Annotated in this window: 113 protein-coding genes, 1 tRNA gene and 3 pseudogenes (1 of these 117 only partly in view); 46 read left to right on the forward strand and 71 right to left on the reverse strand. The window is 64.7% G+C overall.

The features are described from left to right. Positions 1–157: 157 nt before the first annotated feature. Genes ACFX4F_RS01370 through ACFX4F_RS01395 form a run of 6 tightly spaced genes read right to left on the reverse strand, consistent with a single transcriptional unit; the run spans position 158 to position 3,977 of the window. Positions 158–610: a hypothetical protein gene (locus tag ACFX4F_RS01370; RefSeq protein WP_099821481.1), complete on the reverse strand. Its 453-nt coding sequence runs from the start codon at positions 608–610 to the stop codon at positions 158–160. After that, a complete protein-coding gene (locus ACFX4F_RS01375; protein WP_025879254.1) occupies positions 607–810 on the reverse strand; it encodes a PspC domain-containing protein in 204 nt (67 codons plus the stop codon). The genes ACFX4F_RS01370 and ACFX4F_RS01375 overlap by 4 nt, the downstream gene beginning before the upstream one ends. Positions 811–860: 50 nt before the next feature. Beyond that, positions 861–1,229: a YfeK family protein gene (locus ACFX4F_RS01380; protein WP_099821480.1), complete on the reverse strand. Its 369-nt coding sequence runs from the start codon at positions 1,227–1,229 to the stop codon at positions 861–863. Continuing rightward, positions 1,226–2,293: a class III poly(R)-hydroxyalkanoic acid synthase subunit PhaC gene (locus ACFX4F_RS01385; protein ID WP_099821479.1), complete on the reverse strand. Its 1,068-nt coding sequence runs from the start codon at positions 2,291–2,293 to the stop codon at positions 1,226–1,228. The genes ACFX4F_RS01380 and ACFX4F_RS01385 overlap by 4 nt, the downstream gene beginning before the upstream one ends. A gap of 3 nt (positions 2,294–2,296) precedes the next feature. Then, positions 2,297–3,340, reverse strand: a complete 1,044-nt coding sequence (phaE, locus tag ACFX4F_RS01390) for a class III poly(R)-hydroxyalkanoic acid synthase subunit PhaE (RefSeq protein ID WP_380651462.1) — start codon at positions 3,338–3,340, stop codon at positions 2,297–2,299. 22 nt (positions 3,341–3,362) lie between these two features. Further along, positions 3,363–3,977 carry a phosphatidylcholine/phosphatidylserine synthase gene (locus tag ACFX4F_RS01395; RefSeq protein ID WP_025879258.1) on the reverse strand — a complete coding sequence of 205 codons (615 nt, stop codon included), beginning with the start codon at positions 3,975–3,977 and terminating at the stop codon, positions 3,363–3,365. Positions 3,978–4,322: 345 nt separating this feature from the next. On the opposite strand from ACFX4F_RS01395, the gene ACFX4F_RS01400 reads away from it, so the two are divergent. Further along, positions 4,323–4,973 (forward strand): class I SAM-dependent methyltransferase, encoded by a 651-nt coding sequence (locus ACFX4F_RS01400; RefSeq protein WP_380651465.1) that lies wholly within the window; start codon positions 4,323–4,325, stop codon positions 4,971–4,973. Between the two features lie 51 nt (positions 4,974–5,024). Here ACFX4F_RS01400 and ACFX4F_RS01405 read toward each other — a convergent pair whose 3' ends face one another. The 3 genes from ACFX4F_RS01405 to ACFX4F_RS01415 form a co-directional block, all read right to left on the reverse strand. Further along, positions 5,025–5,513 (reverse strand): 8-oxo-dGTP diphosphatase, encoded by a 489-nt coding sequence (locus ACFX4F_RS01405; RefSeq protein WP_093819148.1) that lies wholly within the window; start codon positions 5,511–5,513, stop codon positions 5,025–5,027. 40 nt (positions 5,514–5,553) lie between these two features. Beyond that, entirely contained in the window at positions 5,554–6,066 is a 513-nt protein-coding gene (locus tag ACFX4F_RS01410; RefSeq protein WP_099821475.1) for a DUF1249 domain-containing protein, read from the reverse strand. Positions 6,067–6,289: 223 nt separating this feature from the next. Next, positions 6,290–7,111, reverse strand: a complete 822-nt coding sequence (locus tag ACFX4F_RS01415; RefSeq protein WP_380651470.1) for a pyruvate, water dikinase regulatory protein — start codon at positions 7,109–7,111, stop codon at positions 6,290–6,292. 144 nt (positions 7,112–7,255) lie between these two features. Here ACFX4F_RS01415 and ppsA point away from each other — a divergent pair, with 144 nt between their 5' ends. Next, a complete protein-coding gene (gene ppsA, locus ACFX4F_RS01420) occupies positions 7,256–9,634 on the forward strand; it encodes a phosphoenolpyruvate synthase (protein WP_380651473.1) in 2,379 nt (792 codons plus the stop codon). Positions 9,635–9,784: 150 nt separating this feature from the next. After that, complete coding sequence (locus ACFX4F_RS01425; protein ID WP_380651475.1) at positions 9,785–10,678, forward strand: mechanosensitive ion channel family protein; 894 nt, start codon at positions 9,785–9,787, stop codon at positions 10,676–10,678. Positions 10,679–10,759: 81 nt separating this feature from the next. Here the strand turns inward: ACFX4F_RS01425 and ACFX4F_RS01430 are convergent, their stop codons facing one another. The 4 genes from ACFX4F_RS01430 to tadA all read right to left on the reverse strand — a co-directional run bounded on the left by ACFX4F_RS01430 (position 10,760) and on the right by tadA (position 14,223). Further along, positions 10,760–11,875, reverse strand: a complete 1,116-nt coding sequence (locus ACFX4F_RS01430; RefSeq protein WP_380651477.1) for an alkene reductase — start codon at positions 11,873–11,875, stop codon at positions 10,760–10,762. A gap of 207 nt (positions 11,876–12,082) precedes the next feature. Then, a complete protein-coding gene (locus tag ACFX4F_RS01435) occupies positions 12,083–12,955 on the reverse strand; it encodes an EcsC family protein (RefSeq protein WP_089236008.1) in 873 nt (290 codons plus the stop codon). A 95-nt stretch (positions 12,956–13,050) separates the two neighbouring features. Beyond that, positions 13,051–13,623 (reverse strand): oligoribonuclease, encoded by a 573-nt coding sequence (gene orn, locus ACFX4F_RS01440; protein WP_099820642.1) that lies wholly within the window; start codon positions 13,621–13,623, stop codon positions 13,051–13,053. 75 nt (positions 13,624–13,698) lie between these two features. Beyond that, positions 13,699–14,223, reverse strand: a complete 525-nt coding sequence (gene tadA, locus ACFX4F_RS01445) for a tRNA adenosine(34) deaminase TadA (protein ID WP_099820643.1) — start codon at positions 14,221–14,223, stop codon at positions 13,699–13,701. A gap of 224 nt (positions 14,224–14,447) precedes the next feature. Here tadA and ACFX4F_RS01450 point away from each other — a divergent pair, with 224 nt between their 5' ends. Beyond that, the gene (locus ACFX4F_RS01450) at positions 14,448–15,170 is read left to right on the forward strand and encodes a hypothetical protein (protein ID WP_380651482.1); all 723 of its coding nucleotides are present in this window, start codon (positions 14,448–14,450) and stop codon (positions 15,168–15,170) included. 107 nt (positions 15,171–15,277) lie between these two features. Next, positions 15,278–15,715 carry an acetyltransferase gene (locus ACFX4F_RS01455; RefSeq protein WP_380651485.1) on the forward strand — a complete coding sequence of 146 codons (438 nt, stop codon included), beginning with the start codon at positions 15,278–15,280 and terminating at the stop codon, positions 15,713–15,715. Positions 15,716–15,745: 30 nt separating this feature from the next. Here the strand turns inward: ACFX4F_RS01455 and ACFX4F_RS01460 are convergent, their stop codons facing one another. Next, complete coding sequence (locus ACFX4F_RS01460) at positions 15,746–16,252, reverse strand: GNAT family N-acetyltransferase (protein WP_380651688.1); 507 nt, start codon at positions 16,250–16,252, stop codon at positions 15,746–15,748. Between the two features lie 483 nt (positions 16,253–16,735). On the opposite strand from ACFX4F_RS01460, the gene ACFX4F_RS01465 reads away from it, so the two are divergent. Further along, positions 16,736–17,389 carry a hypothetical protein gene (locus ACFX4F_RS01465; protein ID WP_380651488.1) on the forward strand — a complete coding sequence of 218 codons (654 nt, stop codon included), beginning with the start codon at positions 16,736–16,738 and terminating at the stop codon, positions 17,387–17,389. Continuing rightward, positions 17,386–18,708, forward strand: a complete 1,323-nt coding sequence (locus ACFX4F_RS01470; RefSeq protein ID WP_380651491.1) for an XVIPCD domain-containing protein — start codon at positions 17,386–17,388, stop codon at positions 18,706–18,708. Before ACFX4F_RS01465 ends, ACFX4F_RS01470 begins: the two co-directional genes overlap by 4 nt. A gap of 62 nt (positions 18,709–18,770) precedes the next feature. On the opposite strand, the gene ACFX4F_RS01475 is transcribed toward ACFX4F_RS01470, so the two are convergent. From ACFX4F_RS01475 to ACFX4F_RS01580, 22 genes and pseudogenes are all read right to left on the reverse strand, one after another. Beyond that, positions 18,771–20,213, reverse strand: a complete 1,443-nt coding sequence (locus tag ACFX4F_RS01475; protein ID WP_380651494.1) for a hypothetical protein — start codon at positions 20,211–20,213, stop codon at positions 18,771–18,773. Between the two features lie 95 nt (positions 20,214–20,308). Beyond that, complete coding sequence (locus tag ACFX4F_RS01480) at positions 20,309–21,325, reverse strand: XVIPCD domain-containing protein (protein ID WP_380651497.1); 1,017 nt, start codon at positions 21,323–21,325, stop codon at positions 20,309–20,311. A 57-nt stretch (positions 21,326–21,382) separates the two neighbouring features. Continuing rightward, positions 21,383–21,919, reverse strand: a complete 537-nt coding sequence (locus tag ACFX4F_RS01485; protein ID WP_223495479.1) for a hypothetical protein — start codon at positions 21,917–21,919, stop codon at positions 21,383–21,385. Between the two features lie 321 nt (positions 21,920–22,240). Continuing rightward, entirely contained in the window at positions 22,241–22,768 is a 528-nt protein-coding gene (locus ACFX4F_RS01490) for a DUF4189 domain-containing protein (RefSeq protein WP_380651501.1), read from the reverse strand. 39 nt (positions 22,769–22,807) lie between these two features. Continuing rightward, a complete protein-coding gene (locus ACFX4F_RS01495; RefSeq protein WP_380651504.1) occupies positions 22,808–23,821 on the reverse strand; it encodes a hypothetical protein in 1,014 nt (337 codons plus the stop codon). Between the two features lie 98 nt (positions 23,822–23,919). Then, positions 23,920–24,171: a hypothetical protein gene (locus ACFX4F_RS01500; RefSeq protein WP_380651507.1), complete on the reverse strand. Its 252-nt coding sequence runs from the start codon at positions 24,169–24,171 to the stop codon at positions 23,920–23,922. A gap of 165 nt (positions 24,172–24,336) precedes the next feature. Then, entirely contained in the window at positions 24,337–24,906 is a 570-nt protein-coding gene (locus ACFX4F_RS01505; protein ID WP_380651510.1) for a DUF4189 domain-containing protein, read from the reverse strand. A gap of 22 nt (positions 24,907–24,928) precedes the next feature. Beyond that, positions 24,929–26,053: pseudogene (locus tag ACFX4F_RS01510) on the reverse strand (type IV secretion system protein). A 48-nt stretch (positions 26,054–26,101) separates the two neighbouring features. Continuing rightward, positions 26,102–26,644, reverse strand: a complete 543-nt coding sequence (locus ACFX4F_RS01515) for a DUF4189 domain-containing protein (protein WP_363734368.1) — start codon at positions 26,642–26,644, stop codon at positions 26,102–26,104. Between the two features lie 45 nt (positions 26,645–26,689). Then, on the reverse strand, positions 26,690–27,832 hold the full coding sequence (locus tag ACFX4F_RS01520) for a type IV secretion system protein (RefSeq protein WP_380651513.1): 1,143 nt from the start codon (positions 27,830–27,832) through the stop codon (positions 26,690–26,692). Positions 27,833–27,907: 75 nt separating this feature from the next. Further along, positions 27,908–28,699, reverse strand: coding sequence for a hypothetical protein (locus ACFX4F_RS01525; protein ID WP_380651516.1), 792 nt, complete (start codon positions 28,697–28,699; stop codon positions 27,908–27,910). A 59-nt stretch (positions 28,700–28,758) separates the two neighbouring features. Next, a complete protein-coding gene (locus ACFX4F_RS01530) occupies positions 28,759–31,197 on the reverse strand; it encodes a VirB4 family type IV secretion/conjugal transfer ATPase (protein WP_223495491.1) in 2,439 nt (812 codons plus the stop codon). 84 nt (positions 31,198–31,281) lie between these two features. Then, positions 31,282–31,590, reverse strand: coding sequence for a type IV secretion system protein VirB3 (locus ACFX4F_RS01535; RefSeq protein ID WP_033831423.1), 309 nt, complete (start codon positions 31,588–31,590; stop codon positions 31,282–31,284). After that, entirely contained in the window at positions 31,583–31,999 is a 417-nt protein-coding gene (locus ACFX4F_RS01540; RefSeq protein WP_222389030.1) for a TrbC/VirB2 family protein, read from the reverse strand. The genes ACFX4F_RS01535 and ACFX4F_RS01540 overlap by 8 nt, the downstream gene beginning before the upstream one ends. A gap of 73 nt (positions 32,000–32,072) precedes the next feature. Next, positions 32,073–33,044, reverse strand: a complete 972-nt coding sequence (locus ACFX4F_RS01545) for a lytic transglycosylase domain-containing protein (protein WP_380651521.1) — start codon at positions 33,042–33,044, stop codon at positions 32,073–32,075. A 3-nt stretch (positions 33,045–33,047) separates the two neighbouring features. Continuing rightward, positions 33,048–34,091, reverse strand: a complete 1,044-nt coding sequence (virB11, locus tag ACFX4F_RS01550) for a P-type DNA transfer ATPase VirB11 (RefSeq protein WP_132824812.1) — start codon at positions 34,089–34,091, stop codon at positions 33,048–33,050. A gap of 12 nt (positions 34,092–34,103) precedes the next feature. Next, complete coding sequence (locus tag ACFX4F_RS01555) at positions 34,104–35,372, reverse strand: TrbI/VirB10 family protein (protein WP_380651524.1); 1,269 nt, start codon at positions 35,370–35,372, stop codon at positions 34,104–34,106. Next, positions 35,369–36,148, reverse strand: a complete 780-nt coding sequence (locus ACFX4F_RS01560) for a TrbG/VirB9 family P-type conjugative transfer protein (RefSeq protein ID WP_176020365.1) — start codon at positions 36,146–36,148, stop codon at positions 35,369–35,371. Before ACFX4F_RS01560 ends, ACFX4F_RS01555 begins: the two co-directional genes overlap by 4 nt. Further along, the gene (locus ACFX4F_RS01565; protein WP_380651527.1) at positions 36,145–37,155 is read right to left on the reverse strand and encodes a virB8 family protein; all 1,011 of its coding nucleotides are present in this window, start codon (positions 37,153–37,155) and stop codon (positions 36,145–36,147) included. Before ACFX4F_RS01565 ends, ACFX4F_RS01560 begins: the two co-directional genes overlap by 4 nt. 89 nt (positions 37,156–37,244) lie before the next feature. Continuing rightward, positions 37,245–37,691, reverse strand: a complete 447-nt coding sequence (locus ACFX4F_RS01570; protein WP_025878721.1) for a hypothetical protein — start codon at positions 37,689–37,691, stop codon at positions 37,245–37,247. Positions 37,692–38,107: 416 nt separating this feature from the next. After that, positions 38,108–39,787 (reverse strand): type IV secretory system conjugative DNA transfer family protein, encoded by a 1,680-nt coding sequence (locus tag ACFX4F_RS01575; protein WP_099820665.1) that lies wholly within the window; start codon positions 39,785–39,787, stop codon positions 38,108–38,110. 37 nt (positions 39,788–39,824) lie between these two features. Continuing rightward, positions 39,825–40,082 (reverse strand): hypothetical protein, encoded by a 258-nt coding sequence (locus tag ACFX4F_RS01580; protein WP_099820666.1) that lies wholly within the window; start codon positions 40,080–40,082, stop codon positions 39,825–39,827. A gap of 122 nt (positions 40,083–40,204) precedes the next feature. On the opposite strand from ACFX4F_RS01580, the gene ACFX4F_RS01585 reads away from it, so the two are divergent. The 5 genes from ACFX4F_RS01585 to ACFX4F_RS01605 all read left to right on the forward strand — a co-directional run bounded on the left by ACFX4F_RS01585 (position 40,205) and on the right by ACFX4F_RS01605 (position 43,269). After that, complete coding sequence (locus ACFX4F_RS01585; protein WP_099820667.1) at positions 40,205–40,657, forward strand: phosphohydrolase; 453 nt, start codon at positions 40,205–40,207, stop codon at positions 40,655–40,657. A 77-nt stretch (positions 40,658–40,734) separates the two neighbouring features. Continuing rightward, entirely contained in the window at positions 40,735–41,946 is a 1,212-nt protein-coding gene (locus ACFX4F_RS01590; RefSeq protein WP_380651532.1) for an MFS transporter, read from the forward strand. A gap of 90 nt (positions 41,947–42,036) precedes the next feature. After that, positions 42,037–42,510, forward strand: a complete 474-nt coding sequence (locus tag ACFX4F_RS01595; RefSeq protein WP_380651535.1) for a hypothetical protein — start codon at positions 42,037–42,039, stop codon at positions 42,508–42,510. A 112-nt stretch (positions 42,511–42,622) separates the two neighbouring features. Further along, positions 42,623–42,892: a hypothetical protein gene (locus ACFX4F_RS01600; RefSeq protein ID WP_180167420.1), complete on the forward strand. Its 270-nt coding sequence runs from the start codon at positions 42,623–42,625 to the stop codon at positions 42,890–42,892. A 128-nt stretch (positions 42,893–43,020) separates the two neighbouring features. Next, complete coding sequence (locus ACFX4F_RS01605) at positions 43,021–43,269, forward strand: hypothetical protein (protein ID WP_089236036.1); 249 nt, start codon at positions 43,021–43,023, stop codon at positions 43,267–43,269. A gap of 38 nt (positions 43,270–43,307) precedes the next feature. On the opposite strand, the gene ACFX4F_RS01610 is transcribed toward ACFX4F_RS01605, so the two are convergent. Beyond that, the gene (locus ACFX4F_RS01610) at positions 43,308–44,843 is read right to left on the reverse strand and encodes an FAD-dependent monooxygenase (RefSeq protein ID WP_380651539.1); all 1,536 of its coding nucleotides are present in this window, start codon (positions 44,841–44,843) and stop codon (positions 43,308–43,310) included. A gap of 82 nt (positions 44,844–44,925) precedes the next feature. Here ACFX4F_RS01610 and ACFX4F_RS01615 point away from each other — a divergent pair, with 82 nt between their 5' ends. Together ACFX4F_RS01615 and ACFX4F_RS01620 are read left to right on the forward strand one after the other, a co-directional pair. Further along, the gene (locus tag ACFX4F_RS01615; RefSeq protein ID WP_380651542.1) at positions 44,926–45,570 is read left to right on the forward strand and encodes a TetR/AcrR family transcriptional regulator; all 645 of its coding nucleotides are present in this window, start codon (positions 44,926–44,928) and stop codon (positions 45,568–45,570) included. 73 nt (positions 45,571–45,643) lie between these two features. Further along, the gene (locus tag ACFX4F_RS01620; protein WP_380651545.1) at positions 45,644–47,785 is read left to right on the forward strand and encodes a TonB-dependent siderophore receptor; all 2,142 of its coding nucleotides are present in this window, start codon (positions 45,644–45,646) and stop codon (positions 47,783–47,785) included. Positions 47,786–47,848: 63 nt separating this feature from the next. Here ACFX4F_RS01620 and ACFX4F_RS01625 read toward each other — a convergent pair whose 3' ends face one another. Further along, positions 47,849–48,130, reverse strand: a complete 282-nt coding sequence (locus ACFX4F_RS01625) for a hypothetical protein (RefSeq protein WP_380651548.1) — start codon at positions 48,128–48,130, stop codon at positions 47,849–47,851. Positions 48,131–48,338: 208 nt separating this feature from the next. Here ACFX4F_RS01625 and ACFX4F_RS01630 point away from each other — a divergent pair, with 208 nt between their 5' ends. The 7 genes from ACFX4F_RS01630 (at position 48,339) to ACFX4F_RS01660 (ending at position 55,288) form a co-directional block, all read left to right on the forward strand. Beyond that, complete coding sequence (locus ACFX4F_RS01630; protein WP_380651551.1) at positions 48,339–49,013, forward strand: response regulator transcription factor; 675 nt, start codon at positions 48,339–48,341, stop codon at positions 49,011–49,013. After that, positions 49,013–50,353, forward strand: coding sequence for a sensor histidine kinase (locus ACFX4F_RS01635; protein WP_380651554.1), 1,341 nt, complete (start codon positions 49,013–49,015; stop codon positions 50,351–50,353). Before ACFX4F_RS01630 ends, ACFX4F_RS01635 begins: the two co-directional genes overlap by 1 nt. Before the next feature lie 329 nt (positions 50,354–50,682). Beyond that, complete coding sequence (locus ACFX4F_RS01640) at positions 50,683–51,105, forward strand: hypothetical protein (RefSeq protein ID WP_380651557.1); 423 nt, start codon at positions 50,683–50,685, stop codon at positions 51,103–51,105. Between the two features lie 135 nt (positions 51,106–51,240). Then, the gene (locus ACFX4F_RS01645; RefSeq protein ID WP_380651560.1) at positions 51,241–52,431 is read left to right on the forward strand and encodes an efflux RND transporter periplasmic adaptor subunit; all 1,191 of its coding nucleotides are present in this window, start codon (positions 51,241–51,243) and stop codon (positions 52,429–52,431) included. Beyond that, positions 52,428–54,392 carry a MacB family efflux pump subunit gene (locus tag ACFX4F_RS01650; RefSeq protein ID WP_380651563.1) on the forward strand — a complete coding sequence of 655 codons (1,965 nt, stop codon included), beginning with the start codon at positions 52,428–52,430 and terminating at the stop codon, positions 54,390–54,392. The genes ACFX4F_RS01645 and ACFX4F_RS01650 overlap by 4 nt, the downstream gene beginning before the upstream one ends. Before the next feature lie 90 nt (positions 54,393–54,482). Beyond that, positions 54,483–54,881, forward strand: coding sequence for a hypothetical protein (locus tag ACFX4F_RS01655; protein ID WP_380651566.1), 399 nt, complete (start codon positions 54,483–54,485; stop codon positions 54,879–54,881). A gap of 29 nt (positions 54,882–54,910) precedes the next feature. Then, positions 54,911–55,288, forward strand: a complete 378-nt coding sequence (locus ACFX4F_RS01660; RefSeq protein WP_380651569.1) for an EF-hand domain-containing protein — start codon at positions 54,911–54,913, stop codon at positions 55,286–55,288. Between the two features lie 48 nt (positions 55,289–55,336). Here ACFX4F_RS01660 and ACFX4F_RS01665 read toward each other — a convergent pair whose 3' ends face one another. Together ACFX4F_RS01665 and ACFX4F_RS01670 are read right to left on the reverse strand one after the other, a co-directional pair. Further along, positions 55,337–56,662, reverse strand: a complete 1,326-nt coding sequence (locus ACFX4F_RS01665) for an XVIPCD domain-containing protein (protein ID WP_099820681.1) — start codon at positions 56,660–56,662, stop codon at positions 55,337–55,339. Between the two features lie 26 nt (positions 56,663–56,688). Then, a complete protein-coding gene (locus ACFX4F_RS01670; protein ID WP_380651573.1) occupies positions 56,689–57,552 on the reverse strand; it encodes a hypothetical protein in 864 nt (287 codons plus the stop codon). 520 nt (positions 57,553–58,072) lie between these two features. On the opposite strand from ACFX4F_RS01670, the gene ACFX4F_RS01675 reads away from it, so the two are divergent. Next, a complete protein-coding gene (locus tag ACFX4F_RS01675) occupies positions 58,073–58,432 on the forward strand; it encodes a helix-turn-helix transcriptional regulator (protein ID WP_346559120.1) in 360 nt (119 codons plus the stop codon). Positions 58,433–58,505: 73 nt separating this feature from the next. On the opposite strand, the gene ACFX4F_RS01680 is transcribed toward ACFX4F_RS01675, so the two are convergent. After that, positions 58,506–58,913: a hypothetical protein gene (locus ACFX4F_RS01680; RefSeq protein ID WP_346559119.1), complete on the reverse strand. Its 408-nt coding sequence runs from the start codon at positions 58,911–58,913 to the stop codon at positions 58,506–58,508. A 1,040-nt stretch (positions 58,914–59,953) separates the two neighbouring features. Here ACFX4F_RS01680 and ACFX4F_RS01685 point away from each other — a divergent pair. From ACFX4F_RS01685 to ACFX4F_RS01695, 3 genes are all read left to right on the forward strand, one after another. Further along, positions 59,954–60,592, forward strand: coding sequence for a hypothetical protein (locus tag ACFX4F_RS01685; RefSeq protein WP_380651578.1), 639 nt, complete (start codon positions 59,954–59,956; stop codon positions 60,590–60,592). Then, the gene (locus ACFX4F_RS01690) at positions 60,589–62,064 is read left to right on the forward strand and encodes an XVIPCD domain-containing protein (protein ID WP_380651581.1); all 1,476 of its coding nucleotides are present in this window, start codon (positions 60,589–60,591) and stop codon (positions 62,062–62,064) included. The genes ACFX4F_RS01685 and ACFX4F_RS01690 overlap by 4 nt, the downstream gene beginning before the upstream one ends. Positions 62,065–62,284: 220 nt before the next feature. Beyond that, positions 62,285–62,755 carry a hypothetical protein gene (locus ACFX4F_RS01695; RefSeq protein WP_380651584.1) on the forward strand — a complete coding sequence of 157 codons (471 nt, stop codon included), beginning with the start codon at positions 62,285–62,287 and terminating at the stop codon, positions 62,753–62,755. Between the two features lie 59 nt (positions 62,756–62,814). Here the strand turns inward: ACFX4F_RS01695 and ACFX4F_RS01700 are convergent. Together ACFX4F_RS01700 and ACFX4F_RS01705 are read right to left on the reverse strand one after the other, a co-directional pair. Beyond that, positions 62,815–62,904: transfer RNA gene (locus ACFX4F_RS01700), tRNA-Ser, on the reverse strand. 88 nt (positions 62,905–62,992) lie between these two features. Beyond that, positions 62,993–63,985, reverse strand: coding sequence for a LysR family transcriptional regulator (locus ACFX4F_RS01705; RefSeq protein ID WP_025878750.1), 993 nt, complete (start codon positions 63,983–63,985; stop codon positions 62,993–62,995). 122 nt (positions 63,986–64,107) lie between these two features. On the opposite strand from ACFX4F_RS01705, the gene ACFX4F_RS01710 reads away from it, so the two are divergent. Together ACFX4F_RS01710 and ACFX4F_RS01715 are read left to right on the forward strand one after the other, a co-directional pair. Then, the gene (locus tag ACFX4F_RS01710) at positions 64,108–64,695 is read left to right on the forward strand and encodes an FMN-dependent NADH-azoreductase (protein ID WP_033831454.1); all 588 of its coding nucleotides are present in this window, start codon (positions 64,108–64,110) and stop codon (positions 64,693–64,695) included. Between the two features lie 135 nt (positions 64,696–64,830). Continuing rightward, positions 64,831–65,181, forward strand: a complete 351-nt coding sequence (locus tag ACFX4F_RS01715) for a ligand-binding protein SH3 (RefSeq protein WP_380651589.1) — start codon at positions 64,831–64,833, stop codon at positions 65,179–65,181. A 388-nt stretch (positions 65,182–65,569) separates the two neighbouring features. On the opposite strand, the pseudogene ACFX4F_RS01720 reads toward ACFX4F_RS01715, so the two are convergent. The 3 genes and pseudogenes from ACFX4F_RS01720 to serS all read right to left on the reverse strand — a co-directional run. After that, a pseudogene (locus ACFX4F_RS01720) lies at positions 65,570–65,824 on the reverse strand (serine--tRNA ligase); the annotation flags it as partial. A gap of 19 nt (positions 65,825–65,843) precedes the next feature. After that, positions 65,844–66,863 carry a formylglycine-generating enzyme family protein gene (locus ACFX4F_RS01725; RefSeq protein ID WP_380651592.1) on the reverse strand — a complete coding sequence of 340 codons (1,020 nt, stop codon included), beginning with the start codon at positions 66,861–66,863 and terminating at the stop codon, positions 65,844–65,846. 332 nt (positions 66,864–67,195) lie between these two features. Further along, complete coding sequence (gene serS / locus ACFX4F_RS01730; protein WP_380651594.1) at positions 67,196–68,476, reverse strand: serine--tRNA ligase; 1,281 nt, start codon at positions 68,474–68,476, stop codon at positions 67,196–67,198. Positions 68,477–68,589: 113 nt separating this feature from the next. Here serS and ACFX4F_RS01735 point away from each other — a divergent pair, with 113 nt between their 5' ends. Together ACFX4F_RS01735 and ACFX4F_RS01740 are read left to right on the forward strand one after the other, a co-directional pair. Beyond that, a complete protein-coding gene (locus ACFX4F_RS01735; protein ID WP_025878754.1) occupies positions 68,590–69,234 on the forward strand; it encodes an energy transducer TonB in 645 nt (214 codons plus the stop codon). A gap of 118 nt (positions 69,235–69,352) precedes the next feature. Further along, positions 69,353–69,919, forward strand: coding sequence for an energy transducer TonB (locus ACFX4F_RS01740; RefSeq protein WP_380651596.1), 567 nt, complete (start codon positions 69,353–69,355; stop codon positions 69,917–69,919). Between the two features lie 132 nt (positions 69,920–70,051). Here ACFX4F_RS01740 and aroA read toward each other — a convergent pair whose 3' ends face one another. The 4 genes from aroA to ACFX4F_RS01760 form a co-directional block, all read right to left on the reverse strand. After that, the gene (aroA, locus tag ACFX4F_RS01745; RefSeq protein ID WP_380651599.1) at positions 70,052–71,359 is read right to left on the reverse strand and encodes a 3-phosphoshikimate 1-carboxyvinyltransferase; all 1,308 of its coding nucleotides are present in this window, start codon (positions 71,357–71,359) and stop codon (positions 70,052–70,054) included. A 74-nt stretch (positions 71,360–71,433) separates the two neighbouring features. Beyond that, complete coding sequence (gene pheA, locus ACFX4F_RS01750) at positions 71,434–72,624, reverse strand: prephenate dehydratase (RefSeq protein WP_025878757.1); 1,191 nt, start codon at positions 72,622–72,624, stop codon at positions 71,434–71,436. A gap of 51 nt (positions 72,625–72,675) precedes the next feature. Continuing rightward, complete coding sequence (gene serC, locus ACFX4F_RS01755; protein ID WP_380651603.1) at positions 72,676–73,761, reverse strand: 3-phosphoserine/phosphohydroxythreonine transaminase; 1,086 nt, start codon at positions 73,759–73,761, stop codon at positions 72,676–72,678. A gap of 253 nt (positions 73,762–74,014) precedes the next feature. Next, positions 74,015–74,824 carry an FHA domain-containing protein gene (locus ACFX4F_RS01760; RefSeq protein ID WP_099820721.1) on the reverse strand — a complete coding sequence of 270 codons (810 nt, stop codon included), beginning with the start codon at positions 74,822–74,824 and terminating at the stop codon, positions 74,015–74,017. A gap of 124 nt (positions 74,825–74,948) precedes the next feature. Here ACFX4F_RS01760 and ACFX4F_RS01765 point away from each other — a divergent pair, with 124 nt between their 5' ends. The 3 genes from ACFX4F_RS01765 to ACFX4F_RS01775 all read left to right on the forward strand — a co-directional run bounded on the left by ACFX4F_RS01765 (position 74,949) and on the right by ACFX4F_RS01775 (position 77,057). Continuing rightward, positions 74,949–75,224 (forward strand): polyhydroxyalkanoic acid system family protein, encoded by a 276-nt coding sequence (locus ACFX4F_RS01765; protein WP_025876985.1) that lies wholly within the window; start codon positions 74,949–74,951, stop codon positions 75,222–75,224. A gap of 81 nt (positions 75,225–75,305) precedes the next feature. After that, positions 75,306–75,797, forward strand: coding sequence for a phasin family protein (locus ACFX4F_RS01770; protein WP_099820722.1), 492 nt, complete (start codon positions 75,306–75,308; stop codon positions 75,795–75,797). A gap of 237 nt (positions 75,798–76,034) precedes the next feature. Then, positions 76,035–77,057 (forward strand): restriction endonuclease, encoded by a 1,023-nt coding sequence (locus ACFX4F_RS01775; protein WP_380651608.1) that lies wholly within the window; start codon positions 76,035–76,037, stop codon positions 77,055–77,057. A gap of 44 nt (positions 77,058–77,101) precedes the next feature. On the opposite strand, the gene ACFX4F_RS01780 is transcribed toward ACFX4F_RS01775, so the two are convergent. From ACFX4F_RS01780 to ACFX4F_RS01795, 4 genes are all read right to left on the reverse strand, one after another. After that, complete coding sequence (locus tag ACFX4F_RS01780; protein WP_099820724.1) at positions 77,102–77,494, reverse strand: type II toxin-antitoxin system HicB family antitoxin; 393 nt, start codon at positions 77,492–77,494, stop codon at positions 77,102–77,104. 9 nt (positions 77,495–77,503) lie between these two features. Next, on the reverse strand, positions 77,504–77,686 hold the full coding sequence (locus ACFX4F_RS01785; protein ID WP_089236063.1) for a type II toxin-antitoxin system HicA family toxin: 183 nt from the start codon (positions 77,684–77,686) through the stop codon (positions 77,504–77,506). Between the two features lie 86 nt (positions 77,687–77,772). After that, positions 77,773–78,501, reverse strand: a complete 729-nt coding sequence (gene hutC, locus ACFX4F_RS01790; RefSeq protein ID WP_380651613.1) for a histidine utilization repressor — start codon at positions 78,499–78,501, stop codon at positions 77,773–77,775. A 28-nt stretch (positions 78,502–78,529) separates the two neighbouring features. Further along, entirely contained in the window at positions 78,530–79,900 is a 1,371-nt protein-coding gene (locus ACFX4F_RS01795; RefSeq protein ID WP_380651616.1) for a formimidoylglutamate deiminase, read from the reverse strand. 67 nt (positions 79,901–79,967) lie between these two features. Between ACFX4F_RS01795 and hutI the strand changes: the two genes are divergently transcribed. The 6 genes from hutI (at position 79,968) to ACFX4F_RS01825 (ending at position 89,180) form a co-directional block, all read left to right on the forward strand. Next, a complete protein-coding gene (gene hutI, locus ACFX4F_RS01800; protein WP_380651619.1) occupies positions 79,968–81,191 on the forward strand; it encodes an imidazolonepropionase in 1,224 nt (407 codons plus the stop codon). Beyond that, positions 81,188–82,729 (forward strand): histidine ammonia-lyase, encoded by a 1,542-nt coding sequence (gene hutH / locus ACFX4F_RS01805; RefSeq protein WP_380651622.1) that lies wholly within the window; start codon positions 81,188–81,190, stop codon positions 82,727–82,729. Before hutI ends, hutH begins: the two co-directional genes overlap by 4 nt. Then, entirely contained in the window at positions 82,726–83,580 is an 855-nt protein-coding gene (gene hutG, locus ACFX4F_RS01810; protein WP_380651625.1) for an N-formylglutamate deformylase, read from the forward strand. The genes hutH and hutG overlap by 4 nt, the downstream gene beginning before the upstream one ends. Continuing rightward, on the forward strand, positions 83,577–85,244 hold the full coding sequence (gene hutU / locus ACFX4F_RS01815) for a urocanate hydratase (RefSeq protein ID WP_099820730.1): 1,668 nt from the start codon (positions 83,577–83,579) through the stop codon (positions 85,242–85,244). Before hutG ends, hutU begins: the two co-directional genes overlap by 4 nt. A 200-nt stretch (positions 85,245–85,444) precedes the next feature. Continuing rightward, positions 85,445–86,881 (forward strand): serine hydrolase domain-containing protein, encoded by a 1,437-nt coding sequence (locus ACFX4F_RS01820; RefSeq protein ID WP_380651628.1) that lies wholly within the window; start codon positions 85,445–85,447, stop codon positions 86,879–86,881. Between the two features lie 190 nt (positions 86,882–87,071). After that, a complete protein-coding gene (locus ACFX4F_RS01825; RefSeq protein ID WP_380651631.1) occupies positions 87,072–89,180 on the forward strand; it encodes a TonB-dependent receptor family protein in 2,109 nt (702 codons plus the stop codon). 40 nt (positions 89,181–89,220) lie between these two features. On the opposite strand, the gene ACFX4F_RS01830 is transcribed toward ACFX4F_RS01825, so the two are convergent. The 4 genes from ACFX4F_RS01830 to ACFX4F_RS01845 all read right to left on the reverse strand — a co-directional run bounded on the left by ACFX4F_RS01830 (position 89,221) and on the right by ACFX4F_RS01845 (position 91,674). Beyond that, entirely contained in the window at positions 89,221–89,736 is a 516-nt protein-coding gene (locus ACFX4F_RS01830) for a hypothetical protein (RefSeq protein WP_380651633.1), read from the reverse strand. 48 nt (positions 89,737–89,784) lie between these two features. After that, entirely contained in the window at positions 89,785–90,534 is a 750-nt protein-coding gene (locus ACFX4F_RS01835; protein ID WP_380651636.1) for a hypothetical protein, read from the reverse strand. After that, positions 90,531–90,908: a VOC family protein gene (locus ACFX4F_RS01840; RefSeq protein WP_100460482.1), complete on the reverse strand. Its 378-nt coding sequence runs from the start codon at positions 90,906–90,908 to the stop codon at positions 90,531–90,533. The genes ACFX4F_RS01835 and ACFX4F_RS01840 overlap by 4 nt, the downstream gene beginning before the upstream one ends. A 187-nt stretch (positions 90,909–91,095) precedes the next feature. Then, on the reverse strand, positions 91,096–91,674 hold the full coding sequence (locus ACFX4F_RS01845; protein WP_380651639.1) for a TetR/AcrR family transcriptional regulator: 579 nt from the start codon (positions 91,672–91,674) through the stop codon (positions 91,096–91,098). 69 nt (positions 91,675–91,743) lie between these two features. Here ACFX4F_RS01845 and ACFX4F_RS01850 point away from each other — a divergent pair, with 69 nt between their 5' ends. Next, a complete protein-coding gene (locus ACFX4F_RS01850; protein WP_380651641.1) occupies positions 91,744–92,289 on the forward strand; it encodes a thioesterase family protein in 546 nt (181 codons plus the stop codon). Between the two features lie 15 nt (positions 92,290–92,304). Here ACFX4F_RS01850 and ACFX4F_RS01855 read toward each other — a convergent pair whose 3' ends face one another. Next, entirely contained in the window at positions 92,305–92,985 is a 681-nt protein-coding gene (locus ACFX4F_RS01855; protein ID WP_380651691.1) for a hypothetical protein, read from the reverse strand. A 120-nt stretch (positions 92,986–93,105) separates the two neighbouring features. Next, positions 93,106–94,230: an agmatine/peptidylarginine deiminase gene (locus tag ACFX4F_RS01860; RefSeq protein WP_380651644.1), complete on the reverse strand. Its 1,125-nt coding sequence runs from the start codon at positions 94,228–94,230 to the stop codon at positions 93,106–93,108. A gap of 144 nt (positions 94,231–94,374) precedes the next feature. Here ACFX4F_RS01860 and ACFX4F_RS01865 point away from each other — a divergent pair, with 144 nt between their 5' ends. Further along, positions 94,375–95,238 (forward strand): LysR family transcriptional regulator, encoded by an 864-nt coding sequence (locus ACFX4F_RS01865; protein ID WP_380651647.1) that lies wholly within the window; start codon positions 94,375–94,377, stop codon positions 95,236–95,238. Between the two features lie 34 nt (positions 95,239–95,272). Here ACFX4F_RS01865 and ACFX4F_RS01870 read toward each other — a convergent pair whose 3' ends face one another. From ACFX4F_RS01870 to ACFX4F_RS01880, 3 genes are all read right to left on the reverse strand, one after another. After that, positions 95,273–95,794, reverse strand: a complete 522-nt coding sequence (locus ACFX4F_RS01870; RefSeq protein ID WP_346577820.1) for a hypothetical protein — start codon at positions 95,792–95,794, stop codon at positions 95,273–95,275. A gap of 42 nt (positions 95,795–95,836) precedes the next feature. Continuing rightward, the gene (locus ACFX4F_RS01875) at positions 95,837–96,592 is read right to left on the reverse strand and encodes an SGNH/GDSL hydrolase family protein (protein ID WP_380651650.1); all 756 of its coding nucleotides are present in this window, start codon (positions 96,590–96,592) and stop codon (positions 95,837–95,839) included. Between the two features lie 94 nt (positions 96,593–96,686). Next, positions 96,687–97,655 (reverse strand): DUF2268 domain-containing putative Zn-dependent protease, encoded by a 969-nt coding sequence (locus tag ACFX4F_RS01880; RefSeq protein WP_380651653.1) that lies wholly within the window; start codon positions 97,653–97,655, stop codon positions 96,687–96,689. A gap of 140 nt (positions 97,656–97,795) precedes the next feature. Between ACFX4F_RS01880 and ACFX4F_RS01885 the strand changes: the two genes are divergently transcribed. Further along, complete coding sequence (locus ACFX4F_RS01885) at positions 97,796–98,779, forward strand: hypothetical protein (RefSeq protein ID WP_099820743.1); 984 nt, start codon at positions 97,796–97,798, stop codon at positions 98,777–98,779. 13 nt (positions 98,780–98,792) lie between these two features. Here ACFX4F_RS01885 and ACFX4F_RS01890 read toward each other — a convergent pair whose 3' ends face one another. The 3 genes from ACFX4F_RS01890 to ACFX4F_RS01900 all read right to left on the reverse strand — a co-directional run bounded on the left by ACFX4F_RS01890 (position 98,793) and on the right by ACFX4F_RS01900 (position 102,225). Next, complete coding sequence (locus ACFX4F_RS01890) at positions 98,793–99,116, reverse strand: hypothetical protein (protein WP_099820744.1); 324 nt, start codon at positions 99,114–99,116, stop codon at positions 98,793–98,795. 155 nt (positions 99,117–99,271) lie between these two features. Continuing rightward, positions 99,272–101,734 (reverse strand): prolyl oligopeptidase family serine peptidase, encoded by a 2,463-nt coding sequence (locus ACFX4F_RS01895; protein ID WP_380651656.1) that lies wholly within the window; start codon positions 101,732–101,734, stop codon positions 99,272–99,274. Between the two features lie 155 nt (positions 101,735–101,889). Further along, complete coding sequence (locus ACFX4F_RS01900; protein ID WP_025876944.1) at positions 101,890–102,225, reverse strand: hypothetical protein; 336 nt, start codon at positions 102,223–102,225, stop codon at positions 101,890–101,892. Between the two features lie 728 nt (positions 102,226–102,953). Between ACFX4F_RS01900 and ACFX4F_RS01905 the strand changes: the two genes are divergently transcribed. The 4 genes from ACFX4F_RS01905 to ACFX4F_RS01920 all read left to right on the forward strand — a co-directional run bounded on the left by ACFX4F_RS01905 (position 102,954) and on the right by ACFX4F_RS01920 (position 106,118). Continuing rightward, complete coding sequence (locus tag ACFX4F_RS01905) at positions 102,954–103,460, forward strand: hypothetical protein (RefSeq protein WP_380651659.1); 507 nt, start codon at positions 102,954–102,956, stop codon at positions 103,458–103,460. A 13-nt stretch (positions 103,461–103,473) separates the two neighbouring features. Next, positions 103,474–104,907 (forward strand): XVIPCD domain-containing protein, encoded by a 1,434-nt coding sequence (locus ACFX4F_RS01910; protein WP_380651662.1) that lies wholly within the window; start codon positions 103,474–103,476, stop codon positions 104,905–104,907. A 64-nt stretch (positions 104,908–104,971) separates the two neighbouring features. Next, positions 104,972–105,748 carry a HipA family kinase gene (locus tag ACFX4F_RS01915; RefSeq protein WP_251475461.1) on the forward strand — a complete coding sequence of 259 codons (777 nt, stop codon included), beginning with the start codon at positions 104,972–104,974 and terminating at the stop codon, positions 105,746–105,748. Next, positions 105,726–106,118, forward strand: coding sequence for a DUF3037 domain-containing protein (locus tag ACFX4F_RS01920; RefSeq protein WP_380651666.1), 393 nt, complete (start codon positions 105,726–105,728; stop codon positions 106,116–106,118). Before ACFX4F_RS01915 ends, ACFX4F_RS01920 begins: the two co-directional genes overlap by 23 nt. 4 nt (positions 106,119–106,122) lie before the next feature. Here the strand turns inward: ACFX4F_RS01920 and ACFX4F_RS01925 are convergent, their stop codons facing one another. From ACFX4F_RS01925 to ACFX4F_RS01935, 3 genes are all read right to left on the reverse strand, one after another. Then, positions 106,123–106,506, reverse strand: a complete 384-nt coding sequence (locus ACFX4F_RS01925; RefSeq protein ID WP_380651669.1) for an energy transducer TonB — start codon at positions 106,504–106,506, stop codon at positions 106,123–106,125. Positions 106,507–106,553: 47 nt separating this feature from the next. Then, on the reverse strand, positions 106,554–107,018 hold the full coding sequence (locus ACFX4F_RS01930) for a DUF4952 domain-containing protein (RefSeq protein ID WP_380651672.1): 465 nt from the start codon (positions 107,016–107,018) through the stop codon (positions 106,554–106,556). Positions 107,019–107,100: 82 nt separating this feature from the next. Next, positions 107,101–108,009: a LysR family transcriptional regulator gene (locus ACFX4F_RS01935; RefSeq protein ID WP_380651675.1), complete on the reverse strand. Its 909-nt coding sequence runs from the start codon at positions 108,007–108,009 to the stop codon at positions 107,101–107,103. Positions 108,010–108,131: 122 nt separating this feature from the next. On the opposite strand from ACFX4F_RS01935, the gene ACFX4F_RS01940 reads away from it, so the two are divergent. Continuing rightward, complete coding sequence (locus ACFX4F_RS01940) at positions 108,132–109,121, forward strand: zinc-dependent alcohol dehydrogenase family protein (protein ID WP_380651678.1); 990 nt, start codon at positions 108,132–108,134, stop codon at positions 109,119–109,121. A 74-nt stretch (positions 109,122–109,195) separates the two neighbouring features. Here the strand turns inward: ACFX4F_RS01940 and ACFX4F_RS01945 are convergent. Together ACFX4F_RS01945 and ACFX4F_RS01950 are read right to left on the reverse strand one after the other, a co-directional pair. Next, a pseudogene (locus ACFX4F_RS01945) lies at positions 109,196–110,701 on the reverse strand (serine hydrolase domain-containing protein). 12 nt (positions 110,702–110,713) lie between these two features. Continuing rightward, on the reverse strand, positions 110,714–111,024 hold the end of the coding sequence (locus tag ACFX4F_RS01950; protein WP_380651681.1) for a membrane-bound PQQ-dependent dehydrogenase, glucose/quinate/shikimate family. It continues 2,221 nt past the right edge of the window; the window shows 311 of its 2,532 coding nt (coding positions 2,222–2,532); its start codon lies off the right edge, out of view — the gene reads right to left on this strand; its stop codon occupies positions 110,714–110,716.

Below are 111,024 nucleotides of genomic sequence, written 5' to 3' on the forward strand. Positions count from 1 at the left end.
GGCAGGTGGGTTGCGCAGGGGCGTGAGCCGCATGGATGCGGCGACCGAGCTTACAGGGACGTACTTGCAGCGGCCCCTGCGCAACCCACCTGCCCGGCCCAATCACATGATTCGCTCTACGCGACCACCCACGAGGGGCTCCGCCGTTGGCTGGAAACTACGGCCACCAGCCATGCCCGAACCGTGCGTAATGATCAGCCGCACGCTCGAACGGATTGCGCGCACTGACGCCACCACACAACAGATACACCGGCAGGTACAGCGGCCCCAGCACCAGGTACTGGTATACGTGCGCACGCTCGTGGTCATCCAGCCGAATCAACGGTTCCACGCCCCACCCCGCCTGATGCGCGTAGGTACGGCAGCACATGCCCAGATCGTAGCCGGTGTGCAGGATCACGTTACCCAGGGTGATCGCTCCGCCCGGCCCCCACGGCCAATGGTCGAACACCACCGCGCAGTCGCGACCGCTCCAGCGCATCTTCGCGCCCCCCAGCAACCCGGCCAGACCGCCAACCAGGCCGATCACGGTATTGGGCACGGTCCACAGCGCGCCCAGCACCTGCAGCGCGCGCAGCCAGATCGGCCAGGGCCGGGACGCGGTGTTCAATCGGCCTCGTTGGGGATCAGCAGCCACAGCAGCAGGTAGACCAGGATGCCCGGGAACGCGGCCGACGCCAGCGAGACCACCACGTACAGCACCCGGACCAGGGTCGGGTTCCAGCCGAAACGATGGGCAATGCCGCCCATCACTCCGGCGATCATGCGGTCGTTCAGCGAGCGCGACAGGGTGCGCGGCACAGCATTCATGGCGAGGTCTCCCGGCTGTCTGGCTGCGGCCACTGTAGCGCCTGCCGTGTCTACGGCGTGCGTTGGCGCAGCGCCTGCAGGCGCGCGCCGAACCACGTCGCAGAGGTCTGTTCGGGCTGGCCGGGGCAGCGGATCCGGTACGCCTTGCCACTCATGCTGCTCTGGCTGGCCGCACGCTCGATGAACTGCTCGGCGCTGTCGACCATGTCCTTCTTCAGCAGGTAGTCGTACTTGCGCTGCAGGTGGGCACGCGCATCGGCGGGTCCGTACCAGCTGCCATTGCGCTGGAACTGGCACTGGGAGCCGTCCAGGCTGCCGATCAGCTGTGCGATCTCGCGGCGCGCATCGGCGCTCGGCGCTGCGCCGGCAAGGCCCGGCGCCAGGGCCAGCGCAAGCGCGACCAGGGGGGAATACTTCATGGCGTGCGTTCCTTCAGCCAGTTGTCGATGGTCGCCGGCACTTCGCGCTGCGCGCGCCCGGACACGTAAATACCAATATGCCCACCGCGGAAACTGGACTCGGTGTAGTCCTGCGTACCCAGCCGGCCACGCATCGCACGTGATGCATCCGGCGGCACCAGGTGGTCCTGTTCGGCGTAGATGTTGAGCACGGGCAGAGTCACTTGCGACAGATCCACCGCCTCTTCACCTATCTTCACCGTGCCGTTCATCAGCCCGTTGCCCTGATAGAACTGCTTGATGAACTCGCGGAAGGCCTCGCCCGCCAGATCGGGCGAGTCGAAGATCCACTTTTCCATGCGCAGGAAATCTTCCAGCGCGGCCTTGTCATCGAGGATGTCGAGCAGGCCCACGTACTTCTGCACGTTCAGGCGGAACGGCTTGAGCATCAGGTAGCTGGCATTCATCAGATCGGCCGGGATGTTGCCCAGCGTGTCCACCAGCAGATCCACGTCCACCTGCTGCGCCCAGTGCGACAGCATGTTGTCGGTGGTCTGGAAATCGACCGGCGTGACCATCGTGATGAGGTTGCCCAGCTTCTGCCGGCGCAGCGCGGCGTAGCACAGCGCGAACACGCCGCCCTGGCAGATGCCCAGCATGTCGACAGGACCTCCACTGCGCGCGCGCAGCGCATCCACCGCGCCATCGATGTAGCGCAGCAGGTAATCCTCAAGCGTCTGGTAGCGCTCGGAACGATCCGGATAGCCCCAGTCCAAGACGTACACGTCCTGGCCCAGCGCCAGCAGCTTCTGCACCAGTGAGCGATCGGCCTGCAGGTCCACCATGTACGGGCGGTTGACCAGCGCGTACACGATCAGCAGCGGCGTGCGCCGGACCGGTGCGTTCTCGCCGACGAAGCGATACAGCACCACCTTGCCATCGCGCCAGACTTCCTCGCGGGCGGTGGCGCCGTAGTCGACATCCTCCACCTGCGGCAACAGCTTCAACCCCTCCATCAGCTTGCGCTGCATGGCCAAGGTCTCCTGCATCAGGTCATCGGCATTGAAGCCCAGCGGTCCTTTCATGGCTTACGACTTCCGCGTGGTGGTGCGGGAGGTGGCCTTCTTCGCTGGCGCCTTCTTTGCTGGCACTTTCTTCGCGGCAGGCTTGCGCGCGACGGGCTTCACCCTCGCAGGCGCCGGCTGGGCCACCGGGTCGACCGCATCGGTACCGGCAAGCACCGCCACCTGTGCCTGCAGCCGGCGCAGATTGCGCTCGAGCTCGGCGATGCGACGGTGGGCGGCATCCATCTCGGTGCGGGTCGGCAGGCCGATGCGTTCACTCATCTGTTCCACCTCGCGTTGCAGGCCCGCGCGCAGGCGCATCTGCGCATTGCCCAGCGCCGCGTAGATCTGCTGGAACGGTGCAGACATGGCGACCTTGGCGTAGGCCTCCTCGGCCACTTCGATCCACAGATCGAACATCGCCCGTGCGCTGGTCAGCTGGCTGCCGGGCTGCTCATGGTCGGCCAGGCGCTTCTCGAACAGGTCGAACGCCTCTTCAAGCGCCTGCTTGATCTGCTCGACATAAGCCTGGGAGTGATGCTGGTACTCCTCCTGCGCGCGCAGCAGGGCCTGCCACCGCGCCTGATGCTCGCGGCCGGGCCCGAACGCCGGGCTCTGCAGCCAGGGGCCGGCCAGCGTCTGCAACTGCTGGAACCACGCCGTGAACTCCGGCGCAGCAGCGCCGGCGTGGGTGCTGCCACGGGCGCCCTGCAGCATCCACTGCAGCATGCCGTCGCCCTGCCCCTTCACCGCTTCACGCCAGGCCTGGGCAACCTCGGCGCTGCTGGCATCGCGGCCGGCAAAGCGTGCCGCCACTTCCTGCATGGTGCCGTACCAGCTGCCAGCCTGTTCGCGGAACCGCCGCACCGCCTCTTCCGGCGCGGCCGCGCCTGTCTCGGGCAGCAGTTGGCCCCACCAGTCGAACAGGTGCTTCCAGCTGCCCGGGTCGTCGCCAGCGGGGGCCCCTGGCACAGTCGCGTGGCGCAGGGCATCGCCCCAGGCGCCGAAGTACTGCCGGGCCAGGTTCTCGAAATCGCTGCTGCCAAGGTCGTTGGCCGAGCTGGTCATCGCGCTCCTCCGCAGGGCTGGATCATGGCTTGGGAATGCGCAGGGTCTTGCTGATCATCAGCGACCCGGACAGCGCGAACAGCAGCACCAACGGATGCAGCTGCCAGGGGCCGATCTGCCACTGGCCCAGCCACAGGTCGTGGCCGATGGCATCGGTGCCGGCGGCAATCGCCAGCACGATCACCAGCGCCAGGCTGGTGGGAATCGGCGTTCCCTCGAAGTACTTCACCTTGCCTTCGTCACCGCTCATCGCCTCGGCGGTCACGTTGTACCGGGCCAGGCGGCTGACGCCGCAGCAGACGAAGTAGCTCAGCACCAGCCAGTCCCAGCCGCCCTGCATGCCACAGGCATAGGCCAGCGCTGCCGGTGCGACACCGAAGGAAATGACGTCTGACAGCGAGTCCAGCTCGCGGCCCAGGGTCGAACTGGACTTGCGCCAGCGCGCGATGCGGCCGTCCAGTGCATCGAAAATGAAAGCCAGCGGGATCAGCGCCATGCCGAACAGCAGATAGCCGCGCTCGCCATCCTGCAGGAAACGCATCGCGGCAAACACCGCGCCGGTGCCGCAGAAAGCGTTGGCGAGGGTGAACCAGTCCGCCAGATGGAACTCGCGCAGCATCGAGAAGTGACGTTTCATGAAGTCTCACGGGGCATCAAGGCCCACAGGGTACCGCGAGCGCCGCCACCGGCAACAGCGTGGGCTGACCCCACCCTTCACCCGTCACTCACCGATCCTCACCGGCGGTGAATTTTTCGCCACCCATCTTGACAGCCTAGGGGGGTGGCGCCTGCCAGTGCTTATCCACAAAGTTGCCCACGCGTAATCCACACCCCCTGTGGACAACTGGCTCTCACCGACTGCGACGCTGGACATTTCCTCATCACCTCAAGCCGGGGTTTCCCTACTTCCCAAGCCGATCGGCTGGCGCTATGGTCTGCGGCGGACCCGCCGCCGCCACGTCCGACTCCCCACCCACGGACGATGTTGATGCTGGATGCACGCACCCTGGCCGCGCAGTTGCGGCAGCCCCATGGCGAGGCCGCGCTGGCCGTGGGCGAATCGATGAACCGCAGCAACGGCGCCCTCAACCAGGCCGCAATCGCGTTGCTGGCGGTCGCTCCCGGAGAGCAGGTGCTGGAGATCGGCCCCGGCAACGCCGCCTTCGCGCCGCTGCTGCTGCAGGCCAGCGGCAGTCGCTACGTGGGCGTGGAGCTGTCCAGTGCCATGGTCAACGCCGGCAACCAGCATCTTGCCGCCAGCGGCCTGGCCGGGCGTGCCACGCTGCGCGAGGGCGATGCGCATGCCCTGCCCTTGGCGGATGCCTGCGTCGATGCTGCGCTGGCGGTCAACACCCTGTACTTCTGGCCGAACCTGGCCCCGGTGCTGGATGAACTGGCGCGGGTGCTGCATCGCGGCGGCCGGCTGTGCCTGGCCTTCGGCGATGCTGGATTCATGCGCAGCCTGCCCTTCGCCGCCGACTTCGAACTGCATGAGCTGGATGCCGTGGAGCTGGCGCTGCGGGTGTCCGGTTTCAGCGTCACGGCATGGCGTTCGCATCGCGAATGCACAGCCGGCAATGACGGCCAGCAGCGGGAAAAGCACTTCCACCTGCTGCTGGCGCGCCGCCGGTAGTGCCGCCGGGCGTGGCCCAGCGCGCTACCGGGGGAGGTAGTGCCGGCCAGGTCAAAGACGGCTGAAGGACCAGCTCTGCATGCGGCCATCCCGGTAAGGCATCACCCCGTGGAACGGGCGCGGATCGGCATCGAACACCAGCGGCAGGAAATTGCGGTCGCCCTCCCACATGGGCAGCTGGTCGAGCTTGTCTACGTCCACCCACTCCAGGGTGCCTTCGTGGTTGCCGCCGTGCGGGGCACCCTCGAAGCTGTCGATGACGAACACGAAACCGAACCAGTCCTCACCGTGCTTGCCGAAACCCGGCCAGCTGATGGTGCCGCGCAGGCGCATGGCGGTGCAGTCGATGCCGGCTTCCTCGGCGATCTCGCGGCGCATGCCGGCGGCCACGTCCTCGGTCGGTTCGACCTTGCCGCCCAGGCCGTTGTACTTGCCCAGGTGGTGGTCGCCCGGCCGGGTATTGCGATGGATCATCAGCACCTGGCGACGATCGGGCGAGAGCACATAGCCCAGGGTGGCGACGATCGGGGTATACGGCATGTGCGGGTCCGGCGGCGGGTCAGCCGTGGATTATGGCCGATCAACGCACCAGCGACAGGCGACGGTCGCCCTCACCCACGGTGTTGCCGTCAGGGTCACGGCGCAGGGTGGCCACGCCATGGCCGCGTTCTGCTAGGTATTCCAGCCATTTGCCGAGGAAGGTGTTCATCCGCATGCGATGGCTGATCAGCTCGGCCGGCGGCGGGTACAGGCCCATGGTGTCCTGCCAGCGGCGGCCGACGTAGCAGTGGGTGGTCTCGGCCTGGCGCGCGTCCCGGTACAGACGGACGAAGGCCGATGGGTCCGGTTCACCGGTCACCGGGTCGGCCAGGTCGTAGGTCAGGCGCAGCTCCACCGTGTAGCGGTGGCACTCGATCACATCCAGACGCACATCCAGGCCATCGCCCACAGAGGAGACGTAGCTTCCCGCCACCAGCTCGGCCGGCGCGAACAGGCGCACCAGGTGGCGGTAGTTCTCCGCGTACAGCCCCATCAGCCAGCTCAGCCGGCTCAGGCGGGGAATGCGCTCGCTACGGGGCAATGCTCGGGCCATGGGTTGATCCTACACGTTGGCCCTTCAACGTGGGGACAGTTCAACCCGCAGCCAAGCCGCCAACGGCGATCACCCCTGTAGAGTCGAGCCCATGCTCGGCTGCTCTTCGGCCAGAACCCGGTGGCCCAGCCGAGCGTGGGCTCGGCTCTACAGGGCGCAGTTGAAGCGCCCATTGGTAGTGCCGGCCGCTGGCCGGCAGCGCGACACGGCGCGAGGGAAAGGATCAATACAGCTCGCGCTGCAGCCCCAGCGTGCCCAGCACCTTGCTGGAGATCTCTTCGATCGAGGTATGGGTGGTGCTGAGGGTCGGGATGCGTTCCATCTGGAACATGACCTCCGCCGCGGCCACCTCGCGCTTGCAGGTGTCCAGGTTGGCGTAGCGCGAATTGGGCCGGCGCTCCTGGCGGATCTGCTGCAGACGGTCGGGGTCGATGGTCAGGCCGAACAGCTTGCGTCGGTAGTTGCGCAGCCGGGGCGGCAGGCGGTCGCTCTCCAGGTCCTCGTCGGTCAACGGGTAGTTGGCAGCGCGCACCCCGTAGTGCAGCGCCAGGTAGATGCAGGTGGGCGTTTTGCCGGCCCGCGACACCGCCACCAGGATCACGTCGGCATCGTCGTAGTTCACCGCGATGCCGTCGTCATGGGTCAGCGCGAAGTTCATCGCGTTGATGCGCCGGTGGTAGGTGTCGAAGTCGACCATGCCGTGGGCCTGGCCGACCCGGTTCAGGCGCGAGCTGGACAGTTCGCGCTCCAGCGGCTCGATGAACGGGGCGAACACATCCAGCATCAGCGCCCCGCTCTCGGACAGGATCACGCTCAGGCTCTGGTCCACGCAGGAGTTCACCACGATCGGCCGGACCTGGTACCGCTCCCCCGCCGCCTTGATCCGGGCACACGCTTCCCGGGCTTTTTCGGGGTCATCGACAAATGACATCCGGTCGGTAATGAAGCTGAACCCGGAGAACTGGGTCAACAGGCTATGCCCAATGGTTTCAGCGGTGATACCGGTTCCATCGGAAACGTAGAACACCGGACGGATGGTCGACATGCGCGCATTTACCCCCTACGAAGCCTAAAAGGGCCGCCAACACAAGCTTGTGCCGACGGTGGTCTGCCCGGCATCATATCGACTTCTTCCTACGGACGCGGCCATTCAGCCCGCCTCGGGCGATGGCCAAACGGAGCATCGCGCTTGAACGAGAACATCCTGTGGTTGCACGAACTGCGTCTGGCCGACCTGGCCCGCGTAGGCGGCAAGAATTCCTCGCTGGGCGAGATGATCGGCAACCTGGCCGGTCTGGGCGTCTCCGTTCCTGGAGGTTATGCGACCACGTCTGAAGCCTTCAAGGACTTCATCGCGCACAACGACCTGTCCAAGCGCATCTTCGACAAGCTGGCCACACTGGACGTCGAGGACGTCAACGCGCTGACCGCGGCCGGCAAGGAAATCCGCAGCTGGGTCATCGACGCGCCGCTGCAGCCGCAGCTGGACCAGGACATCCGCAGCGCCTACGCCAAGCTGAGCGCCGACAACGGTGGCGGCGACGTGGCTGTAGCCGTGCGTTCGTCGGCCACCGCCGAAGATCTGCCCGATGCCTCCTTCGCCGGTCAGCAGGAAACCTTCCTCAACGTCACCGGTGCCGACGATGTCGTGCACAAGGTCAAGGAAGTGTTCGCCTCGCTGTACAACGACCGCGCCATCGCCTACCGCGTGCACCACGGCTTCAAGCACGAAGACGTGTTCCTGTCGGCGGGCGTGCAGCTGATGGTGCGTTCCGGCGTCGGTTCCTCCGGCGTGCTGTTCACCCTGGACACCGAGTCCGGCTTCCGCGACGTGGTGTTCGTCACCTCCTCGTTCGGTCTGGGCGAAATGGTCGTGCAGGGCGCGGTCAACCCGGACGAGTTCTACGTCTACAAGCCCACCCTGCAGGCCGGCAAGCCGGCGATCCTGCGCCGTTCGCTCGGCAGCAAGGCGATCCGCATGGTGTATTCGGATGTCCCCGGCGAGCGCGTCAGGATCGAGGACACCCCGGCCGAACTGCGCACCACCTTCTCGATCAACGATGAAGACGTGGCCGAACTGTCGCGCCAAGCGCTGACCATCGAAAAGCACTACGGCCGCCCGATGGACATCGAGTGGGCCAAGGACGGTGTCAGCGGCAAGCTGTTCATCGTGCAGGCGCGCCCGGAAACCGTGAAGTCGCGCAGCCATGCCACCCAGATCGAGCGTTTCGCGCTCACCGAAAAGGGTGGCAACGTTCTCGCCGAAGGCCGCGCCGTCGGCGCCAAGATCGGTGCCGGCGTGGCCCGCGTGGTGAAGACGCTGGAAGACATGAACCGCGTGCAGCCGGGCGACGTGCTGATCGCCGACATGACCGATCCCGATTGGGAGCCGGTGATGAAGCGCGCGTCGGCGATCGTCACCAACCGCGGTGGCCGTACCTGCCACGCGGCGATCATCGCCCGCGAGCTGGGCGTGCCGGCCGTGGTTGGTTCGGGCAACGCGACCAAGGTCATTGAAGATGGCCAGCTGGTCACCGTCAGCTGCGCTGAAGGTGATACCGGCTTCATCTACGAAGGCAAGCTCGGTTTCGAGCGCACCACCACCGATCTGGGCAACATGCCGCCGGCACCGTTGAAGATCATGATGAACGTGGCCAACCCGGAACGTGCCTTCGACTTCGGCCAGCTGCCGAACGCCGGCATCGGCCTGGCACGCCTGGAAATGATCATCGCCAGCCACATCGGCATCCACCCCAACGCGCTGCTGGAGTACGACCGCCAGGACGCCGCGACGAAGAAGAAGATCGACGAGAAGATCGCCGGTTATTCCGATCCGGTCGGCTTCTACGTGGACCGTCTGGCCGAAGGCATCGCCACCCTGACCGCCTCGGTCGCACCGAATCCGGTGATCGTGCGCCTGTCGGACTTCAAGTCCAACGAGTACGCGAACCTGATCGGCGGCAGCGGCTACGAGCCGCACGAAGAGAACCCGATGATCGGCTTCCGCGGCGCCAGCCGTTACGTCGACCCGAGCTTCTCGGCCGCCTTCGCACTCGAGTGCAAGGCCGTGCTGCGCGTGCGCAACGAGATGGGCCTGGACAACCTGTGGGTCATGATCCCGTTCGTGCGTACCCTGGAAGAAGGCCGCAAGGTCGTCGAGGTGCTTGAACAGAATGGCCTCAAGCAGGGCGAGAACGGCCTGAAGATCATCATGATGTGCGAAGTGCCGTCCAACGCACTGCTCGCCGATGAGTTCCTGGAGATCTTCGACGGCTTCTCGATCGGCTCCAACGACCTGACCCAGCTGACCCTGGGCCTGGATCGCGACTCGTCGATCGTCGCGCACCTGTTCGACGAACGTAACCCGGCGGTGAAGAAGCTGCTGTCGATGGCGATCAAGTCGGCACGTGCCAAGGGCAAGTACGTCGGCATCTGCGGCCAGGGCCCGTCCGATCATCCGGATCTGGCCGAATGGCTCATGCAGGAAGGCATCGAGTCGGTGTCGCTGAATCCGGACACCGTGGTCGATACCTGGCTGCGCCTGGCCAAACTGAAGGCCAAGGGTTGAGCTGTTGACGCTTGATGGCTGACATCGTTTTCATCGACGTCGGCCCATACTGAAGTTGCACGCAAGCCCCGCCCTCGCGGGGCTTGCTGTTTCTGGCGTCTGCACACGCCATGTTCCTGTCGCACCTGTTCCCGTCGCAAAGGAGTCCGCATGATCGCTGCTGCCCCACCCGCCCCCGCCACGACGTCCTGGTTCCACTCGCTCGACTGGGAGCGGCTGCTGGAAACCTATGGCGTGCCGTTGCTCGCTGCCATCGTCGTGTTGCTGGTCGGCATGTGGGTGGCGCGTCGCCTGTCCAATGCGATGCCACGCGCGACCGCGCGCATGGGTGTGGACCCGATGCTGGGCAGCTTCCTGCGCAACGTGGTCTATGCGGCCTCGCTGGTGATCGTGGTGATCCTGGCCATCGGCACGCTGGGTGTGCAGATCACGCCGCTGCTGGCCGTGCTCGGCACCGCCGGCCTGGCCGTTGGCCTGGCACTGAAGGATTCGCTGTCGAACATCGCCTCCGGCGTGATGCTGGTGACCCTGCGTCCGTTCCGCGTGGGCGACGTAGTAACCATCGCCGGGCAGACCGGCACGGTGCGCGAAGTACGCATTTTCCAGACCGTGATCACCGGTGCCGACAACCAGCACACGACGATTCCCAACACGCTGATCACCGCCGCACCGATCATCAACCTGACGGCAGAGCCCACCCGTCGCGTCGAACTGGTGGTGGGTATCGGCTATGAAGACAACATCCAGCTGGCCCGCGATACCGCATTGGCGCTGATGAAGGCCGACCCGCGCGTGCTGCAGACACCCGCACCGGACGTGGTGGTGTACGAGCTGGGTGCGCACGCGATCAACCTGGGCATCCGCTGCTACGTGAAATCGGCCGATCACTTCGGCACCAAGGTCACCCTGCTGGAGCAGATCAAGCTGGGCTACGACAAGGCCGGCATCAACATCCCGTATCCGCAGCAGGACATGCACCTGTACCTGCATGGCAAGGATGGCGGCGTGGTTGAAGCCGACGCGCTGGTGCGCGACAAGCCCTGATCCATCCTGGTAGTGCCGACCAACGGTCGGCACCCACCCACCAGCATCGGTAGCGCCGGGCCATGCCCGGCGGACGCGGAATCAGGCCTCCACGGCCTCCTCCAGCACCGGATAGTCGGTGAACCCGACCGCGCCACCGCCGAAGTACGTCGCGCGATCAGGAAGATTCAGCTCCGCGCCCACGCGCAGGCGCTCAGGCAGATCCGGGTTGGCGATGAACGGCCGGCCGAAGCCGATCAGATCAGCCCAGCCTTCCGCCAGCGCCTGCCCGGCACGCTCGGCGGTGTACTTGCCGGCGTAGATCAGCGTGCCCGGATAGATCATCCGCAGTGCCTGCTTGAACGCCACCGGCATCAACGGCGCATCCTCCCAGTCGGCCTCGGCGATGTGCAGGTAGCCCACACCCAGCTCGCCCAGCAGGTGCGCGGCAGCCAGATAGGTCGCCTGCGGTGTGTCGTCCACCGCCCCCTGCAGCGTGGTCAACGGCGCCAGACGCACACCGACACGCTCGCCGCCAGCGACATCGACCACCGCCTGCACCACCTCGCGCAGGAAACGCAGGCGATTCTGCAGCTCGCCACCGTAGCCATCGGTGCGCTGATTGGCCTGCGAGTCGATGAACTGGTTGATCAGATAACCGTTGGCGCCGTGCAGCTCGACGCCATCAAAGCCGGCGGCCAGTGCATTGCGGGTGGCCTGCGCATAGTCGGCGACGATGTCCGGAATCTCCCCCTCGGCCAGCGCGCGCGGCATCGAGTGCTGGATCATCTCGCCCACGCCGGATTCCGGACCGGCGCCGGTGGGGTCGACGAAGACCTTCACCCCTTCGGCCAGCAGTGCCGAGGAAGAGACCGGGGCCGCGCCGTCCGGCTGCAGGGCGACATGGGACACCCGCCCTACATGCCAGAGCTGGGCATAGATGCGACCACCGGCCGCGTGTACGGCATCGGTGACCCTGCGCCAGCCTTGCACCTGCGCTTCGCTGTGGATGCCCGGGGTCCAGGCGTAGCCCTGGCCTTGCGGGCTGATCTGGGTGCCCTCGCTGACAATCAGGCCGGCACCGGCACGCTGGGCGTAGTACTCGGCCATCTGTGCGGTGGCCACATTGCCGGCAGCCGCGCGCGAGCGGGTCATCGGCGGCATCACGATGCGGTTGGGCAGCGTCAGCGCGCCCAGGCGGTGGGAAGTGAACAACATGACGGCATTCTCTTGCGGGGGATTGCCAGCAAGGATGGGGATCGCGCTGCGCGCGCAACAGGCGCGTTTGTGCAAAACAGTTGTGCCTGCCAGGCAAGGGTCAGAGCCCTTTCCTGCGGAAAGGGATCCGACCCTGTGCGAGGTCGGGGTCTGCGAGGTCGGGGTCGGACCCCTTTGCAACGCAAAGGGCTCCGACCCCAAAGCCGGTTACAGCGTCGGCTCGATCAACGCCCCGCCGTGCGCGATGCGGTCATAGCAGCTGCGAACCACTTCCTCGCCGTATTTCAGCTCCAGCCGGCGCACGATGAAATGGCCGCGGGCCATGTCCTGGTAGTAGTCGGTGAACATGGTATTGAGCGTTGCGCCGGCTGCCGCACCAACGATCGGCACCGCCTGCGCGGCAAACTTCTCGGTGATCACCACACCGAAGCGCGCGGCGACCTTTTCCACCAGCTTGGCCAACAGCTTGCCGGCTTCCTTCGGCGCCACGCCCAGGGTCAGGTCGCGTCCCGTCACCACGCGCCCGGCCAGTTCGGCCGACAGGTGACGCATCACATCAGTGGTGAAGCCACGGGCCAGGTAGTAGCCGGTCTCGCTGGCATCGTCGCGCGGCGAATTGCCGCCCAGTGCGAACACCTCCAGGCAGGCCTGGCGGGTACTGAACTGCGATAGATCGAAGCCTTCGCTGCGAGCGACATCGGCCACCGCGCGCATCATGATCGTGGTCGACACCGGCAGCTCGATGAACAGCGCGGCGAAGCCGAACGCACCACCGACCGCACCGGATGTCGCTGCCGCCAGCTTGTGCCAGCGTGTCGAGGCGCCCTTGCCCGGGGTGTTGTCCATGCTCCACAGCGCGGCCTGCACCGATTTTGACAACGCCGCCTGCACCGCACCGTGGATGCGGTTGGATACCGAGGTGGGAAGCGCCTTCACCGCGAACTCCAGCGGCGTCCCGACCAGGTTGGCCATGCGCGCGGTGATCGTGGGCGCTTCCAGCAGGGCTACCGCCCGCTGCAGGTCGGACCAGTCGCCAGCGTCGTGGGCGATATCACGGGGCAGCAGGATGGGCTCGTTCATACGGCCGATCTTAGCGCCAGGAAGTTGAACGGATCGTCGCGGGGGTCAGAGCCCGTTCCGCTGGAAAGGGAGCCGACCCCCACCGGGTGACCGTCTCAGGCAGTGGGCAGCCCCGACAGCGCGCCCATGAACTGGCGGTAGTGGCGCAGTTCGTTGATCGAATCGTGCACATCGCTCAACGCGGTGTGGTTGCTGTTCTTGCCCACGCCGGCGGCCACGGTCGGCGCCCAGCGCTTGGCCAGCTCCTTCACCGTGGACACGTCCAGGTTTCGGTAGTGGAAGTACTTCTCCAGCCGCGGCATCTGCCGGTGCAGGAAGCGACGGTCCTGGCAGATGGAGTTGCCCGACATCGGCGACACGCCAGCCGGAATCCACTGCGCCAGGAAGGCCACGGTCTGCGCCTCGGCCTGGCCAAGCGTGGTGGTGCTGTCGATGACACGCTGCCACAGGCCCGAACGACGATGCTGGTTGCGGTTCCACTCGTCCATCGCTTCCAGTGTTTCCAGCGGATGGTGGATGGCAAACTCCGGGCCCTCGGCCAGCACGTTGAGCTGGGCATCGGTGACCACGGTGGCGATCTCGATGATCGAATCGTTGTCGGTATCCAACCCGGTCATTTCCAGGTCGATCCAGATCAGTCGCTCGTTGGCCGCGCCGTTCTCTGCCATCGTGTCGCCTCGTTGCTGGGCAGGCACGAGGCCGGCCGGTAAAGGAAAGTGACGGCCATCATACCCTTTCGCCACTCAGCCCTCGCCAGCGTGGTCCTCCAGCAGCAGCGGCGGCTTGCCGCGCTTGGCCCGGAAATAGTTGGTCAGGCGGTTGCCCGCCTCCTTGGCCAGCACGCCGGCATGGACCTCGACCCGGTGATTGTGGCGGGCATCACCGACCAGATCGAACACGCTGCCACAGGCACCCGTTTTGGGATCGCTGGCACCGTAGACCAGGCGCGCCACACGGGCATGCACGATCGCCATCGCGCACATCGCGCACGGCTCCAGGGTGACATACAGGGTGCTGCCGATCAGGCGGTGATTGGCCAGCATCCGCCCGCCCTCGCGCATGGCCACGATCTCGGCATGCGCGCTGGGGTCGTGCGAGGCAATGTTGAGGTTCCAGCCCTCGCCCAGCAGCTGACCGTCGGCACCCACCAGCACCGCACCGACCGGGATCTCGTCAAACTCGCGTTGCGCACGTTCGGCCAATGCCAATGCGTGACGCATCCAGCTCTCGTCGACGTCGTGCACCGGCACGCCCAAGGTATCAGTCATGGCGTTTCTCGGATTCAAGGAGTGAGCGCGTGGCTAGTGTAACGCAGGGCTTTTGGAGCTTCCGCCGACTGGATGCGATGAGCCTTGGCCCAGCCAACGGTGCAGCGCCGCTTGATCTGCCGTGAAGACTCCTTCACGCTACGACCGCGCTTTCGTCATCTGACGATCGAGCACTGCCGCTTGCCGGCAACGATTTCACCTTTCGATCTCTACAGGGGGTAGTTTTGAACGCAGTTGCAGATACCACCGTGCAGGCAAGCCCTGCCGGAAAAGCCGCATGGATCACGCTGGCGATCGCTTGGTTGTGCTTCCTCGTACCGTTCCCCGGCCTGGGCCTGTTCCTGGGCTGGCCGCTGAACCTGGTGGCCTTCATCCTTGCCATCGTCGCGATGGCCAAGGGCGGTGCCATGAAGGGCCTGTTCCAGCTGCTGGGCTCGATCATCGTTTCGCCGATCGTGTACTTCGTCGGCCTGGCGATCTTTGCCGGCACCGTGAGCGGCATCAGCGCGCAGAGCAAGGGCCAGTACGATGCGGCCGTCGCTGAAGCCAGCGTCTCGTCCGCCGCCGCGGAAGCAGATGCTGCCGCCAAGGCCACGGAAACCGCAGCCCCCGCGGTCGCCAGCGATGCCGCGATGGCACCCGCCTCGGCGCTGGAAGTGACCGCCACCACGATGTTCAGCGATTACCAGGACAACGAGATCGCTGCTGACGGCAAGTACAAGGGCAAGGCGCTGCTGGTTTCCGGCACGGTCGATTCGATCAGCTCGGACTTCATGGACAAGCCGGTCGTACAGCTGAGCGCCAAGCCGTTCGGCTTCGTACAGGCCAGCGACCTGCCGAAGGACGTGGCTGCCAGCCTGAAGAAGGGCCAGAAGGTCACGCTGGCCTGCACCGGCAACGGAGAAGTCATCGGCTTCCCGGCCGTGTCCGGCTGCACCATGCAGTAAGGCACACAGCGAACGCTGATGCTCAGAGCCCCGCTTCGGCGGGGCTTTCTGTTTGTGGATATCACATCGGTACAATCCGGGCATTCCGAAGCACTTTGGCCGATTCCATGACCTCCCTGCGCCCTTCCCGCGCCACTGATGGTGACGCGCTCGTCGATCTCTGGCGTCGCGCCGTCGACGCCACCCATGACTTCCTCAGTGCCGCTGACCGCCAGGCGATCGATGCTGAAGTTGCCGGCTTCCTGCCACAGGCGCCGCTGGTGGTGGCAGCCGACGACCAGGACCAGCCGCAGGGCTTCATGCTGATCGACGGCTCACACATGGAAGCGTTGTTCATCGATCCTGACGTGCGCGGAACCGGCATCGGCCGCCAGTTGCTGCTGCATGCGCTGGCCCTGCATCCGCAACTGACTACCGACGTCAATGCGCAGAATGCGCAGGCTGTGGGCTTCTATCAGCGCATGGGTTTCACTGAAACCGGCCGCTCGCCGGTGGATTCGCAGGGTCGTCCGTATCCCCTCATCCACCTGCGCCATCAAGGCTGACCGGCACCCGGAGCGCCGGCCATTCCCCGATCAGGCAACCGCGTCGAACGCCGGCGAGTAGCGCACCTCGCCCTGCGCCATCGGCGGCTGCAGGCACAGGGCCTGGAAATACGCCGCCGGCACGCCGGGTAGGACCAGACCCGGCACGGCACGGAAGCCGAAGCGCCCGTAGTAGGCCGGCTCGCCCAACAGCACGCAGCCCCGCGCGCCCTTCCTGCGCAGAGCCTCGATCGCGGCCCGCATCAACGCCGTGCCCACGCCGCGCCCGTGCTGCTGCGGCAGCACCGAAATCGGCCCGAGCCCGAACCAGCCCTGGCTGCCGTCCTGCACGCTGACCGGGGACAGCGCGACATGACCCACCAGAAGGCCCGCATCCTCTGCCACCAGCGACATGCTCAGCTCGCCACGCTCACGCAATGCGTCGACGATGTGGTGTTCGGTATGGCTGCTGTGGACAGCATCGCGGAACGCCATTTCGGTGAGCGTGTGAATGGCGACATGGTCGTCGATGGATTCTGGGCGGATTGCAAGGTTCATGGCAGGCACTTTGTCAGGGTAAGGAAGGTGTGAATTCATGATTCAAGTCACAAATTGATAGTGAGAGCCGATCGCGACATTGAAACGCCTTGGCGCTATCGAATCGCCTGTGCCGCAGTCGATTCACTGGCATCACCCTTCGCCGAATGCGTCAATAAATCGCCACCCTTGTCCAGAGACGGCTGGCGCCAGCTTTCCCGGGCACTCCATAATCGCCGGACCTGTCACCGGGGAAGGATGCATGGACATGGATGTACCACGCCGTATCACGCCAAAGGGAGCGCATGAACGTCGAATCGCTCCTGATGCATGTCCCCCGCGCATCGAAGAGATTGCCGGATATGGCGCAAGCGGCGAGGAAAACCCGACGCGCTACCGGGTCAATCTGCGTGACGCGTTACTCTCAACCATGATCACTGCGCAGAATCTCGCGCGGAGAGTGGCCTGCTCCATATATCCCTCTATGCCCCAGGGAGGCCGACATTGCGCCCCAAGATGCTTCCGTGCCTTGCTCTGCTTCTATTGACCGCCTGCAACCCGGAGTCCGCCATGAACCAGGAACGTGCCGCTGCCGAAGCCGATGTCGCCCAGGGCGGGCGTGGCCTCGCCCAGCTCAACCCCAGCCCGCGCAAGGCCTATGAACTGGTGCTGCGCCTGAAGGATGCCCCCGGAGATTTCGCGGTGGTCGAGGGCGTTGCGCAGTACGACGTCATCAACGAAGACCAGTGCGGTCACATCGAGCCCGCCACAGGCACCGCAGCGCGCATCACCAGCCAGGAGCCGGTGCAGCTGCGCAAGGTTGCCGATGGCGAGTATCGCGGCACGTTGTATGTGGACCGTATGCTGGATGAGGACTACTACGGCCGCGGCGTCTGCAAATGGGAATTCAGCGGAGCCGGCGCGATGCTGAAAGCCACTGGCGCCGAGGGTGAAACGCGCTTCCTGACGTTCGTCGACGCCAAACCATTGACCGATGGCAGCGCGCATACGCTCTACTATCCGGATCTGGTCTATCCGCGGGCAGATCGCGTTCCCAATTTCCCGGCCAGTGGTGAGCCTGATCGCAGCGGCTATGCCGCCGACCTGCAGGACAAGCTGTTCACGATCAGCCTTTCTGCGAGTGAGGTGGCACCGTGACCATCACCTCCCAGGACTACGCTGCGTTATCCGATGACGCCTACAAGGACCGCGCCGTCGGCCGACGTGCACCCGGCCAGGAAGAAAAGGTCACGCTCAACGGCCATGAGTACAAAATACTCGAGCATGTCGACAACCGGCTCAACGGCTATCAGGGCACCGTCTATCAGCGCGTAGACAGCAAAGAGATCGTCATTGCCCATCGTGGCACGGAGGATATTGCCCGCGATGCGATCCTGACCGATGGCGGCATGGTGGTAGCGCGCACCAATGTGCAGGCACCTGACGCGATCGCATTGACCCAGAGAACGCTTGAATCTGCCGCACTCCAGTCCCGCTTGAATGGTGGACATACTCCCCAGGTCACCGTCACCGGCCACTCCCTCGGCGGCGCCCTTGCCCAGATCACCTCGCACCACTTCAACGTCAAGGGTGAGACCTTCAACGCCTATGGTGCGGTCAGCCTCAGCTACCGCATCCCCGAAGGCGGCAACACCATGATCAACCACGTCATGGCGTCCGATCCGGTCAGTGCTGCTTCGCCCCACTTCGGCCAGGTACGCATCTACGCCAACCCGGATGAGATCAAGAGGCTGTCAGCGGCCGGCTTCAGCAACCACCCGCTGCGCGACCTGATCCCGGATCGTCCAATCCTTGCAGCAGGCAGCTCGTTCGGCGCGCACAAACTGGGCAACTTCCTCAACGACGGCTCGGTACTGAAGCATCCGGAAACGCAGCAGCTGGCGAAAGACAACGCCAAGATGATCGAGGAGTACCGCGACGACGTGGAATCACTGCGCCGTGGCGTCACCCGTACTGCACGCGGCATCCCTGGCGGAGCAATCGACCTGTACGACCACATCCGTGGCCCGCTGCAGCCCGGTGAGCCGGCACGCCGCGAAGCGGAGAAGAACGGCCATCACACCAGCATGCTGCGCATGGACGATGCCAACCATCTGGGCAACCCGCTGTTCAACGACGCGATCCGTGGCGTGCATGCCCAGGACGTGCGGGCCGGGCGCGTGCCGGACGTGATGAGCACGCAGCTGGCCGGCAGCCTGGCCGCCGAAATGCATGCCGCGGGCGGCAAGCGCATCGACGAAGTGGTGATGAACGCCGATGCCTCGCGCAGCTTCGCGGTGCAGGGCCAGGGGGGTGACCCTGCCCATCTGCGTGTATCGGTGGACACGGCCGTGGCGATGAACACGCCGCTGGAGCAGAGCAGCCAGCGCATCGAGCAGCAATCTGCCGGTCAGGCCTTGGCGCGCGAGCAGCAGCTGGAACAGACCCAGGCGACCCAGCGCAGCCTGCACGCCTGACACGCTCGCGGGAATGAAAACGGGAGCCGGCACCGCCGGCTCCCGTCGTTTTCTGCGGTCGATCAGGGGCTGGAAACCGCTGAGTTCGCAGCCGGCCCTGCCAGCACGTACGCATCTGGGCCCGAGTCCGGGAAACCGCCACAGGGCTTGTCTCCCGGCGCCACGGGATCACACGGCCACTGTGCGCGCGTCACCGTATCGCGCAGCTCGAAGCCCGTGCCGTTCCAGACAACAAAGGCTAGATGCTCCCGGTTCCAGTCGCTGAAGCTGTGCGGACCGGTCTTCTGCGGTGATTCCGGATACTGCACGAACCAGCGCATGGCCGGCCCGTACTGCAACTTGCTGTGATCCAGGCTCACCTTGCCTTCGCGGGCGCGGTGCCGCGCACGATCGGCCTCAGCGATCGACGGTGCCGCCGGCATTGCCTTTGCGGTGATGTCCTGCAGCACGCCATCGCTGCCCACCTGGTACACGCGTTGGCGGACGTAGGCCTGTCCGCAACTGCCGGCTGCGAGCCGGACAGGCTCCGCGGTGTTCTCGTTTGGCAGTGCGCCGTCGGCACAGTCGAACGGCGCCGAGACAAGATAGGTGGTCGTGGAAGCATCTGCGCCTTCAAACGAGCGCACCCAGATATCGCCCAGGCGCCCGATGAAGTCCGGACGCTGGCCCATGCCGGCCACGGCCTTGAACCATGCCTTCTGGCGCACTTCACGCTCGCGCCAGCCGCGCGGCAGGTGGATGTCCTGCTCGGGCAATGCCACCAGCAGCGCCGCCAGATGCGGCGGCAGCGTGCCTTGGCAGGCGCCGATCATCAGATCGCCCTGCGGTGCCAGCCGACCGGCCAGATCGACAGGACAGCGCGCACCGAGCTGGCGCTCGGCGGCCTGGTCGGGTGCCAGCGGGATGATCGGTGGTGCGACGGGGGCTGGGGCTGACGGCGGGACTGGTGCCGGGGCCTGTGCGGTGTCGGGCACCTGTGCAGCGGCGGCAACGCGGGCCGGCACCTGCGTGGGAGCCGGTGGGGCTGCTACAGGGGCCGCTGCGACAGGAGGGGCCGGCGCAGCACTGGCGGAGGCGACATCGGGCGCAGGTGCTGTCGGTACTACCCCGGACGCTGATGCAATCGCGGGTTCGGCGGCAACGGCTTCCGGAGCGACGCCCGTTGTCGGTGCCGCCTGCGGTGCGGGTGCGGGTGCGGGTGCGGGTGCGGGTGGCATGGTCGGCTCCCCCGCAGGTGCAGGTGCAGCAACCACGGCTGGCGCCGGCTCGGGCGCGGCGACGGGTGCCGGTGCAGGAACAGCATCCATTGCGGTGTCAGCGGGCGTCTGCGGGTCCGCCGCGGCCACTACCGGTGCTGGCACAGCCTCCTCGACGGCGGGTGCCACCGGAGCGTCTGGCGCCTGTTGTGCGTGAGCAACGGCAGCGGCCAGTCCCAGCGGCAGCAACCACAATGCCGAAGCGCGACCACGCTGGGCCACGTTGGAATGCAGGAAAGTGTTTCGCATGTTGTGTCCTTACAAAGAGATCCATGTAGGCACCCGAGGGTGCTCGGTGTCGTGCGATGGGCCCGCCGGTCTCCGACCTGCAGGCGGTGCCCAGATTACAGCGATCGCGGGCGGTTCTGCTCCTGTTCGCGAGTAACCGAAGCAGCCTGTTCCTGGCGGGAAGAGGCTTCGGCCGCCAGCTGCTGACTGCTCTGCTCCAAAGGCAGCTGGGCGGCGGCCTCACGCTGCACCATCGAGCGCTGCATCGCCGGGTCCCCCATGGCGCCCTGCACCGCAAACAGTGCCATGCCATCGGTGCCCGCCACCACGTGGTCGATGCGGCTCATGCCGGCCTTCTGTGCGCTCAACGCCAAGGCTCCGGCCGTATTGTCCAGTTCCTGCTGGCTGCGCATGCCACTCTGCGGCCCCATCTGCTGCAGATGGCCGCGAGCGTCGCTGAACAGCCGGTTGCCGGCATGGGCCGGATCGGACATGTCGCGCGTGCGCTCAAGCAACTGTGCAGGTTCGCCCACTTCGCCGCGGGCAAGCCGGTCCATCACGTCCGGGGTCAGCTTCTGCTGCCACGCTTCGAAACGCTTGAGCCGGTCCTCCACCCCGTTGATGGCGCCATTGATGGCGTAGGTCGCCTCGCGCACGTCCTCGCGCGCCTGTTCCGGCACACGGTTCTGCCATTGCCACACGGCGATGCGCCCAGCGTGTTCGGGCTGCGACGCCAGCTCTGGCTGATTGACCAGGTCCAGATCCAGCGCACTGCCGGCACGCTCGTAGCTTTCCTTGCCGGTCAGCGGCAGATAACCGCGCCCGTGGTACTTGAGCGCATCACCGGGCGCGTCGTTGCCCATCCGGCCGCCATACATCAGCTCGGCCAGGTCATCCGGACGCCCTCGCAGGGCTTCCTGGCGCGCGGACTCCAGCGCCTCGGTGCCATTGCGCCACGCCGCTTCGACCGGGATCTGCGAGATGCCCCGGGTGTAGTTGAAGCTCTCGTTGAGCCGGCTCAGACCGCGCGACTCATGCCCTGCCTGCGCCATGAAATTGGCCAGTTCAAGGGGAGAATCGATGCCGGCGTTGGTCGCCTGCCGCAGCAGTTGCGACTCTCTATCGGTCGACACAGTGCAACTCCTGGATGTTCATCAGCGCGGATTCCTTTCCGCCGGTTGGAGCTTGGCTCATGGAAGCGACACCTCGGCGACACTGGACGGGTCGAAGTCCTCGAACCGCACCCTGCCCAGTTCCGCCACCGAGAAATCCCGGATGTTGGTCGCTTCGGTCTCGATATCCACGACCTTGCGTCTCACCCCATCCACCCAGCAGGACTTGTCCGCCGAGGCATAGCGGAACCGGTACGTGCTGCTCCAGCGCTCGCGGCTGCCGCCGTTGGTGATCACGCTGAAGGTGTCTTCCTCAACCATTGCATACGCAAAAGGGTCGCCAGCCAGGCCACCGCGGGTGGAACACGGCACCAGCTTGTCGTTGCGCGCGGCCAGCTGCCAGCGCCCGCGCCCGTCACCGCGCAGCAACAGCAGCACCCGGTTCGGTCCGTGCTGGCCGGGCACCAGCCCTTCCGGCGTCGGCTGATCGATGACCAGCAGCTGGTACTCGATGCCATCGCCGTTGAGCTCGCCCCTGACGGCTTCCAGCAGGTTCGCACCGGACGGAACGAATGCCAGGGCATCGTCCATGTGTGCGCCAAACCTGTCGTCCATCCCCTCCCACTCCTTCAATGTCGTCTTGCCGATGCCCGCCTCCCTGGCCGGTCGGAACGCGGTGTCCCGGCTCGCCCGCGCCTGCGCAGATGCGGATCATAGCCCCGCGCACGGCGTGGCCGCGATAGTGGCAAGCGTCACCCGTCGGACGGGCGGACAGAGTCCTCATTGGACGGAAAAGCTCCTGCAATCGGTGGCACTGGCGCGTCATTTTTATGGCGCGCGGGGAGCTTACCGCGAGGAGCTTTGCCGCGTCGAAGGTCGGGAGAAGCGAAAAGCGGAATTGATCACATAAAAACTGGGCTTAACGTGAATGGTGCCCTACCTGATGAACAGATCCGCGGTGCAGGCCGTGTTGGCGATCCTGCATTGATCCTGGGGCATCCGCTTCCACGCCGCCTTCGCGTTGCATTGCTGCATAGCGACAATGACCGCTCCCTGTTCGGACATGGCGGCGGCGACACTGGTGGTTTCAGTACCCAGCCCTGCGTGAGCGACCGCCACGCACTGCGCCTGGAACAGGGTCGCCAACGTGCATTCGCCCTTGCCGAATTCCCTGCACTCTTTCATGGACGCGCGCTTGGCCTTGCCGCGGGACCGCATCGAGTTGCTGATGAAAGTGTCACCGCGGGCATCCATGGCCACGCCGCGCACGGTCTGCGCCCAGTTGGGGCGATTGCTGTAGGGCGAGCCTGTGCTGCTCACGGGGATGGGCGCGCAACCCTGCACACCCTGGCCACCGATGGGATACATGCCCTGCGGGCAATTGCTTTCGGCCATTGCAGTAAAAGGCAGAGAGCCCGCAACCAGCAGCAGGCACGACAAGATAGCTTGGTGGATTCGCTTCATGGCTTCCCTGATTCCCGGCGGCTTGGCCTGTAGCCACGATCAGCGCAACTGCTGCGCGCACGTGGCCCCTTGAGTGGCGTAGTCACGGACGTAGCCATCCATCGTCAGCACTGTGATATCGCAGCGGTTGTTCACGTCACTGACGACATGCCCGTATACGTTCAACCCCTGAACGCGCTCGCCACGATGCAGGTACAAGGTGCGCGAACCATCGGCCCCATTCTCCACACGGTCCGGCGTGCCCCATGTCCGCACGAACTCCTGCTCGGTCTTGCCGATCCACATGTCCATCAGATTGTTGCGGCCCACGCGGTTGGCTGCGCGAAGCGACTCATCCAGAACGCGGCTGGTCTCCTTCTGGCCACGCGCCAGATTCGCTTCCAGACTGCGCTCAGCCCGGTCCATTTCGGCGTCGGTCGGCCGATAGGTGAATGCTGGGCGCGTGCCATCCTTCCACAGATTGCCCCATATGAAATTCGCAGGTGACTGGCCGACGTCACCAATGGGCAGGAAGCCGCGCTTCATCATTTCCGCCGGCACTTTCGCCCTGGGGTCAGGCCCGACGAGACAGGCAAACCGCACCAGTTGCACCTGCCAGGGCTCGACTGCCTCGCTGGCCGGATCGAATCTCTCCGGTGGAATATCCTCGATCGCACGGTCGCGCCATTGCACCAGACTCATCTGCATGGCCACGGTGTTACGCGCACAGTTCACCGAGTACTTCCTGATCAGCCGATTCGGCTTGATCGCGTTCTCGTAAACCGTATTGACCTGGATCTCGTATACCGGATCCGGGCCAGCGAGGGGCTCACCAGGCTTCGGCGGCTTCTTGCGGCGCAATTGCTTCAAGTACGCGTTCTGCTCTTCCTGCGTGGCCGTCTGCAGGAAAGCCATCAGGTCCGAGCGGCTGCTGAGCGTTTGCGCATCCACTACCCACGCTTCACGATTGGGCTTGTCGCCACCGGCGAAGATGACCCAGCTATCGGCGGCGTGTGCTGACGAAGCTAGCGCCAGACCGCTGACCAGCATCACTACACGGAAGGGACTTCGCATGATTCGTTCCTTCGAATGGCGTGAAGACTTATGCAACGCGGATAGTGCTTTCTAGCACAGCCTACCCTGTCACTTTGACTGATGTGATCACGAGATGTCTATGGCGAGAGATCTTGCGTTGACTGAGCCCTGTTCCTAAGCAGTCGCACCCGAGCAAGGGTCCGACGCAGCGTCGTGAGGATCAATCCCATACCGCCCTGCTGCAGCGCCTGGCTGGTCATGTCGACACTGCCCTCGGGATCCAACAGATACTTGTCGACCAGCGCACTGGTCCAGAATGCAGCGGACGCACGGATCACCAGATCGAGCGCGATCGAAATCATCGCCGCCAACACGGCCATCGAGAACATCGTACCGATGCATAGGACAGCCACTTAGGGGTCAACTGCGCGGCCTGTTCGAACAATAGGCACAAACACCCTCCCCAGCATTACCCAAAGCGCGTATCAATCACTATCTGAGAAGCAGACAGCGCAGGCATTACGGGCAATACGATTCAAAACCGCTTTGCGCTTCTAGAACTTACGGAAAATAGGCTCAGAGCAGTCAGCATAGAATACCTTGCACTTCTTTCCACTAGGATCCACGCAACCTTGTCTTGCCAAGGAAATAGCCCTCCCCTTCTTTGGAGCCTTCCCAACTGCGGACTTGGCACCTGGGCCATCAGAAGTCGGGATCAGCCATGCAACGCATTGATTTGAATAGGAGACAGTGACCTTGCAATCTATTGCCCCCCCCCCCCCACCACAACGCCTAACAGCCTCAGCGGCAGCCGCCTCCGCTGACGCCACTCCAGAAATCATTCCCACCTCAGCTGTGGCATCAGATGCCGCGATCGCCCCCCATGTAGTTATCCACTCCCCCGTCGGAGTCGGCGGAAGCAGCGGTAACTGATCTCCACCACCGCTGTTGCCGCCAGGAATCGGAGCACAGCCTTGAGCGCCCTGCCCACCTATCGGATAGAACCCCGGTGGACAGCTTCCGCCTTCAGCAAGTGCGGATATGGGAGCCATCAGCACTCCAAAGAAGAGCAGGAAAAAAGGCAGCTTCATTGTGTTCACCTTTTGCAACGATGTTCTATTCATTCAGTAGTTGCTGCGACATCACTCACCGAACCGGGGCGTTACCGAGCGATCCAGGTGTATGTATCGAACTACCCGTTCCTGGCGCGATCTTCGGCATCGCATGGCTTTGACTACTTACAGATTCTTCAGAGTTGGTTGGAGCCGTAGGCCTGTAACTACCCGGCGGCTGCCCATTAGGTCCGGGCGTAGCAGCCACCGGGCTACCGCCTATCTGCGAATATGCCATGAAGCCACCCAGCGTGCCCTGGAAGAACATCGCCGCCATTGGGGGCGCAGTCAGGATCAGCGTCGTGAGGATCAATCCCATACCGCCCTGCTGCAGCGCCTGGCTGGTCATGTCGACACTGCCCTCGGGATCCAACAGATACTTGTCGACCAGCGCACTGGTCCAGAACGCAGCAGACACACGGATCACCATATCGAGCGCGATCGAGATCATCGCCGCCAGCACGGCCATCGAGAACATCGTGCCGATGCCGTAGAACAGCCACTTCTGAAACAACTGCTTGGTCTGATCGAACAGCAGACACAGGATGAACAGCGGCCCTAGGCCGATGAACAGCGCCAAGGCAACCTCGTACAGCAGCAGCATCGAACCCGCCGTCACCGCCGGGCCACCGGTACCCAGGCCATCTGCCCACAAGGCACGATTCTTGTCGTCGCGCAGGTTGCCGTCATCGAGCACCTTGATCGCATTAATGCTCGGCAGGCCTACCTGCATCCAAGCAAGGCTCCTCCCGATCTGATCCTCCGGCAAATCATTCTTGCCGGTCACCACATAGGTGATCTCGTTCTTGACGTCCTTGATCAGGAAGTTCTTCAGGTTGCCACCGAACATCGCCATGCTGGTGGCAACACTGACGATCAACGCAGCACGCGCCATGTTGGTCACCAAAACCATCATCGAGTCGCAGCCGCGACCGGCGTCGATGCGGTCCCCTTGGATGAGCACTCACAGAGTCATCAGCGTCAGGGCAATGCCACCAACCCACGCCATCATGTTGCCCAGCAACTCGATGCCGAAATCGTCGATCCGCTTGCGCAGGTAAGACAGGATCGACCGGAAGAAGACGAAGTCCCCGATCGACTGGACCCGCACAGCGTTTCGAGATAAGCATCCAGCCAACGTACATGCATTGAGCCTGATAACGAACGTGGCACCGTTGAACAGACTTTAATAAAGTCAGCTCAACTTTCAGAACTTTCGAAAAACTGGCTCGGAACAATCAGCGTAAAAAACGGTGCACTTTTTGCCACTCGGATCCACGCACTTCTTCTGCGCTTCTGCAATCGCAATCCTCTTCTTCGGAGCACGGCCAACCGCAGATTGGGCTCCAGGTAAATCCGCAGAAGGAACTAACCATGCCACGCATTGGTTTGAATAGGATACCGTAACCTCGCAATCCTGTGCTCCACCACCAGCGCACCGCCGCATGGCTTCAGAAGCAGCAAGCTCTGCAGATCGCATATCTGAGACCATTCCCACTTGGGAAGTAGCAAGAGAGGTCGCTATCGCCCCCCAAGTGCTGATCCATTCGCCTGTGGGCCGAGGCGGCAAGGGTATCTGGTCACCTGATCCAGCAGCGCCCCCAGGAATTGGGGCGCAGCCGCTCGCGCCCTGCCCCCCGATTGGGTAGAAGCCCGGAGGGCAACTTCCGCCCTCTGCACGACCAAGGTTTGGAAGAAGGGCGCCAAGAACACCAAACGATGCCAACACAATGAACGGATACATGCGCATGATATGACGACTCTCCAATTTCTGCGGAAATGCATCCGCTTTCAGTCAACGGGTGGGCGCATTTCCAAGCGCTCCGGGAGTGTGGCTCGGGGCATCATGACTTGGCGCCACCTTCGGCATCGTCAACTGACTGCTCTCTGCGCGTCTCTCGGTACTCGTGGGATCAATAGGCTTGTAACTACCCGGCGGCTGCCCATTCGGCCCCGGCGCAGCAGCAACCGGGCTACCGCCTATCTGCGAATATGCCATGAAGCCACCCAGCGTGCCCTGGAAGAACATCGCCGCCATTGGGGGGGCAGTCAGGATAAGCGTCGTGAGGATCAACCCCATACCGCCCTGCTGGAGCGCTTGGCTGGTCATGTCGACACTGCCATTGGGATCCAGCAGGTACTTGTCGATCAGCGCACTGGTCCAGAACGCAGCAGACACGCGGATCACCATATCCAGCGCGATGGAGATCATCGCCGCCAGCACGGCCATCGAAAACATCGTGCCGATGCCATAGAACAGCCACTTCTGGAACAGCTGCTTGGTCTGGTCGAACAGAAGGCACAGGATGAACAATGGCCCTAGTCCGATGAACAATGCCAATGCCACCTCATACAACAGCAACATAGAGCCCGCCGTCACCGCCGGGCCACCGGTACCCAGGCCAACGGCCCACAATGCACGATTCTTGTCATCACGCAGATTGCCGTCATCGAGGACTTTGATTGCGTCGATGCTCGACAGACCCACCTGCATCCAAGCCAAGCTCTTGTCGATCTGGTCCTCAGGCGAATCATTCTTACCAGTCACCACATAGGTGATTTCGTTCTTGACATCCTTGATCAGGAAGTTCTTCAGGCTGCCACCGAACATCGCCATGCTGGTGGCAACACTGACGATCAGCGCTGCACGCGCCATGTTCGTCACCAGGACCATCATCGAGTCGCGACTGCGGCCGGTAACGATGCGGAAGCCTTGGATAAGCACCCACAGGGTCATCAGGGTCAAAGCAATGCCTCCGACCCACGCCATCATGTTGCCAAGCAACTCAATGCCGAAATCGTCGATCCGCTTGCGCAGGTAAGACAGGATCGACCGGAAGAAGACGAAGTCCCCGATCGACTGGACCCGCACGGCGTAACTCAGGAGCTCGTGAAGGCCGCCTGAAAAATCAAAGCTTGTGATCGATCGAATGTTCATTCCTGATGTTCCTGTCTGATTCCTTCACGCCGGGCGCCGTCACCCGGCAGGTGCATACACGCATTCCGGCTTCGATCACTTGATGCTCAGAGCCGCATTCAGTGCGACGGTCTTGACCAGATCACTGGCCAGGCCCTTCTTACCCTTCAATGCCTGCTGCGCCACGATCTTCTGGTTGGCCTCCATGACTTCGATGTATGCGTCGTAAGCCTTGATACGAGACTCGAAGTTCTGAATCGAAGCGTTCATTTCGTTGGCGGTGCGAAGCGAGTCATTTGCAACTGCATTCATGTCACCCAACCGACTGCTGCCGAACCGAAAATTGGCAATTTCATCGAGACTTTTCAGGAATGACGGCCCGGTCTTTTGCATGAAATCCACAGCATCGTTGTACTTTCGATTCTGCATCATGCGAATGTTCACGCAGATCTGGGTCTGCTGATGCTTCCAGTCTCCGGTGGAGTCGAAAACAAGGGAAGGCAGCATATCCTTCAACTGAGCCCCTGTCCCACATGTTTCTGCTACCAAATACTTTGACGCCACCGGCGTCAGAGGCGCAGCTTCCGGCAAGCCAAAACTGTTCATGATGCCCTGCACCTTTACCAGAGCCTCCCGGTACTCCTGAAGCGTCTGATTCCAGTCTTTGAGCCAGTTCGCGTTCTCCTTAATGAACTGCGTCTTCTCTTGGATCTTGGATGCGAGCGTGTTCGCCTGATTCAGGAAGTGCTGGGCCAGAGCTGGCCCGGTTTCCTGTACGGGGCCGAAGGCTCCTGCGTTGGCTGCAGAAAGCGCCAGAGAGACTCCCAACACCTTGGCCAACGGCTTGAGGAACTTGCGCGTACCAGCCTGATCTTTGACGTTATCCATCGAAAACTCCTGTTGTACTGTATGAAGCCCCACGTGCCTTCCCCGAAATCGGTTAGCTGTCAGGCAGCATCGGATTGAGCCCCTTTGCCCGAACCCTTTCGATTCTTGTAGAAATCTTCAAGCCACTGTTCCGGCGTCAACTCATCCACCGTCACTCGTGCGCGTACCGCAGCGGTCTGCAATACGCGATGCATGATGTCGATATTGTCGGTGGACGCCGAAATCACCGACAGAATGTCGTCCATCCCGCGCAGATTGAGCTGGCACACGCTGGACGCGTGCCCCTGCTTGACCAGGAAGCAGCGCGAGCGCTCATCCAAGGCGGTGACCACCTTGAACTCGGCCTCGGTCAGCTTCAGGCCGTCCATGTAATCGCTCTTGCTGGCATTGGGGTTGGGCAGCAGGATCAGCGTTGCGGTCTGTTCGATCAGCGCAGCGGAAATGTCGCTCTTCAGCGCATCTTCCGGACTCTGCGTCGCGAAGATGCCCAGGCCATTCTGCTTACGGATGGTCTTCTGCTTGTTCTTGGCGAATTCCTTCAGGCCACCCTCACCGTCCAGAATCTTCCAGAATTCGTCCATCACGTAGATCAATGGACGACCATCGATCAGCGACTCCAGGCGATGCAGCAGGTAGTTGATGACCGGCACGCGCACTTCAGGGTTGTCGATGATGTCGGTGTAGTCGAAACCGATGATGTTGGCCTTGCTCAGGTCTACGGTATCCACCGGGTTGTCGAACACCCAGCCCAGCGAGTTGCCCGAGGTCCAGCGGCGCATGCGCGCGTACAGGCCGTCGTCGCCCATGTTGGGCAGGCTCTTCTGGAAATTGGTCATGCTGCGCAGGTGCATCGGCGTGTCAAGCATGCTCTCCACCGCGCGGTAGATATCCTCTTCTTCGCGGGAGCTGTACTCGCGCTTGCCTGCCAGCACCTTGATCAGGTCGGCCAGGAACTGCACATTGCTTTCGTTGTTCTCGCACTGGAACGGATTGAAGCCGGTCGGCGCGCCGTTCTCCAGGGCCAGATAGTTGCCACCGCAAGCGCGCACGAAGATCTCCGCGCCGCGGTCCTTGTCGAAGAAGAAGATGGTCGGCGATGGCTCGTACTTCTGCACCTGACTGAGCAGGAAGTTGATCAGCGCGGTCTTACCGGTACCCGACTTACCAATCACCATGGTGTTGGCGATCGCTTTTTCACCCAGCGAGTTTTCCGACGGGTGGGTGGCATGGAAGTTGAAGTAGTACGGCTGGCCGTTGGTCGTCTGCAACGTGGTGACGCAGTCGCCCCAAGGATTGTTGTGCTGCTTGCCGGTGGCGAAGTTGTGCAGTGGCGACAGGCCGAGGAAGTTCAGCGAGCTGACGTTGGCCAGGCGGGTGCGGAAGCGCCAGTTGGCCGGAATCTGCGAGTAGAACGACGAGGTGACAGCCAAGTCTTCCTTGGTGGTCACGAAACCCGCATTGGACAGCTCGGCACGGGTGGTAGCCACGTTCTGGGACAGTTTGGCCTGACTGTCGCCATAGACCGCCATGATGAAGTGGTACTCGCCCAGTACGAAGTTGCCGGATGACAGATGGTCCATCGCCTGGTCGAGCTCGACGATCTGGCTGACGGCCTTGTCACCGGAGGAAATCATCATGCCTTTGGTGCGGTCGAGCACCTTCAGCGCGTCCTGGCGCCCCATCGGGCTGAACGAATGGGTGATGACGTACTCAAAATCCAGATACTTCAGTCCATTGAGGATGCCCGGGTAGGTGCCCTCGGCATACTCCTTGATGTTGAGGATGGCGCCGAAGTGATTGACGCCGTTGGGCGTGTTGATCACGAAGTCGCCGGTCTTGGCCGAGAACATGTGCCGGCTGACCGGCAGGTAATCCTTCACTGGTGCCGACAGCACCGGCACGGGCTCATCGATGCGATTGATCAAGTAGCCGAAGAGCTCCAGGGTCTCGGAGAACACCACGCCATTCTTGGCTTCGTACATGCCCAGGCGGTACGGCGCGTAGTCGCGGATGACGGCTTCGACGTTGCCAGCCAGTTCCATCAGCTTCTCGACGGCCTGTTCCTGCTCGGCGCGGAGCTTGTCGACGTTGGCCGACTTCTCCACGAAGCGCTTGCCGGCCACTACCGGCCGGTAGAGCATGGTCAGGTACAGCTCGTTCTGCATGATGCGCTGCGACGAAAGCATGCCCATGTACTGGTCGGACACGTCCTGGTTGAAGCGCTGCTTGTAGCTGCTCTTGCCCTTCAACGTGCGGCGACGGCGGATGTCATGCACCCAGAAGGCGACGTTGACGAAATCCGGCGCGCGCAGCGTCTGCAGCAATCGATTGAAGGTGTTGTGCCGATGTTCGAGCTCCCACTCCTCGCGCCCCACGAACGGCAACCCTTCCAGGTGCCAGGTCAACAGATAGTCGCCGCCCGTGGTCTTCACCACGTTCGGGGCTACATGCGAGGACAGAGGAATGAATTCGCTGATGGACGTATCTGGGCTGAACATACGACTGCTTCCAAAGGGTACTGCCGACGAAGATTCGGAGTGGGCCAGGTGGGCGTCTGACGCCCACCTGGTCCGATCCAGCCCTCAATCCATTCGGGCCGGTTTGTTGCGGTAATGATTCGGGTTGAACACCCACATTCCTTCGTGTTCCTGCACGTTGCGAACTCGAAGCTTGAACAGCAGCCTCAGGCCCAGCAGCCGGAAGATCATTTCGTCACGCTTGGCCATCTGACGCATGATGAAGATGGCCACCGGAATGGTCAGCAGGAACCAGAAGTTGGTATACATGCTCAGCAGCAACAACCCGCCCGCCACCATGAAAAATGGCAGGTAGGGAACGCCCAGAAACATCGCTGGGCGCGTGCAACCCCGGAACAGGACGTTCTTATGCACTGTAGTACTGGATGGCGTTCTGGATGTGGAGGGCCATGCCGCCAGCAGCGCCGCCGCCGCACTTGCCGTCGCTGCCATCACCCAGAAGCATGCGGGCGATCTGGCCTGCGGCACCGATCAGCACGCCACCGATCAGGATCGACGCGACGTCAGAGATGCGCTTGTGCGCGAACGCAATCTGGTAGCCGGCGAAGATGACCGCGATGGTCACTACGGCGATCGAGGCGATATTCAGCAGGCCATTGATGTTGTTGAAGAAGCCGCAGACCTTTTCGTCGGTGCCACCGAAATCGGTGGCGCCGGAGGCAAACACCTGCGGAGCAAACACGGCGCCAGCAAAGAAGGTGGCCATCAGCAGGGTCTTCAGCGTGCGCTGGGCCTGGACGAGGTCGAGATTGGATCGCTTCATGGATTGATTTCCTTGTTGATGGACTAACACAACTGAATCGACCAGCCGGGGGACTGGCCGTACCACGACTTCGTCAGAACACGAAGGCCGCATCCCCTGCGGGAATCTGTTGCACCGGCGCTGCCGCTGGCGCGTTGTATACGTTGCCGTTTCCCGCCACAGGTGCGTTCCGCTCGCTCCATGGGCGCAGCATGACCGGGGCATCGTCGCCGGCGACGGCTCCGGGAAGCTGCTGCGGCATGACAGGCCCACCCTGCCCCTGCCTGCCTTGCGGATTCTGCTGCGGAATCTGCTGCGGCGACTGCGGATAGCCGGCGCCTGCCGAGGCTTCCGGCTGCATCATTCGATCCACCGAGCCCAGCACAACGCGGGACAGCGCCTGATCAGCAAGATTGAGCAGACTGCTGCGCGCCATCGCACCGGTGGACGGATAGACGGTATAGGCACGTGCCGGATCGTTGGACGGCACATATACCGGAGTACTGGCCTGGGCGACGATGCGTGCCTGTGCCGGAGACGCCAGCTGCGGGTGATGCTCCACCTTGACGGTACGACGCTCACCACGATTGATCACGTCGATCGGCGCAACTCCATTGGAGGCAACCTGCTGTCCACGACGGATCGAGTCATACACTTTCTGCACATAACCGTGGCGGAAGCCGGTTTCGAAGTTGCCCGAGTAGTAGCAACTGAATGACTTGCCCCAATCCTTGCCCGAGCGCTTGTAGCACTCGGCAAGGATGCGGGAACCCGCCTGCAGGTTCGGACACTGCTGGAAGGCCTTTTCATACGAATCCAGACCGTATTTGGCCAGATTGTAGCGATTGACCTGGGCCAGACCGATGGAGAAGTTGTAACCCTTCTCCTCCAGCATGCGCACGGTGGCAAGCGCCTCGTCCAACGCCTTGGGCTGGCGCGCCAGCGCACCACCGACCACGCCGATGGCGTAGGGGTTGCTCGAGGATTCCACATTGATGACGTGCTGCATGACGTCCATCGAGACGGCCATCTCCGGGCACGCCATCATTTCAAGTCCTGGCAACATCGCTCAGCCCTCCTGTCCCTGGGCACGCCCAGGATTGAAATCGATACCGGTGATATAGCGCGAGCCTGCGTGCGCCTTGATATGCACGACGATGTCGATGGTCATCATCAGCAGACGCTTGATGACGTTGAATTCCAGACCCGAGCCTTCGGTCGATGCCTTCACCATCAGCGCCAGCTGGTCCCACGTCTGTTCCGGGCTGCCGGCATGGCAGCTGGTAATCGAGCCGGGGTGACCAGACGCGCAGTTACGGATGAAGTAGAACGCCTCATCGCCACGCAGCTCAGCGAGGATGATGCGCTCGGGCTTCATGCGCAGGCAGGCTTCCATGCAGCTCTTGGCCGTCACGTTGCTGGCACTCTGCCCGCCCTTGGAATAAAGCAGGTGCACGACATTGGGCTGCGTCAGAAACAGTTCGCGCGCATCTTCGATGGTGACCAAGCGCTCGCTGTCCGGAATATGGTTGACCAGCGCCTTCATGAAGGTTGTCTTGCCGCTGCCGGTGGCACCAGAGACGACGATGTTCTTGCGGTACATCACCGCACGCCTGAAGAACTCGGCGTACTCACGCTGCTGCCGCAGCTCCAGCAGTTCGCGATCCTGCTCGCTGAGGCTTCCATCCTGCTCAAGAATCTGGTTGAAGAAACCATCTTCGTGATACTGGGTAAGTGACTTGGTGTGTTTGGACGGCAGACGGATCGTGATTGATACCTTGCCGGCGTCGCAGGCTGGCGGAATCACGAACTGTGCGCGCTGCCCAGTCGGGAACGTCAGGGACACCACCGGATCGGCATCGGTGATGCGCTGACCAGTGTTGCTCTCGTTGACCACCGCGGTGCAGAACTGCCGGGCCCGCTCGAACGTCAGGCCCGGCACATCCACATGCTGCCACCCTGCTCTCGTCTCCAGGTACAGCTCGCCCGGACGGTTGATGCAGATTTCCGTCACGTCAGGCGAAGTCATGTACTCGGCGATGCCCAGCACTTCGTACTGATAGCGCAGGAAATCGCTGGAAACGAGGGCGAGGGGCGACACTTCGGCGTCCATGATCGTTCTGGTTTACCGGCGTGGGTTCAGCACGCTGGTGAAATCAACGTCCTTTGCGACGTAGACATTCACGATCGTGCCCTGGTTGATGGTGACAGTCGGCGGACGACGACCTTCGCTAAGGGCCTCATTGGCCAGACGCTCCATGGTGCGCGCGGTAGCGCTCTCATAGGGCGAGCGGACAGCGAACCCATTGCTGGCGACGGTGGTCGACTCCGGACCATGCTCTGCGGCGGCGTACTTGAACGCATCCGCAATCAGGCTGATCATCAGCGCCGAACCGATGCGGCTGGCCCAGTGAGCGCTGTACTGGCCCGGGTGACCGGCGCCACCCAACTGGTCCACGCCAGGGCTCGACATGGCAACGTCGATGCCATTCGGGGTGGTGATGCGATCCCAGATGACTTCAACGCGCTTGCCAGTGGGGCCGCCACCGTATGCACCGTAGATCTTCGAGCCCTTCGGCAGCAGCAGGTTGCGGCCATTGATCGAATATACCGGCTCGGTCACCAAGCAGGACGTGTAGCCTGCAATATCGGTGATGATGCGGGTTTCCAAGACGCAGCGCAGATAGGTGCCGCGCACCAACAAGGCATCCGGACTGCGGATGAAGCTGGCGTTCGATACATCTTCCACGTCTGGACCGCGACGCACCTTCGCCGGCTGAGCAGACTGCCCCCCCAGGAATTGGGCCTGAGCCTGCAGGGCCCGGGCGTACTCGTCTGACTCACTTGGTGCGCCGGACTGCTGATCGCCACCTCCCACGAAACCGCCGCCGGCAGAACCCATGCGGCGCTCGGCCAGCGTCGGACCACGCGGCTCTGCCCGCTCGCTCATATCCAATGAAGCCGGGGCACGCGTCGGTCCCACCGGCTCCTCGGGCAGCAACGGGAGCGGCTGGGCCACCGGAATCGGTGCCGTGGCCGGATTGTCTGCTCCCACGTTGGGCAGGGTCGGAGTAGTGGCACGCGCTACTTCCGGAACCTTGGAACCGGAATCCTTGTCTTCCTGCCCCTTGCGGAACAGCAGGAAGCCCATGGCCACCACCAATAGCAGGATGCCGCCAAGGAAGAGCAGCGCCTTGCGATTCAGGCGTTGTTCCTCAGCCGAGCGCAACTGAGGGGCGCCGGCATCCAAGTCGGGTGCAGGGCCAGCCTGAGTGTTGCCGAAATAGGGATTGGACGACGCCTCGGGCGCAGCGCCAGAAGCGCTGCCGTACGGGCTCTGGCTCTCGTCGCGCCCGTTGTTCGGCTCGTTTCCGGGAGTGTTCTGCTGGCTCATTTCTTCACGTTCCTTCGCAGACCAACGACGAAATCGCCGTGGCGGATGACCAGGTACGGGTAGGTCCCGTGGACGATCAGGGTGTTTCCTTCGACGGTGGTGTTGACCACGAAGTCCTCTCCGTATTCCTTCTCGCGACCGAACACGGCCGGGAAGATGCCCGTCTTGTATTCAGGTGAGTTCGGCAATTTCAGATAGGTGAAGCGACCATCGTCGTAGGCATTGACCGGAATCAGCCACCCCATCTTCTTCGCCTTGCTGGTCGAATAGGAGTAGTTGAAGTTGTACTGGCGATCCTTGGCCAACTCCGTGCTCAACAGCGGCTGTGCCTCTTCCTCCACGGCCTCCTGGGCAACACCGAACACGGTGTCGTTCGGGTAGCTGAAGGCGATCTTGTACTGGACGCCGGCACGACGGGCCTGCTCGAGCTGGCGCCAATCGGTCGCCACCACCTTCAGTTCGAAGATGTACGAATGGGTCTCGGTGCGCACCATCATGTTGGTGTCGACGTCGACGTTTTTCGGCTTGATGTAGAACACGTTCTCGCGACGGGTCAGCTCCCAGCCGCTGCTGAAACCGGTGCTGTAGTCGAGGATTTTCTCGTTCGGGCTCAGTTCGATCTGGGTGGTAAGACCCAGACCGGTGCGAACCGGATAGATGCGATCCTTCTCATACTCGTAATGGTCTACCGCCTGTGCCATCGCCGCGGTGGAAAACACCAGCGACAGCAACGACAGCAGCGCCAATGCGCTTCCCCTGACTTTTCGACTACTCATCGGTTGCTTGCTCCATCAGCATTTCCGGTGGAATTGTTCTGTGCCGGCGGCATGGCCTGCCCCTGCTGCATCGGCTGGCCCTGCATCGGCTGGCCTTGCATCGGCTGGCCTTGCATCGGCTGCCCCTGCTCATTGACTGGTACTGCCACAGGTTGGCCCGTTGCAGGATCAATCATGGTTGCCGCGGCAGGGTTGTTCGGATCATAGATGCCCTGTGCCTGCTGCGCGGCCTGCTGCGCCTGCGCCTGCATCGCGCCATCGTCCGGCACTGGTACGCCACGTGCGTAATCGTTGTCGACGCGGTACTCGGTGACCTGGAAGGCGAGCGGGTTGAGTACGCGATCCTGCTCGGACAGCGCGAGGTTCTGGTTGTACTCGAAGCGCATCGTCACCAACTGGTTGTCCAGATAGGTAGCCGCGCCACTACGCTTGTCGAGCAGGCTGCGCTGGATGCGCACCGAAGCGCCGCGGAAACTGCCGTTTGCCTCAGTACCCAAGGGGGTGATGCTGAGGATCTTGACACGGATCGCTTTCTCGCGACCGTACATCACAAACGGGTTCTGCGGGTTGTTGCCGGCATAGCGCTGACGCATGCTCTGGGCGACAGGACCGCTGGACATCACAAACACCAGCTCCCAGTCGCGCAGGCCCATCACCGCCGAGTCATACGACTCACGCGCCAGCACATACTGGGCGACGTTGCTGCGATTGACCGCTTCGTTGGTGGTGATCGTCTCACCCTGGAACGTGCCACGCAGCCGCGCAACCGTCGCCGTGCCCGTATAGGCATCGGCCATCACCAGGAACGGCACCTTCTCCTTCAACGGCAGCATGTAGTAGTAGCCACCGGCCAGCGCCAGCGACATCAGCAACGAACCGGTGGCGACCCACCAGGCGCGACGCTCGCTGCGCCGGGCCATGTCGGCCACGGTGATCTCGTAGCTGACCGCCTTGGCGACCGACTGCTCGACCTTGGGACTGTTGCCTGCATCCTTCTTGCGGAACATGGGTTCTTCCGTACTGCTGAAACATCAATGGGCGCGACGCCCCTGCGCCAGGCGCGGGGTGCGGCACGTTCGATGATTTCGACGCGGTCTCAGCTGCCGCTGCTGGCTTCAGGATCCTGGGCCGACGCGGTTGGCGTCGATCCAGCGCTCTGCACGACGATCTGGTTGCCGACGATGGAAACGGAAACGCCCTGCGCCGCGTAGGCCGCCGTGAGATCGATCACGGCCTGCTGTGCGTTGGTGGTATCGATCTCCGACACCGCGCCATACAGGGTGAAATCCGAACTGAGGCGATAGTCCAGCGTGCGGCCGGAATCCTTGGCCCAGCGCTCGAGCATGGCCTTCAGCGTGCGATCCATTGGCGACGCCTGATAGACGTAGCTGGAGTACAGCGGAATCTCGGTCGGAGCCGTCGCGAAACGGTTGACCGGCTTCCAGCGCCCTCCGAAGTCGGGTGCGGGCTTGGTAGCACAACCTGCCACCATCAACGCCGCCACTGCGGCGATGGACATTTTTGCAATAAACGCCTGATTCATACGGGCTTCACTTTGACGTACGAAAAAGCAGTCCCGATGTTGGTCCCTTGGTCGTCCGGCACTGCGCGATGCACGCCGGAAACGTAACGAATGCACTGCTCAACAGCACATGGGCACGGTTCCCCTGCAGCTCGAAAGCTGCCAACCAAGTCGCGTGAAGCAACCTCATCCGAGGCCCCTTTCACGCACCCTCACCAACGTCGGAACCATCCCTGTTCCCATGGCTGAAACTCCTGGCCACTCTGAAAGCATGACGAATCACACAGATTCGCAAGCCACGCATAGAGTCGCACAACTACGCGTCAATTCGATGTCAGACAAATCTGAATTTTGACCAACGTATGGCGCTTCTTTGACGCGCTTCACTAATTCACTTCCATGAATGCGTGCATCCGTCACACTTTCAAGTCTGCAACTTAGACATCAAGCATCGGCACGTCAACCTTTGGCAGTAGTCGTGACGTGAAATAGCGGTCCTTGTAATAGCGAATCTTGTCGCATTTGACGGGATGCGGAATGCCTTCGTACAGGAAGACCTCCTTGTCCGGCCCCATCGCCTTGAGCTCCTGCGGCAGCATCAGCGCGCGGCGCTCCTCGGTGAAGCTATGGGTCTTTTCGCGCGCGTGGGTGACGTTCTTCTTGCGGATGGTGGTGTAGCCCAGCATGTCCGAATAGTCGTTGGCATCCTGCTGTTCGCGCGGGGCGTACAGGATCTGCAGCGCATGGTTGGTGATGATCGTGCGCGAGACTTCACGGCCATAGGTGGCATCAAGCTGCGACATGCTCTGGATGATCGGCAGCAGGCGCACGTTGTAACCGGCCATGTAGGACACCGCCGAAGCGATGATTTCGACCTTGCCGATCGAGGTGAATTCGTCCATCAACAGCAGGCACTGGTACTTCAGGTCCGGATTGGACTTGGGCAGTTCCTTGGTATTGAGGTTGATCAGCTGGCTGAAGAACAGGTTGATGATCAATCGGCTTTCGGCCAGCTTGTTGGGCTGGATGCCGATGTAGATGGTCATCTTCTTCTTGCGCACGTCGGTGAGCAGGAAGTCGTTGGTGCTGGTGGCCTTGTCCAGCACCGGATTGATCCAGGGATTCAACGGTTCCTTGAAGGTGCCCAGGATCGAGGCGAAGGTCTCGTCGGCCTGGGACAGCATGTTGGCGAACGCCGAGCGCGCGTTGCTGCTCAGGAATGGACGCTCGGACAGGCTCTTCAGGAACTTCTTCAGATCGCTGCCATCGCCGGAGGACAGGCGGTAGACCGCGCCCAGGGTTGGCGTGCCCTGCCCGCCCGGGAAACCGCTGCTGCGCTCGTCATCCCAGTTCTCGAACAGATACAGGGTGAAGGCGATGAAGGCATTGCGCGCCTGGCTGATCCAGAACTTCTGGTCTTCCGAACCGTCGGGATAGAGCATCGCACCGATGCTCATCAGGTCCGAGACGCGGAACGCCGGGTCATCGGAGACGTAGCTGAGCGGGTTCCAGCGATGGGTGCGGCGGTCTTCGGCGAAGGGGTTGAACAGGTAGATCTCCTGGCCCTGGCTGGCGCGCCAACCACTGGTCAGGTCGAAGTTCTCCTGTTTGATGTCCAGCACCACCAGTGATTCGCCGTACTCCAGCAGGTTCGGGATGACCACGCCGACGCCCTTGCCCGAACGGGTCGGGGCGGCCAGAATGACGAATTGCTGGCCGTCCAGCCGCACCAGCTTGCCGCCATGGCTGCCGACCACGATGCTCTGGCCGCTCTTCTTGAACATGCCATGCTTGGCCAGATCGGCGCTGGTGGCAAAGCGCGCGTCACCGTGCAGCGAGCGCTTGTCCTTCTTCAACAGCAAGACCAGGCCGACGACGGCCAGCACCAGCAGCGGCAGGCCAAAGCCGAGGTAACCGGCCCATTTGATCTTGCCCACGAACGGGGCAACCTGCGGCTGGCCGATGGCGTGGAAATACTGGTAATAGGTATTCCAGGTGAGCAGCTTGGTATCCAGACCAAGCAGCAGCAGCGTCAGGTAACCGGAAAGCACGAACCCGAGCAGCAGGGTCGCCAGCGTGATGATGGCGATGAGCAGATACTTCTTACTGGACAACACCCGAATCCTCCATGATGCGCCCCATGGGCGCGACGGCTTAGCGGCGGCGTCGCTGCGACGCCTTCTTCCGCAGGTTGACTTCATTCTCCAGCCCGGGCTCCACGCCCTCTTCCCGCACCAGTTCCTCAAGGTACCGGCGCGCATCGGCCAACGACATCAGGTCGGTCAGACGCTCCCCATCGTCGACGATGACCGCATGGCCGACCACATCGCCGGGAGCGTACACCGGCTCGTGGGTCACCGCTACCAGACGGAAGCGGCCGCGTAGTTCCAGCTGATGGGTGTATTCCTGCATGTCTCATCTCCCTGATGGAATCCAGATGCCATTCCTGCAGCGTCCGATGATGCCTGCACGGCCGTGGTGGCGGCATGCACACGACCCGTACGACAATACACGCTCGGGACGGAGAGATCGCGATGGACTGGGTGGCACGCGCACGCACGCTGGCGATGGAGGCCCATGCCGGCCAGGTCGACAAGGCAGGACAGCCCTACATCGGCCACGTCGGCCGGGTGGCCGCTGCCGTGCGTGGCGATGATGACGCCGAGGTGGTGGCCTGGCTGCATGATGTGCTTGAGGACTGCCCTGCCTTCGCTGAGCGGGTGCAGGCCTTCCCAGACCCGTTGCAGCACGCGGTGCGGTTGCTCAGCAGGACGTCTGCGACGGATGCAGCCACGTACTACGCGCGGATAGCGGCAGATCCGCTGGCGCTGAAGGTCAAACTGGCCGATATCGCCGACAACGCCGATGAAACGCGTTTGGCGTCACTGGATGCTGCCACCGCCGAGCGCCTGCGCGACAAATACCGACAGGCGCTGGCGGCGCTTGGCCAGCAGGCCACGCAGGCAGCACCACCCATCGAACACTGATTTACCCCCAGCCTGGCTGATGCCTGCTGCGGTGCAGCAGTACAATATGGCGCTTCCCCGCCCCTTTGCGCCCCCGCATGAGCCCCAATTCCCCTCTGGCCGCTCGGCTGACGCCGCGCCAGCGCACCCTGATCATCCTCGCCCTGTCATTGGGCGGCTTCGCCATCGGCACCAGTGAATTCGCCAGCATGGGCCTGATGCTGGAGATCAGCCGCGGCCTTTCGATCAGCGAAACACAGGTCGGCCACCTGATCAGCGCTTACGCCATCGGCGTGGTGGTGGGTGCACCGATCCTGGCCTTCGTCGGCGCCAGCTTCCCGCGCCGCAAGCTGCTGCTGGCGCTGATGGGCTTCTACGCCATCGGCAATCTGGCCAGCGCGTTGGCACCGAACTACGGCACGATGCTGGTGGCACGCTTCGTCGCTGGCCTGCCGCATGGCGCCTACTTCGGCGTGGCGATGCTGGTGGCGGCCGCGATCAGCCCGGCCGGCCAGCGCGGGCAAGCAATGTCGCGCGTGCTGCTCGGCCTGTCCGTGGCGATCCTGATCGGCAATCCGCTGACCACCTGGCTGGGCCAGCAGCTGAGCTGGCGCACCGCCTTCGCCCTGGTCAGCGTGCTGGCCATCGCCACGGTGGCGATGATCGCGCGCTTCCTGCTGCCCGACCCCGATGAGGTGCGGACCTCGCCGATGCGCGAGCTGCGCGCGTTCAACACCACCCAGGTGTGGCTGGCGCTGTCGATCGGCGCGGTGGGCTTTGCCGGCATGTTCTGCGTGTTCACCTACCTGGCGCCGACCCTGGTGCAGGTGACCGGCGTGGCCGAATCGTGGATGCCGCTGGCGGTGGGCGTGTTCGGCATCGGCGCGATCATCGGCAACATCGCCGGCGGCTGGCTGGTCGACAAGTTCCACTTCAAGGCGGCCTCCGTGGTGCTGGTGTGGTCGATCGTGATGCTGCTGCTGTACCCGCTGGCTGCCGAATCGGTGTGGACCATCGGCCCGATGATCATCACCGTGGGCACGATGGGCGCCCTGGCTGCGGTGCTGCAGACCCGCCTGATGGACGTGGCCGGTGAAGCGCAGACCCTGGCCGCCGCCTCCAACCATGCGGCCTTCAACACCGCCAATGCGCTCGGCCCGTGGCTGGGCGGCATGGCGATCAGTGCAGGCCTCAGCCCGGCCACCACCGGTTACGTGGGTGCGGCGACTGCGGTCGGCGGCCTGCTGCTGTGGTGCGTGTCGGTGATGCTGGAGAAGAACCGCAAGGCCGCTGTCGCCGGCAGCCGCTGAAGGCCCAGCTTCTCAACGCTTCGATGATGCCGCACCATCTGCGCAGATCGGCCGCAACTGGCGGCCGAGGGTCATGCTCAAGGATGCTCCGTGGCAGTCACTCCCCATAGACGCGACAAGCTGCTCGATGACCTGCTGTCGCTGGGCCGCAACTGGGCGTTGGCCATCGCCATCGCCGGTGCCGGCGCGGCGGTGCACTACAGCGAATCGGTCTACGAGGCTGGGCTCTGGCGTGGGCTGCTGCCAACGCTGTGTTTCCTCGTCAGCGTGGTCTGGATCGTGCTGAGCATCATCCGCTTCGATCTGACGCTGCAACAGCATTTCGAACGCAAGCGCTCACGCTGGCTCAGCCGCCTGCTGTATGTGGTGCTGCTGGGTGCTGGCATCACCGCGGTGTTCTTCGTGATGGAACTGGCCGGGAACAACCATATCGCCAAGATGTGCGACTCCGTGGCGAACGAGCCTGGCAGTCGCATCCATCGCTCGGAGGAGTGCCAGCGGCTGTTCAAGCACCGCGCCGAATACCGGCGTCGCCTGGAAGCGGCGGACGGCGAGTTCGACTGAGGCGACCGCGCTGCGCGCGCGGTAACCACGTTGCAGGCTGACAAACACGCGGCGTAGATCCGCCTTGCTGCAGAGTTGCGCACGCCAGCTCCCCACGCGCGACACAACCCTCATGCACCGCCAGATTTCCCCCACCTGCCACGATGCGATTGCCCTGCGGGCCGGCGCGCTGGGCAGCGTGCTGGGCGTGGCGCTGTTCAAGGCCTTTGCGTTGTCCACCGCAGCGGCCGGCTCGATGATGACGGTCGGGCTGTGGCTGCTGGGATGTGTGCTGCTGGCGGCCTGGGCGCTGGCGGCCTGCCTGACCTGCCTGGCCCTGAGTCGGCGCGTGTTCGTGTTGATGCTCGCGCTGTCGACGGTGTTCCTGATCTGCATTGCCTGACCGGCAGTCGGCAGCTTCCGAGCATTCCCACACTTGTTATTCAATAACAAGTGCTGCCAGTCGGATTGCGCGTGTGCCGGGTCACGGATTGAATTCGATGACCAGACCTGCCCCTTCCCGAGACCCCCATGCGCCTCCTGCAGCCCCTGTTCCGCTCCGCCCTCGGTGTTCTTGCACTCGCCTCGATCAGCGCCTGTGCCACCTATGATGACTCCGCCATGCATGCCGCCTGCCAGGAGTCGCCGCATGTGAAGGACCTGCCGCCGGAGGTTGCCGCCCGCGAAAGCCGATGCAGCAAGAGCGTCGAGGTCTGGTCGAGCGAGCGCAAAGGCAGCGACCAGCCGCTGGACCTGAGCGGGAAGAAGAAGGACCTCTGAAAGAGGGCGGCGCAGCCCTGTGCGGGCTGCGCCGGAACTCAGGCAATCGCTTCCCTGCCAACGGGGCACCCCCATTGCCGTACGGCCTGCGCCAGTCCCGTCGCATCGGCGCCATCACTGGCCCAGGCGACAATGCCGTCCGGACGAACCAGCAGCGCGGACAGGCCCAGCGAATCCACAGCCGGCTGCGCGATGGACAGGATGCGGTCTCGTTCGCCATCAACCGCCGCGGACAACGAGGCAGCAGCATCGAACACCAGCAGCACCGCCTGCCCTGCCCGCAGCAGCTCTCCCATGCGACGACCATCGGCCAGCAGGAAATCCGGTGTGCTGCGGCCGACCAGCGGATGGGCCTGACCCAGATCCAGCTGCTGGCCCACGCCCCATACGCGCTCGGCAAGATACGTGGCGCCATCACGTGTTTCTGCCAGATCGGCCACGATGGCAGCCAATGCGCGAGAGCCCACGCCCGGGCGCATCAGTGCGACCTGCGCGCGCGACCACTCCAGCACGCGGGCGCCGATCGGATGGCGTTCGGCCTGATAGGTATCCAACAGCGCTTCATCTGCGTCGCCGCGCACGACGGTGGCGAGCTTCCAGCCAAGATTCATCGCATCTCCCAGGCCCAGGTTCAGCCCCTGCCCGCCCAGCGGTGAATGCACATGCGAGGCATCGCCGGCCAACAGCACGCGGCCACGACGATAGGCGGTGGCCTGCCGTGCGCCGTCGGTCCAGGTGGTGGCCAGGTGCAGTATGGTGATCGTTGCGTCGCGGCCGGAGATACGGCGCAGCAGCGCCTGTGCCGTATCGCGGTCGAGTGGCTTGCGATGGCCGGCGCCGCCGTCGAAATCAGCCAGGGCGATGGTGCCCGGCGGATTGAAATTGCACATGCCCTGCGCGGTGGTGTGACGCCCCGGGATGAGTACCGTCGGATCTTCCAGCTCAACGCTGAGCGAGTGGCCGGTGAACTCCGGATCGGTGCCGGCGAAGGCAAAGCCGCACTGCTTGCGCACGGTGCTGCGGCCACCATCGCAGCCGACCAGCCAGCGCCCGCGGAAGGATTGCCCGCCTGCCTCGACCTGGACCTCATCGGTACCCGAGCGCACGTCCTGCACGCCCGCACCACGCAGGATCAGCACGCCCAGCGCCTGTGCGCGCTCGGCCAGCACGGCCTCCAGCGCCTGCAGCTCCACCGCCATCTGCGTGCCGACCGGGGTGGGCAGGCGCCAAGGCCAGCGACCGCTGTCGACGTTGTCCAGCGCGAACGGGATACCGGCGAAGTGCCCACCCAGCCTGCGCGGCTGCGACAACCAATGTGCGGTGCCCGGCGGCGGCGGGCCTTTCTCCGGCTTCAGCACTTGGCCGGCAGCCACGGCATCCAGCAGGCCGCGCCGGTCGAGTGCCTCCAGTGTGGGGGCATTCAATCCACGCAGGCCGAACGGCAGGCGCTTCAGCGGCGACTCCGGCGAGGCCGCCTGCTCCAGCACCAGCACCGAGCATCCCGCCTGGCCCAGTTCGCAGGCCAGCAACAGCCCAACCGGGCCAGCCCCGGCAATGACGACGTCGTACCGCATTGGAAATCCTCGTGAGCACCGGGTCGGCGCTCTGGCGGTGACAATGTTACACTCGGTGTACTTTTCCACAAGTGAACCACCCATGACCCCGCCGCCCGGCCGCCGTGAACAACGTAGAGCCGAGACCCGACAGGCGATTTCCGACGTCGCCACCCGGCTGATCATCGAGCGCGGCTTCGAGGCAGTGTCGATGAGCGAGATCGCCGACGCCGCCGGGGTGTCGCGCAAGACGGTGTTCAACTACTTCGCCAGCAAGGAACAGCTGGTGTTCGACCGCGATGAGGAAGCGCGACAGCTGCTGCGTGACGGCATGGCCGCGCGCGCATCCATGACGCCGCTGGCCGCCTTCCAGGCGCTGGTGCGGGAACTGCTGGACACCGGCCATCCGTTGCTGCGGATCAATGCCGGTGCAGCGTCGTTCTGGAAAACCGTGGCGCAGAGCGCGGTATTGGTGGCCCATGCGCGGCAGCTGCAGGCGCTGCTGACCGATGACCTGGCACAGTTGATGGCTGAGTCTGCGGGGCGACCCGTCGAGGATGCCGACGCGCGACTGGGTGCATCGATGCTGATGGCGTCGATGGTGACCGCCTACGAACAGGGACTGCGCGTGCTGTCGGACGGCGGCGATCCGCGGCAGGCGATGGTGCCGCTGATCGTGCGCGGCGCCACGGGGACGCTGGTGGCACTGGCCGGTACGCCCTATACGGACCCGTCCTCGTGTCCATAGCGCAATCGGGGGATGGGTACCGGGTCGTCGCAAATGCTAATCTTTCTCATTTGCAGCCACATCGACAACGCCCATGCCCCACCTCCTGCCCCGCCAGAGCATTCTGTGCCTCACCACGACACTGGCCTTCGCTGCTACAGGCTATGCCGCCGACGCTCCGTCGAGGAGCGTGCAGGAGCTGGACAAGGTGGAGGTGCGCGGGCGCGCTCAGACGCTGTACCGGGTAGATGATGCCGCTGTCGGCACCCGTACCGATACCCCGCTGGAACTCGTGCCGCAGTCCATCCAGGTGCTGCCGCGCGAGCTGATCGACGACCAGGCCGCACGCCAGGTGACCGATCTCTATCGCAGCATCAGCGGCATCAGCTACTTCAGCTATGCCGGGGTGACCCTGCGTGGGTTCCGTCAGGAGAACGTGCTGTATGACGGCCTCCGCGGCGATCCCTATGCGGGCTTCTCGGTACCGCAGTTGTTCAACATCGAGCGGGTGGAGGTGCTGAAGGGGCCGGCCGGCGCGTTGTACGGCGGTGGCGACGCTGGCGGCGTCATCAACTACGTGACCCGCAAGCCGAAGGCCACTGCCGAACGCCGCGTTGAACTGCAGGTGGGGAACAGGGATTTCCGCGCCGGCTCGATCGAAGGTACCGGGCCGTTGAACGCAGCCGGCACGGTGCGCTACCGCGCCGGCCTGTATAGCGACAACGAGCAGGGCGTGCGCTGGAACACCGACAGTGAAAGCGTGATCGGCGATGCCTCGCTGGCCTTCGATGTGGGCGACACCGGCGAGCTGGTGCTGCAGTTCACCGACATTGCCCAGAATCTGGGCGGCAACCGCCTGCGCGGTGTGCCGGTCGACGACAAGGGCAATTTCCTGACCGACCGCCGCTGGAACCACAACGAGGACAGCGATTTCCTGGACATGCGGGCCAAGGTTGCGCTGGCGCAGTACCGCTTCGCGCCGCGCGACGACCTGGACGTGGACGTCGCCGCACGCTGGTTCAGCAACAACGAGCACCAGATGTATCACGAGCCGATGGGCCTGATCGACCGCGACCGCGATGGCGTGGCCGAATGGATGACCCGCCAGCTGCGCAACCAGATCCGCGACAACGAGGCGTTCACCGCCAACGCCAACGCGGTGTGGCGGGCAAGCACCGGTGCGATCGAACACAAGGTGCTGTTCGGCGCGGACGTATACCAGCTGGATGCGGAATTCACCGCGCAGACGGCCAACAGCGCCGACCTCGCCCGCGGCGCCGGCCCGGTGCGCGGCATCGATCTGTTCAACCCGGTGTACGGCGCCAGTACCTGGCACGACTACAACCTGTCTGCGCTGCCCTGGCGCAGCACCAGCACACGCAGCAAGCGCTATGGCGGGTATCTGCAGGATGAGCTTGCCTTGACCCCGCGCTGGCACGTGCTGGCCGGCCTGCGCTGGGATGGGTTCAAGGATGACGACCGCATCGCCGGTAGCAGCGTGGACGGCAACGACATCAGCTGGCGGCTGGGTAGTACCTTCACCGTGCGCGATGGTCTGAACCTGTATGCCAACGTGGCCAGCGGCTTCGTACCGCAGTCAGCAGCAAACCAGAACTCCGCGGCAGGTGGACCGTTCGATGCAGAGCGCAGCAGGCAATGGGAAGTGGGCATGAAATCGCTGCTGGCCGAACGCGTGAGCCTGAACCTGGCGGCCTACCGCATCGACCGCAGCAACATCGTGCAGGCCACTGGCGAGGTCATCAATGGCGTGAACCAGCTGGCGGCGTTGGGCCTGGTGCGCAGCACCGGCATGGAACTGGATCTTCTGGCCGACGTGACCGAGCGCTGGGTGCTGAACCTGACCTACGCCTACAACGATGCGCGGGTGAAAGACGCGGGGCCCAACGGCATCACCAATGCCTCTGGCGACCGCTTCGCCAATGCACCGCGCAACAAGCTGGGCCTGTGGACACGCTACGATCTGCCCGCGATCCGTTCGGCCGTCGGCTTTGGTGCCGACTACGTGGATGAGCGCATCAGCCTGGATGGCCAACGGGTGAAGCCCTACACGGTGTTCGATATGAGCTGGAAAACCACGTGGAAGCAGTGGCAGTTCCAGGCCAACATCAAGAACCTGTTCGACAAGGTGTACGCGGCCAGCGGCTTCATCGAGCGCAACGGCCATTTCCCGGGCGAGCCGCGCCGGGTGTATGTGCAGGCTGGCTACAGCTTCTAGTTCTAGGCCAGCGCCTTTGAGCAACGCGCCAGGGAGGTGCAATGGCCACCTCCCCGGCCGGCATCAGCCCGAGCAGGACACCAGCATCGAACGCGTGGCCATCTGGGTGGAGGTAAACCCGTTCTTGTTGCCCACCGCGATGGCATTGCCCTCATCGCCATCCTTGCTGAAGACCACGTAGCCACCTGGGCACATCTGCCCGGCCTTCTCATAGCAACCGCTCCAGGAACTGGAGCCGCTGCAGTCGATGGAAACTCCACGGCGGCCGTCGGGGCTGACGGTCATCTTGGCGGTGGTGCAACCGCTCAGCGCGGCGAGGAACAGCAGCGGAACAAACAACTTCATGGTGACTCCAGGGATGGGAACTGCGAAGGGCGCCAAGGCTGGAGCGCCTGGATTGCCTGAACCTTGCGCCTGCCTCTCGGCTTCACCTCATCCTCCTGGCCTTCCGGCAGATGCGCAGGAACGCCATGTTCACGCAATGTTCCTGTAATACGGTGCCGGCGCGTGCCGAACCGCCCTCTGTGGCCCCTCCCTGCCCCAAGCCCTGCTGATGCACATCCTGCTGATCGAAGACGAAGCCGAACTGGCCGCCACCCTCAAGTCTGCACTGCAGCGTGAGCGCTATGTCGTGGACCTGGCCAACACGCTGGCATTGGCCCGGGAGGCGGCTCTGTGCGGGCTGCACGATCTGGTGCTGTTGGACCGGACCCTGCCCGATGGCGATGGCCTGGCGTTGATTTCCCTGCTGCGCGAGCACAATCCCGGGGTGCCGATCATCGTGCTGAGCGCGCTGGGCCAGTTGCCGGACCGGATTGCCGGTCTGGATGAAGGGGCCGATGACTACCTTGCCAAACCCTTCGCGCTGGAGGAACTGTTCGCACGGGTCCGGGCGGCAGGCCGTCGCCCAAGCGGATTGCAGGTGGAGTCCATCAGCATCGGCCGATTGGTGTTCGACCCCACCTCGGGCGAGGCCAGTGTGGGCGGCCAGCGGCTGGAGCTGCCGCGGCGCGAGATCCGGGTGCTGGCCGCCCTCGCACGGCGCCTGGGTCGCACCGTGCTGCGCGAATCCATCGAGATGGCGGTGTATGGCTTCGACGACGGCATCCATTCCAACACGCTGGATTCGCACGTCTCGCGCCTGCGCCGCAAGCTGGCCGATGCCGATGCCGGTGTGGAAATCCACGCCATTCGCGGGGTTGGCTATCTGATGCGGGAAAGCAAGTGATGGCGCGTCGCCCGTCGTTGAAGCGCCCGCTGATCGTCAAGACGCTGATCTACCAGCTGCTGGCCTTGCTGGTGGCCTTCTTCGCCCTGTTGATGGTGCTGGTTCGTGCCGACAGCGGTGGCTACTACACCATCCAGACCTTCGCGCCAGTAGCCGCCGAGGCGGTGCACCGCGACCGCAATGGCGAACTGTACGTAGCGCACACACCGGAGCTGGCCGAGCTGCTGAAGATCGTCCCCGGTGCGTGGTTCATCGCCGAGGACGAGCATGGACACCATGTCACCTTCGGACATGTGCCACCGGCCTATGCCTCGCTGGTTGGCGCCCTCGATGGCATCCCCTATGGCGACCTGCGCGGCCGTGATCGCAGCGATGGCCTGGCGGTGGTGGTGCGCCAGCACAGTGGGCCGGCCGGCAAGCTGACCATCATGGCCCATGGCGAAACCGATTCGCTGACCATGCAGATGGCGTTGGCCGCGCACATCATCACCCTGCCGATTTTCCTGCTTCTGGCACTGGCCACCATCATCCTGACCCCGATCATCGTGCGCCGGGCACTGGCCGGTGTCGAACGCATCGCGCAGGAAGCCGGCAACATTTCGGCCAGCCGTCGCGGCATCCGCCTGACCGAGACCGCCGTGCCGGTGGAGATCGCGCCCCTGGTGACCGCCGTCAACGACGCCTTGGGCCGCCTGGATGAAGGGCACGAACGGCAACACCGTTTCATCGCCGCAGCGGCGCATGAGCTGCGCACGCCGATTGCGATCCTGCGGGTAAAGATCGACGCCGCTGATGATTCGACGTCGCGCAGCCTGGCGGTAGAAGTCGCGCGTCTGGCGACACTGGCCGAGCAGCTTCTGGACCTTCACCGCATGGAAGAAGACGGCCCGAAGGAAACCCTCAACCTGGCCCGGGAGGCCAAACGGGTGGCCGCCGATCTTGCGCCGCTGCTGATCCAATCGGACAAGACCGTGGCAGTGGCGGTGGAGCCACACTTCCCGGTGCTGGGCGAAGCCGGTGCGGTCGAGCGGGTGATCTCCAACCTGGTGTTGAACGCCGCCGAGCATGGTGGCCGCCAAATCATCGTGCGGGTGCAGGGCAGCTGCCTGGAAGTGGAAGACGATGGCCCGGGGATTCCGGTGGACCAGCGCGAACGCGTATTCGAGCCGTTCCAGCGGCTGCGGCCTCGTCAGACCGGCGCAGGCCTGGGACTGAACCTGGTGCGGCAGGTCATCGACCGTCACGGCGGCCACGTCACGATTCTGGATGCTCCCGGCGGTGGCGCATTGATCCGCGTGGAATTCCCGCTGCATCCGGGCGTCGCCGCTGCGTCACCGTAGGACACTGAAGACGTCCCCACATCCGTGACTGCCGCCTGTCCACGCGCAGCAGATGGCAATGGCAGGCAAGGTTGCGGCAATGTTTGCTGCGCAGCATCGAACCGATGGCATCTGCGGTGCCATCGCGTTCCGCCCTGACAGGAAGCCTGCGCGTGACCGAAGGAACTCCTCCCCCCTCCTCTGCTGCCCGAACCCATGCGACACCGGCTGCATCCGGCTTGACGGCAGCGGCGTGGAATCGAGGCCCGCGCACCGCTCGTGCGCGCGGGTTGCCGCATTGGCCGCAGTGGCTGCGTGCGATACCCGAGACCACGCGTCCGGACGTTCTCATGCGTCTATTTGCCGCGCTGTTCCTGTTGCTGCCTGGCAGCGCGATGGTGATTTCCACGCACCGCCATGCATTCGTGTCCATGACCAGCGCTGTGCTGTCCTTCATCGTCGTGCATGGCGCGCTGCACGCGCTGTCCGCATGGCGATCAACATCATCGCGACCAATCCCGGCTCCTCTGCACAACATCGATAAGCATGCCGCCTGGATGATGTTGGCAAGTGCGTCGGCACCTGCGGTGGTACAAGGCGTGCACCCGCACTCCACCAGCACACTCGCTGTCACGGGGCTGGCGGTGGGTGCGCTATGCCAGGTCTGCAGCGTGTGCATGACGTCCGAGCGCCTGCGCAGCACGCTGCTGGTGCTGGCCAGCGCGCTGCAGTTCATCGCCGTGGCGCTGCTCAGTGCCAAGGCTGCGGGCTGAAATCCACGGCAGCGCCGCAAGGTTCACGCAACCCAACGCATCGAGACTCGACGGCCATCCACGCCCGCATCCGGCGCGTGCATCTCTTTCGCCGCGAGGACCACCGATGACCGCCCTCTTCTGGATGCTGTGCCGATGAGCACTGCACCGCGCAGACACCGCCGATTGCCGATGATTGCTGGCGCCATATCGTGCGCCGCCATTGCCGCCTGGCTGTGGCTGCGACCCACGCCACCGCCAGCGCTGCAGCTCGCGCCGGTTGTGCGTGGGAACATCGAACAGGTGGTGGAAGCCACCGGCACCCTGAAGCCTTCGCGACTGGTGAGCGTGGGTGCGCAGGTCTCCGGTCGCATCGAAACACTGCACGTGAAGCTGGGCGACAAGGTGAAAGCCGGTGACCCGATTGCCGACATCGATTCACGTACCCAGCGCAATGCGCTGCTGAGTGCGCAGGCGGCGCAACGCACCGCACGGGCCAACCGCGATGCACTGGCCACTGATCTGCGCCAGTACGAGCTGACCCTGCAGCGGCAGCGACGACTGGTGGAGTCCCAGCTGGTGGCTCGTGCCGACTTCGACGCTGCAAAGGCCAAGGTGGACGCGACCCGCGAACAGATCACCGCACTGGACGGTGAGATCGTGCAGCGGCAGACCGACGTGGACATCGCGCAGACCAACCTGGAACACACCCGCATCACCGCCCCCACCGATGGCACGGTACTGGCGGTCGTCGCCCGCGAAGGACAGACGGTGAACGCGGTACAGAGCGCACCGACCATCGTCATGCTGGGCAACCAGGACGTGATGACCGTCTATGCCGAGATCTCCGAGGCTGATGTTGTGCACACCACGGTCGGCCAGGAGGCCTTCTTCACCATCCTGGGCGATGCGGGCCGCCGCTACAGCAGCACCCTGCGCGACATCGCGCCAGCGCCCGAATCGATCACCAACGAAGATACGTCCAGCCTCGCGTCACCCGCACTGTCCGCTGGCAGCCGCACCGCCATGTACTACAACGGCCAGTTCGACGTGGACAACACCGACGGACGCCTGCGCAGCTACATGACCGCACAGGTGCGCATCGTGCTGGGCCGCGCCCACAACGTGCTGACCATCCCCTCCGCTGCGCTGGGCGCGCGGGCGGGCGACGGCAGCTACACCGTGCAGGTGCGTGCTGCAGACGGGCGCGCCGTGGCGCGGCGTATCACCATCGGGCTGGATGACCAGATCCAGGCGCAGGTGCGCAGCGGCTTGAAGGAAGGCGAGCAGGTGGTGCTGGCGCAGGCCAGCGACGAGGCGGCCACCGCGCCCGCGCAGCCCCGATGAGTGCAACGAAGAGCGAGCCACTGCTGAGCGTACGCGGGGTGCGCCGTGAATTCGCCGCCGGTGAACAGACCCTGGTGGTACTGGACGGCGTGGACCTGGACATCCGCGCCGGTGAACTGGTCGCCATCGTGGGCCAGTCGGGCTCGGGCAAGTCCACGCTGATGAACATCCTCGGCTGCCTGGATCGGCCCTCTGCCGGTACCTACCAGATCGACGGGCGCGAAACCGCGCAGATGTCGCCCGACGAGCTGGCCGAACTGCGCCGCGAGCACTTCGGCTTCATCTTCCAGCGCTACCATCTGCTGACCGACCTGACCGCGCTGTCCAATGTCGAAGTGCCCGCGATCTATGCCGGCATGGCCGCCGCTGAGCGCCACGCACGGGCCGCTGGACTGCTGGCGCGGCTGGGCCTGGGTGGACGCATGCAGCATCTGCCCGGCGAGCTGTCCGGTGGCCAGCAGCAGCGCGTGTCGATTGCCCGCGCACTGATGAATGGCGGTGCGGTGATCTTTGCCGACGAACCTACCGGTGCGCTGGATACACAGTCGGGCAAGGAAGTGATGAAGATCCTCGATGAGCTGCATGCCGAAGGCCACACGGTGGTGCTGGTGACCCACGACATGGCCGTGGCCGAGCACGCCCAGCGCATCATCGAGATACGCGATGGGCGGATTGTCGATGATCGTGCCACGGCTACTGCGTCGGCAGCGGGTGCGGCGCCGACCGCGCTGCCGCAACGCAGCGATGGCGGCGGCTGGCAGGCCGTGCGTGATCGCTTCGCCGAAGCCCTCCGCATGGCCCTGCGCGCCATGAACGCACATCGCATGCGTACCTTCCTGACCATGCTCGGCATCATCATCGGCATTGCCTCGGTGGTGTCGGTGGTCGCGCTGGGTGCGGGTGCGCGCCAGGCCATCCTGTCCAACATCTCCTCACTGGGCACCAGCACCATCGAGATCTATCCCGGCTCCGGCTTTGGCGATCTGCACGCGGCACGGGTGGAGACCCTCACTCCTGGTGACAGCGTGGCCCTGGCCGGGCAACCGTTCGTGGACAGTGCCACCCCGGGCGTCGCCACCTCGGCTACCGCCCTGCGCGGGAACCGCTCGGCCAGCGTGCAGGTGCAGGGTGTCAGCGAGCAGTACTTCCGCGTGCACGGATTGAAGCTGGGGAAAGGCGCCTTCTTCGGCGCACCGGGTGTGGCGGGCTACCAGCAGGTGGCGATCATCGATGCCAACACGCGTGCGCGCTTCTTCGCCGCAGCCGAGAACCCCATCGGACAGACCCTGCTGCTGGGCAACGTACCGGTGCGCGTGGTGGGTGTGGTGAAGAAAGACGCCGGCGCTGCCGGCGACGCCTCGCTGCTACGGGTGTGGATGCCCTACACCACGGCGATGGCGCGGATGCTGGGGCAGAGCCATGTGTCCAGCATCACCGTGCGCGTATCCGATGCGATCAGTATGGACGCGGCCGAGGAGGCCATTGCGCGGTTGCTGACGCGCCGTCATGGCAGCGCCGATTTTTACATGAGCAACAACGCGCAGATCCGCCAGTCGATCGAACAGACCACCGGCATCCTCACCATGATGATCAGCTCCATTGCCGCCATCGCGCTGGTGGTGGGCGGTATCGGAGTGATGAACATCATGCTGGTATCGGTGACCGAGCGCACCCGTGAGATCGGTGTGCGCATGGCCGTGGGTGCGCGCCGCAGCGACATCCTGCAGCAGTTCCTGATCGAGTCGGTGCTGGTGTGCCTGCTTGGTGGTGTGCTTGGCGTTGGTGTTGCGTTGCTGCTGGGCGCGGTGCTGGCACTGGCGGACGTAGGCTTCAGCCTGGTGTTCTCGGCCAGCTCGATCATTGCGGCATTCGCGTGCTCCAGCCTGATCGGTATCGGATTCGGCTTCCTTCCTGCACGTCGCGCGGCGCAGCTGGACCCGGTGGAAGCGCTGGTCCGGTAGTCGTGGCAATTGCCTGCGATGACGGCAGGTTCGCGCAATGTCTGCGGTGTGTACTGCAGCTACCGACGATGTCCGCACAGGAGCTGGACGATGTTTCTGAAAACAGGAAGAACTGCGCTGCTGCTGGCAGCAGCCGCACAACTGCTGGTGCTGATGCCGTATTCCGGCGATGCCCATGCCCAGCGTGGCGACCGCTACAACCCGCAGTGGAACCAGGACTATCGCGACCGCGAACGCAATGACTGGCAGCGCCGCGAACGGGAGCGGGAGCGTGACCGCGAACGGGAGCGCCGGCACGACGCCAAGACCACAGGCGTAGTGGTGGGCGTAGTGGGTGCGGCCGTGGTGGCTGGCGTGATCGCTGCTGCCGCCAAACGCGAACGCGAAACCCGCGAGCGTGCCGACTACTGCATGAACCGCTACGGCAACTACGACCGCCGTACCGACAGCTATCGCGATCGCAATGGCTACACCTACCCCTGCCGCTGATCCCCCCCTCATTCACGGACAACATGCATATGAACAAGAACATCCTGCTGGTCGCGCTGTGCGCTGCCCCGCTGCTTGCACAGGCCGCTCCCGCCGACCCGAAACAGGCCTATATCGATTCCACGTTCACCGCGATGGACAGCAACAAAGATGGCCGCGTCGACAAGGCCGAATTCAGCGCTTATCAGCAGGCGCGCTTCAGCAAGCAGGCAGACTCGATCGATGCCGCGTTCGCTGCGATGGACAAGAACAAGGACGGGAAGATCAGCAAGGACGAAGCGACCGTGGTGCCGGAAATTGCGAAGTACTTCACGGGGCTGGATACCGATGGTGACGGCTATCTGTCACTGAAGGAGATGCAGCAGGCGATGGTGGCGGCGCAGACAGCGGACGCACCCGGCAAGTGACCGGTGCGGGGCAATGGGAACCCCCCCATTGCTCCGCCCTGCTGCGCACTACGCCATGCGCATCTGCGGATGCTCGCGCACCTGGTTGTCCAGTTCCTGCTGCTGGCGTTGCGCCACGGCCTGCTGCCGTTCCGCGCTGGCCAGCTCCAGTCGCTGCAACGACTGCTCCACCGGCGTCTGCACCGCCACATCGGTGGGCATGGAAGCCCTCAGGTGCGCCGGGTCGTTGATATCACCCTGCACCACGAACACGTTGCGGCCAGCAGGGTTGTCCGCCGTCTGCGCGCTGAGCAGCACATGGTCGGCACGGTCCAGGTTGTTCTGACGGGCAAGGGCCATCACGCTGGCGGTCAGTCGCTCACTGCTTTCATCCGGAGTCCGGCCTGCTTTTGCGTCGATGCCGGCGACATGCCCGCTGACCTGCTGCAACAGACCGTAATCGACGTGGCCCGGTCCGATATCTGCCAGACGCGTCGCGCCGCGCTGGAGGTCGGGCACGTCGTCAACCGATGCAGTGAGCGGGCTGCGTGTGATGGTTCGGTACGGATCTTCCGGGTGGAACTGGGTGGCCTTCTGCTGCCGCTCCAGGCGGACTTCACGCGCGTCGTTGAGTTCAGCGATGCGGCCAGGATCAGTGATCTCGCGCAGCGAACTGTGGCCGCCGCCGGAGGTGACACTGGCCCACTTGCCGTCCTTTTCAAAGTACAGCGCGTAGTCGTTGAGGCCGCCGATGACGTTGGGATCGACCGAAGAGCGGCCGCCCAGTGCCTGGGTGACTTCATGGAACGCCAGCGTGCCGAGGTACTGGCTTCCCTTGCTCAACCCCATCTGGGTGAACGCATCGCGGCTGGTACTTCCCACCCGCGGAAGCCCTACGCCATCGTTGTCGAGCATGTTGGTCCAGATCTGCTCCAGCTTCTGCGGGCCACTCTTTTCCAGAGCGGCCTGGAGGAGCACGCGGGGTGTCCAGCAGTTGGGATCGAGACGATGCTGCTCGAACGCACGGTCGTGCGCGGTCATCACATCCTTGCCGGGCAGGTTCAAGGCAAGTTCCGGGCGCTGCTGCTGCGACCAGTATTGCCGCAACACGAGGTCCTGCTTGAGCAGACTCTGTCCGAACGCCTCCCATTGCCGTTCACTCAACACCGCATTGGGGAAGCGTGAACCATCGTCGTGCTGCGTCCGTGCATGTTCCTGTGCGTAGCTGTTTGCCACCCGCCCAGGCAGGCTGTCGTTGCGCACAACGCCCAACGCCAGCGTTCCATACCCGTCTGCACCTGGCAGTTGCGATAGATAGTTCCAGTAGAGCTCCCGATTGCCCGAATCCGCATAGGCAGTGAGGATCCTGATGTCCTTCTGGGTCAGTCCACCCATGACTTACTCCTTGACGTGTCTTCAGATCACCTGGCCTTGGTGCGTACCAGGACATCACGTACCGCATCTTCCATGCGCTTCCAGTCCTTCAAGAACACCCGCTTGTAGTTCAAGGTGATCGAAAGCTTGTTCTCGACATCCACGAAATAGTGCGTACACCCCGCCGCGACCGGGTCTTCCAGGTCGACGACCTGATCGCCTTCCAGGCGCACGCCATCACCCCGGAATCGGGTGGTTTCGCACTTCAGGAACGTTGTGAGCTGACCAGCGTCATCACGCGCAACGTACCAGTCATCCTCATAGGCCGGGTTGCGAACAGGAGGCTTGCCGTAGCGTGCTTCGTAGTCCTTCGAGTAGCGTGCCATCTTCTCTTCATCGATGGCATACGGGATCAGTCCCAGTGTCGGTGACCGGGCAATACGCAGGTCCAGGCGTGCCCGTGGATCACCTCGCTCCACCGATCCCTCCTCGGTGAGGGCCTCGTTGGACGACAGTCGGGCAAGCGAAGTTTCGATTGGAATCCTGTCGATATAGTTCACCGCCACCGCGATCTCCTTGCGGAAATCATTCGTACGGGGATTGGCCCGGGCCCCCGGTGCGGTTGGCGTCATGTCCGGCCATTCAATGACCAGCGAAACTCCTTCACCCGGCCATGGCGCAATCTGGCTGTCCAGATAGTTGGCGGGGATACGGAAGGTATTTGGCCCCAACTTCACATCCACGGGCGCGTCGGTGTAGGTGTGGCCGTTTAGGGTGCGGCCGGTCTGCGTTGCGCCGGACATGGCAGAATTCCTTTCGTTTTCGGTGGACGGCACACGTGCGCAGGCACTGGCGCTAACGGCGATTGCGATTGCGAGTGCCAGGCACCGCCCGGAGGACATCGGGTGCATCGGGCCATTCCATTGCGGGGTCTGGAGCCACTATAGGCAATGGGAGATCAACGGGACAGGAACGTCATCACTACCCGCCCAGGATCAGATTTTCCCTACACATCTGCACCGTCTTGTCGGAGGCAGCCTTCAACGCCACTGCAGATCGACGTGGCATCGCGGGCAGGAGTGGTAGGCAGATGATGGACGGACCACGAGTGCGCCAACAATGCCGATCAGAATCGATAGAGCGAGCATCCCCAGCACGCCCATCAGTACGAAACCGAATACCCCGCCAAGCAGCGCCAGAAGCATAAAGGCACACCCGGAGCCAGACCAATGCCTGCGGCCATCACTGATGGCCATCGGGCCGCGGTATCCGCAGGCAAGGCAGATTGCCGATGTTGTGCTGCCACGCGGCGTTGGCCGCGAAGACGGCTTCATACGCTACTCCGACCCACGATGCTACAAATAATGTAGCATACGAAATGTGGGGCGATTGCCATCCTGTAGGCCGTTACAGGATGCGCCCAGGCGGGTAATGTCCCCCACACCTCTCCGCGACCAGTTCACCAAGCGCCTCAAAGAAGCGCGCTTGGCGATGGGTATTTCCCAGCGCGAGCTGGGCCGGCGCATTGGCTTGTCTGAGGATGTGGTGTCCAGCCGGGTGACACGTTACGAACAGGGCACGTCGGAGCCGGACTTTGCCACTGCCGGCAAGATGGCTGCCGAACTGGGCGTTCCGCTGGCCTATCTTCTGGCCGATAGCGACGCACTGGCCAATGTCATTCTCGCCGCCGCCAGGATGCCGCACGGAGAACAGCGACGCTTGGCCGCCGAATTGAAAGAGCGCGCGAAGCGGTCGAGCGTCGCAGATCAAGCAGAAAGCGACAGCGAGTAGCACGACGCTTGAACCCCAGGCATGGGGACCACGTTGGAAGTCCCCACCCTTCCCGTTGCGGCGCACCTGTGAATCAAGGGTCGAGACAGCGCTCCACCTGCAGCGACAGCGCTTCGCAGGCATCAAACAGCCCATCGACCAGCGCCGCCGACGGATAGAAGCCCGGATCGTCGTTCTCCCGGGCTACGTGTGCGGCGTGCAACATGGCAGTGAGCGCGGTGATGCCCGAGGCGCTGCGGGTGGCCAGGGCCAGATCGAATGCGCGGCCGGGTGTGAGGCGGGTTTCGCTCCAGGGCGCGCCATCCGCAAGGCGGCCTTTGCCGTGGCTTTGCAGGAACGTGAAGAACGCCGATGGCGGCACGGACTCGGCGGCATCACTGAGCGCATCCTCCATCTTTTCGGCGAGAGCATTGGGAAGATCGCGCACGGCATCGCCGAGCAGCGCGTGCAGACGGGGATGGTCGGGAAGCAGGTCAGGCATGGTGGCAACCTCACGGTGTGGCCACCTGCAGATGCAAGGTGGCGGACGGTGCGGGTTGGCGTGCCGGATACGTACCGCTAAAGCCGGCGGATCGAGAGATCCCCACGCACCGTCCGCCATGGACTGGCCGACGGTGCATTGTCGTGATTGCAGTTGTGGCTGCAAGCACGACCGGTAGCGGTACGTAAGTTCGGGACGCCAATCCCGGCCAGGGCGGGTGCCTTGGCGAGGACATGGTTGCCTCGTTGCGACGGCGATGAAAAGTAAGGAAAGCTAGTACTGGCGCGTAGTCGCGGATGTTGCGTCATCGAATGCCGACTTGCGCATTGAATGGCGCACTTCGCATGCCGGATACCGCTGAGAATCTGGACCACCCGTACGCAGCGTGGTGTCAGAAGTGACATGTACCAAGCGGAGCGCTACGAGATCCGGACGGGTTCTACTACCCCGCCTTCCGGGACCCACTGTCCGAGACCGTCAAGCGCGCCAGATCTACGACAAGGCCAGGCCGCCTTCAAGCAAGGCACAGTGCAGGAGAAGAGGCGCCGCATGATGACGGAGTAGGCCAACCTCTGCAGGTAGGCATTGTCGTGGACATCCGAATGGCACCGCAGGCTCTCACGCCTCAATCATCTGCGCCGCCATCGGAAAATAGTCATGGGATGAGGCATTCTGAATGTGTGATCCAGCGCTCATACCTTGGCATGAAGGGTCGAGACCTTGGAGCCCGACCGATGCGGGTCGTATAGTCAGATGACGCAGAGCAATGGAGCGCCGGTGAACGTCACCTCGCAAGGCCCCGTATCACGGGACCGCAAGGATAGAGACTATGGGATCGTGCGTCCGACAAGGCGCACGCTGTCGCATTTGCCCCGAAATGCCAGACATGACACGGCCTCCCATGACCGAATTCAATGTCCAGCTGGTCAACGATCAGGACAGTCTTATCTGCTGTTTCACGCATCGACAACGATGCTCCGTAATAGCCCTGTACAGGCGCGCCCCCGCAGCACCTCCTCAATCAGCGACATGGACCGCTCATGCTGAAATTTCTTCCAGCCCTTCCACACGTGGCATTGATCGCGTTGATCACCATGGCCGTTCCGGGCTGCAACAAGGAACGCTCATACCCGCTCTACCGCGAGAATCCCGCACCCAAGGATGCGCTGCCGATTGTGATCCGGGTCCACGATGCGCCTGTGGAGATCCCAACTCCTAAGATCTTCGTCACGTACGAGATTGACCAACTTTGCCTCCCCCCGGTCAACAACTACGAGGGTGTGCAGTACGAACCTAACCAGCACAAGGTTGAGCTTCAAGCACAGCGCCTCAGTACTACTGATTTCAGCAGCGCCTTGTTTAAGGACGGAATGGAAGTCGCCAACTATTACGGTCGTGGCCCGTGCACATGGACGCCCGTTCTCGTGGAAGCTTCATTCGACTTCATCATCGATAATCGCTCAATCCAAGCAACCGCCTGGACCTCACTCACAAAGCTTGAAACCGAAAAATCCTCTACCACCTACGTAGAACGCGCATTACGCCCCATGACTTCAGGGCAATCGCCAGAGTGGACGCCTACCGAACCTTCGGTTTCGTACGAGAAGATGCCTCAAGCCAAACGAAAGGAATACTTTCCAATCGAAATCTCCACACGGACTGAAGGAGTGGCCCCATGACCCCTGGAGCAAGTGCAACCCTCTCAAATCATGTCTACAAGGACCCGCTCCCGGAACCCAAGGCCATCGTTACCATTGCCGGGACGGAATATCGTGTATTGGCCAGCCTAAACTCCGACACCGGCTACCAAGGGGTCGTCTACCAGAACCCAGAATCCAAAGAAGTAATCGTCGCCCATCGCGGCACCGAGTTTGACCGCCAGCCTTGGATTGACGGCGGCATCGATGCGGCGATGGTCACCGCCAAACTCAACGCACAACTCGGCGATGCCCTAGCGCTGACCAAGCAGGCCACCAAGCTGGCTGAAGAGAAGGGGTATGGTCCGGTGTACGTAACCGGCCACTCCCTGGGCGGTGCACTCGCACAGATCACTGCGCATCACTACAACCTCCCCGGCGACGCATTCAATCCTTACGGCGCCGCCGGGTTGGCCTATCGCCTTCCCGAAGGCCAGCCAGCCAATGCGGCCCCCTTCACCAACCATGTCATGGCAGGCGACCTGGTCAGCGCTGGCGGCCCGCACTACGGCAAGGTCGAGATGTACGCGCTCCCCAAGGAACTCGAGGTTCTTCGCAATGCCGAGCAGGGCCAACGCGTCGCGTCCCTCATAGCACCCGGATTGAGGAGCGGCCACGCCATCTCCGCTGCCGTGGCGGTCCAGCTGGGTGACTCCCATCGAATGGTTCATTTCCTTGACCGTATGACCGAAAAGGGGCCAGTGCAGTCCGTGTTGGATGACCCCAATGCCCGGGTTACAGATCCTGAAGACCTGCGCCGGATTGCCGACTACCGCAGTGACATCCATCAACTGCGCGCGGGAGTCACGGTGCTTGCAGGCGGTGGACCTGGCCTCCTGCGCGACGGGATCAATTACCTGCGTGGCACCGAGGATGCAGGCGCATACGCTCGCCGCGAGGCCGAAGCGGAGCAGCAGCCCCGCATTGCGCTCAAACCCGGTGAGCGAATGGCACAGGACGCAACTGACAAGGGCTCTCCCTCTCTCAGCAATCCCGGCTTCTTTCCCAAGAGCCCGTTGCAGCAAAGCATCGAATCCACCTTGGACAAGGCAGGCTTGGATCCCAGGAAGGAAGGCCATCCTGACCATTCGCTCTACCGGCAGATTCGCGACGGCGTATCCGCCGTGGATGCCAAGCACGGGCGCAGCTTCGATGAGACCAGCGAGCGGGTAACAGCCAGCTTGCTGGCAACGGCCAAGAGCAACGGCCTGGAGCGCGTGGATCATGTGGTACTGGGCAACCTGCCCAGCAACGAGTCTGGCCCGCGCATGTTCGTCGTGCAGGGCGAGCTCAACAACCCGGCACACCTGCGCGCATCGGTGGCGATCAGCGAGGCAATCAACACGCCCGTGGAGCATTCGCTTGCCAAGGTCGAGCAGGTTTCGCAGGCTCAGCAGGTCGCGCAGCAGGATCATGCCCAAGAGCAGACGCGAGCAGCGATGCGCATGGGCTGAACGCAGTCAATCAGAGGCGATGTGGATCGGTAGTCCACCTGCAGAATTCATCAGCGAAACGCCCATCTGATAGTCAAACTCAGAAGTACCTATGGCGACCTGCTGGCGAAAACCGACGTTCCTATAGAGCCATGGACGAGGGTACCTCGGCTTCCTGTAAAGTCGCGCCAACAGAGCGAACTTTCGCGCTGGGACAGGTCTTTTCTACAGGGAGGGAAGCATGTATCGCAGAACCGCCAAGATCATGATGCGTACCGCGATGTGTGCCGTTCCACTGCTGGCCACGAGCTGCGCCTTGCCTACCCGGCAGCCCGAGGTCACTGACGTAAGGCCAGTGCCCGCTGAGCGCGTATTCCCCCTTGCCGATCAGGGGCCCTCCACTGGCAATGTCGTAGTGACACGCGATATAGGTGCGATCAACGGGATGTGCGCCGTGGGCGTCATGGTTGACGAAAAGATGGCCGCCCATCTCAACACTGCTGAAACGGTGACGTTTGCCTTGAAGCCGGGTCGGCATCTGATGACCGCGACTGTGCTGGAGGCTACGGGCCTGTGCGCGCTGGGCGTGACCAAGGCTGCGATGGCCAGGCGACGCTCCACCGAGATCCTGGTGGATGTGGACACCACGCGGAAATATCGGCTTTCCTACCCGACGGTGGATTCTTCTCCGGTGATCGAGCCTGCGTTCTGACAACACTGCGCCGTTCCTGCACAAATGCAAACGCCCCTTTCGGGGCGTTTTTGCATTCTTGGCGGAGAGAGTGGGATTCGAACCCACGGAAGGTTTAACCCTTCGCCGGTTTTCAAGACCGGTGCCTTAAACCGCTCGGCCATCTCTCCGTATCGGCCCAGCCTGCTGGCCGGGCACGCATTCTCGCACGGCCGGGCGATTTGCCCAAGACCGTTGTTCCATCGTCGGAGGCAGGCCTCAGCCCGCGTCCACCGCCAACGCACCCAGCGCACTGGCCTTGATGCGCTCCTTGGCCTTTTCGCAGGCGCCGCCGCAATCCAGGCGCGAGGCCTCCAGTTGCGGCGGCAGGTGCTCGGCCAGGAAGTCGATGAACACCCGCACCGCCGGCAGCAGGCCGCGGCGCGAGGCGAACACGGCGTGGCACACACCCTGCGGCAGCGACCAGTCCGGCAGCACCACTTCCAGCTCGCCATTGCGCACGGCATCGGCGCAGACGGTTTCCGGCAGCATGGTGATGCCGAAGCCGTCCTTCACCATGCTCTGCAGCAGCGGGAAGTCGAAACCGGCCACGCGCGGCTGCAGGTCCACCCGGCGCACCGCGCCTTCCGGTCCGTGCAGCTCCCAGCGCTGGCGCGCCTCGTCCTCACTGATGCTGAGGGTGACGTGGTTTGCCAGTTCTTCCGGGTCCTTCGGGCGGCCGGCGCGGTCCAGGTACTTCGGGCTGGCCACCAGCAGTTCCTGCACCTGGCCGAAGCTGCGCATCACCAGGCTGCCGTCGTCGTCCAGACGCGAACGCACGCGCAGGGCCACGTCGTAGCCTTCGTTGATGATGTCCACGCGGCGGTTGCTGATGTTCAGCTGCAGCCGCACCTTCGGGTACTGCTCCAGGAACTTGGGCAGCAGTTTTGGCAGCTGCATCTGCGCCAGCGAGACCGGCACGCTGGCGCGCACCAGGCCACGCGGCTCGGCGCTGAGGCGGTCCACCACCTCGCGCGCGGCCTGCGCCTCGGCCAGCATGGTCTGGGCGTGGCGGTGCACGCTGGTGCCGACGTCGGTGACGGCAAAGCGGCGCGTGGAGCGCTGCAGCAGGCGCACGCCCAGGTCGGTTTCCAGCTGGCTGATGCGACGGCTCAGACGCGACTTGGGGATGCCCAGTGCGCGCTCGGCGGCGGCGAAACCGCCGTGGTCGACCACCATCGCGAAGTAGTACAGATCATTCAGGTCATGCATACCCGAGTTCCATTAGTAGAACAATACGTGGCATTCAACCACCTTTATCCCGCCCTTGCAACAACCTATTGTTCTCTCCGTCGGCGGCAAGCCCGCCACCTCTCCCGAACATAGGTACTGCCATGAAGCTTCTGCACATCGACGCCAGCGTGCTTGGCGACAACTCCGTCTCCCGCCACCTGACCGCCGCCGTGGTGGCCCAGTTCAAGCAACAGATCGACGGCCTGCAGGTTGATTATCGCGATCTTGACGCCAATCCGGTACCGCATCTGCGTAGTGGTTCGCTGGCCAAGACCGATCCGGCCGAGGCCGCCGATGCTGAACAGGTGCTCGAGCAGTTCCTGGCTGCCGACATCGTGGTGATCGGCGCGCCGATGTACAACTTCAGCGTGCCCTCCACCCTGAAGGCCTGGATCGACCGCGTGGCGGTGGCCGGGCGCACCTTCAAGTACACCGAGAACGGCCCGGTGGGCCTGGCCGGTGGCAAGCGGGTGATCGTGGTCAGCAGCCGTGGCGGCATCTACACCGACTCGCCGGCGGACTTCCAGGAGCCCTTCCTGCGCCAGACGTTCGCCTTCTGGGGCATCAACGACATCGAGTTCGTGCGTGCCGAGGGCATTGCCTATTCGCCGCAGCACCGCGAAGACGCGATTGCCGGTGCGCTGGCAGCGCTGCCGTCGCATGAGGCAGCGGAAGTGGCAGCGGCGTAACGCGTTCCATCGTTCGGCGCCTCTCTCCCTCGTCTGGGCGCTGAACGCGGGCCGGGATTCCCTCCCCCATCCCGGCCCACCCTACCCTGGCGGCCCTGCTCTTGCGGGGCCGTCTTTTTTTGCCACCATGGCGCGATGAACTACATCGTGACCACTGCGCACCGCAGCGAATTTCCGCACCCGATCACCCTGCGCCGTGGCCAGGCACTGGTGGTGGGCGAACGCTATGAAGGCTCCGAGGGCTGGGAAGACTGGTTCCTGTGCGAAGCCGAAGGGCAGCAGCCCGGATTCGTACCGGCGCCGGTAATCGGCCGCGACGCGCAGGGTGGCGCATTTGCCACGGAGGATTACTGCGCGCGGGAGCTGGATGTGGATCCCGGGCAGGTGCTGCGCGGGGAGCGCACGCTCAATGGCTGGGCGTGGTGCGTGCCGGAGACCGGCGAACCGGGATGGGTGCCGCTGGAGAAGCTGCGCGTAGTGGGTTGATGGATTGCGCTATCCACGCATGGCGTGGATCTACTGCAAAGCCTCAGGCCCCCAGCGCATGGATGCCGCACTGCCTCAGTAGATCCACGCCGTGGATGCCGCACCGCCTCAGTAGATCCACGCCATGCGTGGATGCCACACCGCCTCAGTAGATCCACGCCATGCGTGGATGCAGCACCGCGTCAGTAGATCCACGCCATGCGTGGATGTCGCACCGCCTCAGTAGATCCACACCATGCGTGGATGCCGCACTGCCTCAGTAGATCCACGCCATGCGTGGATGTCGCACCGCGTCAGTAGATCCACGCCATGCGTGGATGCAGTGCCATGCAAGCATGGCACCCACCAAAGCCAAAGCGGCGCCATGCAAGCATGGCATCTACCGGGTTCAGCCGATGGTTTCGATACCGCCCATGTACGGGCGCAGGGCTTCAGGCACGGTGATGCTGCCGTCGGCGTTCTGATAGTTCTCCATCACCGCGATCATCGCGCGACCCACGGCAACGCCCGAACCGTTCAGGGTGTGCGCCAGTTCCGGCTTGCCGGTGGCCGGGTTGCGCCAGCGCGCCTGCATGCGGCGGGCCTGGAAGTCACCGCAGTTGGAGCACGACGAGATCCCCGGGTAGGTGTCCTGCGAGGGCAGCAACAGTGCAGAAACGGCGTTACAAGACTGGCGCCGGGAGGTTGACCACACAGCGCGCGGTGATCTCAGTGCGATGGAAGCGGCCCTCACGGCTGTACCCCTCTGGCTCACGCGCGCTGCGCGCCGTTGCCAGTGCCCCACCCCACTGATGATTCGGCTGCTCGGATCCGCGCTGCACCTTCATGCCATTCCCAAAGTAGCTTTTGGTTACGGGCCCATCCGGCCCCTGCGGATCCTGCAGAGGCGAGTACTGGTAGTAGTCCTTGTCGTACCAATCCTTCACCCACTCCAGCCCGTTGTCGGTCATGGCATACAGGCCCAACGGATTGGGAGGAAACTTATCAACCGGAAGCGGCGGCTTGCGTGCGACCCCGCCGCTAGGCCACCCCATAAGCTGCGCAAAATCTCTTCGGTCCCCCGATGTCGATACATTTATCCCTCGCGGACCGCCGTCCCATTCATAAGACGTGTACGGAGCATTGGTACCCCTGAGCGTTCCGTCATTCGTTGCAGCATAGACAAAGTCACCGCGGCTGCGTGCTGCGTATTCCCATTGCGCTTCCGTGGGGAGCGCGAAAGGCAGCTTGGAGACTTCAGCCAACCACTTGCAGTACTGTTCCGCCTCATGCCAGTCCATCGTTGCCGGCAGGTTTGGAACGGAACTGATGGCTACTCTAAAATCATCTGGATACCCATTCTCATGCGTAGTGCGCAGCTTCTTGCCGTTATTCTTGAGATATATCTGGTATTCCCGGTTTGTCACCTTGAACTTGGCAATGGAATAGCTGCTTAACCTTACCGTGTGCATGGGCGAGGCGTCATCATCGCTGCCGTGGAAAGGTTTCTCTACTGCGTGGATGGGCAGGTAGGCACCCATCAGAAATTCCCCCCCTTCGACAAAGATCATGTTCTTCTTGATCAGCCCGATGCTGATCCGTGTGTCTTCGTCCAACTCCGCAGTTGCACCAGATGAAGTCGAGGCTCCGCCGCTCCGGCATCCCGCTAGAATCGGGGTCAGGCCGAGCAGAATCACCAACATTAGCTTGGGCACGGTGGCTGTTTCCTGTTCATGAATTCAATTCCGACGGCCACTGCAGGCATCCGCGCTGAACCTGGCCAGACATCATCGGCCGGCAGGCGTCGGGGAGTTGGCGTTCAGCATGGCGCAGGCTTCGTCCCCCGACCATGCAACATGTACGAAATTTGCTCAGATCAGAATACGCAGGCCGATGCGGCCGGGGCGCTGGCAGCCACGTATGACGTGGTTTGCCGCGAGGATGCCGGGGGAACGGGGCGTCAGGTTCCGGCAGGCCATGACGCAAACAGAAAACCCGCCTTTCGGCGGGTTTTTTCATGCGTCACGGCGCTTGATCAGCCGATGACCTCTAGCCCACCCATGTACGGGCGCAGGGCTTCAGGCACGGTGATGCTGCCGTCGGCGTTCTGATAGTTCTCCATCACTGCGATCATCGCGCGGCCGACGGCCACGCCCGAGCCATTCAGCGTATGTGCCAGCTCCGGCTTGCCGGTGGCCGGGTTGCGCCAGCGGGCCTGCATGCGGCGGGCCTGGAAGTCGCCACAGTTCGAGCACGAGGAAATCTCGCGGTAGGTCTCCTGCGACGGCAGCCAGACTTCCAGGTCGTAGGTCTTGATGGCCGAGAAGCCCATGTCGCCGGTGCACAGCAGCACCTTGCGGTACGGCAGCCCCAGCTTTTCCAGCACCACTTCGGCACAGCGGGTCATGCGCTGGTGCTCGGCGTCGCTGTCTTCCGGGCGGCAGATCGAGACCAGCTCGACCTTCTCGAACTGGTGCTGGCGGATCATGCCGCGCACGTCGCGGCCACCGCTGCCGGCTTCGGAACGGAAGCACAGCGAGTGGGCGGTCATGCGCAGCGGCAGGCGCTCGGCGTCGAGGATCTCGTCGCGGGCGATGTTGGTCAGCGAAATTTCCGAGGTCGAGATCAGGTAACGCTTCTGCTCACCCAGCTGGGTGATGAACATGTCCTCTTCGAACTTGGGCAGCTGGCCGGTGCCGTACAGGCTGTCGGCGTTGACGATCACCGGCACGTTGGTTTCCTGGTACGCGTGCTCGCCGCTGTGCAGGTCGAGCATGAACTGGGCCAGGGCACGGTGCAGGCGCGCGATCGGGCCACGCAGCACGGTGAAGCGCGAGCCGGACAGCTTGGCCGCGGTCTCGCCGTCCAGCCACTTGTTGCGCGCGCCCAGTTCGACGTGGTCGAGCACCTTGAAATCGAACTGGCGCGGGGTGCCCCAGCGCGACTGCTCGACGTTCTCGCTCTCGTCGGCGCCGGCCGGCACGTCATCGGCGGGAATGTTCGGGATGCCCATCGAGATCGTGTCGATCTTCTCGCGCAGCTCGTCCAGGGCCACTTCCGAGGCCTTCAGCTCATCGGCGAAGGCGGCCACCTCGGCCATGATGGCCGAAACGTCCTCACCCTTGGCCTTGGCCTGGCCGATGGCCTTGGAGCGGCTGTTGCGCAGGCTCTGCAGCTCCTGGGTACGCACCTGGATGCGCTTGCGATCCGCCTCCAGTGACTCCAGGGCAGACACGTCGAGCTCGAAGCCGCGGCTGGTGCGCAGGCGTTCGGCGAGGTCGGCGGGCTGGTGGCGGAGCAGGGCTGGATCAAGCATGGCAGGCGTCGTGGTGGGTAACAGGAACGGGATTATCGCCTGTTATACGGAATTCTGCCGCCCGGTTCATTCCGGCCGTGGCAGAATCGAGGCATTCCGTACTGGTCTGGTCCATGTCTGCTCCCCGTCCGTCGCCTGCCAAGTCGTTCACCGTGCATATCCCGCGCAACGCCCTGAAGATCGCCGGCATCGCCTTCGGCGTGGGCATCCTGCTGTTCGTGCTGGTCTGGCTGACCGGTCGCGACAAGGAGTTCTTCCGCGCCGACCCGGCCGCGCAGACGCCGCAGGAAACCGCCCAGGTGGAACCGTTGCCCGAGCCGCTGGCCGCGGCCGCAGGTTCCAGCGACATGCCCGACGCCAAGCCGGCCCCGGTGCCGGACGAAGAAGATGCGCCGAAGCTGGTGGAGACCGCCCCGCCCCCGCCGCCGGCCACGGTTGAGCCAGCCCCGGCCGCGCCGGGCACTGCGGCGCCGGCAACCGCCAATGCGCAGCCGATGCCGATTGCCGGCCAGTCGCCGCCGCCGGCCTACCCGGCCGCCGCCCTGCGACGCGGTGAAGCGGGCAGCGTGGTGGTGCGCGTGGAGGTGGACGCCACCGGATACCCGAACAACGTGACGGTGATCCAGCGCAGCGGTTCGCGCGAACTGGACCGTGCGGCAACGGACGCGGTGCGTCGCTGGCGCTTCAGCCCGGCAGTGAGCAATGGCCAGCCGGTGCCCGGCAGCATTGAAGTGCCGTTCGATTTCAAGCCGCAGTAACTGAACGCTTCCCCGCAGAAAAGCTGAACCTTGCAGGTCGCGTTGACGCAATGCTGACACGGTGCGACGCCCCCTCGGGCAACACTCTGGGCGTCGTTACTGACGCGAGGAGTTTGCGATGACTGCCACCACCCACGAAAACCTTCATTCCCCGCAACTGCAGCAGGATGGCGCGCTTGCGCCCCGCTCGGCCTCTCCTTGGTTGTGGCTGGCCCTGATCGTGGCGATGTTCGCCGCCGCGCTGGTGTGGCTGCGCTTTGCCAACCATGACGAGGTTGCGCCAGCGCCGGTAAGCGAGCGCATGCTGCCGGCCACCGAAACGCCGGTTGCCACCATGCCTGCCCCCGCTACTCGCCAGGCCGCGCCCGCGCAGAGCGAGCGCAAGGCGGCCCCGGCCGTACGCAACCGTGAGGCGCGTCCGCTGGCCAGCAACAGCAAGCCCAGCTATCCGGCCGCCGCGCTGCGTAGTGGCGTGCAGGGCAGCGTGGTTGCCAGCTTGAACGTGGATACCCGCGGCAACGTGACCGAAGCAGCGATCGTGTCGCGCAGCGGTGAACGCAGCCGCGACCTGGACCGTGCCGTGCTGAACACCGTGCAGGGCTGGAAGTTCGAGCCGGCCGTGCAGCAGGGCCGTGCCGTGGCCAGCGTGGTGCGTGTACCGGTGGATTTCCGTACCGAGCGTTGATCGTCGGTAGCATCTGAAATGAAAACGGAGGCTTCGGCCTCCGTTTTTTTGTGCGCAGAGGCGTGCCAACCAAGGTTGGCACCTACCAGGCCATGTGATCCGCCAGGCCACGCCCGGCGGATGCGGTGCCGATCAGGCCAGATTGAAGCCGGCGCTGCGGGCCAGGCCGTCGAAGTCCGGGAAGGACGTCGCGACGTTGGCGATGTCGTTGATGCGCACTTCGCCATGGCTGATCTGGCCGGCAATGGCGAAGGCCATGGCGATCCGATGATCGCCGTGGCTTTCAATGGTGCCACTGCCCAGCGCTACGCCGCCGTGCAGGGTGGCGCCATCTTCGGTTTCGTCCACCTGCATGCCCAGCGCGCGCAGGCCGGTCGCCATGGCCGCCAGACGATCGGATTCCTTCACCCGCAGTTCGGCAGCGCCGGTCACCACGGTCTGCCCTTCAGCGGCGGCGGCGGCCACGAACAGGGCCGGGAATTCGTCGATCATGTCCGGCACCAGTTCCTCCGGAATGCGCGCGCCCTTCAGCGGCGCGTAGCGCACCACCAGATCGGCCACCGGCTCGCCGCCCTGCTCTGCCGGGTTCTCTTCGGTGATGTCCGCGCCCATCAGGCGCAGCGCGTGCAGCAGGCCGGTACGGCGCGGATTGAGGCCGACCTGCTTCAAACGCAGCTCGGAACCGGGAATGATGCTGGCCGCGACCAGGAAGAACGCGGCCGAGGAGAAGTCGGCCGGCACCACGATGTCGGTCGCGCGCAGGCGCTGGCCGCCACGCAGGCGCGCCTTGCCCGGCGAGAACGCGATGTCCACGCCGAACGCGGACAACATGCGCTCGGTGTAGTCGCGGGTCGGGTGCGGTTCTGTCACGCTGGTCTCGCCATGCGCGTACAGGCCGGCCAGCAGCACGGCGGACTTGATCTGCGCACTCGCCACCGGCGAGGCAAAGTCGATGCCGTGCAGTGTCTGCCCGCCATGCACGTGCAGCGGTGGCGTGCCATCTGCCTCGGTGTCGATCTTCGCACCCATCTGCGACAGCGGACCGGTGACGCGGCGCATCGGACGGCCGGACAGCGATTCGTCGCCGACCAGCGTGCTGTCGAATGCCTGACCGGCCAGCAGGCCGGCGAGCAGACGCATGCCGGTGCCGGCGTTGCCGCAGTCCAGCGGTGCGCTGGGTGCCTGCAGGCCGTCGATGCCGACGCCATGCACGATGCGCTGCGACGCGCTGGGGGTTTCGATGCGCACGCCCAGCTGGCTGAAGATGCGCGCGGTAGCGCGGGTGTCTTCGCCTTCCAGGAAGCCTTCGATATGCGAGGTGCCGTCGGCCAGCGCGGCGAACATCACCGAGCGGTGCGAGACCGACTTGTCGCCGGGAATGGTCAGGCTGCCCTGCAGGGGCTGGCCCTTGCGGGCGATCCAGTGCTGCGCGTTGCTCATCGTTGAATGGTTCCGTAAACGCCGGGTCGCCGGCGGTGCATCAGGGGCGGCGGCCGTAGCCGCCGCAGCAGGGATCAGGGCACGGCCACCGGATAGGAGCCAAGCACCTTGATCTGCGCCGAGTGCGCTTCCAGTTCGGCCAATGCGGCCTGCATCGGCGCGTCGTCGATATGGCCAGCCAGATCGATGAAGAAGCCGTATTCCCACTTGCCGTGGTGCGAGGGACGCGACTCGATGCGGTTCATGCTGATGCCATGGCGCGCGAACGGGCTGAGCACATCGAACAGCGCGCCAGGCTTGTCATGGATGAACACCAGTACCGAAGTACGGTCGTGGCCGGAGGTCGGGAAGATGTTGCGGCCCACCACCAGGAAACGGGTGGTGTTGTCGGCGTCGTTCTGGATCGGCTTGGTGACGACCTTCTTCAGGCCGTACACGTGGCCTGCGCTCTCGCCGCCAATGGCTGCAGCGTCGTCGGCATTGCGCGCACGGCGCGCGCCTTCGGCATTGCTGGCCACCGGGATCTTCTCGGCCTTGGGCAGGTTGGCGCGCATCCATGCCGAGGTCTGCATGAACGACTGCGGATGGCCGTAGACGCGTTCGATGTCTTCGATGCGGCCACTGCGCGACATCAGGTACTGCTGCACGCGCAGTTCCACTTCGCCGCAGATCTTCAGGTTGGAGGTGAGGAACATGTCCAGGGTGATCTGGATGGTGCCCTGCCCCGAGTTTTCCACCGGCACCACGCCGAAATCGGCGTTGCCCGCTTCCACTTCCTGGAACACTTCTTCGATGCTGGCCATCGGCAGGCCCAGCGCCGAGCGGCCGAAGTGCTTGAGTACGGCCTGCTGGCTGAAGGTGCCTTCCGGGCCGAGGTAGCCGATCTTCAACGGCTCCTGCTGGGCCAGGCAGGCCGACATGATTTCGCGGTAGACATGCACCAGCAGTTCATCGCTGAGCGGGCCTTCGTTGCGGTCCACCACCATGCGCAGCACCTGCGCTTCGCGTTCGGGGCGGTAGTAATCGACGGCGGCGGCGAGCTTGCCCTTGGCCTTGCCGACCTGGTGGGCGAACTGCGCGCGCTCGGCGATCAGGCTCTGGATGTCACGGTCGATCTGGTCGATCTTCGAACGCACATCGGCCAGCGCCAGTGGCGCCAGCGTCGGCACCGCGGTTGCCTTCGACTTGCCCTTGGGCTTGGAGGTGGCGCTGTCCTTGGCCGGCTCGGCCTTCTTCGACGCCTTCTTGCTGGGTTTGCTTGCCATCGGAATTCCTTGTTGCGGGGCGCGCACCCGACGATGCGCGCCGTTCATTGCTCAGCCGTGACGCTGCTGGAAATCGGCCATGAAGGCGACCAGCGCCTCGGCCCCGGCCAGCGGCATGGCGTTGTAGAGCGACGCACGGATGCCACCGACCACTTTGTGGCCCTTCAGCGCCAGCAGGCCGGCGGCCTTGGCTTCGGCGACGAAGCGGGCATCGAGGTCGGTGTTGGGCAGAAAGAACGGGATGTTCATCCGCGAGCGCGCCGAATGCGCGACCTCGTTGCGATAGAAGCCGCCGGAGGCATCGATGGCGCCGTACACCAGCGCGGCCTTGGCGGCGTTGCGCTTGGCGAACTCGACCACGCCGCCTTCGGCCAGCATCCACTTGAACACCAGGCCGGCCAGATACCAGTTCCAGGTGGGCGGCGTGTTGAGCATGGAATCGCGGGCGACGTGCGAGCGGTAATCGAAGATGTCCGCACGCGGCTGGCCACTGCGCTCCAGCAGGTCGCGTCGGATGATCATCACCGCGATGCCGACCGGACCCAGGTTCTTCTGCGCACCGGCATAGATGACGCCGTAGCGGCGTACATCCAGCGGCTCGCTGGCGATGGACGAGCTGAAATCGGCCACCAGCGGCACGTTGCCGGTCTCGGGCACATCACGGAACTCGACGCCGTGGATGGTCTCGTTGGCGGTGATGTGCACGTAGGCAGCATCGGGCGACAGCTGCCAGCCGGCGCGCTCGGGCAGCTGGCGATAGCCTTCGGCCTCGCTGCTGGCGGCGATGTTGACGTCCACGTATGGACTGGCCTGCTTGACTGCGGTCTTGCCCCAGTGGCCGGTGACCACGTAGTCGGCACGCTGGCCGGGGCTGGCGAAGTTGAGCGGGATCAAGGCCTGCTGGGTGGTGGCGCCACCGGGCAGGAACAGCACCGCATAGTCCTCGGGGATGTCGAGTAGGCGACGCAGGTCGGCCTCGGCCTCGGCCGCCACGGACATGAATTCCGGTCCGCGATGGCTCATTTCCACGATGGAGGCACCGCTACCGTGCCAGTCCAGCATTTCCGCCTGCGCCTGGCGCAGGACCGATTCCGGCAACGTTGCAGGGCCGGCACTGAAGTTGAACGCGCGCGTCATGGCACACCTGTGGGGCAAGACCCCTAGTATGCCGCACTGCACCAGCCTTGCGGCCTTGTGGCGCAAGGGAAATTTGGTTGCATCCGTATCCATTGGCCGCGCGCGGTGCGGGGCCGTGCATGGTCTTGGTAGCCGCCAATCTTGGTTGGCGTACGCCGGCAGGCGTCATGGGTGCGGAGGGAACGTGCCAACCAAGGTTGGCATCCACCAGAGCGAAGGCCGGTAGCGCCGGGCGATGCCCGGCGGATGCGGTTCAGCGCGCGCCGAACCAGAGCAGCAGGCTGAGCACCGCCGCCAGCAGCAACGCACTGCCCAGCAGCCACGGCCAGCGGCGCACCCGACGCGGGGCCGCAGGCACCACGGGCGCCTGTTCGGCTTCGTCGCTGCCTTCGTCATCGGCCAGCGGCGGGCGCCGGCGCGGGTCGTGCGGCACTTCCAGCACGAACCGGTGCTGGCCATCGAACACGACCTGGTCGCCAGCCTGCAGCCAGCAGTGGCGCACGGCTACGCCGTTGACCCGGGTGCCATCGGCACTGCCCAGGTCACGCAGCAATACCCGCTCGCCGTGCACTTCCACCCGCGCGTGCTGTTCGGCGAAGGCAGGCTCATCGATCTCGATGTCGACATCGCTGCCACGACCGATCACCCGCGTGCGCGACAGGGGGTAGCTGCGGCCGTGATGCAGGCCACCGACACCGCGCAGCAGGCGCTGCTCGTCACCGTTGCCTTCAATGCTGGAGGCCGGCGCCGGTGCCTGCAGCAGGGTGTCGACCTCGCCCTGCAGGACCATTTCCACGCCGTCCACGTATACCGCGTCGCCGGCGCGCAGCAGGGCCATGCGCCGTACCGGACGGCCGTTCACATGGATGCCGCGGATACCGTTGCCGACCTGCAGCCAGAGGCCGCGATCGTCCATGCAGAACTGCGCGAGCAGCAGTGCGCCGTTGCCGGCATCACCGAGGCGCACGCTGCCGTTTGCCTGGCGCACGATGCGCTGCACCCCGGGCCGTAGCGGCTGGTCGGGCTGTTGTTGTTGACTGAAGTGAACTAGCAGGTTCTGCACGCGGCGCAGACTAGCAGGTTGGCCGCCAACGAAGAAGAACCTGCGATGAGCGCTTGGCGTGGGCGCTGTCGATGCGCACAATGCTCGCCCTCTCACTGATCCCCGCCCTGCGCCAGGAGCCCGCATGTCCACCATCGATGTCCGCCACGCCCATACCCTGCCCGACACCCAGGCGCGCGAGGCGATCGAACAGGTTGCCGCCAAGCTGGGCGAACGCTTCGGCCTGAAGTCGTCGTGGGCCGCCGACGTGTTGAACTTCTCCGGCAGCGGCGTGGACGGTGCGATCGAACTACAGCCGGGCGCGGTGCGGGTGACGGCCAAGCTGGGCTTCCTGCTGTCGGCGATGAAGGGCATGGTCGAAAGCGAGATCCAGCGTGTGTTGAAGGAAAAGCTGGGCTGAACCTGCGCTGCGGCCATCACGGCCCAGCAACGTCGGCGCGCGCTACTCTCGGGGGTAGGCCCAACTCCCCCGGGGAATGCGATGAACCGTTACGAGAATGACGACCGCCGCGACGACGATGCCGGCTTCGGCGACCAGGCAGAACGCTTTTCGCGCAAGCTGAGCGATTCGGCACAGCAGGTCTGGCTGGCTGGTCTGGGCGCCCTGGGGCGCGCGCAGGCAGAAGGGGGCCGTTTCTTCGATGGCCTGGTGAAGGAAGGCGAAGCCTGGGAAGCCCGCCGCCGTGAGCGTAGCGGCGAGCAGGAACCGGGCTGGCGTGACAACGTCGAGCACTCGCTGGACGAAGCCCGCGAGAAGGCCTCTGGAACCTGGGACAAGGTCAACAAGGCGTTCGATGACCAGGTGCAGGGCGTGCTCAAGCGTCTGCACGTGCCGACCGCCGATCAGGTGACCGCGCTGGAAGCACGCATCGACGCGCTGACCGCGCGCCTGGCCAAGCTGGAACACCGCGCCTCCGCCGACGTCGATGCCCCCTCACCGGGCAGCCACCAGTCACCGGGCAGCACGCCCTGAACCGCCTTTGTTGCAACGCAATAAATTTTCATTGACAATCGCGTAGAACCCGCCAATCGCTTCGGCTGCCGTTTGTTCCCTCCCCTCACGGCTTCAGGGTTGGCGGGTTTTTCGTGTCTGGCGCGTGCGGATCTGCGGGCTGCATCACGCTTGCTGTCGGGGTCACCCTGACGCAATCAACCGGTCGGCCCTTTACACTGTGGGCTTCCGTTTTCGCCCCTTCCGTCGTCGCCCTGCATGCTTCCCTGGATTCTGGCCCTGCTGTCGGCCCTGCTTACCTGCACCCTGGCCACCGTCTATCTCTGGTGGTTCAAGCGCCGACGTACCGAAATGCAACTGGGCCTGCAGGCCCTGGCTGGCATGCACTGGCGCGAGTTTTCCACCCTGATCAAGCGCATGCTGCGCGAGCAGCGCGGCCTGCGTGAACTGCAGGACCCGAGCGAGGAAAGCCGCGAGCCGAGCAGCGATTTCCTGCTCAGCGACGGCCCGAACACCTGGCGGGTGTCGTGCAAGCACGGTCTGGCCTATCGCATCGGCACCGCTGCGGTGAACGAACTGGGCGCTGCCGCGCGACTGGCGGGCGCCAAGGGCGGCATGCTGATCACCGAAGGCCGGGTTGAACGCGATGGCCTGGGCGCTGCGGAGAAGCAGGCGGTGGAAGTAATCGATGGTCCGCGCCTGTGGCCGCTGCTGCAGCCCTACCTGCCGGCCGATGTTGACACCCGCGTGCGCGCGATCGCCCGCCATGAAGCGCTGCGCCGCATCGCCATCGCTGCGCTGGCTTCAGTGACGCTGGGCCTGCTGGTCGGGCTTGGCCTGCAGGGCCTGCGCACCGAACAGGCGGATCCGACTCCCGCACCCGCCGTCGCGCCTGTCGCGCCCCCGGCCGCACAGCCGCTGCCGACGCCCGCCGCGCCGGACAAGGTTGCGGATGCACCTGCCCAGTCGACTGCAGCTGCCGCGCCGGCACCGCAGAACGCCGATGACGCGCGCAGCAATCCCAACCCGGACGCTGCCACGCTGGACCGCTACCAGGCTGAGCTGGCCCGCGCCCTGGCGGGGCAATCCGGCATCGCCAGCGGTGTCTGGCTGACCCGGCAGACGCTGGCGATCAACCGCACCGGCGAACTGGAAACAGTGTGGCCTCGCGTGTGCCAGGAAGTGCTGCGCTACCCCGCCCTGCGCAACGTGCGCGTGCAGATCAACGCCCGCCCCGGCGTGGATGAGCCGGTGCGCTGGCGGCAGTGCGCGACGTATTGATGGGCTGAGGGGTATGGGGCCGGGCTTGTTCGGCCACCGCGTCGTCAGCCCTGTGCCGCCAGGTGCGCGATGTAACTTGAGCGCGACTCGCCGGCCGCCTTGGCCTGCGCATCCAGGCGCGCAAGGATGCGGCGCGGCAGGCTGATATTGACCCGCTCGATGGTGTCATCCAGCACGGAAGGATCGATGCAGATGTAAGCGAGGATCCACGCGGTTGCTTCATCGGCCTCGGCAACCACCTTCTGCGCCGACGAAGGGCGCGGAATCGGGCGGCCTGCATCCAGCGCGGCATCGATCCATCCCAGTGCCGCCTCCTCAGCAGACGTCAACGCAGCGTCGAGCGTGTCGGCAGCCGAGAAGCAGCCGGGCAGATCCGGAACGATCACGCTCCACGCGGTACGTTCATCGCCGGCCTCGATCAAGACTGGATATCGCATGAGGGCTTCCTACGTCAGTCCCGCAAGCTTCCGCAATGCCTGTACCAACCCTTTTCCCAGATCCTTTTTGGGATGCGGAACGGTGATGATGTGAGGCCGGTGCGGATGCACGAACACATGATGGGATCCGCGGATCCGGCGACAGGACCAGCCCGCCGCTTCCAGCTCCCGGATAAGGTCCCCGCTCTTCATGCAGGAACCATACACATCGTACACACGCGACGACAGAGCGCAAGACGACAGCGCCTGCACCGCCGCGGAGAACGGTGAGTCCTCCCCTATCGCGCCCCTGGCGCGAAGCGGGCAACCAGATCCCAGGCATCGCCCAGGAACATCTGACGCACGCGGGTGATCGGCTGTTCGCCGCGCCAGGTCAGGCGCTCGATCACCAGGCAGGCGGTGCCGGGCTTCACGTCCAGCAGCCTGGCGGTGGGCGCGTCGGCGCTCCAGGCGCTGATGCGATGCTGGGCGCGCGTCCACGACACGTTCTGCAGCAGCCAGCTGCCCGGCGCGGTGGTACTGAAGTCCACGTCCAGCACCTCGGGCACGCCGACCGGGCTGATCAGGCGATGCTCCAGCGCCAGCGGCCGGCCATCGGCCAGGTGCAGGCAGCGCATCGCCAGCAACTGCTCACTGCCGGCCAGTTCCACTTCACCAGCATTGGCTGCCTCGGCCAGGCGCAGTTCGCGCTGCAGCAGGCGGTAGCCGTACTGATGCCCGCGTGAGCCGACCTCCATCGCGATGTCCGGGATCTCCAGCGCCACCTGCTCCAGGTGCGGTGGCTGCCGGGCCACGAACGAACCCGCCCGGCGGCGGCGCTCGATCATGCCGCTCTCGGCCAGCGCGGTCAGCACCTTGTTCACCGTCATCCGCGAGCAGCCGTACTGCTCCATCAACTCGTGCTCGTACGGGATACGGAAGCCCGGCGCCCACTCCCCGCTGAGGATGCGGCTTTCCAGGTCGCTGCGGATGCGCTGGTTGAGCGTGGCGGACTTGCTGGCCTTCACGTAGTGGGGTCTCGATGGTGGGAGGCGATCAGCCCAGCACGCCACGCAGGGCAGCGGCGAAGGCGGTGGTGATGGCCTCGCGCTGCAGGTGGCGGCCCTCGGCCACGCACTGGCGGCCATGACGCCAGACCGATCGCAGCGCGCCATTACGTGCGGCGAACACCCAGCTGTCAAGCCATGCGTCACCGTGTCGCGCCTGCAACGCGGGGTGCGCGGCGTCCAGTTCAAGCATGTCTGCGCTGGCACCCACCTGCAGGCCGGCAGCCACGCCCAGCGCCTGTGCACCGCCTTGCAGTGCCCCTTCAAACAGGAAGCGCCCGGTGCTGCGACCGGCATCCGCGGCCAACACATTGCGACCCCGCAGGGTCAGGCGCTGGCCATATTCCAGCAGGCGCAGCTCTTCTGCGGCATCGATCAGCACGTTGGAATCGGAGCCGACGCCGAAGCGCCCGCCCTCGCGTGCGAAGGCCTGCATCGGGAACAGGCCGTCACCCAGGTTGGCTTCGGTGATAGGACACAGGCCGGCCACGGCGTTGCTGGCGACCATCTGCGCACGCTCGTCGTCGGTGATGTGGGTGGCGTGCACCAGGCACCAACGTGCATCCACCGGCGCATGGTTGTACAGCCACTGCACCGGGCGCATGCCACTCCATGCCAGGCAGGCCTCGACCTCGCGCACCTGCTCGGCGATATGGATGTGTACCGGGCCATCGGTCAGCGGCAGCAGCGCGCTCAGCTCGTCGCCGGTCACCGCGCGCAGGCTGTGCGGGGCGATGCCTAGCACCGCATCGGGCAGCGTGGCCAGCGCGGTGCGGGCACCATCGAGCAGCTGTGCGAACCCGTCTATGTCATGGATGAGGCGGCGTTGTGCAGGGTTCGGCGGCGCGCCACCGAAATCGGCGTGGGCATAGAACACCGGCAGCAGGGTCAGGCCGATGCTGGTCTGCTCGGCCGCAGCGGCAATCTGCACGCTCATCTCGGCGCGATTGGCGTAGGGGCGGCCATCGGCATCGTGGTGCAGGTAGTGGAATTCGCCGACGCGGGTGAAGCCGCTTTCCAGCATCTCCATGTAGGCCTGGGCAGCGATGGCCTGCACTGCGTCCGGGCGCAGATGGGCCAGGAAGCGGTACATCAGTTCGCGCCAGCTCCAGAAACTGTCACCGTCGCCGCCGCCGATCTCGGTCAGCCCCGCCATGCCGCGCTGGAAGGCGTGGCTGTGCAGGTTGGGCAGGCCCGGCACCAGGATGCCCACGCGGGTATCGCCGTCCTGCGCTGCCTGCCCGCGCGTGACCGCCGCGATGCGCCCCTCCTGCACCTGCAGGCGGACATCGACGGCCCAGCCGTCGGCCAGCAGGGCGTGGGCGGCATGGAAGGAGTGCGGGGAACGCGAATCGGACATGGCTGGACAACCCGAATTGGACGCCTATATTGTATAGACATATAAGCACAGCCGCGTTGTGGATGCCATGCTCGTCGATACCCTCTGGTCCAACGTCCACCTGATGACCCTCGATGGCGAGGGGTTGGGTGTCATTCGCGATGCAGTGCTGGCCGCCACCGATGGCCGCATCGTGCATGTCGGCCCCGCCGGCAGCGATGCCCACCTGCAACCGACCACCCGCATCGACGGCGAAGGCCGCTGGATCTCGCCAGGCCTGATCGATTGCCACACCCACCTGGTCTACGCCGGCAACCGCGCCAACGAGTTCCAGCAGCGCCTGCAGGGCGTGAGCTATGCCGAGATCGCCCGTGCCGGTGGCGGCATTGTCTCCACCGTGCGCGCCACCCGCGCCGCCACTCCAGAACAGCTGGCGCGCGAAAGCCGCCCGCGGCTGCTGGCGATGCGCGCCGAAGGCGTGACCACCATCGAAATCAAATCCGGCTATGGCCTGACCCTGCAGGATGAGCGCAAGCAGCTGCAGGTGGCCCGCGCGCTGGGCGAAGAATGCCGGGTGAACGTGGTGCCGACCTTCCTGGGTGCGCACGCGGTGCCGCCGGGCCGCGAGGCGCAGGAATACACCGACGAGGTGTGCGAGGTGATGATCCCCGCCATCGCTGCCGAAGGCCTGGCCGAAGCCGTGGACATCTTCTGCGAGAACATCGCGTTCTCGCCGGCACAGGCACGCCAGGTCTTCGAAGCCGCCCGCGCGCATGGGCTGGCGATCAAGATCCATGCCGAACAGCTGAGCAACCAGCATGGCGCCGAACTGGCGGCCGGTTTCGGTGCGCTGTCGGCCGACCATATCGAACACCTGGACGACGCCGGCATTGCCGCGATGGCGGCCGCCGGTACCGTCGCCGTACTGCTGCCCGGCGCGTTCTATTTCACCCGCGACACCACCCTGCCGCCGATCGCCTCGCTACGCGCGGCCGGCGTACCACTGGCGCTGGCCACCGACAGCAACCCGGGCACCTCGCCGCTGACCAGCCCGCTGCTGGCGATGAACATGGGCGCCACCCTGTTCCGCCTGACCGTGGACGAATGCATCGCCGGCTTCACCCGTGAAGCGGCGCGCGCGCTGGGCCATGGCGAGCGCATCGGCCGCCTGGCCGTCGGCATGGACTGCGACCTGGCGATCTGGGACATCGACGCGCCCGCCGACCTGGTCTATCGCATTGGATTCAACCCGCTGCACGCGCGCGTGATGCGCGGACAGCCCGACCTGCCTGCCTCCTGGAGCAACACATGAGCAACACCCTGGTTCTTCGCCCCGGCCATGTCACCCTCGCCCAGTGGCGGCAGGCGTATCGCGGTGCGCCGCTGTCGCTCGACCCGGCGGCATTGCCGGCGGTGCGCGCCAGCGCTGCGACGGTGGCTGCCATCGTCGCCAAGGGCGCACCGGTGTATGGCATCAACACCGGTTTCGGCAAGCTGGCCAGCGTGCGCATCGAACGCGAGGACCTGGCCACCCTGCAGCGGAACATCGTGCTTTCGCATGCCGCGGGCGTGGGCGAGCCGATGCCGGCGAATGTGGTGCGGCTGATGATGGCGCTGAAGCTGGTCAGTCTGGCCCAGGGTGCTTCGGGCGTGCGCGAGGAAACGCTGCTGCTGCTGGAAGCCATGCTGGTGAAGGGCGTGCTGCCGGTGGTGCCGGCGCAGGGCTCGGTCGGTGCCTCGGGCGACCTGGCACCGCTCTCGCACCTGGCCAGCGTGATGATCGGCGTCGGCGAGGCCTTCGTTGGCGATGAGCGCCTGCCCGCCGTGGACGCACTGGCACGCGCCGGCCTGCAGCCGGTGGAACTGGGCGCGAAGGAAGGCCTGGCCCTGCTCAACGGCACCCAGTTCTCCACCGCGTACGCACTGGCCGGCTTGTTCGAGATCGAAACCGTGTTCCAGGCCGCGCTGGTCACCGGCGCGCTGTCGGTGGAAGCGGCCAAGGGCTCGGACACGCCGTTCGATCCGCGCATCCATGCGCTGCGTGGCCAGCGTGGGCAGATCGCCACCGCTGCCACCCTGCGTACGCTGATGCAGGACTCGGGTATCCGCGAATCGCACCGCGACAACGACGTGCGCGTGCAGGATCCGTACTGCCTGCGCTGCCAGCCGCAGGTGATGGGCGCGGCGCTGGACATCCTGCGCCAGGCTGCGACCACGCTGGAAATCGAAGCCAATGGCGTGTCCGACAACCCACTGGTGTTCACCGACACCGGTGAGGCGCTGTCCGGCGGCAACTTCCACGCCGAGCCGGTGGCCTTTGCCGCTGACATGCTGGCGATGGCGGTGTGCGAGATCGGCTCGATCAGCGAGCGTCGCCTGGCGATGCTGGTCGACCCGGCGCTGTCCGGCCTGCCGGCCTTCCTGACCCCGCGCCCGGGTCTGAATTCCGGCTTCATGATTCCGCAGGTGACCGCCGCTGCGCTGGTCTCGGAAAACAAGCAGCGCTCCTACCCCGCCAGCGTCGACTCGATCCCGACGTCGGCCAACCAGGAAGACCATGTGTCGATGGCCGCGCACGGCGCACGCCGGCTGATGCAGATGGCCGAGAACGCGGCCAACGTGATCGGCATCGAGCTGCTGGCTGCCGCGCAGGGCTGCGACTTCCATGCGCCGCTGCGCTCCAGCAACGCACTGGAAAACGTGCGCGCCACGCTGCGTGCACAGGTGCCGATGCTGGAAGAAGACCGCTACTTCCACCCGGACATGGTGATCGCGACCGATCTGGTTCGCAGCGGTGCACTGGCCAAGGGTCTGGGCGAGCTGCTGCCGACCGTGGAACCGCAGGCATGAATGCCCACCCCGAATGGCTGACCGTGCACGAGGGTGATGCCCCGCTGATCGTCAGCTTCCCGCACACCGGCAGCGAACTGCCGCATGACCTGATCGGCAACTTCCATTCGCCGTGGCTGGCGCGTCGCGATGCCGACTGGTGGGTGCATGAGCTGTACGACTTCGCACGCGGCATGGGCGCGACCACCGTGCGCTCGGCCATCTCGCGCTCGGTGATCGATCTCAACCGCGATCCCAGCGGCGTGTCGCTGTACCCGGGCCAGAACACCACCGGCCTGTGCCCGCTGACCACCTTCGACAACCAACCGCTGTACCACGCGGGTCGCGAGCCGGACGACGCAGAAATCGCCCGCCGCCGCGACACGTATTTCGCGCCGTACCACGACGCGCTGGCCAAGCAGATCGCACGCCTGCGCGCACGCCACGGCACCGTGGTGGTGTACGACGCGCATTCGATCCGCTCGCACATCCCGCACCTGTTCGATGGCGAGCTGCCGCAGTTCAACCTCGGCACTGCCGGGCCGTCCGGCGCACCGGATACCTCCTGCGACAACGCGCTGAGCGATGTAGTCGAAAACCTGCTGAAGATCAGCGGCATGAGCCACGTGCGCAATGGCCGCTTCAAGGGCGGCTGGATCACCCGCCACTACAGCAGCATTGCCGGTGGCGTGCACAGCCTGCAGATGGAACTGGCTTGCCGCGGCTACATGCACGAGCCCCTGCCCGACCAGGTGGACGAGCACAGCTGGCCCACCCCGCTCGACCCCGACCACGCCGCACCGCTGCGCCACACCCTGGCGCAGGTGCTCAATGCCTGCCTTGAATTCGCTACGAACCGGAGCGCCGCATGACCCGCAACGACCCGTCCCGCACCATCGCCGCCCCGACCGGCAGCACACTCACCGCAAAGAGCTGGCTGACCGAAGCGCCGCTGCGCATGCTGATGAACAACCTGCACCCGGACGTAGCCGAGCGCCCGCAGGAACTGGTGGTGTACGGCGGCATCGGCCGCGCCGCACGCGACTGGGAGAGCTTCGATGCCATCGTCGAAACCCTCAAGCGCCTGGACGACGACCAGACCCTGCTGGTGCAGTCGGGCAAGCCGGTGGGCGTGTTCCGCACCCATGCCGATGCACCGCGCGTGCTGATCGCCAATTCCAACCTGGTGCCGCGCTGGGCCAACTGGGACCACTTCAACGAACTGGATAAGAAGGGCCTGGCGATGTATGGCCAGATGACCGCCGGCAGCTGGATCTACATCGGCGCGCAGGGCATCGTGCAGGGCACCTACGAAACCTTCGTGGAAATGGGCCGCCAGCACTACAACGGCAGCCTGGCCGGCAAGTGGCTGTTCACCGGCGGCCTGGGTGGCATGGGCGGCGCGCAGCCGCTGGCCGCCGTGATGGCCGGCGCCTCATGCCTGGCGGTGGAGTGCCGCAAGAGCAGCATCGAAATGCGCCTGCGTACCGGCTACCTGGATACCTGGACCGACAACCTGGATGAGGCCCTGCGCCTGATCGAAGAATCGTGCACCGCCAAGAAGCCGCTGTCGGTCGGCCTGCTCGGCAATGTTGCCGATGTGCTGGACGAACTGCTGATCCGCGGCGTGAAGCCCGACCTGCTGACCGACCAGACCTCCGCACACGACCCGGTCAACGGCTACCTGCCGCAGGGCTGGACGGTGGAAGAATGGGATGCCAAGCGCGTAACCGCGCCGAAGGAAGTGGAGAAGGCCGCGCGCGCGTCGATGGCCAACCACATCCGCGCCATGCTCGGCTTCCACTCACTGGGCGTGCCTACCGTGGACTACGGCAACAACCTGCGCCAGATGGCGCTGGAAGAAGGCGTGGAAGACGCGTTCGATTTCCCCGGCTTCGTGCCCGCCTACATCCGCCCGCTGTTCTGCCGTGGCATCGGCCCGTTCCGCTGGGCCGCACTGAGTGGAGACCCGGAAGACATCGCCAAGACCGACGCCAAGGTGAAGGAGCTGATTCCGGACAACCCGCACCTGCACCGCTGGCTGGACATGGCCGCTGAGAAGATCAAGTTCCAGGGCCTGCCGGCGCGCATCTGCTGGGTCGGCCTGGGGGATCGCGATCGCCTGGGACTGGCCTTCAACGAGATGGTCGCCAATGGTGAACTGAAGGCACCGGTGGTGATCGGCCGTGACCATCTGGACAGCGGCAGCGTGGCCTCGCCGAACCGCGAAACCGAGGCGATGGCCGACGGCTCCGATGCGGTGTCCGACTGGCCGCTGCTGAATGCCCTGCTCAACACCGCCAGCGGCGCGACGTGGGTGTCGCTACACCATGGCGGCGGCGTCGGCATGGGCTTCTCGCAGCACGCCGGCATGGTGATCGTCTGCGATGGCACTGAAGCGGCAGCCAAGCGCATTGCACGCGTGCTGTGGAACGACCCGGCGACGGGCGTGATGCGCCATGCCGATGCAGGGTATGAGATCGCGATTGAATGTGCGAAGGAGAAGGGCCTGGATCTGCCGGGGATTCTCGGCTGATCGCATCCCTGCACGACTGCCGCCGGGCATGGCCCGGCGCTACCGGAACTACCTGTAGAGCCGAGCCCATGCTCGGCTCGATTTTTTCCGAGTGCACGACGCCTGGCCCAAAGTCAGCCGAGCATCGGCTCGGCTCTACCTGCTTGACCCGCTCTTCCACCGAGACCAAGATGCGCCATCGCCGCTGACGGAACACCGCGATGTACCGCACGCTTGCTGCCGTATTGCTCTGTGCTCTGGCCATCGCCCTGCCTGCTTCGGCGCGTGACGTTCCAAGCGACCTCACCGCGCAGCTCGACGCCCAACTGCAGGTCAACCGTGAGCGCTACGGCATCGCCGGCCAAGCCGTGCTGGTCACCCACAACGGCCAGGTGCTCTACCAGGGCGCCAGCGGTGAACGCGACCCGTCCACGCATGCACCTGCCACCATCGATACCATCTTCGCCGCGCAGTCGATGGCCAAGCTGCTGACCAGCACCCTGGTGATGCAGCTGGTGGACCAAGGCAAGGTGGATCTGGATATCCCGGCCAGTCGTTATGTGCCGGACCTGCCGCCCGCGTGGCAGACGATCCATGTGCGCGACTTTCTCAACCACAGTTCGGGCATCGGCGAGTACTACGACCGCGTGGACAACCGCTGGATAAGCAAGGGCTACACCGGCATAGCGCCCGACCTAGCCGCCGCACTGAAGGTCGCCGCAGCGGCCCCGATGCAGTTCACCCCCGGCAGCCGCGTGCAGTACACGCAGGCCAACTACCTGGTGCTGACCGCGCTGCTGGAAGCGCGTTACCGCAAGCCCTTCCCGGCCATCGCCCGCGAACGCATCCTGCAACCGCTGAAGATGGCCAGCACCTCCTGGGGCGTGGCCAGCGTGCCGACGCAGCGAGCGGCCGTGCCCTACATCGGCAAGGACGGCCAGCTACAGCCGGCCAATGAAGATCCCTGGCCGGACTACGGCTGGGGCCATGCCGACCTGCAGACCACCGTGGGTGACATGAACCGCTTCCTACAGGCGCTGGCGACCGGCAAGCTGGTGCGCACGGCGACCCTGGAAAAACTCTGGCAACCGCAGAGACTGAGCGGTGGCGGCAGTAATTTCTTCTCCACCGGCTGGGACACCATCCGCAGCGACGGCTATACCCAGGTCGGCCACGACGGCGGCACGCGCGTACGTGCGCGGCTGGCCTACAAGGGCACGCTGGCCGGCGGCTACTGGGTGTTCGTGTACCTGACCAACGGCAGCGCCCGCAATGTCTGGTCGAGCACGCTGGTGGAGAGCACGATGGCGGTGGCCGCGCCGCAGGAGTTTCCGCATGCAGTGCTTTCCGAGCGGCTGATCGGCTACGCGCTGGATGAAAGCACCGATGCGACACAGGCGATGCGTAGCTGGCTGCGCGACAGCGATGGGGTTCCCACGGGCGAACTGGAGCGTGCGATCAATGCCGATGGTTACGCCATCCGCGAAAGCCTCGGGGCACGCAAGGCATTGAAGGTGTTCACGCTCAACACCGAGCTGTATCCGGGGTCGGCCAACGCGTGGGACAGCCTGGCCGAGTGCCATGCCGCGCTGGGGGAGAAAGAAACCGCTGATCGGCTGTATGCGAAGTCGAAGGCGCTGGCGAAGTCTTCGCCGTAAACCCTGTAGAGCCGATCCCATGCTCGGCTGCTTTTCGTTGCGATTGGAGAAAACCCTCGCTGCGCGCGATAGCCGAGCGTGGGCTCGGCTCTACAGGGACACTGCGGGCGGCCATACGCAGGTGGAGGGTGACGCGATGCCGCCGACCTGTTAACTTGCGCGCCACTTTCGTGGTTTACAGCATTCCCGCATGCCGCTCTCGCCGTACCGCCCCACCCCGTCGCTGTTGTTCCTGGCCGTAACCCTCGGCCTCGCCACCACCGCCCACGCCGCCCCACAGGCCACCACGCTGGACGCGGTGCGGGTCACTGCCGCCGATGCGAGCGCGCAGGCGCGCGAAGCGCTGAAGCGCGTGCCGGGCGCCAGCAACGTCATCGACGTGGCCAAGGCGGACAGCCGCCTGTCCAGCAGTGCCGATGTGCTGGCCTACCAGCCGGGCATCAGTGCGCAATCACCGGGCAACGAAGGCACCAAGGTGTCCATCCGCGGCTCCGGCATCAACCGCGGCCCGGGCGCGCATGCTTCCGGCATCGCGGTATCGATCGACGGCCTGCCGCTGACCGGCCCGGGCGGCACGCCCTACGAACTGCTGGAACCGTTGTGGCTGTCGCGTGTGGAAGTCCTGCGCGGCGCCAACGGCTTCGAACGCGGCGCGCTGGCACTGGGCGGTGCCATCGACTACATCAGCCGCAGTGGCCGCGATTCGGCTGGCGTGCAGCTGCACTACGAAGCGGGCAGCCGTGGCTACCAGAAGCGCGGCCTCAGCTGGGGCGGCGTCAGCGGCGACGTCGACTACTTCCTGGCTTATACCGATACCGAATTCGATGGCTACCAGCGCCATGCGTCCGGCGATGGCAAGGGCGCGATGGCCAACATCGGCTGGCAGATCACCCCCGACCTGCAGACCCGCTTCTTCGTGCGCTACCGCGAAACCAACCACGAAACACCCGGGCGCCTGACCCGCGAGCAGATCCGCAACGATCCGCGCGCGGCGAACCCGGCCAACCTGGCCATCGATGCGCGCCGTCCGCAACCGGGCAGCACCTGGGTGGGCAATGTCACCACGCTGCAGATCGATGAGGATTCGTCGCTGCAGGCCGGGCTGGTCTATCACAAGTATCCGATGGACTTGAACGAAAGCCTGTACCGCCAGCAGCTGGACTACGCCAACCTCAACGCGACGCTGGACTACCGCCGCCGGCATACGCTGTTCGGCCTGGACAGCGAGACCACCATCGGCCTGCGCATCACACACGACCTGGATGCGGATGTGCGCGAGTCGCTGCGCTTTGCCAACAACGGTTATGCCGCCGGCACCCGCACGCGCGACTTCCGCCACCATGGCACCGACAGCACGCTGCATATCGGCAACAACCTGGCGGTGAATGAGCGGCTGCGCGTACAGACCGGGTTTGCGCTGATCAACACCCGCCGCGATGTGCAGGTCACCTGGCCGAGCAGTGGTGGCCGCCTGCGCGACCACGACTGGGATTACGCGCCGCGGCTGGGCTTCACCTGGCAACAGACGCCGCAGACGCAGTGGTTCGGCAACCTCAGCCGTTCGGTGGAAGCGCCACATCCGTGGTCGATGATCTGGGGCTCGAACCAGTACTTCGGCGCGGGCAATGGTCCGTCCAGCGGCCGCCAGCGCGCGCCGGTGCCGATGCAGAACCAGACCGCCACCACGCTGGAACTGGGTGCACGCGGCGACGCCGCGCTGGGCCGCTGGGAACTGACCGGCTACTACGCGCACGTGAACCACGAACTGCTGAGTGTGGAACTGCAGCCGGTACCGAACCTGTTCATCGCCGAGAACAACGCCAGCCCCACCGTGCACCGTGGCATCGAGGCCGGACTGGACAGTACCTTGTGGCAGGCCGAACTTGGCCGTTTGTCACTGCGCCAGGCCTATACCTTCAGCGACTTCCGCTATCGCCATGACACGCGCTTCGGCAGCAACCGCCTGCCGGGTCTGCCGCGCCATGCCTACCAAGCCGAACTGCGCTTCGACCACGCCTCGGGCCTGTATGCAGCACTGAACACCGAGTACGCCTCGCGCATCGCGGTGGACTACGCCAACAGCTACTGGGCCGACAGCCACGTCATCTTCGGCAGCCGCATTGGTTACGACGCTCCGGGCGGCCGCTGGCAGCTGTGGGCGGAAATGCGCAACATCGGTGACCGCCATTACGCAGCTACGGTCACGCCGGGTTATGACGATGCTGGCAGGGACGTGGCACGCTCAACACCCGGCGAAGGCCGCGGCGTGTATGCGGGCGTGCGCTGGCGCTTCGACTGATTCGTAACGGAGCGCCGGGCATTGCCCGGCGCTCCCGAGATCACGCAATACGCCAGGACGGCAGGCGCTCACTGCGTCGCCAGACCGTGGGCGCGAAGCCCATCATCAACAGCCCCGCCAGCCACTTCGGCGACGTACTGAGCAGCGTCGACGTCAACGCTGCATCCAGCGGAGCGGCCTCCTCCTGCCAGGGGTTGTAGCCGAGGTAGATGATGCTGCCTGCCCACCACAGCAGAGCCACCCCCAGTCCCACCAGCAGCAACGCCATCGTGCGGCAGGTCCAGCGCTGCGAGGTCGTGCCCCACTCGCGGGAAATGGCGACCAGCAGGGCAACCACCAGCAACGACACCAGCGCCACCAGGCCGATGTCCACTTTGTGCCCGATGCGTTCATAGGTGCAGGCGCGGCATTGGGCTTCTTCAGTGGCCGCCTCCGCTGTGGGCGGGGCCGCTGTGGGTCCCGACTGGGCCATCACCGCGAAGGGCATCAACACCGCGAGCATCGCCACCATCAACCAACGAACGAACTTCCTGTTACTGCGTGCAGCGACATCCATGCGCTTCTCCTTGCGTTTGATTGAAATTCAACGTCGTGGCAGATCCTGCTACAACGCCTTGAACACCTGCATCAGGCTGACCGCATCCGGTGCCAGCTCCTGCGCAAGCCAGCCCAGACCGGCGAAGAACACCAGCAGGCCCAGCAGCGGCCAGATCGTATGGGACAGGCACAGCCGCCACCAGCCCTGCGCCTGCATGCCCTGCATACGCTTGTAAAGACCACCGGCGATGGCCGCATCCACTAGCAGTTCGGCCATCAGCACCGGCGCCGACCACACCACCCAGACACTGGCCAGGAGCACCGTAGCCACCAGCGCGATGATGCCGAGAACGGCCAGCAGCGGCAGGCCTGCCTCGCCGTCGGCTACGTCCAGCAGCGACGCGCTGTCGGCACTTGTGCTGGAGGACGCTGCGGATTCACCCCACGAGGCGGACGCGCCACCACCGCCGGAATGCCCGCCGCTGCCGGTCCACGGCGATCCCGAGCTGCCACCGCCGCCGGGCCCGGAACTCAATCCGTCGGCCACCGCATCCCAGCGCCAACGAATCCAGATCCACATCAGCAGCAGGAATACGCCATAGGCCATCAGCACGGCCAGTGGATAGCGCAGCAGCATCGCGTCCATGCCCCCCAGGCGCAGCACGTGCGAGGCAAGAAATCCTGCGGCGCCGGTCAGCACGACGATCAGGGCCATCTGCAACCGTGGCCAGCCACGATGCTGCAGCTGCCGGCGTGCGTGCATCGCTTCAGTGCTGCGGCTGCTCGGCATGGAAACGGGCGGGCGTCGGTTGCTCATATCGCCGCCTTGGTCACCGCCTCGATGCGATGGCCGTCAGGATCGATCACGAACGCGGCGTAGTAACGGTCACCGTAATCCGGGCGTAGACCCGCAGGTCCGTTGTCCTGGCCTCCGGTTGCCAACGCAGCACGATGGAAGGCATCAACAGCCGCGCGCGTGGTTGCCGCCAACGCCAGATGGAAGCCGGGTCCCGGCGCCGCCGCATCGTCGCGCAGCTTCAGGCAGAGCAGGTCTTCATCATCGACCAGGCCATAGCCGATCGCGGTGTCGTCTTCGAAGACGCGGCGATAGCCAAGGGCGGCGAGCACCGCATCATAGAAGCGGCCTGCGGCATGCAGATCGCGAACCCCGAAAGAAAGATGGTGCAGCATGCGGACATCCTTGCCTGGCACGCGGGTGATGGTTGGCGGATTGTAACCACGAATCGAAGCCGCTGCCTGCCAACTCACGTGCGCGCCGGATGCTGCAATGCAGGGCGACGATGGAGGCGGCGACATTGCAACCGGTCCATCGTGGCAGCCAGCCAGGACTCGCGATGCGTCTCCCGGCGCGGGTGATTCAAGCGGGTGGTGCAGCCGCCTTCAACAACTGCGCCGCCACTTGGTCGAACGGGGCGATATCCTGCAGCGCGCGGCTCATCGCCACTGCCCCTTCCACACTGGCGATCACCAGGCTGGCCAGCCCGTTGGCCGCCGCCGGTTCGTGGCCGTCGGCGACGAACGCTTCAGCCAGGTGCCCCTGCCAGCGCACGAATACTTCGGCGGCGGCCGCACGCGGCTGGCTCGGCATGGCCTCCACCGGCTCCTCGACAGCCGCCGCCAGCACCGGGCAGCCGGCGCGAAAACCGGTGCGCAGCAGGCGCTCGCGCCACAGCGCCAGGAACTGCTGCAACCCCTGTACTGCACCGCCCTTCAACAGCTCGATCAGCAGCGCCTCCACCTTGTCGCCGGCCATGGTGGTGGCCCGTGCCAGCAGTTCCTGTTTGCCGCCCGGGAAGTGGTGATAGGTGGACCCCAGCGGCGCTTCGGCCAGCTTGGTTACTTCGCGGATGCTGGTGGCATTGAGGCCCACCCGCGCGAGCATCTGCGCCGCGGCATCGATCACACGCTGGGGGGCATCGGATGATCGCGGGCTCACGGCAGGCTCCTTGCTAAGACAGTCGTCATAGACTAGCGTATCGACCGTTCTATAACAGTCGTAATAACCATGAATCTCTGGTTCCGCCTGCTCCACCTGCTGCTGTGCAGCCTGTTCCGACCGAAGCTGGACGCGCCATTCGGGGTCTCGCGCCTCTCTTTCCGGGTGCTGCCCAACGACCTGGACAGCAACCTGCACATGACCAACGGCCGCTACTGGAACATCTTCGACCTGGGCCGGCTGGACCTGATCCTGCGCATGGGGCTGGGCAAGGTGGCGCTGCGTGAGAAGTGGGCGCCGATCGTTGGCGCCGGCACCATCCAGTTCCGCCGCGAGCTGAAGCCGTTCCAGCGCTTCACCCTGGAAACGCGGCTGGTCGGCTGGGTCGGCACGCGCGGCATCATGGAGCAGCGCGTGCTGATCGGCCCGGAGCAGAAAGCCGCGACGCGTGCGCTGCTGATCACCGGCATCTACGACCGCCGTGCCCGGCAGTTCGTCGGCATGCCGCAGATGATGGAATCGATCGGCGTGGTTGCTCCGCCCTCGCCGGCCCTGAGTGCGGCAGCCGAGGCACTGCTGGCTGCCGATCTGGCGTTGAAGCGGGACCATGATTGACCCCGGGCGCGCAGATCAAGGAGCGGACGCCTCCAGCATCGTGTGAGTCACGAGGGTGATCTGCGTGCGGCCGCCCACATGCAGCACATACTCGAACGTCTGCCGCATCTGACTGTACGCGCCACCTTCGGGCGCGCCGTAGTTGGCGCCGACGCTCACGGTGTGCCGACCGGGCGTCAGTGGTTTGAGCATCAGCCAGTAGCCATCGGCTGCCGCCAATCCCGAATCGTCGTCGTCCGGATCCAGGCGGAAGCAACCTTCGCTCCTCACGCGGTGCAGGCGCATGTCACCCAGCGGCTGCCCGTCCAGCAGCACCACAGCGCTGACCAGATAGTCGTTGTTGATCGCCGCGCCGGCCTGCAACTCCTCGCAGGTTACGTCTTCCCCGGTCTGGTAGCTGGCCATGTTGATGATGGGCAGCAACAGGTGTCTGCCCTCGGGCACTACGCACTGCCTGCGTGGCTGGAAGCGGCCATTGGTCCCTGCCAGGTTCCAGACCGGTCCCTCCTGGCCCAGTTCGCACAGGCGGCCGTCGGGATCCATGTAGGGCGCCACCCTCTGCGCATTGGCCCAGCGCCACCAACGGGCGGTCCATTCGCTCAGGGAAACGCCATCCACCGCTTCACGTGTAACCGCTGACGCTGCAGGTGCAGCGATCGCGTTCGCTTGACCTGCAAGCATCAGTACCGTGGCCACGCCGGCCAAGCGCAGCCTGCTGCCGATTCCGTTCTGCATTCCCTGCCTCGTCGTCCGTGGCGGCCACCATGCGCGGCCGGCTCGGCAGACACTGTATCGCAGCGCCGCCGCGCCGGTGCACTACACCCGCGGCATGTTCTTGGTCACGCAGTGGATGCCGCCGCCACCGCCGGCAATCGCATCGATATCCACCTGCTCGATGGTGCGACCGGGATACAGGTCTTCCAGCAGTTCACGGCAGTAACCATCGGCCTTCGCGTCACCAAACTGCGGTGCGATCACCGCACCGTTGATCGGCAGGTAATTGATGTAGCCGCGGGCAAGATCATCGTTGTCGCGGGTGTGCACATTGTCGCGCCCGCCCAGCGGCGGCGGCAGCGTATGCACCTGCAGCCTGCGACCGTCGGCATCGGTAGCCTCGCGCAGGATCTGCAGATGCTCGCGCGTCAGATCGTAATCGTACGACTCCGGGTCGTTGTCCAGGTTGGCGATCACCACGCCGGGGCGCACGAAGCGTGCGTAGAAATCCACGTGCGCATCGGTGATGTCTTCGCCAGCGATGCCGGGCAACCAGATCACCTTGCGCAGGCCCAGGTGGTGCTTCAGCTCCGCTTCGATATCCGCGCGTGACCAGCCCGGATTGCGGTTGCGGTTCACCCAGCAGCTTTCGGTCAGGATCGCGGTGCCGTGGCCATCGACTTCGATGCCACCGCCCTCGCCCACCAGATCGCTTTCCAGCAGCGTCGCGCCGCTCATCTGCGCCAGCCACGGTGCTACTGCACCGTCGTTGCGCGCACTCTGCTTGCCGCCCCAGCCATTGAAGTTGAAGTCGACCAGGCCCAGCTCGCCCTTGCCATCGGTAACGAAACAGCCGCCGTAGTCACGCACCCAGATATCGTCCAGCGGCACGTCGAGGAATTCGATGTTGTCACTGCCGCAGCGCTCCTGCGCCTGCCGGTGCTGTGCAGGACGGCACAGCACGCTGACCGGCTGATGGCGGGCGATGGTGCGCGCCAGTCGGGCGACGGCATTGTTCACGGCATCGGCCTGCGCGCCCCATACCCGCGGCTGTGCAGCGAAGGCCAGGAAGACGCGTTCCTGCGGACCGTGCTCATCGGGCATCTGCCACCCGGCCGGTGCAGCGGCACGGGCACGGGCGGGCAGTCCGGCCAGACCCAGCGCGGCCAGGGCGCCCAGGCCGGCGGTTGCGGCGAGTTGGGTGATGAAATGGCGTCGGGTAGACATGACAGGTTCCAGAGGTGGACCAAGAAGTCCAGCTGATCGATTCAGGCGCACCCGCTGATGCGCGACAAACCCATTTTGCCCTTGCAGATGGATGAGAACAAACGATAGATTCTGGGGAAATACGATTAGTCAGACTTATCGATCATGCTCAAGCATTGGCCCCCGCTGAATGCCCTGCGCGGCTTCGAGGCTGCCGCCCGGCTCGGCAGCTTCCATCGTGCCGCCGAGGAACTGCACCTGAGCCAGTCGGCCATCAGCCAGCAGATCCGCGGGCTGGAGGACTCCCTGGAACAGCCGCTATTCTTCCGCCAGGGCCGCAGCGTAACCCTCACCGATGCCGGCATCGACCTGCTGGAAACCACGCAGTCGCTGCTGCGGCAACTGGCCAGTGGCATCCGTCGGCTCGATCAGTACCGCAAGCCGAATCAACTGATCGTCAACACCAGCCCCGCCTTCGCGCGCCACTGGCTGGTCCCGCGACTGGGCGACTTCCGCCGCCAGCATCCACAGGCCGATCTGTGGCTGCTGACCAGCGAAGAAGCGCCGGACATGACCGCGCAGACACTGGACATCAGCATCCGCGATGATCTGCAGGCACAGGCGCATTGCGAGCATCGCGTACTGCTGCAGGACCGGCTGTATCCGGCCTGCCACCCCAGCGTGCTGGCGCTACCGGCTGCCGAGCGCAGCACCCTGCACGGCGAGCGCGAAATGGACTGGAGCCAGTGGCAGGTGCAGGGCGGCGCCGACGTCGGCCAGCAGCGCGAAGGCCTGAATTTCTCCGAGCCAGGACAACTGCTGGATGCCGCCTGCCAGGGCCTGGGGATCGCACTGGTTAGCGAACTGCTGGCCGCACCGGCGCGCGCGCAGGGTCTGCTGCAGCCGCTGGATGAGGCCTATGTGCGCGGACCGCGCTGGAGTTGGTTGCTGCACGAGGACAGCGCCCGCGATCCGCTGGTGATGCGGTTCTGTGAGTGGCTGCTGGCCACCCTGTCATTCGAAAAATAATGCCCACTGGCAGGCACCCACAGTGGCAAGCCCCTCAAACAGCTTCCTTCAGAACGCGCTTCAATCTGCGTGCGTGCGACTCAATTGCCTTCCAGTTCCAATCCCTCACCGGACTGAAGCGCACGCCACCTCGCTCCCTGCCAAGGGCAGAACGCTCGGAAATGACGTAAATCCTTGCAGTGCTGCTGGCATCCCGGCTGACGGGCAGAAGCACATGTATCAGCCCCCAACCTCCCGCGTGCGAGCGCAGCTTCCCGCTGTCTGGGCCCTTGGTCAGTTCATATTCCCGGGTACTGACCACGCCTCCCATCTCAGGGTACTGAACACCAACAAACAGTGTCCCTCCTCTCACATGCCGAAGTGACTCCGCATAACTGCAGAGTTCGTCAGCACTTTCGAATCGTTGAAGGTTGTCGCCTGGTGCCGAATAAATCTCGGTCACAAGCGAAGGACCGCGTTTGAAAACTGCGGTAGCCACTGCTTCTATCACTGTGGTGGAAACACCGGCCATCGCTTTTACCAATTCGAAGCTGGATATTCTGTAGCGGCCAAGCATCATCCTCCAGGCCGATTACGCCAACAATTGACCTTTTCGACCTCAATTATCGGCTTTCGGTTGCCCATCCTTGAGGGCATGGGTGATCGCGGCCTCGGCCAGCGGTGCCATCAGTGCATAGCCTTTCGCCGTCGGGTGCACGCCATCGGTTGCCAACTGCGCATCCAGTCCACCGGCACGGTTGGCCATCGCTGCGTAATAGTCCAGATAGACCAGACCCCGTGCATCGGCATGGCGCTTCAGCGCAGCATTCAATGCACGCACCTTGGGCGCAGGCGTGATGCCCGGCATCCACGGGTACTCGCTGACAGGCAGCACCGACGCCAGCACCACCGCGATGCCATGCGCCTTCGCCAGGTCCAGCATGGCCTGCAGGTTGTCCTCGATCATCGCCTGCGTGGCCGGACCGGTGTTGCCGGCGATGTCATTGGTGCCGGCCAGAATCACCACCACGCTCGGGCGCAGCGCCAGCACATCCTGCGAAAAGCGCACCAGCATCTGCGCGGTGGTCTGCCCGCTGATGCCACGATTGATGTAGCCCTTGCCCGGGAAGAAGCTACTGCTGCCGTCCGCACCCCAGCCTTCGGTGATTGAGTCGCCAAAAAACACCACGCGTGGCTGGCCCGCCCGTGGCGCGGGTAAAGCGGCATTGGCCGCGCGGTACTTCTGCAGTTGTGGCCAGTCGGACAGGCGCTGCTGCATGAAACGCACCTCGTCCGGCTGCACCTGCTCGACCGGCCTGGTCAGCAGCGGAGTGCTGGCCGCCTGCACCATCCCTGGCGTGGCCAGCGTTGCCATGAGCAGACCAGCCGGTAGCCACACCATTGAAACCATCCTGCGCATGAGCACCCTCCTCTGTCGACACGGGCAGTCTAGCGCGGCGTGCGAAGGGTCATTTTGCCGATGCAGCCGCCCTTGCCGCTACACCGGTCACCTTGGCCGGCATCCACATCCCCGGCGTCCAGCCACTGGCCTGCAGGATCGCCTTCGGGTTGTCCTGCTGGATCAGCGCACGCACAGCATCGCGCTTGTTGTCGGCCTGCAGGTAATACGCCTTGGCGATGCGATAGCCCACCCAGTAACCGAGGTCGTAGGGCTCCTGCGAACCCGGCGTGTAGTTGTACAACCAGGGCTTCAGATCGGTGCTGTCCATATCCAGCGCGAACGCGCTTTCGATATGCACTTCCCTGCCCCGCGTCCATCCAGCGTGGCGACCATTGCCGACATTGCCGGAAATCAGCTCGGCGATGAACTCGGCGATCCCCTCGCCCAGCGACTCGCGCAGCACCGTCGCCTGCGGGTCGCCCGCTTCGTACTCGCTCACGCCGGTCTGCTGGATATGCACGTACTCGTGCGCGATCACGTGCACAAAGCGGTCCTGCGCATTGGCGTTCATGAAGTCGGCCGCGCACAGCGCTTCCAGGCCGATCACCACCCCGTCCGGGTACGTCATGCCTACTGGCTTGCCGCGCCCCACCACGATCGCCACGGGCGGGAACTTCGCCTGCGGGTAGATCGCCTGCAGATTGGCGAACACCTGCACCAGTCGCTGCCGCACCGCCGGCAACTCCGCCAGACAGGCCCGTCCATTGGCATACACCGCAGGCTCGCGCGCCATCGCCTCGGCCATGCGCTCGGCGGTCACCCGGCGCAGCTTCGCGAACTGGGCCAGGCTCGGCGTGCCCTGTGCCAGATACTGCCCCAACTGGGCCACGCTGGGCTTGCCACCTGCCGCCTCGTACAGCGCGTAGAAGCGGGTGGCGTCGGAGGTCAGGATTTCAGGTCCCGGCACCGCCGCCTGGGTGGTGCCGACCACCCCGCCGAGGGCCAGGGCTAGCAGGCGACGCAACGACACGAACATGGCTCCGTCCTTGGTGGAGTGCACGCGAAGCGCGCAATCTATCACCGTGGCGGCGCATGCGCTGCCGTATCGTGCAACGCCCTGCCCTGCTGTGCCAGACTCGCGGCGACCGGCTGCCATGGACGCAAGGGGAAGACAGGATGATGATCGTTCCAGCCTACTGGGCCGAAGCCCGCCTGCAGGACAGGTACAAGGGCCGGCCGGTGGTGGTACGCCGATTCGGCTGGTCCGACGACGACCAGGATGCCGCACAGGCCCACGCCGATGCGCGTGCACGCGAAGCGCTCGATGACATCCTCAGCGGCCAGTCCGTGCCGCGTCGCGAGCGACGAACCAACTACGGTGTCGAGGGCATCCCGATCCGCGAGCAGATCGTGCAGCGCAGGGATGATGTCATCGTCACCCGCAACAGCTACGGCGCGTTGTGCCTGAACACCCCCGATGTCCTGTTTGCCGACATCGACCACGTGCCCACTCCATCAGGCTGCGCATTGCCGCTGCTCGGCGCACTGGGGCTGCTGGCAGCCGGTGCACTGATCGGCGGGGCCCTGGGCAATTTCAATATCGGCCTGGCGTCCGGCGGCATCGCGATGGTGGTGGTCAACCAGATCATGTCACAGCGGCGCAAGCGCCGGCTGGCCCGGTCCGGCGGCGCCGAAGGCATCGCATTACAGCGTGTGCAGGCGTTCGTCGAACACCACCCCGACTGGCACCTGCGCGCCTACCGCACCCCGGCCGGGCTGCGCGTGCTGGCGATGCATGCCACGTTCGAACCACAGGATGCGCAGGTGCATGCCTTCTTCAAGGCTCTGGGTACCGACACGTTGTATGCACGCATGTGCACGCTGCAGCATTGCTTCCGTGCGCGGCTGACACCGAAGCCGTGGCGGCTTGGCATCATCGCGCGTATCCGTCCACCGGTGGCGGCCTGGTCGGCCGAGCAGGCCAGCAACCCCGACCGCCTGGCCTGGATTGCCGAATACGAAAGGGAAAGTGCCGGTTTCGCCGCATGCGCCTATGTGCGCAGCTTCGGCGATGAGCGACGTGTGGACGCCAAGGCCGAACGCGTGCGCGACCTGCACGATCGGATGTCGCGCGCACTGGATAACCTGCCGCTGGGATGAGCGCGGATCTCGCTCAGCGGCCGCCCTGCACGAAGGGCTGACCCGCCAATGTGGTTCCCACCTGCAGAGCGACCTGCTGCCCGTCCTTGGCGAAAGTACTGCTGCAGTTGTTGCCGCCCTTCTGGCAACCCACTTCCGGGAAACCCTCCAGTACTTCGGGCGCATCGCGTGGCGCGCTCGCCTGCCACCCTGCGGCATCAAGCAGTCGCTTGGCCTTGGTATAGGGCATGCCGGGGGTGATGCCCAACGCTGCCAGCTCAGCCGGCAGCGGCTGGGCGAATGCAGCGACCGGAACAACGGACATCGACAGCGATACGGCGAGGATGAAGGCCTTCATGGAGCGAACCCGTAGCGGACATCAGAAGCGCAGCGTACCGCAGCTTTGTGGCCGCTCCATGCCTGCATCACAGATGGTTACGCAACACCCACAGGGGGATACCTGGAGACGACGGCTGAAACAGAAAGGCCGCCCCGGAGGGCGGCCTTGCCGGATTACTTCGCGTTCTTCACGTAAGTGTCGAACCAGTTGAGCATTTCATAGACCAGCTGTTCGTTCGACTCCAGTGCGGTGTACCAATGCGGCTCGTTCGGCAGCATCACCAGCCTGGTGGTACCACCATTGCCACGGATCGCCTGGTACAGCTTGCGCGACTGGAACGGCTCGGTGCCCGGGTTGGCATCGTCCTCGCCATGGACCAGCAGCAGCGGCAGCTTGATCTTGTCGGCGTAGAAGAACGGCGAGGCCTTCAGGTACACATCCTGCGCCTGCCACACCGAGCGGCGCTCGTTCTGGAAGCCGAACGGGGTAAAGGTCTTGTTGTACGAACCACTGGTCGCCACGCCGGCCTTGAACAGGTTGGTGTGGGCGATCAGGTTGGCAGTCATCAGGCCACCATGGCTGTGGCCGGTCACGCCGATGCGGTTGCGATCGACCACGCCCAGTTCCACGGCCTTGTCCACCGCCGCCTTGGCGTCGGCTTCCAGCTGTTCCAGATAGGTGTCGTAAGCGTTCTTCGGGTCACCCACGATCGGGAACGAGGCGTTGTCGATGATCGCGTAGCCGGCCAGCAGCATCAGGCGGTACGGCTGCAGACGGGTGAAGGTCTGCTGCGAACCGGACACCTGGCCGGCCTGTGCGGCATTGGCGAAGTCGGCCGGGTACGCGTACAGGATCGCCGGTACGCGCTGGCCTTCCTTGTAGCCCGGCGGCGTGTACAGGGTGAACGACAGGTCCACGCCATCGGCGCGCTTGTAGGTCACCAGGCGTTTCTGGATCTGCCGCACTTCCGGGGTCGGGTCGACCAGCTTGGTCAACGCGGTGGGCCTGGACTCGAACTGCGCTTCGCCGGCCTTGGCATCGGCGATGCGCTCACCGAGCAGACGCACGAACGCGTTCGGCGGGTCCATCACCGACTGGTGCCAGGTGACCAGATGGCCCGGCGTGGCACTGAAACCGATGACCTGCTCATAGGCATCCGCATCGCTGCGGAACAGGCGTTCGCTCTTCAGCGTCCCCAGGTTGAGCGCGTCCAGGAACGGACGGTCGCCCTGCGGCGACGCACCCTGCCCGCGCAGGAACACGGTGTTGCCCTCCTGGCGCACCACCGGCGCACCGCTGGGCAGGCGCTTGAACACCAGGTTGCCCGGGTTGCCATACAGCTCATCGCTGGACATGTCCCACAGCAGTCGCCCTTCCTTCTTCGGCTGGTCCACATCGACGATGCGGGTCTGCATCCAGTGACGGTTCTCGTCGTTCTCGAACTGGAACGACACAGCCGGGTCGGCCGACCACGCAAAGCCCTCGAAACGCTGCGCGGTGCGGGCGATTTCCACCGGCTTGCCGGTGAACGGCGCCTTCAGCATCAGCACGCGATCACGATGCGGCACGCTCACCTTCCAGTCCCCCTTGTCCAGCGCTTCGGCATAGACCAGGGTAGCCGGGTCGGTGGAGCGCCAGTCGTAACCGCGCGGGCCTTCCGGCACGCCGTGTACCGGCACGCGATCGGCCAGCGGCAGGCTGGCCAGCACCGTGTTGCGGCCATTGCCGAGGTCCAGCACGGCCACATCGTTGGCGAAGCGCTGGTAGGTCACCGCATGCGAGAACGGCGCCTTCAGGGTTTCGGTCAGCACATGCACGCCATCGGGTGCGGCGTTGACGTCGTTGTACAGCGCCGGCTGGCCAACCGGGCGCACGCTGCCGGCAGCGGCATCGACCACCGCCAGCTGCGAGGCACCGTAATAGGCGAACAGCTTTTCATCGTGCACGCTGGTCAGCGTGTCGCGCGCTTCATAGGTGCTGCTTTCGCCACTGCTGCCCAGCGATTCCTGCGCGTCCGGACCGGTGGGCGTGCCGCCGTTGGAAGGCGCCGGCCCCTGGTTGGCAGGTACCAGCTTCACCAGCAGGCTCTGGCTGCCACCCAGCCACTGCACGGTGCTGCCGAAAATGGGGTTCAGCTGCACGTTCGGCACCTGCTTCACCTGGCCGGTGGCGGCGTCGCCCACCCACAGCTGCACGCTGGTATCGACCGCATTCTGGAAGGCGAAACGGCTGCCATCGGCCGACCACTGCGCGGCCCCTGCGCAGCCCTGCGGCAGGTTGACCTTGGTGCTCTTGCCGCTGGCAATCTCGACCAGAGTGAAGTCGGCCACACAGGCCGGAATGCCATAGCCGCCGGGGGTGTCGTGGCGGCTGCGGTTCTTCGGTTCCAGGCGCACGCCGGCCAGCTTCAGGTACGGCTGCGCCACGCGGGTGATGGACGGATAGGTCTGCGCGGTGGTCAGCAGCAGCCGCTGCCCGCTGGGGTCGATGTTCGGTGCTGGCGGCGGCGGGGCCTTGAGTACCTTGAGCAGATGTTCCGGCGGCTTGGCGTAGTCGGCGAAGGCCGGGCCGGCGGCCAGCAGGCCGAGCGTGGCAACGGCAACGGCCGCCGCCAGAGAGGTACGACGGATGAGCATCCTTTTCCCCTGGGAGTGAGTTGGGTACCCGCACTGCGGGCATGGGCCGAATCTAACACCCCCGGCCCACCGGGAAATGGGCCGGAATGGCTAGTCGCCCCATCCTGCAAAGCGTGGCCCTGCATGGCCCGGCCCCTTCCCTGGATACCCCTCGGCTACTGCCGTGCGTGCAGCTCCCAGGTGGACAGATAATCGGGATCGATCACCGTCACCCCGCTGGACCGCAACTGGTACTCGCCCGGCGCGGCCGGCAGGTACTGGTCCAGCATCGGCGGCAGGTAGCGCTCATGCCCATCATCGCCATCGGCCAGCACCAGTCCCTCTTCGGCACTGACCCGCAGCACGGTACCGGCAAACTGCTCCAGCCCCTGCACCTGGCCATCGCCGCCAAAACGGGTAACGCCCACCAATACCAGCTTGCCAATCATCTGCGCGGCCTTGGCATCATCCAGATCCAGGGGCGGCAGGGCTCCTCTCGATTCGTTGCTCATCGTGCACCTCGGAAGCCTGCGTGGACATCGTGGACGAGATGCGCGCCCAGTGCTGCGAACGAAGCAGCGTCGTGGGGCGACTCGCATGCATGTAGTGGCTCTGCGCACTGCGGGATGCAGAGCCAACCATCGGCGCTCAACTCACGGAAGAATTCTGTCTGACGCTGCATGAACCGCAGCAGCGGTTTCAGCATGTTCGCCGACACCAGCGCGTTTGGCCTGGGAAACAGGCCGGTCGCTGATGCGGTAGGGGTACGCGTGAACAGGACAGTGCATCGCGGGCCTCCTTGCCGGGGGAGTGGCCTCGCAGGACCACCTTCAACGCTGCGCAATGTGCGGAAAACGAGCTGGTGCGTTTCGGTCACGGGAAAGCGGCAGGGATGCCTGCTACGCAAGGCTACGACTGCGCTTGATCGTCTACACGGTTGGATGCTGCCACCGCTCACGGAATGGCGAAGTGAAGAAAATCCCATGACATCCGGGCCGGGCAACTCCGCTTGCAGCAAACATCCGAGCCCGAAGCGCCCGGCCCCCGATTCCAGCAATCGTCAATTACATTTAACCTGTGATTCACCTGGCCCACTTTACGGTCAGCGCTCAACATGCAGGGAACGCTTATGTTTGGGTACGCATTCACACGGCCGTGGGCAATCGCCCTATGTTCGGCCTCGCTCTGCGCCTGCACACACGCGACTGATCATTCGTCGACTTCTCAAGGACCCGTTACCATGGCATCGACCGCCTCCGACGCAGCAACGCCTTCTGCGCTCAGCGCAGACCAACTGCTGTTGCGCCTGCTGGATCTGATCAAGGACACCACCTCCACCCGTGAACTGACCCTTGAACGGGTATCGCAGGCCATGCGGGCGCCCGCGCAGCGTTTCGGCCCGGGGCATTTCGGCTATGGCGGCACGCTGACGCCGGAATGGAGCTACGGCCTCGAGGTCCAGAAGGCTGGCGCCGCCGATGCGCGTCTCGATCTCAATTTCATCGACACCACCGCCGACCGCAAAGCCAACGCAACGGCGATCTGCCAGGTCGACTTCGACCAGTTCGCCTCGGGTCTGCAGGCCGCGGGCTTCAAGCGCGACACCATCCGCGGCGAGCACGGCCGGGTCATCCATGACCGTTTCGATCGCCCGGATCTGACCATCAAGGTCGGCACGATGGCTGAGGATGCAACCCCGTCTGGCAAGCCGGCGCATGCCTGCGTCCGCCTTGTGACCGTGCAGTAAGGAGCACCGCACCATGCCTACGCTTTCAGCGGATACGGAACGCCTGCTGACCGAATTTGCAGGAAAACCCGATGTAACGGCCGATCAGGTCGACAACCTTCGCAAGGCCATTGCCAATTCTCCGGCGCTGGCAACCCAGGTCGACTTGGCCATCACCGCCGGTCATCTGCAGCGCTTCGAGCTGTTGCCCGCCGACAGCAATGTGGGCGGCGAGTACGTCAGCGGCGCAAAGGCCATCCGCCTGCCGGCATCCAGTCTGTCCACGCTGGCAGCCCCGGACAAGCACGATGCTGCAGAGCTGACGTTCGTCCTGGGCCATGAGATCCAGCATGGGCTCAATGATGCAGCGACCGAACGGGCCTACGAGCAGTTTGAATCCGATATTGCAGACATTGCCGCGCGCGATTCGACCCACGACTACACCCAGGCCATCGGCACCCTGCTCGCAGCCAACCGGCGCGACGAGGCATCGGCGAACATCGAGGGCTGGAATGCACTGGTCGGCATGGTCAAGACCGCCAACCCGGACGCCACCCTGGAGGATGTATACAACGCAAGTACCCGTGCAAACGAGTTCGTGCGCGTGCAGCCCGGGCCGCCGATGACCTACGCCGCGCATCCGGACCTGACGCTCAACGCAGACCTGAGCATGACCGCCACCGCTGCCAATATCGAGGGCATGGGCAAGCACTACTACGACGAAGGCGTGTCGTCCGGGCTGGGGCCCAATGGCAATTCTGACTACCAGAATTTCTACGCAGCCTCTGCCATCAGCCGCGCCTGCGAGGAAGAGGCCAGGAATCCGGCGCCCGATGGCATCAGCAGGATGTCGGTGAACATGGCACAGCTGGGCCTGCAGGAAAGCCTGCTGGAACAAAACGGCCTGTATCTGGGCGAGGGCACGCCGCCACGACAGCCCTACTTCGATACCAGCACTTCGCCGTCCACGCTGCATTATTTCGACCACACCGAGGGTACCTACGCCCACGTGCCCATCACCGCGCAGGCAACCGCCACTCCCTCGGTCGAGGCCCACGCTGCGTCGCTGGCGGGCGGCAACGACCGTGCCCTGCACGACCAGATCCGCGGCAAGGTGGCAGAGCTGGATGCCGCCAACGGCCGCAGCTTCGACGCCTCCAGTGAACGCCTGAGCGCAAGCCTGCTGGTGCTGGCCCGCGAGAACGGCCTGGACCGCGTGGATCATGTGGTGCTCAGCCGCCAGGCGGGAGATGTCGCCGCGGCACAGAACGTGTTCGTGGTGAAGGGCGCGCTGGATGATCCTGCGTCACTGCGCGCATCGGCAGCTACCGCTGAAGCCGCGCAGCGGCCGGTGCAGGAAAGCCTGGACAGCCTCGCCCTCGTCAACCAGCGTCAGGCCGACCACGCCTCGCAGGAACAGACGCGCCAGCAGGTGCAGGAGCAGCAGCGCAGCGCGCTGTCGCATTGAGGACACGGGCGGCGCCGGGCATCGCCCGGCGCAACCCACGCGTGGGCCACGCTAGAATGCGCACATGCGTACCGTCCATGCCCTCCGCTACATCACCCCCTTGCGGGAAGGTGGCTCATTGCCCGCCGTGGTCGAGACCGACGACGACGGTATGGCGGTGCTCAAGTTCCGTGGTGCCGGCCAAGGGCCGAAGGCGCTGATTGCCGAGTTGATCGCGGGCGAGATGGCACGCGCGGTGGGCCTGCCGATTCCGGAGATCCTGTTCGTGGAGCTGGACAGCGAGTTCGCCCGCACCGAGCCTGACCCGGAGATCCAGGACCTGATCCGCGCCAGCGAAGGCCTGAACCTGGGCCTGGATTACCTGCCCGGCGCGATCAACTACGACCCGGCGGCGATGCCGGTGGACGCCGAGCTGGCCTCGCGCATCGTCTGGTTCGATGCGTTCACCAGCAACGTCGACCGCACCACGCGCAATCCGAATCTGATGGTCTGGCACCGCAAGCTGTATCTGATCGACCACGGTGCGGCGATGTACTTCCATCACGACTGGGCCAACGCCGGCGATGCCTGCGAGAAGCCCTTCGTGCTGATCCGCGACCACGTGCTGCTGTCGTTCGCCAGCCGTATCGCCGAGGTGGATGCCGAACTGGCCGCGCGCCTGCCGGATGCGGAAATCGAGCGCATCGTCGGCCTGGTGCCGGACAGCTGGCTGGTCGATGAGCCAGCCTTCGACAGCCCCCAGGCTTACCGGCAGGGCTACATCAACTACCTGAAGCATCGCCTGAAGGTGCGTGCGGTGTTCGTGCAGGAGGCCATCCGTGCCCACGCTGCACACGTATGACTATGCCGTCATCCGCGTGGTACCGCGGGTGGAACGCGAGGAGTTCATCAACGTCGGGGTGATCGTGTCCTGCCCCGGCGCACGTCACCTGGAAGCGGCGATCGAGCTCGATGCCGCACGCCTGCACGCCTTCGCGCCGACGCTGGATATTGAAGCGCTGCAGCCGTGGCTGGATGCCATCGTGGCGATCTGCCGGGGCGATGCGGGCGCCGGTCCGATCGCGCAGCTGCCCGCGCGCGCGCGCTTCCATTTCCTGACCGCCAAGCGCAGCTCGGTGGTGCAGATGTCCAGCACACATGTGGGCCGCACGGCGGACCCGGCGGGCGTGGTCGAACACCTGATGGCGAAGATGGTGCGGGTGCCGACCTAGCGCGCTACTTGCCGCCGCCCCAGCGTGCGGTCATTTCGCTGCGGATCGGCGTGCGTTCGGTGTTGCTGTCCGTGGCGGTGAAGCGCATCGCCTTGACCGCGTTCAACGCCCAGCCGCTGAAGGCCGTCGACGGCTTGGCATCCACCACCTTTACGTCATACGTGCGGCCGCGCTTGTTGACCGAATAGGCCACGGTCACTTCCTCTGCAAACTGCACACGCCCGGGATCGGCATTCAGTCGTGGGCGGAAGGTGCCTTCCACCGGCTTCCAGTATGTCAGCGCGTCGGCCTGCTGCAGCTGCAGCGGCTCGGGAGACGCGGCGATGGCCATCGGACTCATCGCCAGGGTGAGCGCGAGGGCAGCAGCGCGGAGCAGCATGGGAGGCATGGTTGTCATTCCTTGTACGCCAGTGGTAGGTGCTCAAGCGTACGCCATCACGGGCTTTTCCGGTTCACCGCAACGGTCACCGCGAAGTAGGGAATCGCGCTCCACTGCCCGCGCGGATGATGCAGCGATTCCACGCCCATGCCGATCTGGTAATTCACGCTGCCCGGCTGCTGGCGCCAGAAATAGGGCGCGCCATTGCTCCAGCCACAACAGACGTACGTCAATGGCGGCATGCCGAAGGCCTGCTGCAGATAGGCTTCAACACCCGCCGCCGACGCGCCGCTGACGCGATACCGCGCTTCCATCGGCTGGAGGTAGGAAGCGTCGTCCTGGGTGCAACCGACGTATTCCAGATCGGCGGGTTTTCGGCCCATCGCCTGCAGGAAATCCTGGCAGACGGTGTCGGGCCGGGCCAGGCCTTCGGCGCGGCCGTGCAACTCCCACTCCGCGATCGCAGCGGCGGGCGTCTGTGCGCCGGCAGTGCCGACGCTGCCGATCAGCAAAAGATGCAACAGGGTGATGGCAGATCCTCTGCAGGCGTGGCAAGACGCCATCGTAAACGAGCGACGCCACCACCCGCTGCGCACGCTTCGATCAACGCTCACGCGCCATGCTCTGTTCGGTGAAGCGCGCCACGCAGAAATCCAGAAAGCTGCGCAGCTTCGGCGTCACCTGGCGATGGCGGGGATACAGCAGGTTGATCGAGGTGGACACCGGCACGAATCGAGGCAGCACCTCCACCAGGTCGCCGCTGGCCAGAGCGGCGGACATCATCTCGAATGGCTGCAGGATCAGTCCCAGCCCACCGACCGCAGCGGTCAGCAGCGGCTCGGCCTGGTTGACCATGAAGCGACTGGAGACCGGCACGGTCAACACGCCGCCCTGCGGGTCATGGAAGCTCCACCGCGTACGGATCACCGAGTGGGCGAAGCCCAGGCATTTGTGCCGGCTCAGGTCCTGCGGGTGGACGATCGGTGGCCGTGCGGCCAGATAGCCGGGGGCAGCGCACAGGGCCAGCGGGTACGGCCCCAGACGGCGCGCGACCAGGCCGCTGTCGGCGAGATCACCGGTGCGGAACACCAGGTCGTAGCCGTCTTCAACCACGTTGACCAGGCTGTTGGACAGGTTCAGATCCACCTGCACGTCGGGATACTGCTGCATGTAGGCCACCACCGCAGGCCCCAGCGCATGCACGCCGAAGGTGACCGGCGCACTGATCCGCAGCCGGCCCATCGGTCGCCCGCGCGCGATCTCGGCCAGCTGCTCGGCACTCTCCACTTCCTCCAGGATGACCCGGGCGCGGGCCAGGTACGCCTGCCCGAAGTCGGTCAGGCTCTGCTTGCGCGTGGTGCGGTTGAGCAGGCGCACGCCCAGATGCTGCTCCAGCGTCTGCACATGCTTGCCGACCAGTTGCGGCGACAGGTCCAGTGCCTCGGCAGCGGCGGCGAACGAGCCAACCTCGGCCACCTTGGCGAAGCTGCGCAGGGGTACGATCAGGTCCATTGCAAACTATTGTTTTCCAATGAAACGCCAGATTACCCCTTCTATCGTTCGCCGGCCACGCGCACAGTAGCGCTCTGTTCCCCCCTGCCCGGCCAGCGGCCGGCGTTCCCTTTGGAGACCCCATGACCCAGGTTGTCCGCATCCACGCCTATGGCGACGCCGATGTGCTGCGCGTTGACGATATCGACGTACCCGCTCCTGCCGCCGATGAGATCCAGATCCGGGTCAAGGCCATCGGCCTGAACCGCGCCGAGGTGATGTTCCGCAACGGTGCCTATCTGCAGCAGGCGGAGTTCCCGAGCCGCTTGGGCTATGAAGCGGCGGGTCTGGTTGAGGCCGTAGGCAGCGCGGCGACCGGCTTCGCTGCCGGCGATGCTGTCAGCGTCGTGCCGCCGCTGGATATCGCCCGCTGGGGCACCTATGGCGAGCTGGCCAACGTGCCGGCGCGACTGGTGGTGAAGCATCCGCCGTCGCTGGGCTTCGAGCAGGCCGCTGCGGTGTGGATGCAGTACGTCACCGCCTGGGGCGCGTTGCTGGAGCAGGCCAAGCTGGGTGCCGGCGATTTCGTCATCATCACTGCAGCGTCAAGCAGCGTTGGCCTGGCTGCCATCCAGATCGCCAACGCGGTGGGCGCAACGCCGATCGCGGTAACCCGTGGCCCGGGCAAGCGCCAGGCGCTGCTCGATGCCGGTGCTGCCCATGTCATCGCCACCCAGGAGCAGGACCTGGTGGCCGAAGTCGCCCGCATCACCGCAGGTGCTGGCGCACGCGTGGTGTTCGATCCCATCGGCGGCCCGCAGTTCGTGCCGCTCACAGAGGCGATGGCACGCGGCGGCATCCTGCTGGAGTATGGTGCGCTGAGCAGCGAGCCGACGCCGTTCCCGCTGTTCAACGTATTGGGCAAGTCGCTGACGCTGAAGGGCTACCTGTACTCGGAAATCGTGTCCGACGATGCGGCGCTGGCGCGTGCGAAGGCGTTCATCGTCGATGGCCTGGACAAGGGCGTGCTGGCGCCGCTGATCGCCAAGGTGTTTACGTTCGCACAGATCCAGGACGCGCACCGTTACCTGGAATCGAACGAGCAGATCGGCAAGGTGGTAGTTACGGTTTAACCGGTTGCGCGATACCCCTGTGGCGTTGGGAATGTACCCGCAGGGGTCGTCAATGCTGTTGCCAGCGCCGTGTGCTACAGAGGCACGCGGCGGGCGATGTAGTTGATCACATTGCCCACGGCATCCGGATCGACGTTGGCCAGGCCGACCAGTACGTATCCCTGCTCAGGCATCACCACAATGGCGCTGTTCGAACCGGGCGCCCCGCCCTCGTGGCCGAACTGGCGCTGCCTTCCCTCGCCCTGAACCATGAACCCGTAGCCATACCAGCCCTTGTGGTTCTGTGGACGGGTGGCCTGCTGCAACCACACCGGCGAGACCAGCTTGCCGGTACGCAGGGCCTCGGCGAACTTCAACATGTCACCTGCGGTGCTGTAACCGCCGCCGGCGGCAGTCCCTCGCCATGGCAGGGACTTGGTTTCGCTCACCCACAGCCCTTTCACTAGGGTATAGCCGGTTGCACGATGTGGAACGTCCACCGATTCCGGTTCAAAACCGGTTTCCGTCATGTCTGCCGCGCGCAGAACATGCTCGTTGACATAGTCGTAGTACGTCTGCCCGGACACCGCCTCGATGATCCGGCCGAGCACGACGAAACCATAGTTTGAATACCCATCCTGGCTGCCTGCAGCAAACTGCGGAGCATCCTTGGCGAAGCGCTGCACATAGTCGCTGTGCGTTTTCAGCGACGCCGCCTAGTTCTCGAAATCATCACCGAAGAAATCTCCGAGGCCGCCGGTATGGCTGAGCAGTTGCCGGATCGTGACCGTGCCTGCCACCGTTTTGTTCGGATAGTCCGGCAGACGCTTGCCGATGGTGTCATCCAGGGCCAAGCGACCTGCTTCGGCCAGTTGCAGGATGGCCACTGCGGTGAACATCTTGTTGGACGAAGCAAGGCGGAACTGCGTCTGCGCATCGACGGGCACGTGCTGCTCGCGGTTGGCCAGCCCTCCCTGCCACTGCAGCAGCACCCTGCCATCGTGCGCGACCAGCACGGTGCCAGACAGCGAATCACTTGCCTGCAGGGCGTTGAGCCGGGCGGTACTCTGGGCCAGGAGTACCGGCAGCTCCATGCGCACAGGCTGGAACTGCGGCGGTGTCGGCACGCCTTCCAACTGGAACACCTTCACGTGGCGCGGCGCGGCAGGGTCCATTTCCGCAGTCAACAGCATCGCCCGTTCGCTGTCTTCGCCCAGCACCAGCACTTCGGCCTTCTCAGGCGTGTTTGAGCGTACTTCGAGCACCTTCATCGGCCCATTGGACGCACGGAACTCCAGGTAATCCTGCGGACCGCTGCCGGTCCTCTTTGCGTACCTGTCGGCGAACGCCTGCAACGCCTGGAGACTGTTGGCATTGAAGGCGGACAGCCATTCATCGACGGCGTCCTGTGCGCGTGAGCCGGTTGATTCAACTGGCACTGCAGCCGCACCAGCACTGAATGACACCGCCAACAGCAAGGCGAAGGTAAGTGGGAAGACACAGAAGCGTCGACGACGCACGGACATGGCGGATCCTTCGCAGACAGGGCGTAGCCCCATCCTAGACGACAACCGCGCAGGTCGCTGCACTGCAGCCGGCATCAGATGCCGACGCTATTCCGGCAACGCATACGCCATCACATAATCCCCCGCCGGCGTCTCCATGAAATGGTGCCCGCCGGCCATGATCACCACGTACTGCCGCCCGCCGTGCTCGTACACCATCGGGTTGGCCTGGCCGCCCGCCGGCAGCTTGGTATGCCACAGTTCCTTGCCGGTCTTCAGGTCGATGGCTCGCAGCAGGTCGTCGGTCGCTGCGGCGATGAAGATCAGGCCGCTGGCGGTCACCACCGAACCGCCATTGTTCGGCGTGCCGATTTCGATGGGCAGGCCGGAGCGGATGCCGAACGGGCCGTTGCCGCGTG

This window comes from Stenotrophomonas sp. YIM B13575 (genome assembly GCF_042787595.1).
Classification (GTDB): domain Bacteria; phylum Pseudomonadota; class Gammaproteobacteria; order Xanthomonadales; family Xanthomonadaceae; genus Stenotrophomonas; species Stenotrophomonas lactitubi_B.

Excerpts from the sequence above, each read along its gene's own strand:
- ACFX4F_RS01375 (WP_025879254.1), bottom strand. The coding sequence starts at position 810 with ATGAATGCTGTGCCGCGCACCCTGTCGCGCTCGCTGAACGACCGCATG.
- ACFX4F_RS01380 (WP_099821480.1), bottom strand. The coding sequence starts at position 1,229 with ATGAAGTATTCCCCCCTGGTCGCGCTTGCGCTGGCCCTGGCGCCGGGC.
- ACFX4F_RS01385 (WP_099821479.1), bottom strand. The coding sequence starts at position 2,293 with ATGAAAGGACCGCTGGGCTTCAATGCCGATGACCTGATGCAGGAGACC.
- phaE (WP_380651462.1), bottom strand. The coding sequence starts at position 3,340 with ATGACCAGCTCGGCCAACGACCTTGGCAGCAGCGATTTCGAGAACCTG.
- ACFX4F_RS01395 (WP_025879258.1), bottom strand. The coding sequence starts at position 3,977 with ATGAAACGTCACTTCTCGATGCTGCGCGAGTTCCATCTGGCGGACTGG.
- ACFX4F_RS01400 (WP_380651465.1), top strand. The coding sequence starts at position 4,323 with ATGTTGATGCTGGATGCACGCACCCTGGCCGCGCAGTTGCGGCAGCCC.
- ACFX4F_RS01405 (WP_093819148.1), bottom strand. The coding sequence starts at position 5,513 with ATGCCGTATACCCCGATCGTCGCCACCCTGGGCTATGTGCTCTCGCCC.
- ACFX4F_RS01410 (WP_099821475.1), bottom strand. The coding sequence starts at position 6,066 with ATGGCCCGAGCATTGCCCCGTAGCGAGCGCATTCCCCGCCTGAGCCGG.
- ACFX4F_RS01415 (WP_380651470.1), bottom strand. The coding sequence starts at position 7,111 with ATGTCGACCATCCGTCCGGTGTTCTACGTTTCCGATGGAACCGGTATC.
- ACFX4F_RS01425 (WP_380651475.1), top strand. The coding sequence starts at position 9,785 with ATGATCGCTGCTGCCCCACCCGCCCCCGCCACGACGTCCTGGTTCCAC.
- ACFX4F_RS01430 (WP_380651477.1), bottom strand. The coding sequence starts at position 11,875 with ATGTTGTTCACTTCCCACCGCCTGGGCGCGCTGACGCTGCCCAACCGC.
- ACFX4F_RS01435 (WP_089236008.1), bottom strand. The coding sequence starts at position 12,955 with ATGAACGAGCCCATCCTGCTGCCCCGTGATATCGCCCACGACGCTGGC.
- orn (WP_099820642.1), bottom strand. The coding sequence starts at position 13,623 with ATGGCAGAGAACGGCGCGGCCAACGAGCGACTGATCTGGATCGACCTG.
- tadA (WP_099820643.1), bottom strand. The coding sequence starts at position 14,223 with ATGACTGATACCTTGGGCGTGCCGGTGCACGACGTCGACGAGAGCTGG.
- ACFX4F_RS01455 (WP_380651485.1), top strand. The coding sequence starts at position 15,278 with ATGACCTCCCTGCGCCCTTCCCGCGCCACTGATGGTGACGCGCTCGTC.
- ACFX4F_RS01460 (WP_380651688.1), bottom strand. The coding sequence starts at position 16,252 with ATGAACCTTGCAATCCGCCCAGAATCCATCGACGACCATGTCGCCATT.
- ACFX4F_RS01475 (WP_380651494.1), bottom strand. The coding sequence starts at position 20,213 with ATGCGAAACACTTTCCTGCATTCCAACGTGGCCCAGCGTGGTCGCGCT.
- ACFX4F_RS01485 (WP_223495479.1), bottom strand. The coding sequence starts at position 21,919 with ATGGACGACAGGTTTGGCGCACACATGGACGATGCCCTGGCATTCGTT.
- ACFX4F_RS01490 (WP_380651501.1), bottom strand. The coding sequence starts at position 22,768 with ATGAAGCGAATCCACCAAGCTATCTTGTCGTGCCTGCTGCTGGTTGCG.
- ACFX4F_RS01495 (WP_380651504.1), bottom strand. The coding sequence starts at position 23,821 with ATGCGAAGTCCCTTCCGTGTAGTGATGCTGGTCAGCGGTCTGGCGCTA.
- ACFX4F_RS01500 (WP_380651507.1), bottom strand. The coding sequence starts at position 24,171 with ATGTTCTCGATGGCCGTGTTGGCGGCGATGATTTCGATCGCGCTCGAT.
- ACFX4F_RS01505 (WP_380651510.1), bottom strand. The coding sequence starts at position 24,906 with ATGAATAGAACATCGTTGCAAAAGGTGAACACAATGAAGCTGCCTTTT.
- ACFX4F_RS01515 (WP_363734368.1), bottom strand. The coding sequence starts at position 26,644 with ATGCGCATGTATCCGTTCATTGTGTTGGCATCGTTTGGTGTTCTTGGC.
- ACFX4F_RS01520 (WP_380651513.1), bottom strand. The coding sequence starts at position 27,832 with ATGAACATTCGATCGATCACAAGCTTTGATTTTTCAGGCGGCCTTCAC.
- ACFX4F_RS01525 (WP_380651516.1), bottom strand. The coding sequence starts at position 28,699 with ATGGATAACGTCAAAGATCAGGCTGGTACGCGCAAGTTCCTCAAGCCG.
- ACFX4F_RS01530 (WP_223495491.1), bottom strand. The coding sequence starts at position 31,197 with ATGTTCAGCCCAGATACGTCCATCAGCGAATTCATTCCTCTGTCCTCG.
- ACFX4F_RS01540 (WP_222389030.1), bottom strand. The coding sequence starts at position 31,999 with ATGAAGCGATCCAATCTCGACCTCGTCCAGGCCCAGCGCACGCTGAAG.
- ACFX4F_RS01545 (WP_380651521.1), bottom strand. The coding sequence starts at position 33,044 with ATGTTGCCAGGACTTGAAATGATGGCGTGCCCGGAGATGGCCGTCTCG.
- virB11 (WP_132824812.1), bottom strand. The coding sequence starts at position 34,091 with ATGGACGCCGAAGTGTCGCCCCTCGCCCTCGTTTCCAGCGATTTCCTG.
- ACFX4F_RS01555 (WP_380651524.1), bottom strand. The coding sequence starts at position 35,372 with ATGAGCCAGCAGAACACTCCCGGAAACGAGCCGAACAACGGGCGCGAC.
- ACFX4F_RS01560 (WP_176020365.1), bottom strand. The coding sequence starts at position 36,148 with ATGAGTAGTCGAAAAGTCAGGGGAAGCGCATTGGCGCTGCTGTCGTTG.
- ACFX4F_RS01565 (WP_380651527.1), bottom strand. The coding sequence starts at position 37,155 with ATGTTCCGCAAGAAGGATGCAGGCAACAGTCCCAAGGTCGAGCAGTCG.
- ACFX4F_RS01570 (WP_025878721.1), bottom strand. The coding sequence starts at position 37,691 with ATGAATCAGGCGTTTATTGCAAAAATGTCCATCGCCGCAGTGGCGGCG.
- ACFX4F_RS01580 (WP_099820666.1), bottom strand. The coding sequence starts at position 40,082 with ATGCAGGAATACACCCATCAGCTGGAACTACGCGGCCGCTTCCGTCTG.
- ACFX4F_RS01585 (WP_099820667.1), top strand. The coding sequence starts at position 40,205 with ATGGACTGGGTGGCACGCGCACGCACGCTGGCGATGGAGGCCCATGCC.
- ACFX4F_RS01590 (WP_380651532.1), top strand. The coding sequence starts at position 40,735 with ATGAGCCCCAATTCCCCTCTGGCCGCTCGGCTGACGCCGCGCCAGCGC.
- ACFX4F_RS01600 (WP_180167420.1), top strand. The coding sequence starts at position 42,623 with ATGCACCGCCAGATTTCCCCCACCTGCCACGATGCGATTGCCCTGCGG.
- ACFX4F_RS01605 (WP_089236036.1), top strand. The coding sequence starts at position 43,021 with ATGCGCCTCCTGCAGCCCCTGTTCCGCTCCGCCCTCGGTGTTCTTGCA.
- ACFX4F_RS01610 (WP_380651539.1), bottom strand. The coding sequence starts at position 44,843 with ATGCGGTACGACGTCGTCATTGCCGGGGCTGGCCCGGTTGGGCTGTTG.
- ACFX4F_RS01615 (WP_380651542.1), top strand. The coding sequence starts at position 44,926 with ATGACCCCGCCGCCCGGCCGCCGTGAACAACGTAGAGCCGAGACCCGA.
- ACFX4F_RS01620 (WP_380651545.1), top strand. The coding sequence starts at position 45,644 with ATGCCCCACCTCCTGCCCCGCCAGAGCATTCTGTGCCTCACCACGACA.
- ACFX4F_RS01625 (WP_380651548.1), bottom strand. The coding sequence starts at position 48,130 with ATGAAGTTGTTTGTTCCGCTGCTGTTCCTCGCCGCGCTGAGCGGTTGC.
- ACFX4F_RS01630 (WP_380651551.1), top strand. The coding sequence starts at position 48,339 with ATGCACATCCTGCTGATCGAAGACGAAGCCGAACTGGCCGCCACCCTC.
- ACFX4F_RS01635 (WP_380651554.1), top strand. The coding sequence starts at position 49,013 with ATGGCGCGTCGCCCGTCGTTGAAGCGCCCGCTGATCGTCAAGACGCTG.
- ACFX4F_RS01640 (WP_380651557.1), top strand. The coding sequence starts at position 50,683 with ATGCGTCTATTTGCCGCGCTGTTCCTGTTGCTGCCTGGCAGCGCGATG.
- ACFX4F_RS01645 (WP_380651560.1), top strand. The coding sequence starts at position 51,241 with ATGAGCACTGCACCGCGCAGACACCGCCGATTGCCGATGATTGCTGGC.
- ACFX4F_RS01650 (WP_380651563.1), top strand. The coding sequence starts at position 52,428 with ATGAGTGCAACGAAGAGCGAGCCACTGCTGAGCGTACGCGGGGTGCGC.
- ACFX4F_RS01655 (WP_380651566.1), top strand. The coding sequence starts at position 54,483 with ATGTTTCTGAAAACAGGAAGAACTGCGCTGCTGCTGGCAGCAGCCGCA.
- ACFX4F_RS01660 (WP_380651569.1), top strand. The coding sequence starts at position 54,911 with ATGAACAAGAACATCCTGCTGGTCGCGCTGTGCGCTGCCCCGCTGCTT.
- ACFX4F_RS01665 (WP_099820681.1), bottom strand. The coding sequence starts at position 56,662 with ATGGGTGGACTGACCCAGAAGGACATCAGGATCCTCACTGCCTATGCG.
- ACFX4F_RS01670 (WP_380651573.1), bottom strand. The coding sequence starts at position 57,552 with ATGCACCCGATGTCCTCCGGGCGGTGCCTGGCACTCGCAATCGCAATC.
- ACFX4F_RS01675 (WP_346559120.1), top strand. The coding sequence starts at position 58,073 with ATGTCCCCCACACCTCTCCGCGACCAGTTCACCAAGCGCCTCAAAGAA.
- ACFX4F_RS01680 (WP_346559119.1), bottom strand. The coding sequence starts at position 58,913 with ATGCCTGACCTGCTTCCCGACCATCCCCGTCTGCACGCGCTGCTCGGC.
- ACFX4F_RS01685 (WP_380651578.1), top strand. The coding sequence starts at position 59,954 with ATGCTGAAATTTCTTCCAGCCCTTCCACACGTGGCATTGATCGCGTTG.
- ACFX4F_RS01690 (WP_380651581.1), top strand. The coding sequence starts at position 60,589 with ATGACCCCTGGAGCAAGTGCAACCCTCTCAAATCATGTCTACAAGGAC.
- ACFX4F_RS01695 (WP_380651584.1), top strand. The coding sequence starts at position 62,285 with ATGTATCGCAGAACCGCCAAGATCATGATGCGTACCGCGATGTGTGCC.
- ACFX4F_RS01705 (WP_025878750.1), bottom strand. The coding sequence starts at position 63,985 with ATGCATGACCTGAATGATCTGTACTACTTCGCGATGGTGGTCGACCAC.
- ACFX4F_RS01710 (WP_033831454.1), top strand. The coding sequence starts at position 64,108 with ATGAAGCTTCTGCACATCGACGCCAGCGTGCTTGGCGACAACTCCGTC.
- ACFX4F_RS01715 (WP_380651589.1), top strand. The coding sequence starts at position 64,831 with ATGAACTACATCGTGACCACTGCGCACCGCAGCGAATTTCCGCACCCG.
- ACFX4F_RS01725 (WP_380651592.1), bottom strand. The coding sequence starts at position 66,863 with ATGTTGGTGATTCTGCTCGGCCTGACCCCGATTCTAGCGGGATGCCGG.
- serS (WP_380651594.1), bottom strand. The coding sequence starts at position 68,476 with ATGCTTGATCCAGCCCTGCTCCGCCACCAGCCCGCCGACCTCGCCGAA.
- ACFX4F_RS01735 (WP_025878754.1), top strand. The coding sequence starts at position 68,590 with ATGTCTGCTCCCCGTCCGTCGCCTGCCAAGTCGTTCACCGTGCATATC.
- ACFX4F_RS01740 (WP_380651596.1), top strand. The coding sequence starts at position 69,353 with ATGACTGCCACCACCCACGAAAACCTTCATTCCCCGCAACTGCAGCAG.
- aroA (WP_380651599.1), bottom strand. The coding sequence starts at position 71,359 with ATGAGCAACGCGCAGCACTGGATCGCCCGCAAGGGCCAGCCCCTGCAG.
- pheA (WP_025878757.1), bottom strand. The coding sequence starts at position 72,624 with ATGGCAAGCAAACCCAGCAAGAAGGCGTCGAAGAAGGCCGAGCCGGCC.
- serC (WP_380651603.1), bottom strand. The coding sequence starts at position 73,761 with ATGACGCGCGCGTTCAACTTCAGTGCCGGCCCTGCAACGTTGCCGGAA.
- ACFX4F_RS01765 (WP_025876985.1), top strand. The coding sequence starts at position 74,949 with ATGTCCACCATCGATGTCCGCCACGCCCATACCCTGCCCGACACCCAG.
- ACFX4F_RS01770 (WP_099820722.1), top strand. The coding sequence starts at position 75,306 with ATGAACCGTTACGAGAATGACGACCGCCGCGACGACGATGCCGGCTTC.
- ACFX4F_RS01775 (WP_380651608.1), top strand. The coding sequence starts at position 76,035 with ATGCTTCCCTGGATTCTGGCCCTGCTGTCGGCCCTGCTTACCTGCACC.
- ACFX4F_RS01780 (WP_099820724.1), bottom strand. The coding sequence starts at position 77,494 with ATGCGATATCCAGTCTTGATCGAGGCCGGCGATGAACGTACCGCGTGG.
- ACFX4F_RS01785 (WP_089236063.1), bottom strand. The coding sequence starts at position 77,686 with ATGAAGAGCGGGGACCTTATCCGGGAGCTGGAAGCGGCGGGCTGGTCC.
- ACFX4F_RS01795 (WP_380651616.1), bottom strand. The coding sequence starts at position 79,900 with ATGTCCGATTCGCGTTCCCCGCACTCCTTCCATGCCGCCCACGCCCTG.
- hutI (WP_380651619.1), top strand. The coding sequence starts at position 79,968 with ATGCTCGTCGATACCCTCTGGTCCAACGTCCACCTGATGACCCTCGAT.
- hutH (WP_380651622.1), top strand. The coding sequence starts at position 81,188 with ATGAGCAACACCCTGGTTCTTCGCCCCGGCCATGTCACCCTCGCCCAG.
- hutG (WP_380651625.1), top strand. The coding sequence starts at position 82,726 with ATGAATGCCCACCCCGAATGGCTGACCGTGCACGAGGGTGATGCCCCG.
- hutU (WP_099820730.1), top strand. The coding sequence starts at position 83,577 with ATGACCCGCAACGACCCGTCCCGCACCATCGCCGCCCCGACCGGCAGC.
- ACFX4F_RS01820 (WP_380651628.1), top strand. The coding sequence starts at position 85,445 with ATGTACCGCACGCTTGCTGCCGTATTGCTCTGTGCTCTGGCCATCGCC.
- ACFX4F_RS01825 (WP_380651631.1), top strand. The coding sequence starts at position 87,072 with ATGCCGCTCTCGCCGTACCGCCCCACCCCGTCGCTGTTGTTCCTGGCC.
- ACFX4F_RS01830 (WP_380651633.1), bottom strand. The coding sequence starts at position 89,736 with ATGGATGTCGCTGCACGCAGTAACAGGAAGTTCGTTCGTTGGTTGATG.
- ACFX4F_RS01835 (WP_380651636.1), bottom strand. The coding sequence starts at position 90,534 with ATGAGCAACCGACGCCCGCCCGTTTCCATGCCGAGCAGCCGCAGCACT.
- ACFX4F_RS01840 (WP_100460482.1), bottom strand. The coding sequence starts at position 90,908 with ATGCTGCACCATCTTTCTTTCGGGGTTCGCGATCTGCATGCCGCAGGC.
- ACFX4F_RS01850 (WP_380651641.1), top strand. The coding sequence starts at position 91,744 with ATGAATCTCTGGTTCCGCCTGCTCCACCTGCTGCTGTGCAGCCTGTTC.
- ACFX4F_RS01860 (WP_380651644.1), bottom strand. The coding sequence starts at position 94,230 with ATGTCTACCCGACGCCATTTCATCACCCAACTCGCCGCAACCGCCGGC.
- ACFX4F_RS01865 (WP_380651647.1), top strand. The coding sequence starts at position 94,375 with ATGCTCAAGCATTGGCCCCCGCTGAATGCCCTGCGCGGCTTCGAGGCT.
- ACFX4F_RS01870 (WP_346577820.1), bottom strand. The coding sequence starts at position 95,794 with ATGCTTGGCCGCTACAGAATATCCAGCTTCGAATTGGTAAAAGCGATG.
- ACFX4F_RS01875 (WP_380651650.1), bottom strand. The coding sequence starts at position 96,592 with ATGGCAACGCTGGCCACGCCAGGGATGGTGCAGGCGGCCAGCACTCCG.
- ACFX4F_RS01880 (WP_380651653.1), bottom strand. The coding sequence starts at position 97,655 with ATGTTCGTGTCGTTGCGTCGCCTGCTAGCCCTGGCCCTCGGCGGGGTG.
- ACFX4F_RS01885 (WP_099820743.1), top strand. The coding sequence starts at position 97,796 with ATGATGATCGTTCCAGCCTACTGGGCCGAAGCCCGCCTGCAGGACAGG.
- ACFX4F_RS01890 (WP_099820744.1), bottom strand. The coding sequence starts at position 99,116 with ATGAAGGCCTTCATCCTCGCCGTATCGCTGTCGATGTCCGTTGTTCCG.
- ACFX4F_RS01895 (WP_380651656.1), bottom strand. The coding sequence starts at position 101,734 with ATGCTCATCCGTCGTACCTCTCTGGCGGCGGCCGTTGCCGTTGCCACG.
- ACFX4F_RS01900 (WP_025876944.1), bottom strand. The coding sequence starts at position 102,225 with ATGAGCAACGAATCGAGAGGAGCCCTGCCGCCCCTGGATCTGGATGAT.
- ACFX4F_RS01905 (WP_380651659.1), top strand. The coding sequence starts at position 102,954 with ATGGCATCGACCGCCTCCGACGCAGCAACGCCTTCTGCGCTCAGCGCA.
- ACFX4F_RS01910 (WP_380651662.1), top strand. The coding sequence starts at position 103,474 with ATGCCTACGCTTTCAGCGGATACGGAACGCCTGCTGACCGAATTTGCA.
- ACFX4F_RS01915 (WP_251475461.1), top strand. The coding sequence starts at position 104,972 with ATGCGTACCGTCCATGCCCTCCGCTACATCACCCCCTTGCGGGAAGGT.
- ACFX4F_RS01925 (WP_380651669.1), bottom strand. The coding sequence starts at position 106,506 with ATGCCTCCCATGCTGCTCCGCGCTGCTGCCCTCGCGCTCACCCTGGCG.
- ACFX4F_RS01935 (WP_380651675.1), bottom strand. The coding sequence starts at position 108,009 with ATGGACCTGATCGTACCCCTGCGCAGCTTCGCCAAGGTGGCCGAGGTT.
- ACFX4F_RS01940 (WP_380651678.1), top strand. The coding sequence starts at position 108,132 with ATGACCCAGGTTGTCCGCATCCACGCCTATGGCGACGCCGATGTGCTG.